Source organism: Nonomuraea wenchangensis (genome assembly GCF_900111685.1).
Taxonomy (GTDB): domain Bacteria; phylum Actinomycetota; class Actinomycetes; order Streptosporangiales; family Streptosporangiaceae; genus Nonomuraea; species Nonomuraea wenchangensis.
On sequence record NZ_FOHX01000019.1, the window covers coordinates 114180 to 198123 of the forward strand.

The following is an 83944-nucleotide window of genomic DNA, read 5'->3' on the forward strand; positions in this document are numbered from 1 at the left end:
GTCGCCGTGATCTGAGTCGCCGTGATCTGAAGTCGCCGTGATCTGAAGTCGCCGTGATCTGAAGTCGCCGTGATCTGAGCACGGGCCGCGCGACCCGCGGGGCGCGCGCGGCCACCGACGTCGCGTTCATCGCGAGCCACCTGGCACTCTAGAGTGCGTGACAGACCGGACCCGGGAGGACACCACACGCAGGCTTGAGCGGGCCATGGGCTCGCTCGGCACCGCGGCGCTGGCCCGCATGGACGAGCAGCTTCCCTGGTTCCGCGCGCTCAGCGCCGAGGACCGCTCCTGGGTGGGGCTCGTCGCGCAGGCCGGCATCGCGGCGTTCGTCGAGTGGTTCTCGAGCGCCGGGGAGGACCGGCCGACGCCCAGCATCGAGTTCTTCGGCACGGCTCCGCGCGAGCTCAAGCGCTCGATCTCGCTGCAGCAGACCGTCGACATCGTGCGCGTCGTGGTCGAGGTCGTCGAGGCGCAGACCCACGAGCTGGCCGCGCCCGGCGGCGAGGACCAGCTCCAGCAGGCCATGCTGCGCTACACCCGCGACGTGGCCTTCGCCGCCGCGCACGTCTACGCCCGCGAGGCCGAGGCGCGCGGCTCGTGGGACGCCCGGCTGGAGGCGCTGATCGTGGACGCCCTGGTCCGGGGCGAGGTCGACGACGGACTCCACTCCTGGGCCGCGGCGCTCGGCTGGACCTCCTCCCCCGTGGTCGTCATCGCCGGCCACGCCCCCGAGGGCGACCCCCGCGCGGTCATCGACGGGCTGCGCGAACGTGGCCGGCGCATCGGCATGGACCTGCTGGCCGGCGTGCAAGCCGACCGGCTCGTCGTGATCGTCGGCGGGGCCGACAACGTCAACGCCGCCGCCAAGCAGGTCGTGGCCCGCTTCGGCATGGGGCCCGTCGTGATCGGCCCCGAGGTGCCCGACCTGCACGCCGCCCCCCGGTCCGCGCGGGCCGCGCTGGCCGGGCTGAAGGCCTCGGCGGGCTGGCCCGACGCGCCCCGGCCGGTGCACGCCGAGGACCTGCTGGCCGAACGGGCGCTCGACGGCGACGAGGACGCCAGGGAGCAGCTCATCGAGAACGTCTACCTGCCGCTGGCCGGCACGCCGCTGCTCGACACGCTGGCGACCTATCTGGAGCAGGGCACGTCGCTGGAGGCGACCGCGCGGCTGCTCTTCGTCCATCCCAACACCGTGCGCTACCGGTTGAAGAAGATCACCGAGCTGACCGGCTACCAGCCCACGGAGGGCCGCTCGGCCTTCACGCTCCAGGTCGGACTGATCCTCGGCAGGCTCGCGGAAGCGGCCGTTACATGGCGACCCCTAACGTAATCGGCCCGAAATCCTCACTGTGGGGTTCCTACAAATAAGCCTGGACAAAGTTCGTATGGATCTCCAGCCGCGTGTCGAACCTCTACAGGGCATGGTGGAATGCGTGCTTGTACTCGTCGCTCCGGGCCAAGGTGCCCAAACTCCAGGCTTCCTCGCTCCCTGGCTCGAGCTGCCCGGTCTGGCCGACCGGCTCGGCGCCTGGTCGGAGGTCGCCGGGATCGACCTGATCGCCTATGGCACGACCGCCGGCGCCGACGAGATCCGTGACACGGCCGTCGCCCAGCCGCTGCTCGTGGCCGCCGCGCTCGCCTCGGCCGAGGCTCTGGGCGTGCAGCCCGACGTGCTCGCCGGCCACAGCGTGGGCGAGTTCGCCGCGGCCGCGCTGGCCGGGGTGCTCACGGCCGAACAGGCGCTCGCCCTCGTCCGCGAGCGCGCCCAGGCCATGGCCAAGGCCGCGGCGATCACCGAGACCGGCATGACCGCCGTGCTCGGCGGCGCCGAGGACGAGGTGCTGGCCGCCATCGACCGTCACGGGCTCACGCCCGCCAACATCAACGGCGCCGGCCAGATCGTCGCCGGGGGCACGCTGGAGCAGCTCGCGGCGTTCGCGGAGGACGCCCCGGCCCGCGCCAGGCTGCGCCCCCTGTCCGTGGCGGGCGCCTTCCACACCCGGCACATGGCGACGGCCGTGGAGAGCCTGCGCGCCGCCGCCGAGGGTGTCACGCCCGCCGACCCGCGGGTGACGCTGCTGTCCAACGCCGACGGCCGGCCGGTCACCGCCGGCACCGAGTTCGTCGAACGCCTGGTCAAGCAGGTCAGCAGCCCCGTCCGGTGGGACGCCTGCATGGAGACCATGGCCTCGCTCGGCGTCACCCGGATGATCGAGCTGCTGCCCGGCGGCACGCTGACCGGCCTCGCCAAGCGCGGGCTGCGCGGCGTCCAGACCGTGGCGCTGAAGACCCCAGACGACCTCGAAGCGGCCAGGGAGCTGATCAAGTGAGAATTCCCGACATCGCCCCCGGCGCCCGGGTGCTGGCGCTCGGCCATTACCAGCCGGCCAACGTCGTCACCAACGACGACCTCGCCAGGACCATCGACACCAACGACGAGTGGATCCAGTCACGCGTCGGCATCAAGGAGCGCAGGGTCGCCCCCGCGGGCGAGTCGGTCGAGGACATGGCCGCCATCGCGGGCGGCAAGGCGCTCGCCGCGAGCGGGCTGTCGCCCGACGACGTCGACCTGGTGATCGTCGCCACCTGCACGCTGGAGACTCAGATCCCCAACGCCGCGGCCATCGTGGCGCACCGCCTCGGCATCACCTCGCCGGGCGCGTTCGACGTCAACGCCGCCTGCGCGGGCTTCTGCTACGCGCTCGCCACCGCCAGCGCCGCCGTACGCGGTGGTTCGGCCAGGAACGTCCTGGTCATCGGGAGCGAGAAGCTGTCGCAGTGGGTCGACTGGACCGACCGCTCCACCGCCGTGATCTTCGCGGACGGCGCGGGCGCCGCGGTCGTCGGCCCCGCCGAGACCCCCGGCATCGGCCCCGTGGTGTGGGGCAGCGCCGGCGACAAGTCCGAGGCGATCCAGATCCAGGACCGCACGACCTTCCTCCACCAGGAGGGGCAGACGGTCTTCCGCTGGGCCACCACCGCGCTGCACCCGGTGGCGCTGGAGGCCTGCGAGCGGGCGGGCGTCGACCCGTCCGAGCTGTCGGCCTTCGTCCCCCATCAGGCCAACTTGCGCATCATCGAGGCGATCGCCCGTAAGCTGGGCGCCGAGAAGGCTGCGGTGGCACGCGACATCGTCACCGCCGGCAACACCTCCGCCGCCTCCATCCCGCTCGCGCTCTCGCGCATGCTGGAGCGCGGCGAGGTGCAGTCCGGCGGGCTGGCACTCGTGCTGGGTTTCGGCGCGGGGCTCACGTACGCGGGCCAAGTGATCGAGATCCCGTAGGATCCCGCCCGCACCACTCGCTTGCGCGGTCCACGACCGCGCGGATCCAAGAAAGATCAAAGGAGAAGAACGACATGGCTGCCAACGAGCAGGACATCCTTGCGGGCCTCGGCAAGATCATCAACGAGATCACCGGCATCCCGGCCTCCGAGGTGACCCCCGAGAAGAGCTTCGTGGACGACCTCGACATCGACTCCCTGTCCATGGTCGAGATCGCCGTGGCCGCCCAGGACGAGTTCGGCGTCGAGATCCCCGACGACCAGCTCAAGAACCTGAAGACGGTCAAGGACGTCCTCAACTTCATCCAGGGCTGAAACCACCGCAGTACGCAACTGATCACCAGCAAGGAGCGCGAAACGTGAGTGCGAACCGGGTACGTGTCGTCGTCACCGGGCTTGGCGCGACGACGCCCGTCGGTGGAGACGTCACCTCGACCTGGGCGGCGCTCCTCGCCGGTCAGTCGGGTGTCGAGACCCTCACCGCGGACTGGATCGACACCGTCCCCGTGAGGTTCGCGGGGACGGCCGCCGTCGATCCGGCCGAGGTGCTGCCCCGGCCCGAGGCCCGCAGGCTCGACCGCAGCGAGCAGTTCGCGTTGGTGGCCGCGCGGGAGGCCTGGCAGGACGCCGGCGCTCCCCAGGTGGCTCCCGAGCGGCTGGGCGTCGTGGTCTCCAGCGGCATCGGCGGCATCACCACCACGCTCAACGCCTACGACACCTACCGTGAGCGGGGCTGGAACCGCCTGTCGCCGTTCACCGTGCCCATGCTCATGCCCAACGGCCCGGCCGCCTGGATCGGCCTCGACCTGGGCGCTCAGGCGGGCGTGCACGCCACCGTCTCGGCGTGCGCCTCCGGCGCCGAGGCCATCGGCAGCGCCATGGACATGATCAGGGCCGGCCGCGCCGACGTCGTGGTGGCCGGCGGCACCGAGGCCGCCATCCACGGGCTCAACATCGCGGCCTTCGCCGCCGCGCGGGCCATGTCCACCCGCAACGACGACCCGGCCGGCGCGTCCCGCCCCTGGGACCGCGACCGCGACGGGTTCGTGCTCGGCGAGGGCGCCGGCATCGTCGTGCTGGAGTCCGAGGAGCACGCCAGGGCGCGCGGCGCGCGCGTCTACGCCTACTGCGCGGGCGTCGGCTACTCCGCCGACGCGCACCACATCACCCAGCCCGAGCCCGAGGGCCGGGGCATCATCATGGCCATGACCCAGGCGCTCAACAACGCGGGCGTCTCCGGCCAGGACATCAAGCACGTCAACGCGCACGCCACCTCCACCCCGGCGGGCGACGTCGGCGAGGCCCAGGCGATCGCCAAGGCCATCGGCACGCACCCGCTGGTCACCTCGACCAAGTCCATGACCGGGCACCTGCTCGGCGGCGCGGGCGGCATCGAGTCCGTCTTCACGATCAAGGCGCTGCAGGACCGGATCGTCCCCGCCACCATCAACCTGCACGACCTCGACGACGGCATCGAGGTGGATCTCGTCCACGGCGAGAATCGCAAGCTGCCCGAAGGCGACATCGCCGCGGTCAACAACTCGTTCGGCTTCGGCGGGCACAACGTGTCCGTCGTGTTCAAGGGGGCTTAAATGACCGTGCTCGACAACGGGGTGATGGCATCCGGCTCCGAACAGGAGCCCGCCGATCCCCGTGACCCACTCGTCCGCCTGTCGGCCCTGCTCGACGAGGGCTCGCTGCGGCTGATCACCCCGGAGGACAAGAGCGGCGTCCTCGCCGCCATGGGCCGCGTCGAAGGCGTGCCCGTCGTCTCCTTCTGCAGTGACGCCCGCTTCCAGGGCGGTGCGATGGGCAGCGAAGGCTGCGAGCACATCGTCCACGCCTACGACGTCGCCGTACGCGAGCGGGTGCCGGTCATCGGCATCTGGCACTCCGGCGGCGCGCGCCTCACCGAGGGCGTCGAGTCGCTGCACGCGGTCGGCAAGGTCTTCGCCGCCATGACCAAGGCGTCCGGCGTCGTCCCGCAGATCTCCGTGGTCGTCGGCCCCGCTGCGGGCGGCGCCGCCTACGGGCCGGCGCTCACCGACCTGGTCATCCTGGCCGACACCGGCCGCATCTTCGTCACCGGCCCCGACGTCGTCCGCAGCGTCACCGGCGAGAACGTCGACGCCGCCGCCCTCGGCGGCCCCGAGCCGCACAGCAAGCGCAGCGGCGTCGTGCACGTCGTCACCAAGACCGAGACCGACGCCTACGTCAGGGCGCGCCAGCTCGCCACGCTCCTCGGCCACCAGGGGCGGGTGCGCGCGGGAGAAATCGAGGAAGTGGACTTCTCCACGCTGCTGCCGGAGTCCGCGCGACGGGCCTACGACGTCAAGCCGCTCGTCAACGGCCTGCTCGACGAGCCCGGCATCGAGCTGCACCCCAAGTGGGCGCCGAACGTCGTCACCTCGCTCGGCCGCCTCGGGGGCAGGACCGTCGGCGTGATCGCCAACAACCCGATGCGGCTCGGCGGCTGCCTCGACGCCACGTCCGCCGAGAAGGCCGCCCGGTTCGTACGCATGTGTGACGCGTTCGGCGTGCCGTTGGTTGTCCTGGTGGACGTTCCCGGTTACCTTCCGGGCGTCGGGCAGGAGCACGACGGCGTCGTACGGCGCGGAGCCAAGCTCCTGCACGCCTTCGCCGAGGCCTCGGTGCCGCGCGTCACGCTCGTCACGCGCAAGGCGTACGGCGGGGCGTACATCGCGATGAACTCCCGCGCACTCGGCGCCACCAAGGTCTTCGCCTGGCCGACGACCGAGGTCGCGGTCATGGGGCCCGTGGCGGCGGTGCGCATCCTCAAGCGGCGCGAGCTGGCCGCCGCGCCCGAGGAGGAGCGGGCGTCGCTGGAGGAGCGGCTGGCCGAGGAGCACCAGAAGCTGGCCGGCGGGCTCGAACGCGCTCAGCAGCTCGGGGTCATCGACGAGGTGATCGACCCCGGGGAGACGCGCGGCGCCATCGCCAAGGTCCTCGCCCAGGCCACCCCCGCCCGGGGCGCCCACGGCAACATCCCCCTGTAACACTGACTTTTCCGAAAGGCCCCGCACCGCCCTCTTCCGGACGGCAAGTGCGGGGCTTTTCCGCGTCCTGGGCAGCGGCGGGCCCCGCACAGCCCAAAAGGTCCTGCGCAGGCTAAAAGCCCCACACCCCAAAAGGCCCCGCACCGGCGATCGGTGGGGGCCTTTTGCAGGGAGGTCGGGTGGGCGCCGGTCAGACGGCGGCGTGCAGCCAGCGGACGGGAGCGCCGTCCCCGGCGTACCGGAAGGGCTCCAGCTCCTCGTCCCACGGCCGGCCGAGCAGCTTGTCGAGCTCCTCCTCAAGCACGCACCGCCCCTGGGCGGCCAGCATCATCGCGGCCCGGAGCCGGTCCTCGGGCACCATGATGTCGCCGTTGACCCCGATGACCGCCGTGAAGGCGCCCAGGGTCGGCGTATAGCAGTGCCGGGACCCGTCCACGCCGGGCGAGGCGTCCTCGGTGATCTCGAACCTGAGCCGCTGCCAGCCCATGAGGGAGGAGGCGATGGCGGCCGCGATGCCGGGCCTGCCCTCCCACTCGGCCTGCGCGCGTACGACGTTGGGCGCGGCGGGCTGCGGCGTCCACGTCAGGTCTACGGGCACGCCAAGGACACCCGCGACCGCCCATTCGATATGAGGGCACAGCGCGGGCTGAGCCGAGTGGACGTAAAGGACGCCACGAGCAGACACCGGACCTCCCGTTCGGTACGAGGTGCGCCTTCCCCAACGGCCTCGCACATAGGGATGATCACAAGTGACTAGGGAGAGACTACCGTCGGTCGCCATCCGGCACCAGTGGGGGGCCATACCAAGTTGGTGCGGGAGTGTCGCGTGACACCTGGTGCAGGCGGGAAACATACGTCGCCATGAACTTCCAATCTGTCGGCGAGGCGCTCATCCGGCCAGGTCAGCTGCTGGGCGACCGGAGCACGCTGTCCGCCGTCGCCCGCTGGACCCAGGCAGTCTCCGAGGCGGACGGTGTCTGTGTCGCGCACCTGTCCCCCGGGGTGGATCCCTGCGAGCTCGCCTCCGAGCTGCACGCGCGGGGCATGCGGGCCTCCCCCAATCACGTGTTCCGCGGCCAGCCGCTGTTCTTCGGCGGCCCTGCGTCAAGGCCGTTCCCGGTGGAGCCGATCCCGTACCGGCCGGTCAGGAACCGTTCCGCGGCGACGGTGGCGGTGCTCGACACGGGCGTGGCCAAGCATCCGTGGTGGTCGGGCGCGGAGTGGTACGCCCGCGTGGCACCGGAGGACGCCGACGCGGGCGAGGGACAGCAGGCGGGGCACGGGACGTTCATCGCGGGCCTGCTGGCGCGCCTGGCGCCCGGCGTGTCGCTGCGCGTGCGGCGGGTGCTGGACTGCGACGGCATCGGCGACGAGGCGAGCGTGATCCGCGCGCTGCACCGGCTGCGCGAGGACCCGCCCGACGTGATCAACCTGTCCTTCGGCGGCCACACCTTCGACGACCGGCCGCCGCCCCTGCTGAACGACGCGATCGCGGCGCTGAGCGACACCGTGACGGTGGCCTGCGCCGGCAACACCGCCTCCGACCGCCCGTTCTGGCCGGCGGCGCTGCCCGCCGTGGTCGGCGTGGCGGCGCTGGAGTCGACGGAGCGGCGGCGGGCCCCCTACTCCGGGTACGGCACCTGGGTGGACGCCTGCGCGCGCGGCGACTGGCTGGAGAGCAGCTATCTGGACCTCGGCGAGTTCGGCGGGTTCGCGACGTGGAGCGGCACGTCGTTCGCCGCGGCGCTGGTGTCGGGGACGATCGCGGCCGCGGCCGTCGCCGAGCCGGCCAAGGACGTGGCGTGGCGGCTGCTCGACGGGGAGGAGGCCCGGCAAATTCCCGATCTGGGAGTTGTCGTTCCGGCGAGTCTGTAGAGTTTACGCTCAGTCCACGTTCGATCACGGGGAGGAATGATCGCCTCCCCGGCCTGACGTGAAGGAGTCCCCGTGCACCCCCAGCGCGCCCCAGCGGAGCTGCTGCGAGCCGCCGCCGACGGTGACCGGTCGGCGTGGGACGCGCTCGAGGCCGCGTACGGCCCCCTCATGTGGGCGGTGGCCCGCGCCAGCGGGCTCGGCGCCGCCGACGCCGCCGACGTGGTGCAGGGCGGCTGGCTGCGGCTGCTGCAGCGCCTGGAGGACATCAGGGAGCCCGAACGTCTGGGCTCGTGGCTGGCCACGGTCGTGCGCCGCGAGGCGCTGCAGGTCCTGCGCGAGGGCAGCCGTTCCGGCGTCCACGTCCTGGCGACGGTCGAGGAGCCCGAGCCCGGCGCCGCCGTCCTCGGCGACGACGACCGGCAGTTGCTCTGGAAGGCGGTCTCCACCATGCACGAGCCCTGCCGCACTCTGCTCCAGCTGGTCGCGATCGACCTCGGGAGCCGGCAGACCGCGGCCCGGCTCGGGCTGCCCATCGGCAGCGTCGGCCCCACCCGGGCCCGCTGCCTGGAAAAACTGCGCACTCTGATCTCATCTCAGGAGATGGCGCAATGATCGACGACGAATACTTCCTGGCGGCGCTCCGGCTGGCCGCCGGTGCCGATCCGCCCCCGGCCCACGTGGCCGCCGCCGCGCGCGAGGTCTACGGCCTGCGCGTCGCGGGCTCGCTGACCGCCGCCCCGGTCGCCGAGGCGGCGCTCACCGGCGCGGGGGCGCGCGGCGACGACGGCTCGCACCTGGTGCGGTTCGTCGCCGACGGGCTGACGTTCGACCTGGAGGTGACGGTCGGCGACGGGCTCATCGACGTGGCCGGGCAGGTGCTCCCCCACCCGGGTGAGGACACGCTCGTCGACGTACGCACCCCGCATCTGACGTTGTCCCGGCGGATCAGCCGCAACGGCTGCTTCGCGGCCACCGGGGTGCCTCCGGGCTGGCTCAGCGTGGTCTGCCACCGGCCGGGGCACGCGCCCGTACAGACCCGCTGGGTGCGCATCCGCCCGTGATCCACCCGGCCCCCTGGATCCGCAGCCCTGACGGGAGGGGCATGTCCTCAGCCGACCGTCACCATCATGGCCGGCCATGAGCGACGCCCCCTGTCCCCTCGTCGAGGCGGCCGAGGCCGCCATGCTGCGTTCGCTGGTCGATCCCGAGCACGCCCTGCGCGCCGCCGGCACGGTGCTCGCCGCCGCCCGCCGGGCCGGCGCCCACGAGGCCGAGGCCGTGGCGCTGCGGGCCATGGCGCTGGCCGACCGCGAGCTGGGCGACCTCGACAGCGCCGAGCACCACCTGCGGGCCGCGATCGCCGTGCCGGGCGCGCCGCGCGAGCGGGTGGCGCAGGCACGGCTGTCGCTGGTCACCGTACGCACCGAGCTCGGCCACCCGCTCCAGGCCCTCCGCGTGGCCGCCCTGGCCTGGGCCTACCTGCGCCCGCTCGACCGGGCCAAGCTCGACACCCAGCGCGCGGTCGCGCTCGCCCACCTGGGCCGCCACCAGGAGGCCATCGCCTCCTGCGACCGGGCGCTGCGCGCCCTGGTGCACGCCCCCGGCACCGTGGACGACCGCAGGTTCCTCGCCGGCGGGCTGCTCAACCGGGGCCTGGTGCGCTGCTGGCGGGGCGAGTGGGAGGCAGCCATGCGCGACCTCACCGCGTGCCTGGAGATCTCCCAGCACGCGGGCCTGCGCCACCTCGCCCGGCTCTCGGCCGCCAACCTGCCCTTCCTCGCCGTACGCAGGGGCGACATCGCCGGCGCCTTCCACTACTACCGGGAGGCCGAGGACACGCTGTTCGGCTATCCGGAGCGCCTCGCGACCATGCGGGCCGACTTCGCCGGCGCCCTGCTGGCGGCGCACCTGCCCGGCGAGGCCAGGGCGATGCTCGACCTGGCCGTGCCCGACCTGGAGTCCTGCGGGGCGCGGGTGGCGCTCGCCGAGGCGCGGCTCAAGCTGGCCCAGGTCGAGCTGCTCACCGGCGACCCGCACCGGGCGCTGCAGGTCGGCGAGCAGGCGGCGGAGGAGCTGGCCGGGCAGGAACGCACCTCGTGGCTGCCGCTGGCCAGAGAGGTCGTGCTGCGCTCGCGCCTCGCCCTCGGGCCGGTCACGCCCGAGCTGGTGTCCGACCTGATCGCCTGCGCCGACGAGCTGGAGGACGGTCTCGCCCAGCTCCCCGGAGCGGCGGCGCTCCGGCTCACGGCGGCCGAGGCGGCGCTCGCGGTGGACGACCATCCGGCGGCCTCGGCGCAGCTCGCCCGCCTGACCCGGCACGCGGGCGTGGACGAGCGCCCCGACGAGCCGTTCTTCGGAGGGCGGCTGGCCGGCGAGTGGCAGGTGCCCGCGCCGGTGCGGCAGCACGCGCTGGCGCTGGAGGCGGCGCTGCGCGAGGACGTGCCCGGCGCCTTCCGCGCGGTACGCGAAGGGCTGGCCGAGGTCGGCGAGGGCGTGGAGTGCTTCGACGACCCGTCGGTGCGGGCCCACGCGGCGCGGGCCGGGGAGCGGCTGGCGGCGTTCGGGCTCTCGCTGGCGGTGCGGGACGGCCGGCCGGACGACGTGTTCGAGTGGGCCGAGCGGTGGCGGGCCGTCACGGCGCCCGCGCACGGCTCCCCGGCGCTCGATCCCGAGCGGCTGCGCGCGGAGCTGGGCTCGGGCACCCTGGTGGAGTTCGTGATCGACGGGGAGTCGCTGCTCGCGGTGCTGGTCTGCGGGGATCGGGTGCTGCTGCGCTGGCTGGGCGGGGTGCGGGCGGTCGAGGAGGCGGTCGTACGGCTGCGCTACGCGCTGCGGCGGCACGGCGAGCGGCGCGACTGGTCCGGGTCCGCGGGCCCCGACGGCGCGAACGATCTGGAGGTCGCGGCCCAGGAGGTGGACCGGCTGCTGTTCCGGCCGCTCGACGCCGAGCTGGGCGACGGGCCGCTGGTGGTGGTGCCGGTCGGAGCCCTGCACACGCTGCCCTGGAGCGCGCTGCCCTGCCTGCGCGAACGTCCCGTCGGCGTGGCGGCCAGCGCCGCCGGCTGGCTGCGGGCGCGGGCGCGGCAGGACCGGCGCGGCGAGGACGCACCCCGGGTCGCCGCGGCGGCAGGGCCGGGGCTGACGCACGCGCACGCCGAGGTGGCGCACGTCCTCGCCTGCCATCGCCTCGCCGCCGAGATCCCCGCGCGGGGTGGCCGCGTCCTCGACGCCCTCGGTGAGGTGGACGTGCTGCACCTGGCCGCGCACGGCGTCTTCCACGCCCGCAGCCCTCTGATGTCCGGCATCACCCTGGACGACGGGCTGCTGATGGCCTACGACCTGCTGACGCTGGAGCGGGCGCCGGAGCTGGTGGTGCTGTCGGCGTGCAACTCCGGCATGTCACGCGCACCGGTCGAGGGGGCGCCGCTCGGGCTGCCGGGGACGTTCCTGGCGCAGGGGACGTCGTGCGTGATCGCCGGGATGGTGCCGGTGCAGGACGAGGCGGCGCGGGCGGTGATGAGCACCTTCCACGAGCTCGTCGCGGTCGGGCAGCCACCGGACGCGGCCCTGGCCGCCGCCGCTGCCAAGACCGGCGTGTACGAGTTCACCTGCTTCGGCGCCGGCGACCGGCCACTCTACTGACCGCCCCTCGCTCTACTGACCGGCCGCCCTGCCGGACGTCGTTCTAGTCGCCGGTCGCGACCGGGCGGGCGGGGTCGGTCACCCAGTGGGACCAGGAGCCGGCGTAGAGGGCGGCGGGCAGCCCGGCCAGCTCCAACGCCAGCACCTCGTGCGCCGCCGTCACGCCGGAGCCGCAGTAGGCGCCGGTCGGTACGCCCTCCCCCGCCCCAAGCGCGGCGAAGCGGGCCCGCAGCGCCACCGGGTCGAGGAACCTGCCGTCGGGGCCGACGTTCTCGGTCGTCGGCGCGCTCACCGCGCCCGGGATGTGCCCGGCCACCGGATCGACCGGCTCGACCTCGCCCCTGAACCGCTCCCCCGCCCTCGCATCGAGCAGCACGCCGCCAGTGGCCAGCGCCCCGGCCTCGTCGGCGGTCAGGACCGGCATGCCGCCGGGCCGGGCGGTGAAGTCGCCCTCGGCGACGCCAGGGGCCTCCTTGGTGAGCGGCAGGCCGGCGGCCGTCCAGGCGGGCAGGCCGCCGTCGAGCACGCGTACGTCCTGGTGGCCGAAGTAGCGCAGCGCCCACCAGGCGCGGGCGGCGGAGGTGGAGCCGGCGTCGTCGTAGACGACGACCGGCCGCCCGTCGCGCACCCCGAGACGGCGCATCGCGGCCTGGAACGCCTCCGCGCCGGGCAGCGGGTGCCGCCCGCCACCGCCAGGAGGCGCGGCGAGGTCGTGGTCGAGGTCGCAGAAGACCGCGCCGGGCAGGTGGCCCTCGCGGTAGAGCTCGACGCCCGGCGGGCCGCCGAGCCGCCAGCGGACGTCCAGCAACGTCACGTCGCCGCCGAGCGCGGCGAGGTCGGCGGCGGTGATCAGCGGGCCCGTCACGGGCGTACCTCCAGGAGCGGGACGTTCTGCTCGGCGGCGGTCATCGAGCCGTGGTAGCCGGTGAACAGCGCCTCGATGCGGTGCCGGGAAGGGGCGATGATGGCCAGGCCGTCGTACGGGACCGCCACGACGTCGCCGATGCGCTCCAGCCACTCCTCGCGGACGCGGGGCCCGAACCAGCCGGAGTCCACCGCCTCCTGGCGCGAGACCACCCACGCCTTGCCGTGGAAGGTCTCGGCCCACGCCTCCAGGACGTGGCGGGCGGCGCCCGGCTCGGTGTAGACGTGCCTGGCCCGCGCCTCGCCGCCGAGCAGCGCGACGCCCTCCATCAGCTCGGGGACCTGCTCGGCGTCGACCTTCTCGGTGGCGTTGACCATGCCGTGGTCGGCGGTGACGTAGAGGGCGGAGCCGGACGGCAGTCCCTCGGCCAGCCGGGCGGCCATGTCGTCCACGACGGCGAGCTGGTGCAGCCATTCGTCGCTGCCCCAGCCCGTCATGTGGCCGGCGGCGTCGAGATCGCCGTAGTAGACGGTGACGTGGGCGTGGGGCTCGCGCAGGGCCTCGTGCACGCGGGCGATCCGGTCGTCGACGGTGTCGGCCGCGAGGTAGCGTACGCCGCGGTAGACGGCCCTGGTCAGGCCGGTGTTCTCGAACTCGGCGGGGGCCACGTAGCTCGGCCGGACGCCGGCCTCGGCGGCCCGCTGGTAGACGGTCTTGGCGGGCTGCCACTGCTCGGGGTCCATGCTCTGGCCGCCGGGGAGGCTCCAGCGCAGGCAGTTGAACAGGTGACCGGTGCCGGGGACGGCGAGGGTCAGGCCCAGCATGCCGTGCTCGCCGGGGGTCATGCCGGTGCCGAGCGAGCACAGGCTCGTGACGGTGGTGGCGGGGAATCCGGCCGTGAGCGTGCGGGCGGTCAGGGAGGACAGGAACGGGGCGGCCTCGGGGTGAGCGCGCAGCAGGTCGGCGCCCAGTCCGTCGACGAGGAACAGGCAGACGCTGTCGGCGGGCGCCAGAGTCAGGCGGGCGTTCTCGGGACGGGCGGGCTCGGGGACTCCCAAGGCGGCCAGCAGAGCGCCGGGCAGGTCGGCCAGCGACCCCCCGCCGTAGCCTGGCAGCAGCATGCCCACATCCTAGCCGTACGGGGGGAGACGGCCTGCGGGCACGCCACGGGCAGGCCGGGACCGCGTGCGGCGGCATTTCACAACGCACGGCCCAGCGGGCCACCAGCGCGGCGGAGTGGGCTCTCGGTCGCTGGATGAGTCGGTCAGGCGCCGGCGGCGCGGGCGGTGGCCTCGGACAGGGCCTTGGCGAAGGCCAGGACGTGCGTGACCGCCTCCGGCCCGTCGGCCGCCTCGCTGACCCGGAGGGACAGGTCGTCGGCGGTGATGGCGCCGGTGTAGCCGTGGTCGGCCTCGCAGTTCTCGTCGCCGCAGGTGGCGGGTTCGAGATCGACGTGGGAGATGGCTCCCCAGCCGATGGTGAGCGTGGCCTCGGTGGGCGGGACGCCCGGCACGTAGGACGCGGGGTCGGGGACCACGCGGGTGACGGCGACCGACTGGACGCGGCTCAGCCGGACGGCCTCCGTGGTGGTGGAGGCGTGGGAGGTCGAGACGCCCTCGACCGCCGGGTGCTCGTCGGTGTGGCAGACCAGCAGGCGCGTCGCCGTCAGCACCAGGACGGTGACGTGCCTGCGCACCTCCATCGCAGGATCGAACGTGGCCTCGTGATGCACCACGAACGCGGTCACTGCCTCCTTGCCCAGCGCGGATTCGACCGCATCGGTGACGAGGTCGGGATAGTAGCCGCTGCGCTCGATCGCTTCACGCAGGCCCGCGGCTGAGACTCGGGTTTCCCTCATGGCTCCATCCTGCCAGGGGTCGGCCGTGCACTCACCCGCCGGATATAACGCTCTATAACGTCTTTCGGACAGGCAGCAAGGGGCACACCGGCCAGCTGTTTCGCCGCAAGCCGAAGACGCCCGCGCCCACGGCGGTCCAGGACGGCCCTGATCACGACAACCTGCGCGGGCCCCCGTCGAGCCGCGGCCCCGCCGGGGTGCGCAGGGTCGCGCGGGCGCCGAGGATCATCACGCTCGACTCGCCGACGAGCACCTGGTCGAGGTCCAGCCGGGCCACCTCGGGCAGATCGTTGGCCAGGCGGCCGACACGTACGAGCAGATCCTCCAGTGCGTCGACGGCGACGGGCGGGTAGCCGTACTGACCGAAGAGCAGCGGGGCGGCGCGTACCGACCGGACGAGCGCGGCGGCGTCCTCCGCCGTGAGCGGCGCCAGGCGGTAGCCCTGGTCCTGCAGGAGCCGCGCGGTCACCTCGCCCAGCCCGAACGACACCACCGGCCCGAACGCCGGATCCTCGACCACCCCCACCACCGTGGGGACCGCGGGCTGCGGCGCCATCCGCTGGACGGCCAGCACCTTCTCGCCGAGCTGGTCGGCGAACTCGGTGTAGGCGTGGCGGACCATCTCGGGGCCGGTCAGGCCGAGGCGTACGGTGCCGGCCCGGCGCGAGGCCCCGGGGTCGGCCACCTTGAGCACCACCGGCCAGCCGAGGCGTTCGGCGGCGGCCACGGCCTCCTCGGGCGAGCGGACCATCTCGGCGGGCCACACGGTCAGGCCGTAGCAGGAGAGCAGCTCGGCCGCGTCGATCTCGACCGGCGGGCCCGGCTCGGCGAACGCCGCCGAACGCACCCCGCGCCGCGCCCTGGCGGCCTCCACAGCGGGCCCGGGCTCGGGGGCGGACAGGAGGTCGTGGACCAAGGTGCGGGCGCGGTCCGGGTCGAGGTCTTCGAGGGCGGGCGGCGGGGTGGCGGGCTGGGAGCGCCAGGCCGCGTACCTGGCCGCCTGGGCGAGCGCGCGGACCGCCTCCTCAGGAGCCGCGTACGAGGGAATGGACCCCCGCGCCGGCGCGGGCCGCTCCCGCGAGGCCCCCGGCTCGGTCACCTGGAGCGCGGGATGCATCCCCAGATGCCCCTCGAACGTCGTCAGCACCGGCTTGCCGGAGCCCTGGGACACCCGCAGCAGCTCGGCCGCCACCGCCTCGGCGTCGCCCGGCAGCGGCGGCATGTAGATCACGACGGCGGCGTCCACGCCGGCGGAGGCCAGCTCCCCCTCCAGCGCCGCCCCGAACTCGGCGGCTCCCGCCGCGGCCCCCAGGTTGACCGGGGGACGCGGTTCGAGGCCGGCCGCGAGGCAGGCGTCGGCGGCGAGCAGGCCGAGCGCGTCGGAGTTGGTGACCAGGGCGACCTTGGGCCCGGCGGGCAGCGGCTGGTAGGCCAGGAGCTGCCCCACGTCGAAGAGCTGGATGAGGTCGTCCACCCGGATCAGGCCCGCCTGGGCGAACAGCGAGCTGATCGCCGTGTCGGGCAGCCCCAGCTCCTCGGCCGAGTGCCCGGAGGGCGTGCCACCGCTCTTGACGACCACGACCGGCTTGCGGCGGCTGATGCGCCGGGCCAGGCGGGTGAACTTGCGCGGGTTGCCCAGCGACTCCAGGTAGAGCAGGATCACCTCGGTCGCGTCGTCCTCCTCCCAGTACTGCAGGAGGTCGTTGCCGGACACGTCGGCCCGGTTGCCGGCCGAGACGAACGTCGAGATGCCCATGCCGCGCTGCGCCACGCGCTGCAGCAGCGCGGTGCCGAGTGCGCCCGACTGGCTGAAGAAGCCGACCTTCCCCCGGCCGGGGACGGTGGCGGCGAGCGTGGCGTTGAGCCGTACGGCGCGGTCGGTGTTGGCGATGCCGAGGCAGTTGGGGCCGACCACGCGCAGCCCGTAGGAGCGGGCGGTGCGCGCCAGCTCGTCCTGCCGCTCGCGGCCCTCCGCGCCCGTCTCGCCGAACCCCGACGACACGACGACCAGCCCGTGCACGCCCTTCTGGGCGCACTCCTCGACGACGTCGAGCACGCTCCCGGCGGGCACGGCGACGACGGCGAGGTCGACGTCGCCGTCGATGGCGGTGACGCTCGGGTAGGCGCGTACGCCCGCCACCGCCCGCACCTCGCGGTGCACCGGGTAGACGGGGCCGGTGAAGTCGGCGGCCAGCAGGTTGCGCAGCACGGTCTGGCCGACCCCGCCGGGCTCACGGGAGGCGCCGATGACCGCGACCGAGCCGGGCGTGAGCAGCCGGGCGATGGAACGGGACTCGGCGCGGTGCTCGCGGGCGGTGGTCACCTCGGCGGAGGTCTCGGTCGGGGTCAGGTCGAGCGTCATGCGGACGACGCCGTCGGCGAACCGGCTCTGCGCGGTGTAGCCCGCCTGGCGTAGCACGCCCATCATGCGCATGTTGGCGGGCAGCACGTCGGCGACGAAGGTCTCGATGCCGTGCTCGCGGGCGGTGGCGGCCAGGTGCTCAAGCAGCACGGACGCGACGCCGCGGCCCTGGTGGGCGTCCTCGACGAGGAAGGCGACCTCGGCCTCGCCCGGACCGGTCTTGTCGTAGCGGATGACGGCCACCATCTCGGTGCCGATCGTGGCGATCAGCGCGACGCGGTCGACGTAGTCGACGTTGGTGAAGCGCTCCACGTCGCGGTCGGACAGGCGTGGCCGCGGGCCGAAGAACCGGAAATAGATCGACTCGTCGGACAGTCGTGAGTAGAAGGAGCGAAGGCGGTCCGCGTCGGCGGGCCTGATGGGGCGTACGTGAGCGGTGCCGCCGTCGGCCAGGACGACGTCGGCCTCCCAGTGGGCCGGATACTGTGCCTCCACAGCAACGAGCGTAGACCCGCATCCCAAATGCCAAGACCAGAGGCCGTTTTGGGCAACGCTTGTGCATCGACTCTCACCTCGTGTCACCGGTCAGCCCCACGGTCGGCCCGGAAGCTGTTAGTTTTGCCGTGGCCAGGGTCGTTCTGAAGGCAGCAAGGTGGTGGCATCATGACGCGGGTCGTCGTGGTGGGCGATCTCATGACCGACGCGGTGGCGCGCGCCCGTTATGCGCTCGCCCGAGCGAGCGACACCCCGGCGGTCGTCACCATGCATGGCGGCGGGTCCGGGGCCAACATCTCCTCCTGGCTGGCCGTCGAGGGCGCCGAGGTCGCCTTCATCGGCCGCAGGGGCGCCGACATCACGGGTCGCAACCGCGACATGGAGCTGATGGGCTACGGCGTCGACGCGCGCCTGGTGATGGATCCCGAGCGGCCCACAGGCACCTGTGTGGTGCTCGTGACGCACAAGGGCGAGCGCACCATGCTCTCCGATCCCGGTGCCAACGCCGCGCTGTCCCCCGAGGACCTGCCGCGCGACCTGTTCACCTCGGGCGCCCACCTGCACCTGTCCGGCTACACGCTGATGAACGAGGGCTCGCGCGAGGCGGGTTTCGCCGCCCTTGACATGGCCAGGCGCTCAGGGATGTCGATCTCCGTCGACTGCGCCTCGTCCGCGCCGCTGGAGCGCACCGGGGCCGAGCCGTTCCTGGAGTGGACCAACGGCGCCAAGCTGCTGTTCGCCAACATCGACCAGGCCAAGGTCCTGACCGGCCGCGACGACGCCGAGGCGGCGGCCAAGGTGCTGACCGCGTGGTTCCCGCAGGTCGTGATCAAGATGAACAAGGAGGGCGCGCTGTGGTACAGCAACGGCCGCCCCGACCCCGTACGCGCCGCCGCCGAGCCGGTCGAGAAGATCGTGGACGGCACGGGCGCGGGTGACGCGTTCTGCGCCGGGTTCCTGCCGCCGTGGCTGGAGGGCAAGCCGCCGGCCGAGTCGCTGGCCTCGGGCTGCCGGCTGGCCGCCAAGGCGATCATGCACCTGGGCGCCCGCCCACCCTTCTAGCCCTTTCCGGCCCCCTTCCACGTGGAAGGGGGCGCCGTCCGGCGGCCGGGGCCGATGGGCGTCAGCTGACCGTGGCGAGGGCCAGCGGCAGCACCGCGGGCGCCCCCGCGTGTCGCACCAGGGCCGTGGCGAGCGTCATCGTCCAGCCGGTGTCTACCCGGTCGTCCACGAGCAGCACCGGCCCGCCGCACTCCGCGACGCGCCCGGCGAGGTCCTTGGGCATGGCGAGCGTGGCCCGGATCGCCTGCACCCGCTTGGCGCTGTTGAACTGCTGCCCCGGCGAGCCCGCCCGGTAGCCCAGCTCGCCCAGGTAGGTCAGCCGGCCGATCTGCGCCAGGCGTTCGCCGAAGGAGCGCACGAGCTCCGGCCGCGACGCCGAGGGCAGACTGACCACGGCGACCGGCCGCTCCCGCCAGTCCCAGGCGGCCAGCACCTGAATCACGGCCCGCAGCAAGTCGTCCGGCACCGGACCGTCGCCGCCGTGGAACAGCTCACGCAGCCGGTTGCCCCACCCGATGTCGGTGAGCCGGCCGAGCGCGCGGCCCGGCTCGGCGCCCAGCTCGGGCTTGATCCGGCCGGACAGGTCGGGCAGGCCGGTCGGCCACTGCCGGCGCGCCTCCAGCTCGACGCCGGGACGGCTCAGCCGCTCGCGGGCCTGCTCGACGGCCTGCGGGGCGATGTCGGGCGAACGGTGCCTGCCGGTGCAGTTGTCGCAGCGGCCACAGGGATGGGCGGCGTCGTCGTCGAGGTGCCGGCGGAGGTAGTGCTCGCGGCACTCGGTGGTGGTGAGGTAGCCGAGCATGGCCTCCTGCTCGGCGCGGCGCTCGGCGGCGATGCGGGTGTAGCGCTCGGTGTCGTACGCCCACTCCTCGCCGGTCGCCTCCCAGCCGCCCTTGACCCGGCGTACGGCGCCGTCGACGTCGAGCACCTTGAGCATCATCTCCAGCCGGCTCCGGCTGAGGTCGACGGCGGTCTCCAGGGCCGGGGTGGACATGACGCCGCGCTCCTCCAGCGCCGCCAGGGTGGCGCGGACGACGGGCTCGGGTGGGAAGGCCAGCGAGGCGAAGTAGGCCCAGATGTCGCGGTCCTCGGCCCCGGGGAGCAGGATGACCTCGGCCCGCTCGACGCCGCGCCCGGCCCGGCCGACCTGCTGGTAGTAGGCGACCGGCGACTGCGGAGCGCCCACGTGCACGACGAAGCCCAGGTCGGGCTTGTCGAACCCCATGCCGAGCGCGCTCGTCGCCACCAGCGCCTTGATCTTGTTGGCGAGCAGCGCCTCCTCGGCCGCGAGCCGCTCGGCCGGATCGGTCTGGCCCGAGTAGGCGGCCACCTCGTGGCCCTGCTCGCGCAGGTAGCCGGCCACCTCGTGGGCGGCGGCCACCGTCAGGGTGTAGACGATGCCGGAGCCGGGCAGCTCGTGCAGCGTCTGGGCGAGCCAGGCCAGGCGCTGCTCGGCGGAGGGCAGGCGGACCACGGACAGGTGCAGGCTCTCGCGCTCCAGCGGGCCGCGCAGCACCAGCGTGTCCTCACCCATCTGCTCGGCGACGTCGCGGGTGACGCGGGCGTTGGCCGTGGCGGTGGTCGCGAGGACGGGGATGCCGGGCGGCAGCTCCTCGAACAGCCGGGCCAGCCTGCGGTAGTCGGGCCGGAAGTCGTGCCCCCAGTCGGAGATGCAGTGGGCCTCGTCCACCACGACCAGCCCGGCGCTCTCGGCCAGCTCGGGCAGCACGTTGTCGCGGAAGTCGGGGTTGTTGAGCCGCTCGGGGCTGACCAGCAGCACGTCGACCAGGCCGTCGGCGACCTGGGAGTAGATCTCCTCCCAGTCCTCCGGGTTGGCGGAGTTGATGGTGACGGCCCTGATGCCGGCGCGCTCGGCGGCGGCGATCTGGTTGCGCATGAGCGCGAGCAGCGGCGAGACGATGACCGTCGGGCCCTCGCCCAGCTCGCGCAGCAGCGCGGTGGCCACGAAGTAGACGGCCGACTTGCCCCAGCCGGTGCGCTGCACCACGAGCACCCGCCGCCGGTCGACGACGAGCGCCTCGATGGCGGCCCACTGGTCGTCACGGAGCACGGCGTGCTCGCCGGCCAACGCCCGCAGGCGCTCCTCGGCCTCTTCGCGCAACACCTCGGCGTCGGGGGCATCAATCATGCCTCCTTGTTACCAGCTCCCTCCGACGTTTCGCGCCTCCACGCCGGAACCCGGCCCGCCGGGATCCGGCCCGCCGCTACCGGTCGGCGTGCTCGGGGAAGGCGTTGATGGTGACGCGGTGCATGCGGCGGCGTTCGGTGTAGTCGGCGACCGCGTAGTGCTGGGTGGGGCGGTTGTCCCAGAAGGCGAGCGTGCCGGGACGCCACTGCAGGCGGCACTGGAACTCGGGCGAGCGGATGTGGTCGATGAGCATCGGCAGCAGCGCCTCGTTCTCGCGGTCGGTGAGGCCGACCAGGCGGGTCGTGGACGCGCGGTTGACGAACAGCGCCTTCCTGCCGGTCTCGGCGTGCACCCGCACCACCGGCCGCTCGATGGGCGGCCACTTGGCCTGGATCTCGGCCAGGTCGAACGGGTGCCCCTTGGAGATGGCCTTCCTCATCGACATCGTGATGTCGTGCACGGCGGTCAGCTCGTCGCACAGGCGCTGGAGCGGCTTGGAGAGCGACTCGTAGGCGAGGTAGGTGTTGGCCCAGCAGGTGTCGCCGCCCACGCTGGGGAGCTGGACGCAGCGCAGCAGGGAGCCCATCGGCGGGGTGGGCTCGAAGGTGTTGTCGCTGTGCCACTCGTCGCCGCCCTCGCCCTTGGGCGAGGTCTGGTCGAGCACGTGGATGGGGCTGCCGGCGTCCTTCTTGAACGCGGGGTGGTTGAGGGTGCCGAAGTTCAGGGCGAACTGCAGGTGGTGCTCGTCGTCGATGTGCTGGTCGCGGAAGAACAGAACGAGGTGCTTGAGCCAGCCCTCGCGCAGGGTCGCGACCTCTTCCTGCGACAGCGGCTTGCGCAGATCGACCCCGGTCACCTCGGCGCCGATGTGCTTGGTCACGGGACGGAACTCGATCATGACGTCTCCGGGGTCAGGGGAACCGGTGCCCCGAACGTACGACCCAAGCGCTTGCTTGGTCAAGGGGACTCGTTCCGCCCACAGGTCGCGGGCACCCGAATACCTTCGGCACAATGTTCGACATGGCCCGACGCACGACAGCACCCCCGCCAGAGGACTTCGAGGAGCGCATCGTCGACATCGACGTCTCCTCCGAGATGCGCACGAGCTTTCTGGAGTACGCCTACTCGGTGATCTACCAGCGGGCGTTGCCCGACGCGCGTGACGGCCTCAAACCCGTGCAGCGGCGCATCCTCTACTCGATGGCCGAGATGGGCCTGCGCCCCGACCGCGGCCACGTCAAGTCCTCGCGCGTGGTCGGCGACGTCATGGGCAAGCTGCACCCCCACGGCGACTCGGCGATCTACGACGCCCTCGTCCGCCTGGCGCAGCCCTTCTCCATGCGCCTGCCGCTCGTGGACGGCCACGGCAACTTCGGCTCCCCCGACGACCTGCCGGCCGCCATGCGTTACACCGAGGCCAGGCTGGCCCCGGCGGCGATGCTCATGGTCGAGTCCATCGACGAGGACACCGTCGACTTCAAGCCCAACTACGACGGCCAGGAGACCGAGCCGGTCGTCATGCCGTCGGCCTTCCCCAACCTCCTGGTCAACGGCACCAGCGGCATCGCGGTCGGCATGGCCACCAACATGGCGCCGCACAACCTCGTCGAGATCGTCGCCGCGGCCCGCCACCTGATCAAGAAGCCGGACGCCACGCTCGACGACCTGATGGAGTTCGTGCCCGGTCCCGACCTGCCGACCGGCGGCACGATCATCGGGCTGCAGGGCGTGCGCGACGCCTACGAGAGCGGGCGCGGCACGTTCCGGATGCGGGCCAAGTGCTCGATCGAGCAGATCACGCCGCGGCGCAAGGGCATCATCGTCACCGAGCTGCCCTACAACGTGGGCCCCGAGCGCGTCGTCACCAAGATCAAGGAGCTGGTGACCAGCAAGAAGCTCCAGGGCATCGCCGACCTCAAGGACCTCACCGACCGGCACAAGGGCCTGCGCCTGGTCGTCGAGATCAAGAACGGCTTCATCCCCGAGGCCGTCCTGGAGGAGCTCTACCGGCTGACGCCGATGGAGGAGTCCTTCGGCATCAACAACGTGGCGCTCGTCGACGGCGAGCCGCGCACGCTGGGCCTGCGCGAGCTGCTGCAGGTCTACGTCGACCACCGCGTCGAGGTCGTACGCCGCCGCTCGGAGTTCCGCCGCCGCAAGCGCGAGGAGCGCCTGCACCTGGTCGACGGCCTCATCGTCGCGCTGCTCAACATCGACGAGGTCATCCAGGTCATCCGCTCCTCCGACGACTCCGCGCAGGCGCGGACCCGTCTCATGGAGGTCTTCGACCTCACCGAGATCCAGTCCGCCTACATCCTCGACACGCCGCTGCGCCGCCTGACCCGCTTCGACAAGCTGGAGCTCGACGCCGAGAAGGAGACGCTGACCGGCGAGATCGCCAAGCTGACCGAGATCCTGTCCTCGGAGACCAAGCTGCGCCAGGTCGTCTCGGGCGAGCTGGCCGACGTCGCCAAGAAGTACGGCACGCCGCGCCGCACCGTCCTGCTGGACGCCGCGGGCGTCAGCCGCACGGCGGTGGTCGAGCTGCAGGTCGCCGACGACCCGTGCCTGGCTCTGCTGTCGTCCACCGGCCTGCTGGCCCGCACCGCCGACGCCACGCCGCTGCCCGGCGAGGGCGAGCGGTCCGCGCACGACGTGCTGGTCTCGGCGGTGCGCACCTCCGTACGCGGGGAGGTCGGCGTGGTCACCTCGCTGGGCCGGCTGATCCGGGTGCAGGTCGTGGACCTGCCGACGCTGCCGGCCACGGGCGCCCCGCCGTCGCTGTCCGGCGGCCATCCGGTCTCCGAATACGTCTCCCTGCAACCCGACGAGCGGGTGGTCGGGCTCGGCTCGCTCGACCCCGACGGGCCCGGCCTGGCGCTCGGCACGCAGCAGGGCGTGGTCAAACGGGTGGTGCCCGACTATCCGGCCAACCGCGACGACTTCGAGGTGATCACCCTCAAGGACGGCGACACCGTGGTGGGCGCGGTCGAGCTGGAGTCGGAGTCGCACGACCTCGTGTTCATCTCCTCCGACGCGCAACTGCTGCGCTACCCGGCCTCGCTCGTACGCCCGCAGGGCCGCCCGGCCGGCGGCATGGCGGGCATCCGGCTGGACGGCGGGGCCCGGGTGATCTGGTTCGGGGTGGTCGATCCCGAACGGCCCGCCGTGGTGGTCACCGTGGCCGGCTCGTCCACGGCGCTGCCGGGCACGCAGGTCGGCGGCGGCAAGATGTCCGACTACGCGGAGTTCCCCGCCAAGGGGCGGGCCACCGGCGGCGTTCGGGCGCAGCGTTTCCTCAAGGGCGAGGACGAGCTGCTGCTGGCCTGGGCCGGGCCCACGCCGGCCAAGGCGGTCTCGTCCGTGGGCAAGCCGGTGCCGCTGCCGGAGGAGCTGGGGCGGCGTGACGGCTCCGGCGTCCGGCTCACGCACACCATCGGCGCCGTCGGGGGCGCCCTCGCCTCCGGTCCCGAGCTCCCGCCGTCGGGCGCGAAGGCGACCGAGGACGAGTAGCCCCGCCGGTCCCCGGCCCGCCTCGACGTCTCGCGGGCCGGGGGCGCGGAGCTAGGCTCACTGGGGTGACGTCGTGGAAAGAGCATGCGATCTGGTGGCACGTCTACCCCCTCGGCTTCACCGCCGCCGAGCCCGCGGCCCTGCCGCACGGCGCCCCCATCCGCCACCGCCTGCGCGCCCTGGAAGGCTGGCTGGACTACGTTGTCGAGCTCGGCTGCTCGGGCCTGCAGCTCGGCCCGATCTTCGCCTCCGAGACCCACGGCTATGACACGATCGACCACTTCCGCGTCGATCCCCGCCTCGGCGACGACGCCGACTTCGACCGCCTGGTGGCCGCCGCGGACGCCCGCGGCCTGCGGGTCGTCCTCGACGGCGTGTTCAACCACGTGGGCCGCGGCCATCCGTTCTTCGGCGATCCGGCCCACGCCCACTGGTTCGTCCCTGAAGGGGAGGGGCACCGGACGTTCGAGGGTCACCACGGCCTGGTGACGCTCGACCACGAGCATCCCGACGTGCTCGACCACGTCGTACGCGTCCTCGACCACTGGCTGGCGCGCGGCGCGTCCGGCTGGCGGCTGGACGCCGCGTACGCGATGCCGGCCGCGTTCTGGCGGCGGGCGCTCGCGCGGGTCCGCCCGCGCCACCCCGAGGCGTGGTTCGGCGGCGAGGTGATCCACGGCGACTACGCCGCCTACGTGGCCGGGAGCGGCCTCGACTCGGTCACCCAGTACGAGCTGTGGAAGGCGCTCTGGAGCTCGCTCAACGACGGCAACTTCTTCGAGCTGGCCTGGGCGCTCAAGCGGCACGACGAGCTGCTGGACACGTTCACGCCACTGACGTTCGCCGGCAACCACGACGTGACCAGGCTCGCCAGCCGTCTCGACGACGAGCGTCACGTCGGCCACGCCCTCGCCGTGCTGTTCACGGTGGCCGGGCTGCCGAGCGTCTACTACGGCGACGAGCAGGGCTTTCGCGGGGTGAAGGAGGACCGGCCCGGCGGCGACGACGCGGTCCGGCCCGCCTTCCCGGGGCGGCCGGAGGAACTGGACCCGGCGGGGTGGCCGGTCTACCGGCTGCACCAGCGGCTCATCGGGCTGCGCCGCCGCCATCCGTGGCTGGCGCGGGCCCGTACGAGCCTGCCCCATCTCACCAACACCGCCGTCGCGCTGGAGGCGGCGGGCCCCGGCCGCGTCCTGACCCTGCTCAACGTGGGCGACGAGCCCTACCGCTTCCCGCTGGACGGGACGGGGCTGGTCGTCGCGGACGCGTCCGCCACCGGGGGCGACCCGTGTCTCGTCCCCGCGCACGGGTGGAAAATCCTCACTCTGTCCTGACTCGGACTGTTATGAAACCGGGGCGGCCACCGATCACAGAGGGAGAGAGCGCTCTCCAAATCGGGAGGTATCCCCGTGTTCCGCAGCAGACCCCCCTTATGGGCGACCGCCCTGGCTTTGCTGGTCCCGCTTCTCGCCGCCCCGTCCGCCCCCGCGCGGGCCGCCGCAGACCTGCCGGTCCTCGCCGACTTCGAGTCCGGCGCCGTCCCCGCCGGCGTGTACGCCTGGGGCAACGACACCGCCTCCACCCCCACGCTCACGATCGAGCCCGGCGCCGCCCGCCCCGGCGCCCCGGCCACGAACCGGGTGCTGAGGAGCGGCTACGCCATCAGCCAGTGGGGCGGCTGGTCCCAGGACCTGACGGCCACCCAGGACTGGTCCCCGTACGAGGGCTTCTCCTTCTGGGTCAACGGCGAGGGCTCCGGCCGGCGCGTCTTCTTCGAGATCAAGGACGGCGGCTCCGGCCCCGGCGCGGCCGAGCTGTTCGAGTCGTCGTTCACCGACGACGCGGCCGGCTGGCGGCAGGTCAAGGTGCCGTTCACGGACTTCACCCGCCGCGCCGACTACCAGCCGGGCGGCGCGCCCGCGGACGGCGAGCTGGACCTGCTCGCCATGTGGGGCTACGGGATGCGCCTGCCCACCGCCGCGGGCTCCCTGGAGTGGGACCAGGTCGAGCTGTACGGCACCGCTCCCCCGCGTCCCGCCCGCCTGAGCACCGACCGGCCGGTCTACCCGGTCGGCGAGCGGTCCGAGGCCAAGGTGAGCGTCACGGTCACCACCGCCACCGGAGCGCCGCTGACGGACGGGCTCACCGTCGCCTACCGGACCGGCTCCGGCACCGCCACTCCCGGCGCGGACTACCTCCCCGCCGAGGGCACCCTGACCTTCCCTGCCGGTACGGCGTCCGGGTCGTCCCGCTCGTTCACCGTGAAGATCCTCAAGGACGGCGCGAACGAGGTGGCCGAGACCATCCCGGTCGAGCTGTCCGGCACCGGCGTCCGGCCGCCCGCCGAGGCCCCGGTCATCGTGATCGACGCGCACGGCCTGCCGTACCTGGACGCGCGCAGGCCCGTACGCGAGCGCGTCGCCGACCTGCTCGGCCGGATGACGCCGGAGGAGAAGATCGGCCAGATGACGCAGGCCGAGCGCATGGCGCTGGCCAGGCAGAGCGACATCGCCGCCTACGGTCTCGGCTCGCTGCTGTCCGGCGGCGGCTCCACGCCCACGCCCAACACGCCGCGCGCCTGGGCCGACATGGTGGACGCCTTCCAGCTCCAGACCCGGCGCACCCGGCTGCAGGTGCCGCTCATCTACGGCGTGGACGCCGTGCACGGCCACAACAACGTGGTCGGCACCACGATCTTCCCGCACAACGTCGGCCTGGGCGCCGCCCGCGACCCCGAGCTGACCGAGAAGGCGGGCGAGGTCACCGCCCGCGAGGTCAGGGCCACCGGCGTCCCGTGGAACTTCGCGCCCTGCCTGTGCGTGTCGCGCGACGACCGCTGGGGCCGCGCGTACGAGTCGTTCAGCGAGGACCCGGCCCTGGTGAACCGGATGGCCACGGTCATCGACGGCCTGCAGGACAACGGCGTGCTGGCCACCGCCAAGCACTACGCCGGCGACGGCGGCACCGTCTACGGCTCCTCCACGACCGGCGACTACACCATCGACCAGGGCGTCACCAAGGTCACCAGGAAGGAGCTGGAGGAGATCCACCTGGCGCCGTTCGCCGAGGCGGTCCGGCGCGGGGTCGCCACCGTCATGCCGTCGTTCTCCAGCGTGGACCTCGGCGCCGGGCCGGTGAAGATGCACGCCCACCGGGAGCTGCTCACCGACGTGCTCAAGGGCCGGCTCGGCTTCAAGGGCTTCGTGGTCACCGACTGGCAGGCCATCGACCAGATCCCCGGCGACTACGCGAGCGACGTGCGCACCTCGATCACCGCGGGCATCGACATGGTCATGGTGCCGTACGCCTACCCGGAGTTCGCCGCCACGCTCAAGGCCGAGGTCGAGGCCGGGCGGGTGCCGATGTCGCGGGTGGACGACGCCGTCGCCCGCATCCTGACCGCGAAGTTCCGGCTGGGCCTGTTCGAGCACCCGTACGCCGACCGCGCCCACCTCGGCGACGTCGGCTCCGCGGCGCACCGCGCGGTGGCCCGCACGGCCGCCGCGAAGTCCCAGGTGCTGCTGAAGAACGACGGCCGCCTGCTGCCGCTCAACCGCACGTCCAAGGTGTACGTGGCCGGCTCCAACGCCGACGACATCGGCAACCAGAGCGGCGGCTGGACGATCACGTGGCAGGGCTCGTCCGGGCCGATCACGCCCGGCACGACGATCCTCCAGGCGATCCAGGGCCGCGCCGCCTCCGTCACCTACTCGCCCGACGCCTCGGCCGGTCTGGCCGGGCACGACGTGGGCGTGGTGGTCGTGGGCGAGACCCCGTACGCGGAGGGCTTCGGCGACGTCGGCCGCCAGGGCCGCACGCTGGAGCTGTCGGCCGCCGACCGGGCCGCGGTTGACCGGGTGTGCGGGGCCATGAAGTGCGTCGTGCTCGTCGTCTCCGGCCGCCCGATGCTGCTGGGTGACCTGTCGGGTGTGGAGGCCGTGGTGGCCGCCTGGCTGCCGGGCACCGAGGGGGACGGGGTGGCCGATCCACTGTTCGGGGCGGTGCCGTACACCGGGCGGCTGCCGTTCACCTGGTTCCGCGCCGTGGAGCAGATTCCGATCAACGTGGGTGACGCCGCCTACGACCCGCTGTTCCCGTACGGGTGGGGCCTGCGGACCGATCCCGCCCGCGACCGGCTCAGGGCGGCGCGCGACCGGCTCGCCACCGGCGACGGCCCGGCCAGGGCCGCCGCGGCGGCGCTGACGCCCGCACTCACCGGCCGGAACTGGAACGGGGACGGCTCGGTCCGCGACGCCCGCGCGGTCCTCGCCGCCGTGGGCACGGCCGCCACGCTGCTCGAACGCTCCCGTACCGCCGCCTTCGCCCAGTCCGACGCCGTCGTCTCGGTGGCGAGGGACCTGGCGCAGAGCGGGGGCCGGCGGCCCGACCTGCAGGCGACCGCGGACCACGAGCTCGCCGCCGGCCACCTGAGGAAGGCGGTGGACCTGCTGGCGCAGGCCGCCCGCTGACCCGGCGAAGGCTCAGCTCAGGCAGAGACAGAACGGGTGCCCGGCCGGATCGAGGAAGACCCGGAAGTCGTCGTCCTTCTCGTCCGGCTGGTGCTCGTGCTTGACCGCGCCGAGCTCCAGCACCTGCTTCTCGGCCTCGTCGAGGTCGCTGACCAGCAGGTCCAGGTGGATCTGCTGGGGCCGCTCGGGGTCGGGCCAGGTGCTGGGCCGCAGGTCGGGGGCGAGCTGGAAGGCGAGGCGCTTCGGCGCGCCGCCGTCGCTGACCACCACCCAGTCGTCCTCCACGGACGTGATCGGCCAGCCCAGCAGCCGGGAGTAGAACTCGGCCAGGCCCTTGGGGTCGGGCGTGTCGAGCACGACGGTACGGAATTGCGCGATGCCGCTCATCTGTCACCTCTCGAGGCGTCGAAGGGGTCCCGCCGGGGGACGGGAACCGTTACCCGGGCGACGATCCGGCACACCTCTCCGGCCGGATCCCCGCTCAGACGGCGATCACGGCAGGGAGGGACCTCAGCAGCTCCTGCGGATCGCCGCCCTCCCAGCGCCGGATCAGCCGGGTGCCGGCCTCCCCCGGATCGAACTCCTCGCCTCCCAGCGGGCCGAAGCAGCCCGCTTCCTCCAGCAGGAGCAGCAGCGGATCGTCCTCGGGCAGGCCGGCCGCGTGGGCGGCGGTGTCGAGGAGGGCCAGCGCGCACCGGGCGTTGCGGCCGCCGTCGTTGGCCTCGACCCGGTCGAGGCTCCGCCGGGCCTGGGCACGGAGATACGCGGCGAGCGATTCTGACCTACTCACGACAGACCTTCTTCGATCACTTACATTCGGGCTACGTACTTTGGCTACGCACTTTGGGCTACGACATCATCACGCATGGTGACATGTTTTCGTCGGAGGTTTGCGAAGTCGGCCGCGTGTCGCCCGCCCCCCGGTGACGACGAGCCTTCTGACATGGGGGATCATCGGTGCCATGAGTGCGTTCGACGACCTGTTTGCCGCCAACGCTGAGTTCGCCAAAGAGTTCGGAAGCTCCGATCTCACCGGCCGCGCCGCCCGTGGGCTGGGCGTGGTGACCTGTATGGACTCCCGCATCGACCCCCTCGGGCTGCTCGGGCTCAGACCGGGCGACGCCAAGATCCTCCGCAACGCCGGCGCCCGCGTCACCGACGACGTGCTGCGCACCCTCGTGGTGGGCGTCTACGTGCTCGGCGTCGAGCGCGTGCTGGTCATGCCCCACACCGACTGCGGGATGACCAAGGTCACCGACGCCGACATCCACGAGCTCACCGCCGAGCGCGGCGTCGACACCCGCAGCCTCGACTTCCACACGGTGCCCGACCAGTGGGCGGCGCTGCGGCACGACCTGACCCGCATCAGGACGAGCCCGTTCCTGCCGACCGGCATGCCGGTGACCGGCGCCATCTACGACGTGCACACCGGCCGGCTCTCACCGGTCGAATACTGAAAGACGCCGTACGAGGCCACGGACCGGCGCGCCGCAGATCGCCGGGCAGGGCCGTCAGGGCGTCGTGAGCACGCGAACGGCCCCTCCCCCACACCCGGGGAGGGGCCATGACTTTCCGGACGACCTGAAGGGCCTTTCAGGCGTCGATCGCGTCGCGGTCGACCTCGGCCGCGCTGGTGACGAGGAACTCGCGCCGCGGCGCGACGTCGCTGCCCATCAGGAGGTTGAAGATGCGCTCGGCCGCCTCGGCGTCCTCGATGCGCACCCGGCGCAGGATCCGGTGGCGCGGGTCCATCGTGGTCTCGGCGAGCTGGTCGGCGTCCATCTCACCGAGGCCCTTGTAGCGCTGCACCGGGTCCTTCCAGCGCTTGCCGCGCCGCTCCAGGTCGCGCAGCACCTTCTGCAGCTCGGCGTCGGAGTAGCAGTAGATGTACTTGTCCTTGCCGCGCCCCGGGTTGGTGAGCTCGATGCGGTGCAGCGGCGGCACCGCGGCGAAGACCCGCCCGGCCTCCACCATCGGCCGCATGTAGCGGTAGAAGAGGGTGAGCAGCAGGCAGCGGATGTGGGCGCCGTCGACGTCGGCGTCGGCCATGAGGATGACCTTGCCGTAGCGGGCGGCCTCGATGTCGAAGGAACGGCCCGAGCCCGCGCCGACGACCTGGATGATGGCGGCGCACTCGGCGTTCTTGAGCATGTCGCTCACCGACGCCTTCTGGACGTTGAGGATCTTGCCGCGGATCGGCAGCAGCGCCTGGAACTCCGAGTCGCGGGCCAGCTTGGCGGTGCCGAGCGCGGAGTCCCCCTCGACGATGAACAGCTCGCTGCGGTCGACGCCCTCGCTGCGGCAGTCGACCAGCTTGGCCGGCAGCGCCGAGCTCTCCAGCGCGCTCTTGCGGCGCTGGTTGTCGCGGTGCTCGCGGGCCGCGATGCGTGCCTTGGCGGCGGCGACGATCTTCTCCAGCACGGCCCGCAGCGGCTGCTTGTAGCCGCGCGGCGGGTTGGCGAACAGCTCCTTGAGCTCGCGCGAGACCACGTGGGAGACGATGCGGGTGGCCGCCGAGGTGCCGAGCACCTCCTTGGTCTGGCCCTCGAACTGCGGCTCGGGCACCCGGACCGTGACGACGCCGGTCAGGCCCTCCTGGATGTCGTCCTTGGTGACGGGGTCGTCGCCGTTCTTCAGCAGCCGGGTCTCGCGCAACACCTCGTTGATCGTGCGCACCAGACCGCGCTCGAAGCCGGTGAGGTGGGTGCCGCCCTTGGGGGTGGCGATCACGTTGACGAACGAGCGCACGGTGGACTCGTAGCCCTTGCCCCAGCGGATCGCCACGTCGACGCTCAGCTCGCGCTGGACCTCGGTGGGCGTCATGTGGCCCTGGTCGTCGAGCACCGGAACGGTCTCGTGGAAGTGGCCGACGCCCTGCAGCCGCAGCACGTCGCAGACCGGCTCGTCGCGGGCCAGGAACTCGGCGAACTCGGAGATGCCGCCCTCGAAGCGGAACTCCTCCTCGATGCGCTCCTCGTGCCTGCTGTCGTAGACCACCAGGGTGAGACCGGGCACCAGGAACGCGGTCTGCCGCAGGCGCACGTGGATCTCGTCGAGCGAGACCTCGGCGTCGGGCAGGAAGATCTGCTTGTCGGCCCAGAAGCGCACGCGGGTGCCGGTGACCTTGGCGGGAAGCTCGCCGCCGAGGCGCAGGCCGGACTTCTTCCTGAACTTCGCCGTGGGCCCGTCGCCGTCGAAGACGCCGGTGACGCCGCGCCTGAAGCTGATCTCGTGGACCCGCCCGTCGCGGTCGACCTCGACGTCGAGCCGCGACGACAGGGCGTTGACCACCGAGGCGCCGACGCCGTGCAGGCCGCCGGAGGCGCCGTAGGAGCCGCCGCCGAACTTGCCGCCCGCGTGCAGCTTGGTGTAGACGAGCTCGACGCCGGCCAGGCCGGACTTGGGCTCGACGTCCACGGGGATGCCGCGGCCGTTGTCGCGGACCTCGATCGAGCCGTCGGCGTAGAGCTCGACCTCGATGCGGTCGCAGTAGCCCGCCAGCGCCTCGTCGACGCCGTTGTCCACGATCTCCCAGAGGCAGTGCATCAGCCCGCGGCTGTCGGTGGACCCGATGTACATGCCCGGGCGCTTGCGGACCGCTTCAAGGCCCTCAAGCACCGACAGGTGACGAGCCGTGTAACCCGCCTCCACTAGCGTCACTCCAGCTCCCCGGGTGTTGAGCATCGAACACGTGTGCGCAGCTTACCGTTCTTCCCTTGCGCACGCGTACAAGCTTGCCATGGCGGCACGTTTCCCGTTACCAACCGGCTGATCCTCATTACTTTCGGACACATTCCGCTCTGGGCGTACAGCGGGGGAGGTTGGGAAGGCCCACGTCCGGTTAGATGTTGTTCCAAGTGACTGACGCCAGATCCTCGCTTCGGCGGGGGTGACCCGAAAGGCGATACGTGACTGGAGCACTCGCCCCCGTTAAGCCGCTGACGGCCCTCGACCGCTGCGACCGTTGCGGCGCCCAGGCCTACATTCGCGCGACCCTGCCGGTAGGCGGGGAGCTGCTGTTCTGCGCCCACCACGGGCGTCAGCACATCGCGGCGCTGCGCGAGAAGGGCGCCGACATCCTGGACGAGTCGGCTCGACTCAGCAAGACCCCGATGAACGCCCCCGACGGCGAGCGCTGATCCACAGTGCCCGTCGTGTCGACATAACCGCATAGGACCAACAGAACGGCCACCCCGGGTCCTGCCCGGGGTGGCCGTTCTGCATGATGTGATCCTCGTCACATCTCCGTTCAGCGGACGCGGTAGTGGTAGCGCGCCGCCACCTCGAAGCCCTCGCTGCGGTACAACGCCTGGGCGGCCTGGTTGGGCGCGGTGGTGACCAAGTAGGCCGAGCCGGTCCCCGCGTGGTGCGCGAGCGCGCGCAGGATCGTACGCGCCAGGCCGCGCCGCCGCGCCTCCGGGCGAGTCGCCATGCAGTAGACGCCGAGCGTGTCCCCCTGGGGGACGGCCCGGCCCACGGCCAGCGTCTCGCCGTCCTCCTCGTAGGCGGCGTACCACGCGGGCACGCCGGCGCAGACGCGGGCGGCGTGGGCGAGGCCGCTCTCGTACCGGCCGTCCACGGCCCACCAGGTGTCCAGCCAGTCGGCCCACGGCTGGTCCTCGATCCTGACCCGCTCCCCGCGCCACGGGGCGAGGGACGCGGCGGTCATCACGAGGGTGGGATCGACCAGCTCGTACCCCCTGCGCTCCAGCTCCTCGTCCAGTCCCGGCATGGCCCCGGGCCCCATCGAGAAGGCCGGGCGCAGGTCGCGGTCGCCGTAGAACGCCTCGGCGGCCTCGATCGCGGCGCCCAGGTCGGCCGGACGGCCGAGAGGCAGCACCGAGTTGGCCCGTTTGGTCACGCCGCCCGCGTACCGCAGCACCCATCCGTCGTGCTCGTGTTGCTCGTACGCCGGCCACGCTTCATGGACAAGTCGGTCAAAATCCACCCGCGCAGCGTAGCCGACGGGTCACCACCAGGGCCGGAGCAGGTCGCCCATAAGCTAGTGACCTGTGTTGACACTGCTGCCCCCGTCCGAGGGCAAGGCCGCGGAGGGAAACGGCCCGCCCCTCGGCGAGCTGTCCTTCCCCGCCCTCGACCGGGCCCGCCGGCGGGTGCTGAACGCGCTCGTACGCGCCTCCAGACGCCGCGACGCCCTCGACGTGCTCGGGCTGACGCCCGGCCTGGCCGGCGAGCTGGACAGGAACACCGCGCTGAAGACCGCCCCCACACTGCCCGCCGCCGAGCTCTACACCGGCGTCCTGTACGACAACCTGGGGCTCGGCACCCTGGAGGGCGAGGCGCGCCGGCGGGCCGAGGAGTCGGTGCTGATCTTCTCGGGGCTGTGGGGCGTGGTGCGGATCGACGACCGGATCCCGCCCTACCGGCTGTCGATGAGCGTGAGCCTGCCGCCGCTCGGCGGGTTGCCGGCCTTCTGGCGGCCCCTGCTCGCCAAGGCGCTCGACCCGCTGCCGGGGCTGGTGGTGGACATGCGGTCGGCGACGTACGCGGGCGCGTGGCAGCCGGGCGAGCGGTCGGTGGCGGTGCGTGTCTTCCGCGACGGCAAGGTCGTCAGCCACATGGCCAAGGCGACCCGCGGCGAGATCGCCCGCGACCTGCTCCGGCACGACACCGTCCCGTCCTCGCCCGAGGAGCTGGCCAAGACCCTCACCGACCTCGGCCGCACGGTCGAGCTCACTCCCCCGCCCCGCCCCGGCCGCCCCTGGACGCTGGACGTGCACCTGTCCTGACGCTGACACGAGGAAGGGCCCCCGCCGGAACACCGGCGGAGGCCCTTGCGCTCGGACGTCGCGGCTCAGTCCAGGTAGTCGCGCAGCACCTGGGAGCGGGACGGGTGACGGAGCTTGGACATGGTCTTGGACTCGATCTGGCGGATGCGCTCACGGGTGACGCCGTAGACCTTGCCGATCTCGTCCAGCGTCTTGGGCTGCCCGTCGGTGAGCCCGAAGCGCATCGACACGACGCCCGCCTCCCGCTCCGACAACGTGTCGAGAACGGAGTGCAGCTGCTCCTGGAGCAGCGTGAAGCTGACGGCGTCGGCCGGGACGATCGCCTCGGAGTCCTCGATGAGGTCGCCGAACTCGCTGTCGCCCTCCTCGCCCAGCGGCGTGTGGAGGGAGATGGGCTCGCGCCCGTACTTCTGGACCTCGACGACCTTCTCGGGCGTCATGTCCAGCTCACGGGCGAGCTCTTCCGGCGTGGGCTCGCGGCCGAGGTCCTGCAGCATCTGCCGCTGGACGCGGGCCAGCTTGTTGATCACTTCGACCATGTGGACCGGGATGCGGATCGTCCGCGCCTGGTCGGCCATGGCCCTGGTGATCGCCTGCCGGATCCACCACGTGGCGTAGGTGGAGAACTTGTAGCCCTTGGTGTAGTCGAACTTCTCCACGGCCCTGATGAGGCCGAGGTTGCCCTCCTGGATCAGGTCGAGGAAGAGCATGCCGCGGCCGGTGTAGCGCTTGGCCAGCGAGACCACGAGCCGGAGGTTGGCCTCCAGCAGGTGGTTCTTGGCGCGGCGGCCGTCCTCGGCGATCCACTCCAGCTCGGCGCGGACGTCGACCGGCAGGCCGTCGGCCTCGCCGCTGCCGAGCTGCTCCTCGGCGAACAGGCCGGCCTCGATGCGCTTGGCGAGCTCGACCTCCTGCTCGGCGTTGAGCAGGGGGACCTTGCCGATCTGCTTGAGGTAGTCCTTCACCGGGTCGGCGGTGGCGCCGGCGGCCGCCACCTGGGCGACAGGGGCGTCATCGTCGTCGTCGGAGAGGATGAGGACCTCGTCCTCGCTCTTCTGCGTGGCGGCGATCTCGGCGGGCTTGGGCTCGTCGGTCTCCTCGTCGTCGGAGTCCTCGCTGTCGCCCTCGGCCTCGGAGTCCTCCTCGACGATGTCCTCGACCTCGAGGTCCTCGAGGTCCTCCAGCTCCACGTCACCGTCGAGCTCGAGGTCCTCGACCTCGTCGGACTCGCCGCGCGCGCCGTCGGCGGCCTTCGGCTTGGTCTCGGCAGGCCCAGCGGCGGTCTTCGGCTCGGCCTTCTTGGCGGCGGCGGGAGCCGCGGCCTTCTTGGCCGCCGGGGCGGCCTTCTTCGCGGGGGCCGCCTTCTTGGCGGCCGGCTCGGCTTCTGCGGCGCCGACGACCGCGGTCACGGTCTCGGGCTGCTGCTCTTTGGCGGCCGCCGCCGTCTTGGTCTTGACGGGGGCGGCGGTGCGGCGCTTTGCTGGACCACGAGACTTCTTCGGCGCAGCCGAATCCGCGGCGGTCACCACCACGGTCACGCCCTCTTTGCTGAGGTTCCGCAAGAATGCGGCGGCGTGCGACATGGGGATGTCCGCCTCCTCGAAGGCCTGACGGACATCCTCAGACTCGAGGAAACCCTGCGAGCGCCCACGCTCGAGCAGTCGCTGAATGACGGGCTCGTTCAGCTCTTGTGGCTTCGAGCGAGTCGAACTTGCAGGCGACACGAACACCTCTCGAACGAACGCGTGGCGACAATGGACCCAGATGCCCGCTGGGGGGCTGTTGCCTCTCTCGGAGATCGGTGAGGCCGTGCGGACCGCGACGGACCTGCACAGCATTGTGGCACGACCCCGCACTCCATACGGCCACCTCCCGGCGGTTGACCTCCACCCTAGGCCGACCAAGGCAGTAGTGCGTACGTAAGCGCGCCACTGATACCCGAAAGCAACCGTTATGACTGTTTCATTCGGTCACTCTTCGTGGCTGGCGGAACGTGAATTGCGAGCGCGGTAACGTCATCATCCTGTTCATATCCAGACAACATCCGGTCAACCAGGAAGTCCAGCAACATGTGAGGACTCTTCACCACCTCAGGCGGCGCTTCGGTCACAACACTGCAAAGGTCCGCGAGTCCGGCGTCCAGCCCGCGTTTGCGGTTCTCCACGAGACCGTCGGAATAGAGCACGGCGGTGTGTCCAGGCGGCACCACGAACCGGAACTGCCTGCGACTGGTCGGCCAGCCCAGCGGCGTGCCGGGCTCGCCGTCGCACAGGATCGCGGTGCCCTGCGGCGAGACCAGCACGGGCGGCGGGTGGCCGGCCAGCGCCAGCGTGCCCTCGCCGGTGACGGGCTCGACGACCATGTAGGCCAAGGTGGTGACCTGCTCCTCTTCCTCGGTGGCCTCGAAGACGCGGTCGAGGCCGGTGAGGACGGCCGCGGGCGGCGGGTTGGTCAGCGCCAGGGCGCGCATCGCGTTGCGGATGCGGCCCATGCCGGCCGCGGCCTTGACGCCCTTGCCCATGACGTCGCCGACGACCGCCGCGACCCGCCCGTCCTGGAGGACGAACGCGTCGTACCAGTCGCCGCCGACCTGGACGTGGCGGCTGCCCGAGCGGAAGCGCTGGGCCAGCTCCAGGCCCTTGACCACGGGCAGCCGGTCGGGCAGCAGGCTGCGCTGCAGCGTCTCGGCGGTGCGGTGCTCACGCTCGAACAGGGTGGCCCGCTCGACCGCCAGCGCGCACTGGCCGGCCAGCGCCTCCAGGAAGACGCCGTCCTCCTGGGAGATCTTCTGCGGGCGCGTGAAGGAGAATCGGAGCGCTCCCAGCGCGCGGCCCGCGGCGAGCAGCGGCAGGCCCACCCAGGCCCGCTCGTCGCTGCTGGCGAGGTAGTTGCCCAGCACCTCCTCGTCGCCGCCCGCCTCCAGGAGCTGGGCCCGCAGGCTGTCGGGCGACTCGGCGAAGACCGGCCGGCGGCTGTTGACCGCCATGGTCATGACGCTGGAGCTGGACAGCGGGATCTCCTCCCCGGAGGCGCCGGACGCCTCGGGGATGCCCTCGCCGTTGATGAGCTTGAGCGCGGCGCGGTCGGTGTCGAGCAGCGCCACGGCCGAGCGGTCGGCGGCGAGCGCGGTGCGGCCCACGTCGATGATGACCTGCACGACCTGCTCGACGGTCAGCGCCTCCGCGAGCATGGCGGTGGCGCCCTGCAGCCGGGCGGTGCGCAGGGCGGCGGCGCCGAGCTGGTCGGTCAGCCTGCCGCGCATCTCCTCGGCCTCGCGCTGCGGAGTGACGTCGGTGTTGGCGCCGACCCACTCCACGACCCTGCCGTGGCGGATGATCGGCACGGCCCGCACCTCGAAGTGGCGGTAGCCGCTGGCCCGGGTGCGCACCCGGTAGTTCCACTCGAACATGGTGCGCCCGCGCAGCGCCTCCCGCCAGGCCTCCTCGGTCTGCTGGCGCTCCTCGGGGTGCACGACCTCCAGCCAGCCGTTGGCGAGGTATTCCTCCAGGCCCTGGCCGGTGATGGCGCGCCACTGGGGCGCGTCCTCGACGACGGAGCCCGTCGGCGAGGTGATCCAGACGAGCTGGGACTGCGCCTCGACCAGCGAGCGGTAGCGCTCCTCGCTGCGGCGCAGGGCCTCCTCGGTCTGGCGGCTCTCGGTGACGTCCATGCCGACGAGCGCGACGGCGCGCAGCTCGCCCGAGTCGTCGTGGACCGGCGAGAACGACAGCGACCAGTGCCGGGTGTCGCCCTCGGCCGACCGCACGCGCACGCGCCCCTCGGTGACCGGCGCGTCGGTCTCGATCACGGCCTGCACGGCGTGCGTGATGATCTGGCTGAGGTCGGCGGTCAGCACCTCGACCGGCTGCCGGCCGACCAGGCGCTCCTCGGGCACGTTGACGACGGCGCCGCAGAAGACGTCGTTGACGCGCTGGACGCGGCCGTCGCCGTCGAAGAACGCGAAGGCGAACTCGGCCTCGGACAGCATGCCCTGGAAAAGGGCGGAGTCTGAGATGTCCACATCCGACTCCCGGGGACGGGGAACGGAGGTCTCGGCGCTCATCGTCCGCACCTCCGTCGCGTGCCAGGGTCTCCCACGCGGCACATCTCCATAGTCGTGTCTGGGTGTAGCACAGCTCCGGGCGACCGGATCCTGCAGTACATCATCGGCGATGGGCATGTGCGGACGGAAGCCCCCGCCGCGGCCCGGTCGCCCCTAAGGTCAACGCATCCTGTCAAAATCGCTCCACGTCGCGCAGCAAGATCAGGTTACAGCGCAGCTATTCGGCCTTGGCCGCGCGCTTGGCCTCCTGCTTGGCGGCACGTACGCGGACCAGGCTTTCGGCGTCGACCACGTCGGCCACCGAACGGTGCGAACCCTCCTCGCCATAGGCTCCCGCCGCCTCACGCCAGCCTGAAGGTTGAACACCCAACTGCTTCCCCAGCAATGCCAAAAAAATCTGGGCCTTCTGCTTGCCGTATCCCGGAAGGGCCATGAGTCGTTTCAACAACTCCTTGCCGTCGGGCGCCCCGGCCCAGATGTTCTCGGGCAGCCCGTCGTAGTGCTCGACGAGGTGGGCCGCGAGCGCCTGGACCCTGGCCGCCATGGCCTTGGGGTAGCGGTGCACGGCCGGCTTCTCGGCGAGCAGCGCGGCGAACGCCTCAGGATCATACGAGGCGATCCGCTCGGCCGTGAGGTCGCCTCCCAGCCGCTCGGCGATGGTGTGCGGCCCCGTGAACGCCCACTCCATGGGGATCTGCTGGTCGAGGAGCATGCCGACGAGCAGGGCGAGTGGATTGCGGCCGAGGAGCTCGTCCGCCTCGCTCTTCTGGGCGAGCTGGATGCGCATGGAGACAGCTTGGCATGGATGGGCGCCGGGTGAAGTGAACACAGGCGTCGCGGAGGCTTGACAGTCGTCCGAGAAAGGATGAAATGAGAGCGCAAGTCGCCCAGCACACGTTCCTGAGGGTTTGCCCCCGGGCTTCCAGAGGAATCTGACACCTATGCTCGCTCTGGCCACACGGTTCCTGCGCGAACCGGTCAGTCTCCGGCTGGCCGAAGAGTTCCTGACCGTACCCGTGGACACCATCGACCGCTGCGTGGCCGACGTCTGCGCGTGCGCCCGGCACCTGGGTGTCTCCGCGACGCCCGAGATCGTGGAACGCATCGCGCGCGAGCACCTGCTCGCGATCGTCAACTCGGCGCCGCCGCCGCGCGCCCCGCGCTGACACCCCGACAGGCCGAGACCCCGACGACGGTGAGATCCCCGATAACATCGGGGTTACCAGGCCGAGTTCTCCGCACCGTTTGCGCCTGGAATACGAGAGAGTGAGGGTGTGCGCCGACACCGACGAGATCCCCGGGAGAGCACCCCGCCCGACGACGTGTTCCAGGAGATGGTGACGGCGGCCCGCGAGCTGCTGGCCGTGCGCACGCCGCTCGACGCGGAGCTGATGGTCTCCGACATGATCGGGGCCTGGTGGGGCAGACGGGTCCGGGGCGGCGACGTGGAGCAGGTGCTCGGCGAAGGGCTGGTCGACTACGCCGCCAAGGCCGGCACCCCGGCCTCGCTGACGTTGCTGATCTGCCTCGCCTATCTCGGCACCGCCCGCCAGGGGGCCAAGGCCGAGGGCGCGGCGCTGGCCATGATGGAGTCGGGCGTGGCGCGGCCCGGCTGGGCCGACAAGGTGGGCGCGGTCAAACCGGCCGGCTGCTACGTCTCCCGCGACGCCTACGGCGACCAGGACACCGTCATCTGCACCTTCGCCTACCGCTGGAACGAGGCATCCCACCCGACCGACCGGCACGCGCTGGTGCTGGTCGTCGACTACAACATGAGCGGCATGGCCCGCGACGCCTGGGTGTCCTCCCAGGTCGACAAGCTGCTGGAGCAGGCGAGGGCCGAGGCGGCGGGCAACCCGATGCTGCTGTTCGAGGAGATCCAGCCCGAGCAGGCCAGGGCGCTGCTGGAGTCGGCGATGAAGGCCACCAGGGAGCCCAAGACGCCCCCGCCGGTGAGCGACAGCTACAGCGCCTACCACGCCTTCGCCCGCGCCCGGCTGAAGGCGCTGCCCCCGGGACGCAAGCGCCCGGCGCCGCTGCACATCGAGGCCCCCTACAGCAGGGAGCGGCGGGCCATGCTGGCGGCCGAGTTCCTGGCCTCCGACGCGGCCGAGCACCTGTCCGACCCCTCGGCGGCCTCGCGCTGCGCCGACCACATCATCGACTACGGCTGCGAGCAGGACTTCAACCGGCCGCTGCGGGTCAGCCCGACCAAGTGCGAGACGTTCCTGCTCGACTGGCTGCCCCGCAAGGTCATGCTGAGCGCGGCCGAGCAGGACGCCATGCCGCACGTGCTGTCGGCGTGGGTGCGCTTCGCCGCGCTCCGCACGGGCCTGCCTGAGCAGGGGCTGCGGGCCACGCTCGACGCCGTGTGGGAGGCGACGGGCAAGTTCCCCGTGGCCTACCGCGATCCGACCTCGTTCGGGCTAGACCGGCCGCTGCTGGAGCGGCTGCTGCCGGACGGCGATCTGTCGGCGCTGGCCAGGCGCGCCTTCGCGTTCCCCTATCTCCAGGGCGTGCACAACGGCATCGACCTCGACCGGCTCAACCCGTCCGACGAGGCCGACCGGCGCACGCTGCTGGAGATCGACCACGGCGGCGCGATCGACCAGGAGCACCTGGCCTGGCACGAGGAGATCGCCACCCGGCTGTGGGAGGGCGACCCGCCGCAGCTCTGGGAGGCCGCCCAGCGCCTGCTCGACCTCGGCCACGACCGGCACGACGTGCTGCACGTGCTCATCGAGATCGCCGAGCGGATCGGCGGCGACCCCGACGAGCTCGCCGCCGCCCTCGACGACATCGCCGACATCCCGGACGAGATCTGACATACAGCGACCGCGTCCGCGTTCGGCCCGCCGGAGCAGCGACGACTTAGCATGATGGTGTCATGGTGATTGACCTCAACGCCGATCTCGGCGAGAGCTTCGGGATCTGGCGGCTCGGCGACGACCTCGCGCTCCTCGACGTCGTCACGAGCGCCAACGTGGCCTGCGGCTTCCACGCGGGCGACCCGGTGACGATCAGGCGCACCTGCGCGGCGGCCGTCGACCGGGGCGTGGCGATCGGCGCCCAGGTGTCCTACCGCGACCTCGCGGGCTTCGGCCGCCGGGCCATGGACGTCGAGCCCGAGGAGCTGTGCGCGGAGGTCCTCTACCAGCTCGCGGCGGTGGACGGCATCGCGCGGGCGATGGGCGGGCGGGTGTCGTACGTCAAGCCGCACGGCGCGCTCTACAACCGCGTCGTGCGCGACCGCGAGCAGGCGGCCGCCGTGATCGACGCGGTGGCCGACTACGACGTCACGCTGCCGGTGCTCACGCTGCCCGGCTCGGTCGTGCACGAGGTGGCCGCCGCGGCGGGCGTGCCGACGGTGAGCGAGGCGTTCGCCGACCGGGCGTACACACCTGAGGGGACGCTGGTGCCGCGCGGGCAGGAGGGCGCGGTGGTCCACGACCCGGCGGAGGTGGCCGCGCGGGCCCTGGAGATGGCGGTCAAGGGCGCGGTGACGGCCGTCGACGGCAGCTCCGTGCCGATCTCAGCGCGCTCGATCTGCGTCCACGGCGACACGCAGGGCGCCGTCCGCCTGGCGCAGGAGGTGCGGGACGGCCTGCTGGCGGCCGGGGTGGTCCTGCAGGCGTTCACATGATCCGCCCGCACATGATCCGGCCGGCGGGCGAGCACGGGCTGCTGGTCGAGACGGGCTCGCTGGAGCTGTCGCACCGCGTGGACGCCGCACTGCGGCGCGAGCGGCCCGACCGGGTCGTGGAGATCGTCCCCGGGCCCGGCACCGTGCTGGTGGTGGCCCCCGGCGGCGACCGCGAACGGCTGCGCGAGCGCCTCGCCGACGTGCTGGCCAGGGAACGTGACAGGACGCCTGACGCCGGGCCGGCCGGCGCGGCGCCGGTGGTGACCGTCCCCGTGGTCTACGACGGCGCCGACCTGGAGCCGGTGGCGGAGCTGGCGGGCGTCGGCGTGGACGAGGTGATCGCCCGGCACACGGGGTGCGAGCTGGTGGTGGGATGGCTGGGGTTCGCGCCGGGGTTCGCGTACCTCACGGGGCTGGACCCGGTGCTGCACGTGCCCCGGCTGGGCACGCCGCGCACCTCGGTGCCCGCCGGGTCCGTGGCGGTCGCCGGGCCCTACTCCGCGGTCTACCCGAGCGCGTCCCCGGGCGGCTGGCGGCTGCTCGGGCACACGACCCTGCGGGTGTGGGACGTGGCTGCCGATCCGCCGTCGCCGTTCCGTCCGGGGACACGGGTACGGTTCGAGCCCGCATGATCGAGGTGATCGCGCCCGGCCCGTACGCGACCGTCCAGGACCTCGGCCGGCCCGGCTTCGCCCACCTGGGCGTGCCTGGCTCCGGGGCGGCCGACGCGGCGAGCATGAGGCTGGCGAACCGCCTGGTGGGCAACCCCGAGGGGCTGGCGGGCATCGAGCTGACCTTCGGCTCGGCGCGGCTGCGCTTCCTCATCGGCGCGTGGGCGGCGCTGGCGGGCGCGCCGGTGCCGGCGGGGCCGGTGCGCGGGGCGGGCATGGGGGCGCCGTTCTGGGTGCCGGCGGGGGCGGAGCTGCGGCTGGGGGCGCCCTCGCGGGGGCTGCGGACGTACCTGGCGGTGCGGGGCGGGATCGCGGTGCCGCCGGTGCTGGGCAGCCGGTCCACCGACTCGCTGTCGGGGCTCGGCCCCGAGCCGCTGCGCGCGGGCACGCGGCTGCCCGTGGGGCCCGCCGAGGGCGGGCTCGTGGCGGACTACGCGCCGCTGCCGGAGCTCGGGCCGGCCGTGCTGCGGGTGCTGCCGGGGCCGCGGGACGACTGGTTCGTCCCGGCGGCGCTGGCTGAGCTGTGCGCGGCCCCGTACGTCGTGACGCAGGACAGCAACCGGGTCGGCGTGCGGCTGCGCGGCCCGGAGCTGGTGCGGGCGAGGCAGGGCGAGCTGCCGAGCGAGGGAATGGTGACGGGGGCGGTCCAGGTGCCGCCGAGCGGGCAGCCGATCGTCTTCCTCGCCGACCATCCGCCGACCGGCGGCTATCCGGTGATCGCCGTGCTGCGCGCGGCCGACCTGGCGGTGGCCGCGCAGCTCCGTCCGGGCGACGAGGTGCGTTTCACCCTGCAGCGCTCGCGCTGAGGCGGCCGGTCACAGCTCGATGCGGCCGGTGACGCAGGTGACGGTCGATCCGCCGACCCACACGTTCCCGCTGTCGTCGGTCGCGATCCGCACCCGTCCGGCGCGGCCGATGGCGGTGCCCTGGGCGGCGACGTACGGGGCCGTGGCGCGGCCGGTGCGCAGCAGCCACTGGGCCAGCGAGGCGTTGAGGCTGCCGGTGACCGGGTCCTCGACGGTGGCGCCCTGGAGCGGGAAGAAGGCGCGCACCTCGTACGCGAGGTCCGACCCCGCCGGGTACGGCCCCGCCACGCCCACGTCGCACGGCACGGTCCCGGGCCGCAGCGCGAGCACCGACTCGGCGTCGGCGAGCAGCAGCGCCACCCAGCCGGGGCCGTTGTCGGCCCACTCGGCGTCCACGACGGCGTCCCTGGGGATGCCGAGGGCCTCGGCGAGGCTCGCCACCAGCGGCTCCTCCACGGGGCCTGAGCGGATCAGCGGCGGCGCCTGGAACGCCAGGCCGTCGCCGGTCCGCCGCACCCGTACGAGCCCCGCCCCGCACTCCTGGACGATCTCGCCGGGGTCGCGCGGCGTGCCCCCGGCCTCCAGCCAGGCGTGGCAGGTGCCGAGCGTGGGGTGCCCGGCGAAGGGCAGCTCCTGGGAGGGGGTGAAGATCCGTACCCGGTAGTCGGCCTCGGGGCTGGTGGGCGGCAGGACGAAGGTGGTCTCGGACAGGTTGGTCCAGGCGGCGAGGCGCCGCATCTCCTCGGTGCCGAGCCCGTCGGCCTCCAGCACGACCGCGAGCGCGTTGCCGAGGTAGGGGGTGGCGGTGAACACGTCGACCTGGGTGAAGGCGCGCAACATACTCCGGAGTCTGACAGACGGGGCTTTCCGCGCGGTGGCGCGGACCGCACACTGTACGTTGTGGCGGACTTTGACGTAGTCGTCCTGGGCTCCGGGCCCGGCGGACAGAAGGCCGCGATCGCCGCGGCGAAGCTCGGCCGGCGCGTCGCCGTGATCGAGAAACGGCACATGATCGGCGGCGTGTGCATCAACACGGGCACGATCCCCTCCAAGACGCTGCGCGAGGCGGTGCTCTACCTCACCGGGCTCAACCAGCGCGAGCTGTACGGCGCCAGCTACCGCGTCAAGGACGAGATCACGGTCACCGACCTCGGCATGCGCACGCAGCACGTGATCGGCCGCGAGATCCAGGTGATCCGCAGCCAGCTCGCCCGCAACCACGTGACGGTGCTGCACGGCACCGGCCGCTTCCTCGACCCGCACACGATCGGCGTGTCCGGCGACGACGACGGCGCCGAGATGAAGATCACCGCCGACCGGATCGTGATCGCCACCGGCACCTCGCCTGCCCGGCCGGACAGCGTGGAGTTCGACGACCGTACGGTGATCGACTCCGACGCGATCCTGCGGCTGGAGCGGGTGCCGGAGACGCTGGTCGTCGTCGGGGCGGGCGTGATCGGCATCGAGTACGCCTCCATGTTCGCCGCACTCGGCACGAAGGTGACGGTGGTGGAGCGGCGCGAGCGCATGCTGGAGTTCTGCGACCTGGAGATCGTCGAGGCGCTGAAGTACCACCTGCGCGACCTGGCGGTCACCTTCAGGTTCGGCGAGAACGTGGCGGCCGTCGAGCGGCGCGGCAGCGGCGCGCTGACCGTGCTGGAGAGCGGGAAGAGGATCCCCGCCGACTGCGTGATGTACTCGGCCGGCCGCCAGGGCAAGACCGCCGAGCTGTGCCTGGAGGCCGCGGGTCTGGCGGCCGACCGGCGCGGCCGGATCGAGGTGGACGACAACTACGCCACCGCCGTCCCGCACATCTACGCCGTGGGCGACGTGATCGGCTTCCCCGCGCTCGCGGCGACCTCGATGGAGCAGGGCCGGGTGGCCGCCCAGCACGCCTGCGGCGAGCCGGTCGAGGAGCTGGCCGAGCTGACGCCCATCGGCATCTACACGATCCCGGAGATCAGCTTCGTCGGGAAGTCGGAGGACGAGCTGACGCGGGAGAAGGTGCCGTTCGAGGTGGGCGTCTCGCGCTACCGGGAGCTGGCCAGGGGGCAGATCATCGGCGACTCGTACGGCATGCTCAAGCTGCTGGTGTCCTCGGAGGACCGGCGGCTGCTGGGCGTGCACGTGTTCGGCACGGGGGCGACCGAGCTGGTGCACATCGGGCAGACCGTCATGGGATGCGGCGGCACCGTGGACTACCTGGTGAACGCGGTGTTCAACTATCCGACGCTGGCGGAGTCGTACAAGGTGGCGGCCCTGGACGCGATGAACAAGATGCGGGTGGTGGCCCGCCTCACCGCGGAGATGTGACCCCGGCCCTCACTCGTCGGAGGTGCGCCTGCTCCTGGCGGCGGGCTTCTTGCGCCCGGCGACCAGCGTGTCGCCCGGGGTGGGCGCCGGCTCCTCGGAGCGCTTGGGCGCGGTGGCGCGCGGGCGCGGGTGCGGCGCGGTGTCCTCGGTGGCGGGGCTCTCCGCGGGCGGGGTCTCGGAGGGGGTCTCGGGCCGGGCGGCCTGCTGCCCCTCGGCGGTGGCGCGGGACTCCCCGGCCTCGCCGGCGGGCCGCGCCGGGGCGTCCGGGTCGCGGAAGGACGCGATGACCCGCTCGGCGTCGTGGTCGGCGGCGAACTCGTCGGCCGCAGCCGCCTCCCGCCGCCGGATGACCACCATGTGGTCGACCGACGCCCGCCCGGCCCCCACCACGGCCAGCAGCAGCGACGCCGCGCCGAGCAGGATGATCTCATTCATGGTGATCGGGTTGAGCGGCGGCGCGACGAGGAAGACCGCCAGCGCCTCGGCGAAGAGGAACAGGCCGGTGACGGAGACCGCGAGCCCGGCGATCAGCAGGGCCCCGCCGATGAGCTCGGCGAGCATCGTGACCGTGGCCCATGCCTGTGGCGCGGGCGCGCCCTGCTCCAGGAACTTGGAGCCGGTGAGCTTGAGGCCGTCCTCCAGCTTGGCCCATCCGTTGGCGAAGAAGATCCCGCCCACGCACAGGCGGGCGACTAAGGCCGCGACATCACGGGAGACCTGTTTCACGCTAGTTGACTGCCCGGTACGGGACATGGCACACCTCAATCACGGCGGAGCAGCACGGCCACCGAGACGGCGGTCAGGCTCAGCAGGACGACGCTCACGACGACGGTCGTGTGCAGGGCGTTGACGAAGGCCCACCGGGCGGCGTCGAGCAGCGCGCCACCCGCGCTGCCGCCCACCTGGTGCGCCACGTGCGCGGCCGAGGCGAGGGACTGGCGGGCCTCGTCCATGCCGGCCGCGGACACCCCGGGCACGGCGGTCAGTGCGGGGGCGTAGGCGATGGCGGTGATGGTGCCGAGCACGGCGACGCCGAGGCCGGCGCCCAGCTCGTACGCGGTCTCCTCGATGGCCGCCGCCCCGCCCGCCCGGGACTCCGGTACGGCGGACATGATGGTGTCGGAGGCGGCCAGCAGCGCCACCTGCACCCCGAACCCGATGCCGACGAAGCAGACGGCCAGCATCACGGGGTGTCCTTCGACGCCCCAGCCCAGCGTGGGGGTGAGGGCCAGCGCGACCAGCCCGAGCCCGCCGCTCATCGTGGCCCGCAGGCCGAGCCGCGGCAGGATGTGGGCCGCCGCGAGCCCGCCGCAGATCGCCGACAGCACCAGCGGCAGCATGCGCACGGCCGCGCGCACCGGGCTGTCGCCGAGCACGAGCTGCAGGTATTGGGCGAGCATGAGCTGGAGCCCGACCAGCGCGAAGACGCCGAGCAGCACCCCGGTGACGCCGGTGGTGAACTCACGCCGCCGGAACAGCCCGAGCTCCAGCAGCGGCACGGCCAGCCGCCGCTGCCGCCGGACGAAGGCGACGAGCAGCCCGGCTCCCGCCAGGAACACCAGCAGCGACGCCCACATCGGCATGAGGGTGCCCGAGCCCGCCTCCTTGAGCCCGAAGGCCAGCGCCAGGATGCCGGCGACCGACAGCGCCGCGCCGGCGGCGTCCCAGGGCCGGTCCCTGCGTACGGGCGAGTCGGGCAGCAGGCGGATGGCGGCGGGCAGCAGCACGAGCAGGATCGGCACGTTGATCAGGAAGACCGCGCCCCACCAGAAGCCGACCAGCACCCCGCCGACGAGCGGCCCGACGGCGGCGCCTGCCGCGGCCACCGCGCTCCAGACGCCGAGCGCGATGGCCCGCTCGCGCCGGTCGGTGAAGACCTGGCGGATGAGCGAGAGCGTGGCCGGCATGATCATCGCGCCGCCGACGCCGAGCAGCGCCCTGGCCAGGATCAGCGTCAGCGGCGTCGGGGCGAACGCGGCCCCTGCCGAGGCCAGGCCGAACAGTACGAAGCCACACAGGACCAGGCGTTTGCGTCCGTACTTGTCGCCGAGCGTGCCGAACATGATGAGCAGCGGCGCGACGACGAGCGAGTAGACGTCGATGATCCACAGGAGCTGCACCGCGCTCGGTTCGAGCGCGGCGGTCAGCGCGGGCACCGCGATGTGCAGGACCGTCGCGTCCACCGTGATGAGCAGCAGCGCCAGGCAGAGCAGCGCCAGGACGGACCAGCGTCGCTCGCCCGGCCGGCTCGCGGAAGTCTTGACGAGCGGTGCGGCCTGTGTGACGGTCATGGGCCTCCTTGCAGGCCGATCCGCTGACAGGGCCCGCACGCGCAGGTGGTCGGCCGCTAGCGCGCCACGGTCTCGCGCCCGCCCCTCTAGGAAGGCGGCGCCCCGGCTCGTGCGCTCCGGCTTGCGTGGCAGCTTAGGCCATGGCACGCGCTTGTCATAGCGGTATCGCCTGATCCACGGTCTGGCGCACCTCTCTAGAGAGATACAGCCATATGTCGGCATCTATCCAACGTCGGCGCCCCATCCGATCATGGGAGGTGTGGGGACCGATCCAAGTGGTAAGAACGATGACATTCAGGATAGGTCCTCACGCGAGTGGTGTGACGAGGCGCTGACCAGGCTGAACGCCGGCCGCCCCGAATCCGCCCTGGAGGCCGCCCGCCGCGCCGCCGACCTCGATCCCGGGGCCGAGTGGGCGTACCGGCTCATCAGCCTCGCCCACGAGCGGCTGGGCCGCGACGCCGACGCCCTGCCCGCCGCCGAGCGGGCCGTGGCGCTCGCGCCCGGCTCCTGGCTCGCCCGCCTGCGCCTCGCCGCGGTCCTGCGCCGCCGCCCCGGCCGCTGGAGCGACGCGGTCGAGCACGCCGAGCAGGCCAGGAGGTTCGCGCCCGAGGAGGCCGGCCCCGAGGTCCTGCTGGGCGACCTCGCGCTGCTGCGCGGCGAGCACGCCCGCGCTGCGCACCGCTACCGCGCGGCGCTGGCCGTCGCCCCCGCCCATCCGCAGGCCCGGGTGAACCTGGCGCTGGCGCTGCTGCGCTGGGAACGGCCCCGCCCGCACCACGACCCGGCCTGGCCCGTGGACCCGCGCGAGACCGGCAGGGCCAGGAGGGCGCTGGAGGTCTGGTCGCGGCAGGCCCGGCTGCTGGTCGCCGTGACCACCGTCGCCATCGCGGCGGCGGCGCTCGCCCTCGACCGGGGGGCGTCGGCGCGGCTCGCCGGGTTCGCGGTGCTCGCGCTGCTGGTGCCGCTCACGGTGCGGCAGGCCCGGCGGGTCAGGATCTGGTCGTACGTGCCCGCCATGTTCGGACGGGACCCGTGGCTCGGCGCGGGCGTGGTGGCCGCCGTGGTGTCGGTGCCGGCGTTCGCCGTCTGGCTGGTCCTCGGGACGGCGCCCGCCGTGCCCCGCGCGCTCGACCCGGTGTGGGCCGGGCTGGCGGGCGTCGTCGTGCTCGGCTGGCCGGCGCTCGCCGCCGTGCGGGCGATGGCGGAGTCCTGGCGTGGCCGGCCGCTGCGCGCTCTGGAGCAGGCGCTGCTCGCCGGCCCGGACCGTACGGCGCGGCGGGACGTGGAGGTCACGCTCTGGATCGTCCTCGTCAGGACATGGTCGGTGCTGGTGCCGCTGGTGGGCGTGGCGCTCGTGGTGGAGCCGCGGGCGGCCGTGGCGGCGCTGGCGGTGCCGTACCCGGTGGTGCGCGGCTGCCTGCGCGCCCGCCGTATGGACGACCGGTGGCTCGTGGCCGCGACGCTGCTGGTCGTGCTGTCCGCCGCCGCCTGCGCGGCCGGCGGGCTGCTGGGCTCGGCGTGGGCCTGGCGGATCGGGCTGGGGGCGCTCGCGGCGGCGGTGGCGGTGTTCGTGGCGCGGGCGGCGCGGGCCTGGTGGCGGGGCGGCCCGGGGCCGTGGCGGGCCGCGCTGATCATGTGCGACCTGCCCATGGGGTCCGGGCCGTCGGCCGCGCTGACCGCCGAGGCGCGCCGGGCCATCTCCTACGCCCGCGGCGTCGTCCTGGCCTACGGAGACGGCCTCGGCCCCCGGGTCGCCGGCGCGGCGGCCACCGTCACCTCCACCGGCGAGCTGCGCCTGATCGCCGGGACCGAGGCGTGGGAGGCGATCGAGGCCGATCCGCGCGTGGCGGTGTTCGCCGCCGACCCGCTCCAGCGGCGGTACTGGGTGGAGGTGCGCGGCATCGCGCTCGCCGACGCCGACGTGCTGCGGGTGACGCCCAAGCAGGTGTCGGTGGGCGAGTTCCCTGGGCGGCACCAGCGCCGGTGACTAGAGTTTTGTTCTATGCGGATCCTGCGTACTCCCGACGAACGCTTCGCCGGACTGCCCGACTTCCCCTACGAGCCCCGATACGCCGAGGTGGGCGACGGCCTGCGCATGGCGTACGTGGAGGCCGGCCCCGCCGGCGGCGCGCCGGTCGTGCTGCTGCACGGCGAGCCGAGCTGGTCCTTCCTCTACCGCCACGTCATGATCGAGCTGGCCGCGGCCGGGCTGCGGGCGATCGCGCCCGACCTGATCGGCTTCGGCCGCTCCGACAAGCCCGCCGACCTCGCCGACCACACCTACGCCAGACACGTCGAGTGGACCCGGGCCCTGCTGCTCGACGCGCTCGGCCTGCGCGGCATGACCGTCGTCGGCCAGGACTGGGGCGGCCTCATCGGGCTGCGGATCGCCGCCGAGCACCCGGAGCGGGTGGCCGGGATCGTGGCCGCCAACACGGGGTTGCCCACGGGTGACATTCCCATGCCCGAGGTCTGGCACCGGTTCCGTGAGTCCGTGCTCAACGCCCCGGCGCTCGACATCGCCCGGTTCGTCCAAGCCGGGTGCAGGACCCCGCTGCCGTCCGAGGTGCGGGCCGCCTACGACGCGCCGTTCCCCGACGAGACGTACAAGGCGGGCCCGCGGGCCATGCCGGGCCTGGTGCCCACCTCCCCCGACGACCCGGCCGCGCCCGCCAACCGCGCTGCCTGGCAGGTTCTCACCACGCTCGAGCGCCCGTTCCTGGTGGCCTTCTCCGACAGCGACCCGATCACCGGAGGTATGCGGCCGATCCTGCTCAAAACGATGGCAGGGACCTCCGGCCTGGAGCATCCCGTGATCAAGGGCGCGGGGCACTTCCTCCAGGAGGACGCCGGCGCCGAGCTCGGCCGGCACATCGCCGCCTTCGTGACCTCGGCCCAGCGTGTCAGAAACGCCTAATCGTCCGTCCAGTGCGGTATAACCGGGGGCGGACCGGGGAGGCGTGATGCGTGAGTCCGGCAGGGCCCAGGCCGCGGGGCGGGCCGCAGCGCGGGATCTGTTCGAACAGGTGCGGGAGCGCTACTTCCGGATCCCCCCTGGGGTGCGGCGGGTGCTCTACGTGGTCGTGCTCGTCGCGACGATGGGCGTGGGCGCGGCGCTCGGCTGGGACCTGCTGAGCACCTTCCCCCTCGTCCTGCTGGCGCTCGCCTTCGTCGCGCTCACCATGCGCTATCCCCGCGCCGCCGCCACCGCGCTGGTGGTGCTGTGCTGGATGGCGCTCGCCCTGCAGGTGTTCGGGCGGCTCTACCCCGGCGGCTCGTTCGCGGTGCACCTGATGGTCGCCCTGGCCCTGCCGGTCGCCGCCGCCGCGCACCTCATCCGCTGGGTCACGCCGTGGGTGACCACCCTGGCCGCGCTCATCCCCGCCGGCCTGCTCGCCGCGGTGATCCACCTGATGTCGATCACGGCCTCCGTCTGGACGGCGTACATCACCGCTCTGGCCGTGCTCGTCTACCGTTTCGTGCAGGCGCGCCAGGCGAGGGCCGCGAACGTCGTCGAGGAGCAGGTCAGGGTCAGGGCCCGCGAGGGCCGCCCCGAGACCGCCCAGGACAAGCCCGGCGGGCCGCCCCAGATCTCCGTCGAGGACGCGCTCGCCGAGCTGGAGAGCATGATCGGGCTCGCCCCGGTCAAGGAGCAGGTGCGCTCCATCGCCGCCTCCATCGAGGCGTCCAGGCTGCGGGCCGAGGCGGGCTACGCCAGCGAGCGGCCCACCCGCCACTTCGTCTTCGTCGGCCCGCCCGGCACCGGCAAGACCTCGGTGGCCCGCGCGCTCGCCAAGATCTTCTACGCGTTCGGCCTGCTGGAGACCCCCTACGTCGTCGAGGCGCAGCGGGCCGACCTGGTGGGCGAGTTCCTGGGCGCGACCGCGATCAAGACCAACGAGCTGGTCGACCGGGCGCTCGGCGGGGTGCTGTTCATCGACGAGGCGTACGGGCTGGTCAACTCCTCCGACGGCCAGCCCGACCGGTTCGGCGCCGAGGCCGTGCAGACCCTGCTCAAACGGGCCGAGGACGACCGCGACCGGGTGATCATCATCCTGGCCGGCTACGAGCAGGAGATGAGCGGCTTCCTGTCCAGCAACCCCGGCCTGGCCAGCCGCTTCGCCACCCGCGTACGCTTCCCCGGCTACTCCCCCCAGGAGCTCGTCGAGGTCACCGAGCTGCTCCAGCGGCGGCGGGGCGACCAGATGAGCGCCGAGACCCGGCGCGTCCTGCTCGGCCTGTACGACGACGTGCACCGCCGCGGCCTGGTCGACGAGCTGGGCAACGCCCGCTTCGCCCGCAGCCTGGTCGAGGCCGCCGCGCAGGCCCGCGACGTGCGCGTGGTGGGCGCGGGCGGCACGCCGACCACCACCGATCTCGTCACCACCACCACGCCCGACGTCACCAAGGCGTTCGACGACCTCACCGCCCGCTTCCGCGGCTACGCCGCCACCCCCACGCTGGAGGAGGCGCTCGCCGACCTCGACCGCATGGCGGGCCTGGCCCCGGTCAAGCGGCAGGTGCACGCCATCGCCGCGCAGCTCCAGGTGGCCCGCATGCGGCAGGAGCGCGGGCTGCCCACGCCGCAGCAGATGCGCCACTTCGTCTTCGTCGGGCCGCCCGGCACCGGCAAGACCACGGTCGCCCGGGTGCTCGGCCGGATCTTCGCCGCGCTCGGCCTGCTGGCCAGGCCCGACGTGGTCGAGGCGCACCGCGCCGACCTGGTCGGCCAGCACCTCGGCGCCACCGCGATCAAGACCAACGAGCTGATCGACCGGGCGCTCGGCGGCGTGCTGTTCATCGACGAGGCCTACAGCCTGGTCAACCCCGGCTACCAGGGCGGCGACGCCTTCGGCGCCGAGGCCGTGCAGACGCTGCTCAAGCGGGCCGAGGACGACCGCGACCGGCTCGTCGTCGTGCTGGCCGGCTACGAGCGCGAGATGGACGGCTTCCTCGCCACCAATCCCGGCCTGGCCAGCCGGTTCAACCAGCGCGTGGCCTTCCCCAGCTACTCCCCCGCCGAGCTGAGCGAGATCGCCGTCCTGCTCGCGTCGAAGGCGGGCGACACCTTCGACGAGGGCGCGCTGCGCAACCTCGACGAGGTCTTCACCTGGGTCTGCGCGGAGCGGCTCATCGACGGCCTCGGCAACGGCCGCTTCGCCCGCTCCCTGTTCGAGCGCGCCGCGATGCGCCGGGACGTACGGCTCGCCGGGCAGGCCGGCGCCGGCTCCGCGGCCAGCGCGGCCGAGCTGACCACGATCACGAGCGAGGACGTCGCCGCCGCCGTGGACGAACTTTCCGGCCGCTGACTTCTTCCCGCTGCGTGCGCCACCCCGTCACATGGTGTAGCTATATGACTGCGTAGCGTGCTCGGCGGAGGGAGGGCGATGGCCGGGTTCCTGGTCCGCAGGCTGCTCGGCTACACCGTGCTCGTCGTGGTGGCCGCCAGCCTCTCCTATCTGCTGGCCGCCGTCGCCCTCGACCCGCGTTCCAACTACGCCGACCGCACGCCCAAGCCGCCGCCGGCCGTGGTCGACGCGCAGCTCGCCGCGCTCAACCTCAACGACAAGGTCCCGCTGCTGCAGCGCTACGCCACCTGGGCGGGCGGGGTGGTCCGGGGCGACTTCGGCAGGACGATCACCGGGTCGCCGGTCGGCGACGACCTCAGGCGGCGCATGGGCGTGACGTTCCGGCTGGTGATCCTGGGGGTGTTCTTCGGCAGCCTGATCGGGGTGCTGGCCGGGGCGCTCGCCGCGGTCCGGCAGTACCGCTGGTTCGACCGGCTCTCCACGGGCCTGTCGTTCGTGGTGCTGGCGGTGCCGGTGGTCGTGGTGGCCAACATGCTGATCCTGCTGGCCTCCTGGGCCAACGAGCGGGTCTTCGGCCATCAGGTGCTGCTGGTCAGCGGCGAGTACACCGACGGGCTGACCGCCGGGTTCTGGGGCCAGGCCATCGACCGGGTGCAGCACCTCGTCCTGCCGACCGTCTCGCTGTCCATCGGGCTCGCCGCCGTCTTCAGCCGCTACCAGCGCAACATGATGCTCGACGTGCTCGGCGCCGACTACGTGCGCACCGCGGTGGCCAAGGGGTTGAGCCGGCGCAAGGCGCTGCTCCGGCACGCGCTGCGCACGGCGCTGATCCCGGTGGCGACCTACTTCGCGTTCACGTTCGGCGCGTTGCTGACCGGGGCCACGTTCACCGAGAAGATCTTCGGCTGGCACGGGCTGGGCGAGCAGCTCATCAACTCGATCTTCAGCAACGACGTCAACACCGTCGCCGCCATCTCGCTGCTCGCGGGCGTCGCGGTGCTGTGCGCCTCGCTCGCCGCCGACCTGCTGCACGCGGCGCTCGATCCGAGGGTGCGGTCCGCATGACGCTGTCGCAGGAGGAGCTGGCCGAGGAGCTGAGCGACGGCGCGACCACCCGCGTCCATTCGCGGCTGCGGGTGGTGGCCGGGCGGTTCTTCCGCTCCCCGCAGGGGATCGCGGGGTTCGCGGTGCTGGCGGCGATGTTCCTGCTGGCCTTCGCCGGGCCGCTGGTCACCCGGTGGAGCTACACCGACAAGGACTTCACCGCGTTCCTGCAGCCGCCCTCCCCCGACCACTGGTTCGGAACGCTCCAGACGGGCGCCGACGTCTTCGCCCTCACCCTGCGCGGCATGCAGAAGTCGCTGGTCGTGGGCCTGCTGGCGGCGCTCGTCTCCACGGCGCTCGCGGCCCTGGTCGGCGCGTTCGCCGGCTACTTCCTCGGCTGGACCGACCGCGTGCTGAGCTGGACGACCGACCTGCTGCTCGTGCTGCCCGCCTTCCTCGTGCTGGCGATCATGTCGCCGCTGTTCGGGGCCGGGCAGTGGGCGTTGTTCGTGGTCATGCTGGCGCTGTTCCTGTGGATGGTGACCTCCAAGGTCGTCAGAGGGATGACGATCTCGCTCAAGGAGCGGGAGTTCATCCAGGCCGCCCGCTACATGGGGGTGCCGCCGGTGCGCATCGTCTTCCGGCACGTGCTCCCCAACCTGTCGTCGCTGCTCGTCGTGGACGCCACGCTCAACGTCAGCGCGGCCATCCTGACCGAGACGTCGCTGTCCTACTTCGGGTTCGGCATCCAGCCGCCTGACGTGTCGTTCGGCACGCTGATCGCCGACGGGTCGAGAACGGCCACGTACGCGCCGTGGACGTTCTGGTTCGTGGCCGGGCTGCTGGTGGTCACGGTGCTCGCGGTCAACCTCGTCGGCGACGCGCTGCGCGACGCGTTCGACCCCGCGGCGAAGAGGGCGCGATGAGACCGGTCCTGGAGGTCACCGACCTCGGCGTCACCTTCGGCGGCGTGCCCGCCGTGCGCGGCCTCGGCTACGCGGTGCGGCCCGGCGAGGTGCTGGCCGTCGTCGGCGAGTCGGGGTCGGGCAAGTCCGTCGCCGCGGCGGCCGTCATGGGCCTGCTGCCGCGTGGCGCGCGCGTCACCGGGTCGGTGCGGCTGCACGGCAGGGAGCTGATCGGCGCGCCCGCCCGCGAGCTCGACGCGCTGCGCGGCCGGACGATCTCGATGGTGTTCCAGGACCCGCTGTCGGCGCTCACGCCGGTCTACCGGGTGGGCGACCAGATCGCCGAGGCCGTGCGCGTGCACCAGCGCGTGAGCAGGGAGAACGCCCAGGTCAAGGCGGTGGAGCTGCTGGAGCTGGTCGGCATCCCGCGCCCGGCCGAGCGGGCGCTCGCCTTCCCGCACGAGTTCTCCGGCGGCATGCGGCAGCGCGTGATGATCGCGATGGCCATCGCCAACGACCCCGACGTGATCATCTGCGACGAGCCCACCACCGCGCTCGACGTCACCGTGCAGGCGCAGGTGCTGGAGGTGCTGAAGACGGCGCAGCGCGAGACCGGCGCGGCCATCATCATGATCACGCACGATCTGGGGGTGGTGGCCGGCTTCGCCGACCGGGTCCTCGTCATGTACGCCGGCCGCCCGGTCGAGGTCGGCGGCGTCGACGACGTCTACTACCGGCCGCGCATGCCCTACACCGTGGGCCTGCTGGGCTCGGTGCCGCGCATCGACCGGCAAGGCGGGCGGCTGACGCCCATCGAGGGCAGCCCGCCCTCCCCCGGCGCGCTGCCGCCCGGCTGCCCGTTCGCGCCGCGCTGCCCGCTGTGGGTGGCCGCCTGCGACGAAAGCGAGCCTCCGTTGTACGAGGTGGGCGAGGGGCATCGCGCGGCATGCATCCGCTGGGAGGAGGTGCGCCCCGCCGACGCTGCCGACCTCGCAGGCCCCGCAGGTACCGGCGGGGACGGCGGGGACGGCGGGGAGCCGCCGGCCGGGCCTCGGGAGCGGCATCGGCGGACAGTGCTGGAGGTCAGCGGGCTGGTCAAGGACTACCCGCTGATCAAGGGCGCGGTGTTCAGGCGGCGGGTGGGCACCGTGCACGCGGTGGCCGGCGTCGGCTTCGACATCCGCGAAGGTGAGACGCTGGCCCTGGTCGGCGAGTCGGGCAGCGGCAAGACCACGACGCTGACCCAGATCCTGGAGCTGGCCGCCCCGCAGGCCGGGCGCATCGTCGTGCTCGGCCGCGACACCTCCCGGCTCGGCCGGGGCGAGCGCACCGCGATCCGGCGCGACCTGCAGGTGGTCTTCCAGGACCCGCTGGCCTCGCTCGACCCGCGCATGACCGTCCACGACATCGTGGCCGAGCCGCTGCGTACGCACGGGCGGCGGCAGCCGGGGCGGCGGGTGGCCGAACTGCTGGCGCTGGTCGGGCTGGATCCCGAGCACGCCGCCCGCTATCCGCAGGACTTCTCCGGAGGGCAGCGGCAGCGCGTCGGCATCGCGCGGGCGCTGGCGCTGGAGCCCCGGCTGCTGGTGCTGGACGAGCCGGTCTCGGCGCTGGACGTGTCGATCCAGGCCGGAGTGATCAACCTGCTCGGCGCGCTGCGGGCCAGGCTCGGGCTGTCCTATCTGTTCGTGGCGCACGACCTGGCCGTGGTGCGGCATCTCGCCGACCGCGTGGCGGTCATGTACCTCGGCAGGATCGCCGAGATCGGCCGGATCGACGCCGTCTACGACGCCCCGATGCACCCCTACACCCAGGCCCTGCTGTCTGCGATCCCGCTGCCCGACCCGGCGCGTGAGCGCTCCCGGCGGCGGATCCTGCTGGAGGGCGACCTGCCCAGCCCGGCCGACCCTCCGACGGGCTGCCGCTTCCGCACCAGGTGCCCCAAGTTCCGTGGCGAGCTCACCGACGACGAGCGCGGGCTCTGCGTCCAGGTGGAGCCCGACGTGCGGACGCTGGGCGAGGACCACGGCGCGGCCTGCCATTACGCCGAGAGGCGTGTCGTCGTATAGACCAGGAGGAACCGCTCGATGAAAGCAGCACGTCTCGTCCTCGCCCTGGCCGTGGCCGCGCCGCTGGCCCTGGCGGGCTGCGGGGGCCGCACCGGCGGCGGTGGCGAGGAAGGCGCCGGGGGCCGGGGCGACGACCGTACGGTGAGGGCGTTCGACATCAACCCGCGCCCGCGCGACCAGGTCAAGAACGGCGGCACGCTCCGGTGGGGCATCAACGAGCTGCCCGCGCAGTGGAACCGCAACCACGTCGACGGCAACCTGGCGGTGGCGGCGTCGGTCAGCAACGCGCTGCTGCCCTCGCCCTTCTACTCCGACGAGAAGGCCGAGATCACGCCCGACCGCGACTACGTGCTGGAGGCCGAGGTCACGGCGCGGCGGCCACGGCAGGTCGTCACCTACACGCTCAACCCGAAGGCGCACTGGTCCGACGGCAAGCCGATCACCTGGGCCGACTACCAGGCCCAGTGGCGGGCGCTCAACGGCAAGGACCCCGCCTACCGCATCGCCTCCGCGACCGGCTACCAGGACATCGAGAAGGTGGCGCGGGGCAAGGACGACCACGAGGTGGTGGTGACGTTCGCGCGGCCGTTCGGCGACTGGCAGTCGTTGTTCGGGCCGCTGCTGCCGGCCGCCACCAACTCCTCGGCGGAGGCGTTCAACACCGGGTGGCTCAACAAGATCCCGGTGACGGCGGGACCGTTCAAGTTCGGCGGGTTCGACCAGACGGCCAAGACGGTCACGCTGGTGCGCGACGACGCGTGGTGGGGCGACCGGGCCAAGCTCGACAGGATCATCTACCGGGCGGCCGAGCAGGACTCGCTGATCGGCGCGTTCAGCAACGGCGAGCTCGACATCATCGACGTGGGGCCGTCCGCGCCCGACTACGCGCGGGCCAGGGCCACCTCGGGCGCGGAGGTGCGGCAGGCGGCCGGGCCCGACTTCCGGCACTTCACCTTCAACGGCTCCAGCGAGCTGCTGCGCGACCGCAACGTACGCCGGGCCGTGCAGCTCGGCATCAACCGGCAGGCCATCGCGCAGTCCGACCTGCAGGGCCTCGACTGGCCGATCGCGCTGCTCGACAACCACTTCTTCATGAACACCCAGGAGGGCTACCAGGACAACGCCGGCGAGTACGGGGCCTACGACCCCGCGCGGGCCCGGCGGCTCCTGGACGCGGCCGGCTGGCGGCTCGACGGCGCGGTGCGGAAGAAGAACGGCAAGCCGCTGGAGCTGCGCTTCGTGGTGCCGTCCGGGGTGCAGATCAGCAAGCAGGAGGGCGAGCTGGCGCAGAGCATGCTCGCCCAGATCGGGGTGAAGCTGACTATCCGGTCGGTGCCCAGCGGTGACTTCTTCACCAGCTACGTCATCCCCGGCAACTTCGACATCACGCCGTTCTCCTACATCGGCACGCCGTACCCCGTGTCCAGCAGCTTCGGCATCTACGCGAACGCGCCCGACGGCAAGACGTGGAACGCCAACTTCGGCCGTACCGGGTCGGCGGCCATCGACGAGGCCATGAGCCGGGCCGCGCAGAGCCTGGACCCGGCCGAGGGGCGCTCGCTCGCCAACGCCGCCGACCGACTGCTGTGGCAGGAGGTCAACGTCCTGCCCCTCTACCAGCGGCCACAGAACGTGGCCGTGAAGGAGACGCTGGCCAACGTGGGCGCGCGCGGCTTCTACGACCTGCACTACGAGAACATCGGCTTCACCGCCTGAGCCCGTGATCCCGTCGGCGGGAATGTCGGCCGGGTCCGGTAGAAAAGGCGGGTGACGATTCGGGTGAGCTGGGGGCAGATCCTCGCCTGGCGGCTGCGCAGGCAGTTCGTGAGCGGCGCCGACGGCGGAGACGCCGTGAGCGTCGCCCGGCGGCTGTGCGGCGTGCAGGCGCAGGTGGCCTCGTCGGCGGAGCTGGCCGTGGCGGTCCGGCAGGCGGAGCCGGAGCGCGGGGAGGTGCCCCGTGCCCTGTGGTCCGAGCGCACGCTGGTCAGGACCTGGCTCATGCGGGGCGGCACGCTGCACCTGGTGCCCGCCGACGAGCTGGCCTCCTACTGCGCGGCGCTGGCGACGCTGCGGTTCTGGGAGAAGGGCTCGTGGCAGCGCGGTCACGGGGTGACGGCCGACGAGGTCGCCGCGATCATCGAGGCGGTTCCCGAGGCGCTGAAGGGCGAGCCGCTGACCCGGGAGGAGCTGGTCGACGCCGTGGTGACGATGACCGGCCGGACCCGGCTGCGCGAGGCGCTGGCGTCCGGCTGGGGCGCGCTGCTCAAGCCGCTCAGCCGCCTGGGCGAGCTGTGCTACGGCCCGCCGCGCGAGGGCAGGGTGACCTTCACCACCCCCGCCGGCTGGCTGCCGGGCTGGCCGGGCGAGCTGCCGCCGTACGAGGAGGCGGGCGTGCGGGTGGCGCGTGCCTATCTGGGCGCGCACGGCCCGGCCACGCCGGAGATGTTCGACGCGTGGCTGTTCGGCGGGACGGCGCGCAAGGCGGTGCTGAAGGGCTGGTTCGGCGCGCTGGCGCCCGAGCTGACCGAGGTCGAGACCGACGACGGGCTCACGCTGCTCGCGCTGTCGGAGCACGTGGACGAGCTGGCCGCCGGCCGCCCGTCGGCGGCCGTGCACCTGCTGCCGGGCTTCGACCAGTACATCCTGGGCGCGCCGCGCACGCTCGCCCCGCTCATCCCGCCGGAGCTCAAGGCCAAGGTGAGCCGGCAGGCGGGCTGGATCTCCCCCGTGGTCGTGCACGAGGGGCGGGTGGCGGGCGTGTGGGAGCATCGGGACGGCGACGTGGTGCTCGATCTGGCCGTTCCGGTGCCGGCGGAGCCGCTGGCGGAGGCCGTCACGCGGCTGCGTCCCCTGCTGCCGTAGTCCCCTGCTGCCGTAGCCAGGGGTCAGGTGGTGGCGCTGCCCGCCATCACCCGGTCGACGATGCCTTCGCTGCCCTCCTGGCGGGCGCAGTGCGCGCAGCAGTACCAATGCTCGCCCGACTGGACGCCGTGCCCGATGACCTTGGTGCCGCAGTGCTCGCAGATCGGCGCCATGGCCTCGATGGCGCACTGGAAGCAGTCGAAGGTGTGCACCGCCCCTTGCGCGTGCACCTCGAAGGCCATGTCGTAGTCGTTGCCGCAGCTCTCGCAGATGGCCATGGTGATCCCCTCGGTAGTCGATCCGCCGGTGGGATACCCGGTTCCTGGGCGCTCCCTTCCCAAGAAACCGCCATATTCCGTCTACTTCCCCCGGTTTCCCTCGTTCCGCCACGAACCGGGCGGGAGGCTCCCGTTTGCCATCACGGTCAGGACCCAGTAAAGATCGTCGCCGACCCTGTTCCCCCCGTTGAAGGGATGACCGTGCTCACACGTACCGTCCTCGCGGCCGCCCTGGCCGCCGCCGGGCTCGCCGCGCTTCCTTCCTCCGCCTACGCCGCCACGGCGGCGTACACGCCGGAGCGGATCTGCGGCTCCGGCTTCCATCGTGTCCAGGACGGCCACCGCGCCATGAAGACGCGCGACGGCGCCGTTTTCGGGCACGTCTACCTGATGTACAACAAGCGCAGCGGCCAGAACTGCGTCGCCGCGATCAAGACCGCGTTCCGGGGCGTCCGCTCCGTCACCGGCGCGTACCTTGAGGTGCGCGGCGGCGGCAGGTCGGAGGACGCGCAGAAGTACCGCTACTACGCCGAGACCGGCCACCTGGCCGGGAGCTGGAAGTGCGTACGGTACGCCGGCTGGACCCGCGACCCGGACAACCGCGTCGAGGCGTGGGGCGGCCGCCAGAGCTGGGGCAACTGCAAGGGCTGAGATTTCCCGGCCCGAAGTTGTCACATCGCGGCGGCCTGCCCCGTCCATCACCCGTAAGCACGAAACACCTACGGGAGGCTGCCATGAGCCAGCGGATCAACCTCATCAAGCACGTGCCCGACATCTACCACCACTTCATCGAGGCGGAGAAGATCCTGCGCGGGAGCGAGCTGCCCACCGCCACCTTCGAGCTGGTGAAGCTGCGGGCCAGCCAGATCAACGGCTGCGCCTACTGCGTGGACATGCACAGCCGCGACATGAAGAAGTCCGGCGAGAGCGACGAGCGCCTGTGGATGGTGGCCGCCTGGCGCGAGGCCACGGTGTTCACCCCGGCCGAGCGGGCCGCGCTGGCCCTCGCGGAGGAGGCCACCCGGCTGCCCGACCGGGAGGCCGTGCCGGACGCGGTCTGGGAGCAGGCCCGCGAGCACTACGACGACAAGCAGCTCGCGCTGCTGATCGCGGCGATCGCGATGATCAACGCCTGGAACCGGATCGGCGTGACCGCCCGGCTCGCGCCCGGCGCCTGACCGGAGACCGGCAGGAGACCGGCAGGAGACCGGCAGGAGCGGGCTGGAACGGGCGGGAGCCCGTTCCAGCCCCGGGCCCGGCCGCGCTGACCGGGCCTTTCTTCATGCTTCTTACACCGAACTTACGGGGGTGTCGGTAGATAACATCAGTAACAAAAACATCACGGGGGGCTTACGATGAAGAGGCTTGTGGTGGTGCCGCCACACATCGCCAGGCACAAGGTCCGCGACATCCGTTCGGCGGACCGCCGCCACAAGCCCCCCGTCGATCCCAAGGTGGTCGACCTGCGCGCCTACACCGGCCGCAACGTCATCCGCTTCCCCGGCGGCCCGGCGCCCGCCGCCTGACGCTAGGAGGCGTACAACTTCTTGGCGTAGGTCGCGCCGTAGTACGTCTCCAGCTCCTCCACAGACTCCTCCACCTTCTGCGTCTCCTTGGTGAGTCGCGCGTGCGAGGGCAGGTCGTCGCCCCAGGTCTCGGGCTTCCAGAGCGACGAGCGCATGAACGCCTTCGCGCAGTGGAAGAAGATCTGCTCGATCTCGACGACGATCGCCAGGTGCGGGCGGTGGCCCTTCACGATCAGCTCGTCGAAGAACGGGGCGTCGCGGACGAGCCGGGCGCGGCCGTTGATCCGCAGGGTCTCGTTGCGGCCGGGGATCAGGAAGATCAGTCCGACGTGCGGGTTGCGCAGGATGTTGATGAAGCCGTCGGCGCGGCGGTTGCCGGGCCGGTCGGGGATGGCGATCGTGGCGTCGTCGAGCACGTGGACGAACCCGGCCGGGTCGCCCTTGGGCGAGACGTCGCACGCGCCCTGCTCGTCGGAGGTGGCGATCAGGCAGAACGGCGAGGCGGCCAGCCACTGGCGGTCGCGCTCGTGCAGCCGCACCCGCTCCTTGGTCGCCGCCCTCGGCATGACCTCACCGAGCAGCTCGCGCAGCTCGGCCTCGGACCCGATTTCCGCCCAGCTCATGTGATCTCCCTTCGGGGGTTTCCCCCATTTTGTCAGGGATCGGGGCGAGCATCCTGTGCGGTGATCGAAGGGTGAGACTGACCAGGTCCGTACGCGCGTCGTCCCGCAGCCCCGGCCCGGGCCGCACCTCGACCTCCTCCAGCGGCACGCTCCGGCCACACGTCCCGCAGATGGAGTAGGGCTCCAGCAGGGAGCCGCAGGTGACGTGGTGGTAGAGCCGCCGGTGGCCGTTCGCGGCCAGGTGGCGCTCACCCCACTGGGCGAGGGCCAGCACCGGCACCCACAGCTCGCGGCCCATGGGGGTCAGGACGTACTCGTCGCGGGGTGGCGCGTCCTGGTAGCGGCGCCGTTCGAGCACGCCGGCCTCGACCAGCGCGCTCAGCCGCTGGGACAGCACCGCCTTGGGGATGTCGAGATGGGCCTGGAAGTCGCCGAAGCGGCGCACGCCGCACATCGCGTCGCGGATCACGAGCAGCGTCCAGCGTTCGCCGAGCACCTCCAGGGTCTTGGCGAAGGAGCAGTCCTGGCCGTCGTAGTTCTTGCCGAGCGCCATGCCACCCATGTTAGTTCATTCACCGAACCGTGATACCGTCCCGCGCTATGAGTTCATTGACCGAACCGACTCGGCTCGTGCGGCGCGGCACCCTGGCCGTGGCCTCGGCCGCGCCGCTGCTGGTGCTGGCCAACTTCACGCTGCCGATGGTGACGCTGCCGGAGATGGCACGGGACCTGCGGGCGGGGCCGACCGGGCCGGTGTGGATGCTCGGCTCGATCGCGCTCGGGCTGTCGTCGCTGCTGCTGGTCTCCGGCGGGCTGGCCGACGACCACGGCCGCAGGCGGGTGCTCGTCGCCGGCTCACTCGTGCTGGCCGCCGCGAGCGCCGTGGCCGCGGCGGCCCCGTCGACGGCGGTGTTCGTGGGCGCCCGGCTCGTCCAGGGCGGGGCGAGCGCCGCGATGCTGGCCGCGAGCCTCGGCATCGTCGGGCACGCCTGCCCGGCGGGGCCCGAACGGGTGCGCGCCACCGCCAGGTACGGCGCCATGATGGGCCTCGGCACCCTGCTCGGCCCGCTGCTGTCCGGCGCGCTCGCCGCGCTGACCGGCTGGCGTACGGTCTACGCGCTGATGGCGGCCTCGGCCACGGCGCTGGCGGTCGCCGCGGCCCGGATGCTGGAGGAGTCGCGCTCGCCGGCGCGGCGCCGCTTCGACGTGCCCGGCGTGGTGCTGCTCAGCCTGGGCGTGGCCGCGCTGGTCGCCGGGGTGACCGAGGGGCGAGCCGGCTGGACGCGGCCTGTCGTGCCGGCCGCGTTCGTGCTGGCGGCGGTGCTGCTGGCGGCGTTCGTGGCGGTGGAGCGGCGGCGGGCGGAGCCGCTGCTGGACCTGGCGTTGTTCCGGCGGTCGTCGTTCCTGCTGGCGACGGGGTCGGCGCTGGTGGTCGGGGCGGCGATCGTGGGGCTGCTCAACTACCTGCCGACCGTGCTGCAGATCGCGCACGGAATGACGGCGCTGGACACGGCGCTGCTGTGCTCCGTCTGGTCGGGGCTGTCGTTCGCGGGCTCGCTGCTGACCCGGCACGTCCGGCTGGGCTCGGCCGCGCGGCTGGCGCTGGGGCTCGCGCTGACGGCGGCCGGGTTCGCGGCGCTGCTCGGCGTGGGCGCGGCGCTGTCGCTGCCGCTGGTCGTCGCCGGGCTGGCGGTGAGCGGCGCCGGGTCCGGGCTGATCAACTCCGCGATCACCCATCTGGCCGTCGAGAGCGTGCCGGCGCACCGGGTGAGCATGGGGTCGGGGGCCAACAACACCGCCAGGTACGTCGGCTCGTCCCTGGGCGCGGCCGGTGTGGCGGCGGTCGTCGGCGCGCTGGGGCCGGCGCGCGGCGCGGACGTGGCGATCGCGGCCTGCGTCGCGCTGACTGCCGTGACGGCGCTCGCCGTCTGGTCAGCCGCCCGCTCGTCCAGCCGATCGGCTGGCGGCCCGATCACCAGCGTCGCGCCTGGGCCATGACCCCCAGATAGGCGTCCCGCTCCACCGCGAACCTGACCGGGTCCAGTTCCCTCCGCTCGGCCCGCAGATGGAGGATGGTCAGCTCGGTCGCGGCCTGCTGGTAGTCGCTCATGGCCCGGCCGAGACCCGCCCGCCTGGCCCATTTGCGGGCCGCCTTACGCGCGGGGAGCGTGGTGAGCATCCGTACGTCGGCGTCGGAGATCAGCCCGGTGGGCTGGTAGATCGGCAGGTAGAGGGCCATCTTGCCGACGAGGTGGCGGCGCTCGTTCACGGTCACGACGACCAGCACGACCAGCGTCGCCATGATCACCAGGTAGGCGCCGCCCAGCCAGGTGAGCGAGCCCGTGCTGGCGGCGCCGTTCCACAGCGCGTGCAGGAAGACGGCGCCGAGGTAGCCCAGCGGGATCATGGCGTACCGGAAGGTCGTGCGGCGGGTGATCGCGTAGGCGACGCCGAGGCCGATCAGCGAGGTGTAGATCGGATGGCCGAGCGGGTCGATCAGCCCCCGCACCACGAAGAGCTGGATCGCCGCCCCCGGCCCGTCCGCGCCGAACGCGAGCAGGTAGTAGCCGACGTTCTCCACGGCGGCGAAGCCGAGGCCGGCCATGGAGGCGTACACGATGCCGTCGGTCAGGTTGTCGATCTCCTGGCGGCGGCGCAGGAGCAGCAGCAGGGCCGCGCCCTTGAGCGCCTCCTCGATCACGGGGGCGAGGTAGACGGTGCCGATGCTCTCGGCGACCGCGGAGCCGTAGCCGGTCTTCACCCACTCCTGGCCGACGAAGGTCAGGGCGATGCCGAGGACGATCGCCACCCCCGCGCCCCACGCGAACGCGAAGGCGAGGTGCAGCTTCGGCTCCGGCTCCAGCCGGTCGAGGGAGAGCACGGCGGCGAGCAGCACCGGCAGGGGCGCGAACGCGAGCAGCACGGACAGCCCGAATCCGACGGGACCGCCCGCGGCCAGCATGACCGCCAGCGTGACCAGCGCCAGGAGCCCGGAGACGACCAGACCGATCAGCAAAGCCTTGCTGGGGCGCTGCGCGAGCGTCGGTGCTGTCATGGTGGTGCCTCTCTTCCCTTCGGTCCGCCCACTATGCGCCCCCGGCATCGACAAGCACTTAACGGCTGCTTGATTCCCGGTAGTACGGGTCCGCCACCGAAGCCTCACCGTCTGTGTACGAATACACCTCCTTGCCGGAGATGAACACCCTCAGCGCCCGGCTCATCACGTCCAGGGGGTCGCCGGACCAGATCACCACGTCGCTGTCGAGCCCCGGGCGCAACGCGCCGACCCGGTCGGCGAGACCCATGATGCGGGCCGGGTTGACGGTGATCGAGCGCAGCGCCTCGGCCGCGTCGAGCCCTTCCTTAACCGCGAGCGTGGCCTGGTGGACGAGGAAGTGGATCGGCACCACGGGATGGTCGGTGGTGATCGCCAGCTCGACGCCCGCCCGCGCGAGCACGCCGGGGTTGCGCAGCGAGCGCTGACGCAGCTCGACCTTCGACCGGCTGGTGAACAGCGGGCCGATGATCACCGGCACGTTCCGCTCGGCCAGGACGTCGGCCAGCAGGTGCCCCTCGGTGCCGTGGTTGATGATCAGCCGGTAGCCGAACTCGTCGGCCAGGCGCAGCGCGGTGGCGATGTCGTCGGCCCGGTGCGTGTGCTGGCACCAGGGCAGCTCGCCGTCGAGCACGCGGACGAGGATCTCCATCGTGCCGTCGCGGTCGAACGGCTTGTCCTCGCGGGCCGCCGCGTCCTTCCTGGCCCGGTAGTCCTGGGCCTTCATGAACGCGTCGCGGATCACCGCGGCGACGCCCTGACGGGTGGAGGGCAGCTTCTTCTGGTCGCCGTACACGCGCTTGGGGTTCTCGCCGAGCGCGCTCTTGACGCTCGCCGGCTCCTTGACCAGCATCTCGTCGACGGACCTGCCCCAGCACTTGACGGCGACGGTCTGGCCGCCGATCGGGTTGCCGGAGCCGGGCTTGATCACCACGGTGGTGACGCCGCCGGACAGGGCGTCGGCGAAGGCCAGGTCCGCGGGGTTGATCGCGTCGAGCGCGCGCAGGCGGGCGCCGTTGGGGTCGGTCATCTCGTTGGTGTCACTGCCGGCCCACCCTTCGGCCTCCTCGTGCACGCCGAGGTGGCCGTGGGCCTCGACGAACCCGGGCAGCACCCACGCGCCCGCGGCGTCCACGACCGTGCAGTCCTCGGGGATCCGCACGTCCGCGCCGACCTCGGCGATCTTCCCGTTCGTGATGAGGACGGTGCCGCCGTCGATGGGGTCGCCGTCAACCGGTACGACATATCCGCTGGTAATAGCAAGGTTCACGATTTGTAACTTATCGGTATGGGGGTAGGGACCCCACATGATCGTGGAACTGTATCGACGATGGCTGCTCGACATGTGGAACGGCGACTTCGCGCTCGCCCATGAGCTGGTCACCCCCGGTTTCGTCGGACACTGGCCCGGCATGGACGTGCACGGCCCCGACGGGCTGGCCGAGGCGCTGCGGCAGGGACACGCGCCGTTCGAGAACGTCACGCTCACGCTCGACGTGGGGCCGATCGCGGACGGGGACCAGGTCGCGGCGCGGTGGACGTTCGCCGGGACGTACCAGGGCGGTATGCCCGGCGCGACCGCCGAGCCGGGCACCAGGATCGCCTTCAGCGGGCACGACCTCCTGCGGGCCGAGAACGGCAGGTTCGCCGAATACTGGGTGATCTCCGATGTCCAGACGCTCAACCGTCAGCTAGAGATAGGGTGATATCTCCGCAATCCGGACGGGGGTGGCAGGTGTCGGAGCAGTACGCACCGGGCACGGACCCGGCGTTCCGCTCGCTCGCCGACGACGAGCTCTCGGCGCTGCTCGGCCGGCAACGCTTCGGCGCGCTGGCCACCGGCGACGACGGGAGCGGCCGCCCCCAGCTGTCCACCGTGCTGTACCGGTGGGACGCCGAACAGCGCGTCGTCCGCATCGCGACCCTCGCCGACCGCGCCAAGGTGCACCGGCTCCACCGGGACCCGCGCTGCGCACTGTACGTCGCCAGCGACGGCTTCGACGCGTACGCGGTGGCCGAGGGCTCGGCGGAGCTGTCACCGGTGACCAGCGAGCCGGGGGACGAGGTGGGCAGGGAACTGCTCGCCATGCAGGCGGGGCTGGCCGACCCGGCGGACGAGGGGGCGTTCCTGCGCCGGATGGTCGCCGACCGGCGGCTGGTGATCCGGATCAGGGCGGCACGCCTCTACGGGACGGCACTCGCGCCCGCGCCCGCGTAGCCGGCTCGCGGTCAGTCGTCCGGCGGCGCGTTCTTCGCGTGCTTGCGCCACACCGGATAGGGCAGGCCGGCCCCCCGGTTGATGACGAAGCCCTGAAGGACGATGACGCACACCGCGACCATCATGATCAGCAGGTGGACAGGGGTCCGGATCAGGCCCAGCGAGACGATCAGGGTGGTGGCGCCGGCCGGCGGATGCGCCGCCTGGAAGACCGGCATCAGCCCGCAGGTCAGGCCGAGCGCGATGGCGCAGGCCAGGATCCGCTGCCAGTCGATCTTCTCCAGGTCGGGCGGCACGTTGAGCAGGCCGGTGACCGCCAGCGAGAACCATCCGGCCAGCACGCCGATCAGGTGCCCGACGAAGGCGTTGTGCGGCGCGGACGCGGCCGCCAGCGGCGTGAAGAAGAGCAGGAAGGCCGTGGGTCCCAGGGACGGGAAGACGAACGGTGCGTCGGTGTTGTAGGCGATGATCGCCATGAGGAAGATCGAGATGAAGCTGTTGACGCCCGTGTAGAGCGAACGCACCACCCACTTGGGATACCGCTCCTCCAGCGACTCCAGATGGTAGGGCTTCGCCCCGCGGGTCATACGTCGCTCCGCTTCCACCCCGGCCGGAGCGCGGCGGTGCCGATGTTGCGCGGGTCGCGGGCGCGGTAGACGATGTACGGCCTGAACAGATACTGCACGGGCGCGGCGAACGCGTGGACCAGCCGGGTGAACGGCACGATCGCGAACAACAGCAGCCCGGAGATCGCGTGGATCCGATACTCGATCGGCGTGCGCGCCATGAGCGCCACGTCGGGCTGGAACACGAACAGGCTGCGCGCCCAGGGCGAGACGTCGATCCGGTAGTTGTAGTGCAGCGTCGAGGTGTTGATCAGCGTGGTGGCCAGCCCGAGCGACAGCGCGGCGAGCAGGAAGATGTACATGATCTTGTCGTTGACGGTCGTGGCCAGGAAGACCGGCCCGGTGGTGCGCCGCCGCCAGACGAGCAGCGCGATGCCCGCGTAGGTGAGCACGCCGGCGGCGGCGCCGAGCGAGAGCGCCATGAAGCTGTAGGCCGTCTCGCTGACCCCCAGCGCGGCGGTCCAGCTCGCCGGGATGAACAGGCCGAGCAGGTGGCCCATCAGCACGATGAGCAGCCCGATGTGGAACATCGGGCTGCCCCACCGCAGCAGCCGCGACTCGTACAGCTCCGACGAGCGGGTCGTCCAGCCGAACTTGTCGTAGCGGTAGCGCCAGATGAGGCCGGTGACGAGGACCGCCACGGCGATGTAGGGGAACGCCCCCCACAGGAAGACGTCGATGGGCGAGATCACTGGAGACCTCCTGGGGTGGCGACGGGGTGCGACGAGGGGAGTCCGACGGCGCTCAGCCCGACCAGTTCGGGGCCGACGCCGGGCGGGCGGCGGGCCATCCTGGCAGCCTCCTCGGCGGTGCGCGGCGAGGCGCCGGGCAGCGTGCCGCACACCGCTTCGAGCAGCCGGGCGTACGGCGTGGCCGCTTTGACCAGGGAAAACTTCAGCAGTTCGAGCCCGGCCCGGTGCTCCTGGAGCAGGTTCGTGCCGTCCTCGCGCTCCAGGGTCGCGTACTCCAGGACGACGGGCAGGTAGTCGGGCAGCTCGTCGCTGCCCGGCGGCGTCAGGCCGTGCGCCCGGTATCGCTCCTTGATCGCGGCGAGGGAGAACCCGCGGCGGCGGGTGTCGCCGTCGCTCCACCAGGTCAGGTGCAGCGAGCGGCGGTTGCGCAGGTCGAAGACCGCCACGTAGTGCTCCTCGGCCCGCAGCGGATCCTGGCCCGCCAGGTGCTCGGCGAACGCGGCGACGGCCGCCACCGGCGGATGCGCGCCGGTCTCGGCGAGCGCGGCCCTGATCAGCGGCAGCCGGTCGAACAACGCCTGGTCGGGGTAGCGCAGGCACAGCCCGGCCGCCCGGCGCACCACGGCCACACCGTCAGCGGACAGCGAGGAGCGCCGCGAGGTCCACGGTGGCTTCATCACGACTCTCCGCGCTCGTGTCGCTCGCTGATCTCGCCCGGTTCCGCGCCCAGCCCCTCGCCCTTGTCCACCCGGCCGCCCCGGTGGCCGTCGCCGCCTTTCGACCGGTACGGGAACAGCCCCTCGGGAAGGCCGCGGCCGTCCCAGTTGAGCAGGTTGATCCGGCCCCGGTGGCCGCCGGTCTCGGCGGCCTCCTCCGAGGTCTGGCGTTCGCGCAGGCCGTGGAAGGTCTCCACGGACAGGGGCGCGGGCCGGCCGGACGCCTCGCCGAACGGCCCCGACGACTCGGTGCCGCCCATCCCGGGGCCGCCCTCGTAGTCGAGGCTGCATCCGCTCAGCGCGGTCTCCTCCAGGTTCCGTACGTCTCCGGCGGCGGTGGTCGGGATGACGTAGCGTTCCTCGTACTTGGCCAGGGCGAGCAGCCGGAACATGCCGTCCAGCTTCTCGACGTCGAAGCCGACCGAGGCGGCGATCTCCGGGTCGACCGGCTCGCCGAGGTTGATCCGCCGCCGGTGGGAGCGCATCGCGGCCAGCCGGCGCAGCGCCAGCTCGACGGGGGCCGGGTCGCCCGCCGTGAAGAGCTCGGCCAGGTAGGAGACCGGGATGCGGAGCGTGTCGATCGCGCCGAACAGGTTGAGGTGGTCCTCGCCGTCGTGGCCGGAGGCGGTGATCGCCTCCACCACGGGCGACAGCGGGGGCACGTACCAGACCATCGGCAGCGTGCGGTACTCCGGATGCAGCGGCAGCGCCACGCCGTAGGTGGCGATCAGGTCGTAGACGGGCGAGCGGCGGGCCGCCTGGATCCAGTCGTGCGGGATGCCCGCCGCCTCGGCGGCGCGCCGGACCTCCGGGTCGTGCGGGTTCAGGAACAGGTCGAGCTGCGCCGGGTAGAGGTCCTGCTCGCGCGGGGTGGCCGCGGCGGCCGGCGCCCGGTCGGCGTCGTAGAGCAGCACGCCGATGTAGCGCAACCGGCCGACGCACGTCTCGGAGCAGACGGTGGGCTGGCCGACCTCGATGCGCGGGAAGCAGAAGGTGCACTTCTCGGCCTTGCCGGTGCGGTGGTTGAAGTACATCTTCTTGTACGGGCAGCCCGTGACGCACATCCGCCAGCCGCGGCAGCGGTCCTGGTCGACCAGCACGATCCCGTCCTCCAGGCGCTTGTAGAGCGCGCCGGACGGGCAGGAGGCCACGCAGGACGGGTTGATGCAGTGCTCGCAGATGCGCGGCAGGTAGAACATGAAGGTCTGTTCGAGCTCCATGCGCACCTTGTCCTGGATGCGCTGCAGGACGACGTCGTCGGCCTCGTGCTCCGGCATGCCGCCCAGGTTGTCGTCCCAGTTGGCCGACCAGGTGATGTTGTCCATCCGCTTGCCGCTGATGAGCGAGCGGGGCGCCGCCACCGGGAAGTCGTCACCGGCGGGCGTGTCGAACAGGGCGTTGTAGTCGTAGGTCCACGGCTCGTAGTAGTCGCGGATGTTCGGCAGCAGCGGGTTGGCGAAGAGGCTGGCCAACCGCCGCGCCCGGCCGCCCGCCTTGGGGACCAGCCGGCCCCGCGCGGTCAGCTTCCAGCCGCCCCGCCAGCGTTCCTGGTCCTCGTAGCGGCGCGGATAGCCCTGACCGGGGCGCGTCTCCACGTTGTTGAACCACACGTACTCGACGCCGGGACGGCTCGTCCACGTCTGCTTGCAGGTGACCGAGCAGGTGTGGCACCCGATGCACTTGTCGAGGTTCATCACCATGCAGATCTGGGCCATGACGCGCATCAGTACTCGACCTTCTGTGCCCGCCGCCGGATCACCGTGACCTCGTCACGCTGGGTGCCCACCGGGCCCATGTAGTTGGGGAAGAAGGAGAGCTGGGCGTACCCGCCGATGAAATGGGTGGGTTTGACGAGCACCCGGGTCAGCGAGTTGTGGATGCCGCCCCGCCGTCCGGTCGTCTCGCTCTTCGGGACGGCGATGACGCGGTCCTGGGCGTGGTGCATGTAGACCGTCCCCGCCGGCATCCGGTAGGACACGATGGCCCGGGCGACCACCACGCCGTTGCGGTTGACCGCCTCGATCCAGTCGTTGTCGGCGACGCCGATGGCCTCGGCGTCCTGCGGGCTGATCCAGATGACCTGACCGCCCCGCGACAGCGAGAGCATGATGAGGTTGTCCTGGTACTCGGAGTGGATGGACCACTTGTTGTGCGGTGTGAGGTAGCGCACGGTCACCTCGCGCGCGCCGTCCGGGCCGAGGACGGGCTCCCCGAACAGCCGGTGCATGTTCAGCGGCGGCCGGTACGTCGGCAGGTTCTCCCCCAGCTCGGCGACCCATTCGTGGTCGAGGAAGAAGTGCATGCGGCCGGTCAGGGTGTGCCAGGGCTTGCCGTGCTCGGTGTTGATGGTGAAGGCGCTGTACTGGCGTTCGGCGGTCTCGATGCCCGCCCATTCGGGGCTGGTGATGGTGGTCTGCGGATGCGCCTGGGTGGCGGCGTAGTTGATGCGGAGCCCGGCGTCGGCGGCGGCGAGCCCGGCCAGCCCCCCGCTGCCGCCCACCTTCCTGGCCAGGGTGCGGAACCCCTGGTCGGCGAGCCGCCCGTTCGTCGACCCGGACAGCGCCAGGATCGCCTCGCACGCCTTCTTGCCGGTGTCGATCAGCGGCAGGCCGTCGGCCGGGCCGCCGCGTGCGACGCCGTTCGCCAGTCCGAGTTGCCTGATCTCGTGGTCCACCTGGTAGGTGACGCCCTTGCAGGGCACGCCCTTGGACGCGGCGAGCGGGCCGAGGGTGCGCATCTGGGCGGAGATCGCCGTGTAGTCCCGCTCGACGATGGCCATGCTCGGCATGGTCCTGCCGGGGACCGGGGTCGATCCGTCGGTCCGCCAGTCCCGCGCGGTGCCCGCCGGGACGCCCAGCTCTCCGGGCGTGTCGTGCTGGAAGGGCGTGGCCACCAGGTCGTGCCGGGTGCCCAGATGCCGGCCGGCCAGCTCGGACACGACGTCGGCGATGTCGTTGAAGATCTCGAAGTCGGTGCGGGCCTGCCAGGGCGGCTCCACCGCCGGGTTGAACGAGTGCACGTACGGGTGCATGTCGGTCGAGTTCAGATCGTGTTTCTCGTACCAGGTCGCGGCCGGCAGCACGATGTCGGACAGCAGGGTCGTGGACGTCATCCGGAAGTCCAGCGAGAGCAGCAGGTCGAGCTTGCCCTCGGGCGCGGGGTCGCGCCAGCGCACGTCGCGCGGCCTGACCTCCTCCGGCGCCTCGGTGGCCCGAAGGTTGCTGTGCGTGCCCAGCAGGTGGCGCTGGAAGTACTCGGCTCCCTTGGCGGACGAGCCCAGCAGGTTGGCTCGCCACGCGATGAGGATGCGTGGCCAGTTGTCCGGATGGTCCGGGTCCTCGGCGCAGAACTTCAGCCGGCCCGCCGCCAGCTCCCCCGCGATATGCTCGCCCGGGTCCCGGCCGGAGGCGCGGGCCTCGTCGGCCAGGTCCAGCGGGTTGCGGTCGAAGGTCGGGTAGGAGGGCATCCAGCCGAGCCGGGCCGACTGGGCCAGGATGTCGACCGCCGTCATGCCCGCGAAGTGTCCCTTGCCGAGCGGCGAGGCCAGGGCGTCGGCGCGGAAGTGGTCGTAGCGCCACTGGTCGGTGTTGAGGAAGTAGAAGCCGGTGCCGATCATCTGCCTGCTCGGCCGCTTCCAGTCGTTCGCGGTGGCGAGCGTGGTCCAGCCGGTGAGCGGGCGGCACTTCTCCTGGCCGACGTAGTGGGCCCAGCCGCCGCCGTTGCGTCCGATGCAGCCGGTGATCAGCAGCAGCGTGATGAAGTTGCGGTACGTGGTCTCCGAATGGAACCAGTGGTTGGTGCCGGCGCCCATGAGGATCATGCACCGGCCGTCGGTGCTCTCGGCGGTCATGGCGAACTCGCGGGCGGTCCTGATCGCCGCGGCGGCCGGCACCGAGGTGATCGACTCCTGCCAGGCCGGGGTGCCCGGTGAGGCCGCGTCGTCGTAGCCGGTCGGCCAGTCGCCGGGCAGGCCGTCCCTGCCGACGCCGTAGCGGGCCAGCATCAGGTCGTACACGGTGGTGACCAGCGGGCCGCCGGGCGTCAGCCGCCGGGCGGGGACGCCGCGCCGGAGCACCGCCCCCGAGCCGTCGGCGGTGTCGAACCGGGGCAGCAGCACCTCGGCGCCCACGGCGTCGGGCAGTCCGTACAGGGTGAGCCGGGGCAGGACGCCGCCGAGGTCGAGGTTCCAGCGTCCGTCCTCGTGCGACCAGCGGTCGGCGACGGAGCCGGAGGGGACGACCACGTCGCCGGTGGCCTCGTCCAGCAGCACGGTGCGCCACTCGGCGTTCTCGGCCGCGGCGTGCCTGCCGCCGAGGTCGGTGGCGCGCAGGAACCGCCCCGGGACGTACGCGCCGTCCTTCTCCTCCAGCCGGACGAGGAACGGCATGTCGGTGAAGCGGCGCACATAGTCGAGGAAGTAGGGCACCTGCCGCTCGACGAAGCACTCGCGCAGGATCACCTGGCCCATCGCATGGGCCAGCGCGCCGTCGGTGCCGGGATGGGGATGCAGCCAGTCGTCGGCGAACTTGCTGTTGTCGGCGTAGTCCGGCGAGACCACGACCACCTTCTGACCGTTGTAGCGGGCCTCCACCATCCAGTGCGCATCGGGCGTGCGGGTGACGGGGACGTTGGAGCCCCACATCATCAGGTAGGCCGCGTCCCACCAGTCGCCGGACACCGGCACGTCGGTCTGGTCGCCGAACACCTGCGGAGAGGCCACCGGCAGGTCGGCGTACCAGTCGTAGAACGACAGCGCCTGGCCGCCGATCAGCGACAGGAACCGGGTCCCGATCGCGTGCGACAACATCGACTGGCCGGGAATCGGGGTGAACCCGGCGATCCGGTCGGGACCGTGCTCCTTGATGGTGTGCACGTGGGCGGCGGCGATCATCTCCAGCGCCTCCTCCCAGGTGGTGCGCACCAGCCCGCCCTTGCCCCGCGCCTGCTGGTAGCGGCGCCGCCGCTCCGGGTCGCCGACGACGTCCGCCCAGGCCAGGACCGGGTCGCCGAGCCGCCTGCGGGCCTCGCGGTACATCTCCACGAGGACGCCGCGCGCGTACGGGTAGCGCACCCGGGTCGGGTGGTAGGTGTACCAGGAGAACGCCGCTCCGCGCGGGCAACCGCGGGGCTCGTACTCGGGGCGGTCGGGGCCGGCCGTCGGATAGTCGGTCTCCTGGGTCTCCCAGGTGATGATCCCGTCCTTGACGTAGACCTTCCACGAGCAGGAGCCCGTGCAGTTCACTCCGTGGGTGGACCGTACGATCTTGTCGTGCGCCCAGCGGTCGCGGTAGAAGATCTCGCCCGCCCGCCCGCCGCGGTAGGACACGTCCCTCAGGTCGTCGGAGTAGGTCCCCCGGCTGAAGAAGTCTCCGATCCGAAGGAGGGCTGTCGCGGCTCCCTCCTTGGGCTCCTCAGCCGTTCGCTCGTTGACCATGTCGTGTTATCTACCAACGGTGACGGAGAGCAACCGATCGGGAGCTTATATGTAATGCAATGACTCATGACCGGCGGCTTCGGTCGATCATCCTCGGACGTACCGGCGTGTCGGATGCTCATCACCTGGGCATCTCTGGTCTACTCTGCACTCAACCCGTAGTCATCGCCACTTGTCACTGTCGGTTCATCGGCCCTCTCCCCGACGGAGGAGACCCATGCCCCGACACCTCGCCCTCACCCTCTGTGCCGCCCTTCGCCGTGGCGCCGCGCTCACCCTCGGGATCGCGCTCGGCCTCGGCACGGTGGCCGCCCCGCCCGCCTCGGCCGGGGCCTGGGCCTCGGCCACGCGCCCCGTGGACGTCGCGCACCGAGGCGCGTCCGCGTACGCCCCCGAGAACACCATCGCCGCCTTCCGCCTGGCCGAGGATCTGGGCGCGGACCTGTTCGAGCTCGACGTCCAGGAGACCAAGGACCACAAGCTGGTCCTGATGCACGACACCACCCTGTCCCGCACCACGAACGTGAAGGACGTCTATCCCGATCTGTCGCCGTGGCGCGTCGGCGACCTGACGCTCGCCCAGATCCGCCGCCTCGACGCCGGCTCCTGGGCCGGATCCCGGTACGCGGGCGAGCGGGTGCCCACGCTCGGCGACGCGCTCGACGCGATGGCCGGCTCCGGCATGGGCCTCCTCCTGGAGGTCAAGGCCCCGGAGCTCTACCCGGGCATCGAACGGCGCATCGCCGACGAGCTCCGCCGCCACCCCGCCTGGCAGGCGCCGGGCCGGCTCGTCGTGCAGTCGTTCGACTGGCAGTCGATGCGCGCCCTCCACAGCCACCTGCCGCAGGTGTCGATCGGGCTCCTCGGCACGCCACCGGCCGACGAACTGCCGCAGCTCGCGAAGTTCGCCGACCTCATCAACCCGTCGTACACCACGCTCACGGCCGCGTACGTCCAGCGCGTCCACGCCCTCGGCATGCGTACGCTCGCCTGGACCGTGGACAGCCCGACCGCCATGCGCACCCTGTTGGACCGGGGCGTGGACGGCATCATCACCAACCGCCCCGACGTGCTCCGCGAACTCCTGGACTCCTGACCTGCCGTCCCCTGGCCAAGCACGTCAGGTGCTTGACGTACTTGGCCAGAGCGGCTGACCGGGCATCTCTCGCCCGGCGCCCCTGATCAGCTGCAGCCGCTGGTGGAGCCGCAGCCCTCGCAGACGTAGCAGCTGCCCGCCGGACGCATCTTGGTGCCGCAGGTCATGCAGAGCGGAGCGTCGGCGACGAAGCGCCGGTGGCTCTCCAGCGTCAGCTCCTGACCCGTCGCCGCCGACTCCGGCTCGGCCTCGGCGGCCTGCTTGGGCTTCTGCTTCTCCTCGATGGGCGCCGACTGGGCCAGCGCCTCACGGTCCACCGCCTCCTGCAGCGCCGCCGGGTCCTCCCCGCGCTGCTGCGCGGCCCGCTCCGCCGCCGAGAACAGGCCGAGGGCGGCCCGCTCGTCGTACGGCAGGTAGTCGAGGGCCAGGCGGCGGAAGATGTAGTCCATGACGGACGCGGCCATCCGGATGTCCGGGTCGTCCGTCATGCCGGCCGGCTCGAAGCGCATGTTGACGAACTTGGAGACGTACGTCTCCAGCGGCACGCCGTACTGGAGCCCTATCGAGATCGCGACCGAGAAGGCGTCCATGACGCCCGCCAGCGTCGACCCCTGCTTGGACATCTTGAGGAACACCTCGCCGAGCCCGTCGTCGGGGTAGGACGAGGCGGTCATGTAGCCCTTGGCGCCGCCCACCGTGAAGCGGGTGGTGGTGCTCGGCCGCTGGTTGGGCATGCGCCGGCGGGTCGGCCGGTTGACCTCGATGACCTTGATCTCCGGCTCGGCGGCCTCCACGACCTCCGCGACCGGCTCCTCCTTCTTGGCGCCGTTGCCGACCGAGAGCGGCTGGCCGACCTTGCAGTTGTCGCGGTAGACGGCCAGCGCCTTCAGGCCGAGCTTCCAGCCCTCCATGTAGACCTGCGCGATGTCGTCGATCGTCGCCGACTCCGGCAGGTTGACCGTCTTGGAGATCGCGCCGGACAGGAACGGCTGCGTGGCCGCCATCATGCGCACGTGGCCCATGGGAGCGATCGCCCGCTCGCCCATCGCGCAGTCGAACACCTCGTAGTGCTCCTGGCGCAGCCCCGGCGCGTCGACGACGTGGCCGTGCTCGGCGATGTACTCGACGATGGCCTCGATCTGCTCCTGCTGGTAGCCGAGCAGCGTGAGCGCCCGCGGGATCGTCTGGTTGACGATCTGCATGGAACCGCCGCCGACGAGCTTCTTGAACTTGACCAGCGCCAGGTCGGGCTCGATGCCGGTCGTGTCGCAGTCCATCATGAGGCCGATCGTGCCCGTGGGGGCGAGCAGGCTGGCCTGGGCGTTGCGGTAGCCGTTCTTCTCGCCCAGCTTGAGGCACTCCGACCACTGGTGAGACGCCTCGGTGTGGATCGCGGCGTCCATGGTGCCGACCGTGCGCAGGCTGTCGTTCGCCGCGGCGTGCTTGCGCATGACGCGCTTGTGCGGCTCGGCGTTCCTGGCGTAGCCCTCGTACGCGCCCACGACCCCGGCCAGCTCGGCGCTGCGCCGGTAGGACACGCCGGTCATCAGGGACGTGATCGCCGCGGCCACGGCCCGGCCGCCGTCGGAGTCGTAGGCGTAGCCGGTCGCCATGAGCAGCGCGCCCAGGTTGGCGTAGCCGATGCCGAGCTGCCGGTAGGCGCGCGTCGTCTCGCCGATCTTCTCGGTCGGGAAGTCGGCGAAGGAGATCGAGATGTCCATCGCGGTGATGATCAGCTCGGTCAGCTTGACGAAGTCGGCGACGTCGAAGGTGTTGTCGTCCTTGAGGAACTTCAGCAGGTTGATGCTGGCCAGGTTGCAGGAGGAGTTGTCCAGGTGGACGTACTCGCTGCACGGGTTGCTGGCGGTGATGCGGCCGGTCTCGGGGGTGGTGTGCCAGTCGTTGATCGTGTCGTCGTACTGGACGCCGGGGTCGGCGCACTCCCAGGCGGCCTTCGCCATCTTCTGGAACAGGTCCCTGGCGTCGATCTCCTCGATGACCTCGCCGGTGAGGCGGGCGCGCAGGCCGAACTTCTCGCCCTTCTCCACCGCGTGCATGAACTCGTCGGAGACGCGCACGGAGTTGTTGGCGTTCTGGTACTGGACGGAGACGATGTCCTTGCCGCCCAGGTCCATGTCGAAGCCGGCGTCGCGCAGCGCGCGGACCTTGTCCTCCTCGCGCGCCTTGGTCTCGATGAACTCCTCGATGTCGGGGTGGTCGACGTCGAGGACGACCATCTTGGCCGCCCGGCGGGTCGCGCCGCCCGACTTGATCGTGCCCGCGGAGGCGTCCGCGCCGCGCATGAAGCTCACCGGGCCGCTGGCGGTGCCGCCGCTGCTGAGCAGCTCCTTGGACGAACGGATGCGGGACAGGTTGACCCCCGACCCCGAGCCGCCCTTGAAGATCACGCCTTCTTCCTTGTACCACTCCAGGATCGACTCCATCGTGTCGTCCACGGAGAGGATGAAGCACGCGCTCACCTGCTGCGGCGACTGCGTCCCCACGTTGAACCACACCGGCGAGTTGAACGCGAACACCTGGTGCGCCAGGGCGTGCTTCAGCTCGTGGTCGAAGATCTCGGCGTCCTCGTCGGTGGCGAAGTAGCCGTGCTCGATGCCCGTACGGGTGTAGACGCCCACGACCCGGTCGATCAGCTGCTTCAGGCTCCACTCGCGCTGCGGCGTGCCCACCGCGCCGCGGAAGTACTTGGTGGTCACGATGTTGGCCGCGTTGACCGACCAGAACTCGGGGAACTCGACGCCCCGCTGCTCGAAGTTCACCGAGCCGTCGCGCCAGTTGGTCATGACGACGTCGCGGCGCTCCCACTGGATCTCGTCATACGGGTGCACGCCCGGCTTGGTGAAGATCCGCTTCATCTTCAGTCCCTTGCGCGGACGCTTGCCCCCGCGCGCCACTGAACCGCTGGCCGTCTCCGTCACGACTCCCCCTTCTCCGCCTTCAACTGCCTGATCTCGGCCTCGAAGTCCGCCAGGCTCTCGAAACCGCGGTACACCGATGCGAACCGCAGGTAGGCCACCTCGTCGAGGTCCCGCAGCGGGCCCAGGATGGCCAGGCCCACCTCGTTGGACGGGATCTCGGCCGCGCCCTTGGCCCTGATGGCCTCCTCAACCCGCTGCCCGAGCTGAGCCAGTGAATCCTCACTGACCGGCCTGCCCTGACACGCCCGCCGCACGCCCGCGACGACCTTGTCCCGTGAGAACGGCTCCGTCACCCCGCTGCGTTTGCTCACCATGAGCAGTACGGTCTCCTGGGTGGTGAAGCGGCGCCCACATTCCGGACAGGTGCGGCGTCTCCTGATGGCCGCGCCGTCATCCGTGGAGCGGCTGTCGATGACCCTGGTGTCAGGGTGGCGACAGAACGGACAGTGCACGCGCTCGCCTCCTGGACCCGGCCACCACAACGCTCCGCCAGACCGTCATGACGGGACGCTCGCGCACACCCCATGGAGAACCATGGAGCGGTCACGGAAACACAAGGTGTGGTGAACTACATCGGTGTAACTACTAGATGTTGTGGTCCAACCGTAGAAGCGAGCGACCATGAACGCAAGTTGAGCGAGGCCGCCCGACCGAAGTCGCTGATCAGCCCCCGCGTCTCCGGAGGCGTCCGGCGTGTCGTCCCGGAGGGCGTCACATCCCTTGCTGACCGCCACGGTGGTGAACAAACCTCACAACGGTACCGGACACCTCAACGTGCCCGGCCGCCTCCGCGATTCCCCTGGCCAAAGGCCCTTTTACGGGATGAGACGCATCCGCAAATGGGCGTAGCTCGCACACGACTCGCCACCACGACCCCACCGACCCCGGCCGCGCCTCCCCTGGGCACGTACAACCGGTCGCCCTACCGGATGGTGAAGGCGCCAGGTAAGCCGCCGAGCCGCGCGGGCTCCTCCACCGCACCTCCGGAACCCTTGCCCCCGGACAGCACGTCGGCGGCCTCCCCCAGCGCGTGCACCGCCACCGAGGGGAGCCCGGCGTGTCCAGGCGCCGTGGCCTTCACCGCCGCGTGGCCGGCCGCCCGGGTGCCGAGCCAGAACCCGCCGAGCGACAACAACACCATCGCGACGACCACCACGGCCCGCCCGCGTCGCGTCAACCGCACCGGCGGCGGCGCCACCTCCGCCCGCCGGCGAACCGCGCCCAGCCGGCTGCGCCGCCCCCTCGGACGCCCGCCGCCCGCAACCGGCCGTCCCCACCGTGCTCCGCCACGCGAGCCCGCCGCGACACCACTCCCGGCCGAGGAGAGCCCGCGCCCACCGGACGTGCCACCGCCCGTCGAAGCCGGGAGGACGACACCCCGTCCAGCCGCCTCGGAGCCGCCACGGGCACCAGACACGGCGCCCCTGCCTCGGGACTTGATCGCAGCATCCCGCGGCAACGCGGTTGCACCTTTGGTGAAGCGGCGGGGGCGTCTGAGTCCGAGGCGGAATCGTCCGCCGGTTCCGGGCCCTCCCCGACCCGTACCGGCCTTCGACGATCCTCGCCGCCCCTCGCCCCGAGCAACCCGCTCCTCCCGCCGTCGACCTCCGGGCCCGTCGGCAGCGCTCCCTGCCGAACCCTGGGCGGGGGCGGGAGCGTCGTCCGGCCGCCTCGGGCCGGGTATGCGGCGGCCCGCTGTCGACCCCCGCCTCACCGCTTTCAGCGAGCCACGCGTCTCGGACGAGCCCTCGACTCCGGGACGACGACGTACGGACGCCCGCCGGCGGTCCTCGCGACCCGGAGGCGGCTCCTCGCAGGCGCCGTCCTCGTCCGGGCGGGGCGGCGGCACCAGGCGCAAATGGGGCCTCCCCTGCCCCGAGCGGCCGCCAGGCGAAGAGCCGTCGCGCCTTCCCGAACCGCCCGGAAGGAACCCCAACCTCTTGCCGGAATTTCCGCGGGACCCGGCCTCCGCCCGCGTATTGTCTGGACGTCGGTCCTTGCCCTGCGTGGCGTCGGCGATGAGCGTGAGGCGTTTGGCGTCTTCGCTGGTCGTGTCCGTGTTTGTGGTCGTTCGCATGGTTGACCTCCCGCCGTGTGGCCCGAGGAAAAGGCCAAATAAGATCAGCAAATCGAACACGGTGTCGATCGAACTCCCGTACGATGTTGTACACCACACTGGCCCCAATTTCGAGGAAGACTCGAACAATTGTTTGAAGATGATCTTCATTCGAGATACGGTCGCGGTGTGCTACATGAAGACCACAGAACGGGAGCTTCGCCGGTGAGGCGGGCATCCGGGCGAGGAGGAGCAGCATGACCGAGCGGGATGACGCGAACGGGGTCAGCGACCTCGCGGTGCGCCGACGCGACTCCCTGGGCCTGACGCCCAGGCAGCGCAAGATCCTGGAAGTGATCCGCGACTCGGTGCAGCAGCGCGGATATCCGCCCTCCATGCGGGAGATCGGCGAGGCCGTGCAGTTGACGAGCACCTCCAGCGTGTCCCATCAGCTGACGGCTTTGCAGCGCAAGGGCTACCTGCGGCGCGACCCGCACCGCCCCCGCGCTTTGGAGGTGCGCCTGCCGGGCGAGCCCGTGATGTGGGTCGACCCCGACGCCACGGACGAGGAGCTGACGGTCAGCCGCCCCACCGCCGCCTACGTCCCGCTCGTCGGGCGCATCGCCGCCGGTGGGCCCATCCTGGCCGAGGAGAGCGTCGAGGACGTCTTCGCGCTGCCGAAGCAGCTCGTCGGCGAGGGCACCCTGTTCCTCCTGCAGGTCGCCGGTGACTCGATGATCGACGCCGCCATCGCCGACGGCGACTGGGTCGTCGTACGCCAGCAGCCGGTCGCCGAGAGCGGCGACATCGTGGCCGCCATGATCGAGGGCGAGGCCACGGTCAAGACGTTCAAGCGCAAGGACGGGCACATCTGGCTGGTCCCCCACAACCCGAACTACGAGCCGATCCCCGGCGACGAGGCCAGCGTCCTGGGCAAGGTCGTGGCGGTCCTGCGCCGGCTCTGACGGCGGCCGGCTGTCGGCGGGAAGCGGGCGGAGTCCGGGGCACCTCGTCCGCCGCGCCACTGCCTGGCCTTTCTGTTCTGGCGCACACCAGAAGCTGGTTGACGCTCCCGAGCCCGACCGGAAACCGGAGACCGGGGTACGGCACCGCACCGCCGACCCCGGCCCGCCCCGACCTCACCCCGACCCAGGCCCAGGCCCGGCTCTGCGACGCCTGGGCACGCAGGGAAGCCGGCCGAGCGGTCCGCAGCTCGTGACCGACGGAAGGGGTCGGCCGGCCGTCGACGACGTTCGTGGGTGAGCACCGATCCGCATCCGCCGTCGTGCCGTCAGGCTCCAACTCCCAGCACAGGCTCTCCGAGCCCCACGTGCACTCCAGCAGTTTCGGCGGATCGACCCGGACGATCTCGCCCACGCCATAGCGAGGGTCAACGACGGCTGTTCGCCCTTACGCGGGCGACGAAGAGCCTGCCCGCGGAGCCGGGGCGGAAGGAACCACACAGGCGAGGGCCTCGCGTACGACGCCGGCGAAGGAACCGGCGCTGCCGGAGGCGAGCCAGTGCCGCCCCGCCACGCGGATGGCCCCGGCGACCGCGGCGGCGGTGACGGCGGGGAAGAGGTCACGCTGCGGGTCCATCCCCGCGCGGGCCGCTATCGCCTCGGCGAGCGGCCCCTCGGCCATGGTGAACGCCTTGAGCGCCTCCCCCTCCAGCTCGGGCGTCGACATGATCATCCGCAGGCCGGCCCTGTCGGGCTCGGGGTCGGTGTAGAGCTCAAGCATGGCCGCGACGATCGCGCGATCCAGCGGCTCGTCGGCCGGCCGGGCGGCCAGCGCCTGTCCCGCGCGCCTGGACTGGTCGGCTTGGAAGGAACAGATCGCCTCCTCCCGGCTGGAGAAGTAGTTGTTGTATGTGCGCGGCGAGACCCCCGCCGCCGAGGCGATGTCCTGGACGCGCACCAGCGCCAGCCCTGAGGGCCCCTGGTCGATGGCCAGCCGAAGCGCGGCGTGACTGATCGCCTCGCGCGTGGCCTGCTTGTGGCGCGCGCGCAGGTTCATGGCGTCGTCGGTCATGACAGAACTCTACATTGATTGCGTGCCACGCACTTAGTGCGCACCACGCAACATATGGCTATAGTGTCGGCAGGCGGCCGGCGGTGAAGCCCGTCCATTGCCCACCATCCGGCCGGGACGGCGAGGTCTTCGAGGGCAGGCCGGCCGCTCTCGGCGAACCGTCCGTCGCGGGCGCCGTCCCGGGCCTCCCCCATCCACGAGCACAGGAGCAGGAATGACGTCCAAGATGATCGCGTTCGACGAGGACGCCCGGCGCGGTCTCGAGCGCGGTATGAACCAGCTCGCTGACGCCGTCAAGGTGACCTTGGGCCCCAAGGGCCGCAACGTCGTGCT

Annotated in this window: 70 protein-coding genes; 39 read left to right on the forward strand and 31 right to left on the reverse strand. The window is 72.2% G+C overall.

The window, feature by feature from the left end; all coding sequences use genetic code 11:
* The first annotated feature begins 205 nt into the window (after window positions 1-205).
* The 6 genes from BMW85_RS39695 to BMW85_RS39720 all read left to right on the forward strand — a co-directional run bounded on the left by BMW85_RS39695 (window position 206) and on the right by BMW85_RS39720 (window position 6299).
* On the forward strand, window positions 206-1330 hold the full coding sequence (locus tag BMW85_RS39695; RefSeq protein WP_091092157.1) for a PucR family transcriptional regulator: 1125 nt from the start codon (window positions 206-208) through the stop codon (window positions 1328-1330).
* A 103-nt stretch (window positions 1331-1433) separates the two neighbouring features.
* Complete coding sequence (locus BMW85_RS39700) at window positions 1434-2330, forward strand: ACP S-malonyltransferase (protein WP_091092278.1); 897 nt, start codon at window positions 1434-1436, stop codon at window positions 2328-2330.
* Window positions 2327-3283 (forward strand): beta-ketoacyl-ACP synthase III, encoded by a 957-nt coding sequence (locus BMW85_RS39705; protein ID WP_091092158.1) that lies wholly within the window; start codon window positions 2327-2329, stop codon window positions 3281-3283. Before BMW85_RS39700 ends, BMW85_RS39705 begins: the two co-directional genes overlap by 4 nt.
* Before the next feature lie 74 nt (window positions 3284-3357).
* Window positions 3358-3597, forward strand: coding sequence for an acyl carrier protein (locus BMW85_RS39710; RefSeq protein ID WP_091092160.1), 240 nt, complete (start codon window positions 3358-3360; stop codon window positions 3595-3597).
* Window positions 3598-3641: 44 nt separating this feature from the next.
* Window positions 3642-4874, forward strand: coding sequence for a beta-ketoacyl-ACP synthase II (gene fabF, locus BMW85_RS39715; RefSeq protein ID WP_091092161.1), 1233 nt, complete (start codon window positions 3642-3644; stop codon window positions 4872-4874).
* Complete coding sequence (locus tag BMW85_RS39720) at window positions 4875-6299, forward strand: acyl-CoA carboxylase subunit beta (RefSeq protein WP_091092162.1); 1425 nt, start codon at window positions 4875-4877, stop codon at window positions 6297-6299.
* A 190-nt stretch (window positions 6300-6489) separates the two neighbouring features.
* Here the strand turns inward: BMW85_RS39720 and BMW85_RS39725 are convergent, their stop codons facing one another.
* Window positions 6490-6984, reverse strand: coding sequence for a DUF3145 domain-containing protein (locus BMW85_RS39725; protein WP_091092164.1), 495 nt, complete (start codon window positions 6982-6984; stop codon window positions 6490-6492).
* A gap of 176 nt (window positions 6985-7160) precedes the next feature.
* On the opposite strand from BMW85_RS39725, the gene BMW85_RS39730 reads away from it, so the two are divergent.
* The 4 genes from BMW85_RS39730 (at window position 7161) to BMW85_RS39745 (ending at window position 11816) form a co-directional block, all read left to right on the forward strand.
* A complete protein-coding gene (locus BMW85_RS39730; RefSeq protein WP_091092165.1) occupies window positions 7161-8174 on the forward strand; it encodes a S8 family peptidase in 1014 nt (337 codons plus the stop codon).
* A 72-nt stretch (window positions 8175-8246) separates the two neighbouring features.
* Entirely contained in the window at window positions 8247-8786 is a 540-nt protein-coding gene (locus tag BMW85_RS39735) for an RNA polymerase sigma factor (RefSeq protein WP_245775330.1), read from the forward strand.
* Complete coding sequence (locus tag BMW85_RS39740; protein WP_091092167.1) at window positions 8783-9235, forward strand: hypothetical protein; 453 nt, start codon at window positions 8783-8785, stop codon at window positions 9233-9235. The genes BMW85_RS39735 and BMW85_RS39740 overlap by 4 nt, the downstream gene beginning before the upstream one ends.
* A 76-nt stretch (window positions 9236-9311) precedes the next feature.
* Window positions 9312-11816 carry a CHAT domain-containing protein gene (locus BMW85_RS39745; protein WP_091092168.1) on the forward strand — a complete coding sequence of 835 codons (2505 nt, stop codon included), beginning with the start codon at window positions 9312-9314 and terminating at the stop codon, window positions 11814-11816.
* Between the two features lie 43 nt (window positions 11817-11859).
* Here the strand turns inward: BMW85_RS39745 and BMW85_RS39750 are convergent, their stop codons facing one another.
* The 4 genes from BMW85_RS39750 to BMW85_RS39765 all read right to left on the reverse strand — a co-directional run bounded on the left by BMW85_RS39750 (window position 11860) and on the right by BMW85_RS39765 (window position 17396).
* Window positions 11860-12681 carry a sulfurtransferase gene (locus tag BMW85_RS39750; protein WP_091092170.1) on the reverse strand — a complete coding sequence of 274 codons (822 nt, stop codon included), beginning with the start codon at window positions 12679-12681 and terminating at the stop codon, window positions 11860-11862.
* Window positions 12678-13802, reverse strand: a complete 1125-nt coding sequence (locus tag BMW85_RS39755) for an alkaline phosphatase family protein (RefSeq protein ID WP_177241119.1) — start codon at window positions 13800-13802, stop codon at window positions 12678-12680. Before BMW85_RS39755 ends, BMW85_RS39750 begins: the two co-directional genes overlap by 4 nt.
* Window positions 13803-13945: 143 nt before the next feature.
* On the reverse strand, window positions 13946-14539 hold the full coding sequence (locus BMW85_RS39760) for a DUF5998 family protein (RefSeq protein WP_091092172.1): 594 nt from the start codon (window positions 14537-14539) through the stop codon (window positions 13946-13948).
* 151 nt (window positions 14540-14690) lie between these two features.
* Window positions 14691-17396 carry a bifunctional acetate--CoA ligase family protein/GNAT family N-acetyltransferase gene (locus tag BMW85_RS39765; protein ID WP_091092173.1) on the reverse strand — a complete coding sequence of 902 codons (2706 nt, stop codon included), beginning with the start codon at window positions 17394-17396 and terminating at the stop codon, window positions 14691-14693.
* Window positions 17397-17564: 168 nt separating this feature from the next.
* Between BMW85_RS39765 and BMW85_RS39770 the strand changes: the two genes are divergently transcribed.
* Window positions 17565-18458, forward strand: a complete 894-nt coding sequence (locus tag BMW85_RS39770; protein WP_020541969.1) for a carbohydrate kinase family protein — start codon at window positions 17565-17567, stop codon at window positions 18456-18458.
* A 61-nt stretch (window positions 18459-18519) separates the two neighbouring features.
* Here BMW85_RS39770 and BMW85_RS39775 read toward each other — a convergent pair whose 3' ends face one another.
* Together BMW85_RS39775 and BMW85_RS39780 are read right to left on the reverse strand one after the other, a co-directional pair.
* Window positions 18520-20607 (reverse strand): RecQ family ATP-dependent DNA helicase, encoded by a 2088-nt coding sequence (locus BMW85_RS39775; protein WP_091092175.1) that lies wholly within the window; start codon window positions 20605-20607, stop codon window positions 18520-18522.
* A 76-nt stretch (window positions 20608-20683) separates the two neighbouring features.
* Window positions 20684-21505 (reverse strand): TauD/TfdA dioxygenase family protein, encoded by an 822-nt coding sequence (locus BMW85_RS39780; RefSeq protein ID WP_091092177.1) that lies wholly within the window; start codon window positions 21503-21505, stop codon window positions 20684-20686.
* A 122-nt stretch (window positions 21506-21627) separates the two neighbouring features.
* Here BMW85_RS39780 and BMW85_RS39785 point away from each other — a divergent pair, with 122 nt between their 5' ends.
* The 3 genes from BMW85_RS39785 to BMW85_RS39795 all read left to right on the forward strand — a co-directional run bounded on the left by BMW85_RS39785 (window position 21628) and on the right by BMW85_RS39795 (window position 28589).
* Window positions 21628-24120, forward strand: a complete 2493-nt coding sequence (locus BMW85_RS39785; RefSeq protein WP_091092283.1) for a DNA gyrase/topoisomerase IV subunit A — start codon at window positions 21628-21630, stop codon at window positions 24118-24120.
* Between the two features lie 65 nt (window positions 24121-24185).
* Complete coding sequence (locus BMW85_RS39790; protein ID WP_091092179.1) at window positions 24186-25454, forward strand: alpha-amylase family protein; 1269 nt, start codon at window positions 24186-24188, stop codon at window positions 25452-25454.
* Window positions 25455-25529: 75 nt separating this feature from the next.
* Complete coding sequence (locus tag BMW85_RS39795) at window positions 25530-28589, forward strand: glycoside hydrolase family 3 N-terminal domain-containing protein (RefSeq protein ID WP_245775331.1); 3060 nt, start codon at window positions 25530-25532, stop codon at window positions 28587-28589.
* Window positions 28590-28601: 12 nt separating this feature from the next.
* On the opposite strand, the gene BMW85_RS39800 is transcribed toward BMW85_RS39795, so the two are convergent.
* Window positions 28602-28976 (reverse strand): VOC family protein, encoded by a 375-nt coding sequence (locus BMW85_RS39800; protein ID WP_091092182.1) that lies wholly within the window; start codon window positions 28974-28976, stop codon window positions 28602-28604.
* A gap of 94 nt (window positions 28977-29070) precedes the next feature.
* Window positions 29071-29379, reverse strand: coding sequence for a hypothetical protein (locus tag BMW85_RS39805; RefSeq protein WP_091092184.1), 309 nt, complete (start codon window positions 29377-29379; stop codon window positions 29071-29073).
* A gap of 172 nt (window positions 29380-29551) precedes the next feature.
* Here BMW85_RS39805 and BMW85_RS39810 point away from each other — a divergent pair, with 172 nt between their 5' ends.
* On the forward strand, window positions 29552-30046 hold the full coding sequence (locus BMW85_RS39810; protein ID WP_091092186.1) for a beta-class carbonic anhydrase: 495 nt from the start codon (window positions 29552-29554) through the stop codon (window positions 30044-30046).
* A 136-nt stretch (window positions 30047-30182) separates the two neighbouring features.
* Here BMW85_RS39810 and BMW85_RS39815 read toward each other — a convergent pair whose 3' ends face one another.
* Entirely contained in the window at window positions 30183-32249 is a 2067-nt protein-coding gene (locus BMW85_RS39815) for a DNA gyrase/topoisomerase IV subunit B (RefSeq protein ID WP_245775332.1), read from the reverse strand.
* A 248-nt stretch (window positions 32250-32497) separates the two neighbouring features.
* Here BMW85_RS39815 and BMW85_RS39820 point away from each other — a divergent pair, with 248 nt between their 5' ends.
* Complete coding sequence (locus BMW85_RS39820; RefSeq protein ID WP_091092189.1) at window positions 32498-32728, forward strand: DUF7455 domain-containing protein; 231 nt, start codon at window positions 32498-32500, stop codon at window positions 32726-32728.
* Between the two features lie 110 nt (window positions 32729-32838).
* On the opposite strand, the gene BMW85_RS39825 is transcribed toward BMW85_RS39820, so the two are convergent.
* Window positions 32839-33537, reverse strand: coding sequence for a GNAT family N-acetyltransferase (locus BMW85_RS39825; RefSeq protein ID WP_091092190.1), 699 nt, complete (start codon window positions 33535-33537; stop codon window positions 32839-32841).
* Between the two features lie 64 nt (window positions 33538-33601).
* Between BMW85_RS39825 and BMW85_RS39830 the strand changes: the two genes are divergently transcribed.
* Complete coding sequence (locus tag BMW85_RS39830) at window positions 33602-34339, forward strand: YaaA family protein (protein WP_091092192.1); 738 nt, start codon at window positions 33602-33604, stop codon at window positions 34337-34339.
* A gap of 65 nt (window positions 34340-34404) precedes the next feature.
* Here BMW85_RS39830 and BMW85_RS39835 read toward each other — a convergent pair whose 3' ends face one another.
* The 3 genes from BMW85_RS39835 to BMW85_RS39845 form a co-directional block, all read right to left on the reverse strand.
* Window positions 34405-36063 (reverse strand): RNA polymerase sigma factor, encoded by a 1659-nt coding sequence (locus BMW85_RS39835; RefSeq protein WP_091092285.1) that lies wholly within the window; start codon window positions 36061-36063, stop codon window positions 34405-34407.
* Between the two features lie 227 nt (window positions 36064-36290).
* Window positions 36291-38402: a SpoIIE family protein phosphatase gene (locus BMW85_RS39840; RefSeq protein WP_091092194.1), complete on the reverse strand. Its 2112-nt coding sequence runs from the start codon at window positions 38400-38402 to the stop codon at window positions 36291-36293.
* 217 nt (window positions 38403-38619) lie between these two features.
* Window positions 38620-39189 carry an HhH-GPD-type base excision DNA repair protein gene (locus tag BMW85_RS39845; RefSeq protein WP_091092195.1) on the reverse strand — a complete coding sequence of 190 codons (570 nt, stop codon included), beginning with the start codon at window positions 39187-39189 and terminating at the stop codon, window positions 38620-38622.
* 154 nt (window positions 39190-39343) lie between these two features.
* On the opposite strand from BMW85_RS39845, the gene BMW85_RS39850 reads away from it, so the two are divergent.
* From BMW85_RS39850 to BMW85_RS39870, 5 genes are all read left to right on the forward strand, one after another.
* Window positions 39344-39568 carry a hypothetical protein gene (locus tag BMW85_RS39850; protein ID WP_091092197.1) on the forward strand — a complete coding sequence of 75 codons (225 nt, stop codon included), beginning with the start codon at window positions 39344-39346 and terminating at the stop codon, window positions 39566-39568.
* Between the two features lie 168 nt (window positions 39569-39736).
* Window positions 39737-41227: a hypothetical protein gene (locus BMW85_RS39855; RefSeq protein ID WP_245775341.1), complete on the forward strand. Its 1491-nt coding sequence runs from the start codon at window positions 39737-39739 to the stop codon at window positions 41225-41227.
* A gap of 62 nt (window positions 41228-41289) precedes the next feature.
* Window positions 41290-42045, forward strand: a complete 756-nt coding sequence (locus BMW85_RS39860; protein WP_091092202.1) for a LamB/YcsF family protein — start codon at window positions 41290-41292, stop codon at window positions 42043-42045.
* The gene (locus BMW85_RS39865) at window positions 42042-42677 is read left to right on the forward strand and encodes a 5-oxoprolinase subunit B family protein (protein WP_245775333.1); all 636 of its coding nucleotides are present in this window, start codon (window positions 42042-42044) and stop codon (window positions 42675-42677) included. The genes BMW85_RS39860 and BMW85_RS39865 overlap by 4 nt, the downstream gene beginning before the upstream one ends.
* A complete protein-coding gene (locus BMW85_RS39870; protein WP_091092205.1) occupies window positions 42674-43522 on the forward strand; it encodes a 5-oxoprolinase subunit C family protein in 849 nt (282 codons plus the stop codon). Before BMW85_RS39865 ends, BMW85_RS39870 begins: the two co-directional genes overlap by 4 nt.
* A 9-nt stretch (window positions 43523-43531) precedes the next feature.
* Here BMW85_RS39870 and BMW85_RS39875 read toward each other — a convergent pair whose 3' ends face one another.
* Window positions 43532-44362 carry a PhzF family phenazine biosynthesis protein gene (locus BMW85_RS39875; protein WP_091092207.1) on the reverse strand — a complete coding sequence of 277 codons (831 nt, stop codon included), beginning with the start codon at window positions 44360-44362 and terminating at the stop codon, window positions 43532-43534.
* 60 nt (window positions 44363-44422) lie between these two features.
* Here BMW85_RS39875 and sthA point away from each other — a divergent pair, with 60 nt between their 5' ends.
* The gene (sthA, locus tag BMW85_RS39880; protein WP_091092209.1) at window positions 44423-45835 is read left to right on the forward strand and encodes a Si-specific NAD(P)(+) transhydrogenase; all 1413 of its coding nucleotides are present in this window, start codon (window positions 44423-44425) and stop codon (window positions 45833-45835) included.
* 9 nt (window positions 45836-45844) lie between these two features.
* On the opposite strand, the gene BMW85_RS39885 is transcribed toward sthA, so the two are convergent.
* Together BMW85_RS39885 and BMW85_RS39890 are read right to left on the reverse strand one after the other, a co-directional pair.
* A complete protein-coding gene (locus BMW85_RS39885; RefSeq protein WP_177241120.1) occupies window positions 45845-46561 on the reverse strand; it encodes a DoxX family protein in 717 nt (238 codons plus the stop codon).
* A 35-nt stretch (window positions 46562-46596) separates the two neighbouring features.
* The gene (locus BMW85_RS39890; RefSeq protein ID WP_091092213.1) at window positions 46597-48126 is read right to left on the reverse strand and encodes an MFS transporter; all 1530 of its coding nucleotides are present in this window, start codon (window positions 48124-48126) and stop codon (window positions 46597-46599) included.
* Window positions 48127-48376: 250 nt separating this feature from the next.
* Here BMW85_RS39890 and BMW85_RS39895 point away from each other — a divergent pair, with 250 nt between their 5' ends.
* The 8 genes from BMW85_RS39895 to BMW85_RS39930 all read left to right on the forward strand — a co-directional run bounded on the left by BMW85_RS39895 (window position 48377) and on the right by BMW85_RS39930 (window position 60318).
* On the forward strand, window positions 48377-50116 hold the full coding sequence (locus BMW85_RS39895) for a tetratricopeptide repeat protein (RefSeq protein WP_245775334.1): 1740 nt from the start codon (window positions 48377-48379) through the stop codon (window positions 50114-50116).
* 15 nt (window positions 50117-50131) lie between these two features.
* A complete protein-coding gene (locus BMW85_RS39900) occupies window positions 50132-51046 on the forward strand; it encodes a haloalkane dehalogenase (protein ID WP_091092216.1) in 915 nt (304 codons plus the stop codon).
* A gap of 46 nt (window positions 51047-51092) precedes the next feature.
* Entirely contained in the window at window positions 51093-53438 is a 2346-nt protein-coding gene (locus tag BMW85_RS39905; RefSeq protein WP_091092218.1) for an AAA family ATPase, read from the forward strand.
* Window positions 53439-53516: 78 nt separating this feature from the next.
* A complete protein-coding gene (locus BMW85_RS39910) occupies window positions 53517-54503 on the forward strand; it encodes an ABC transporter permease (protein WP_091092220.1) in 987 nt (328 codons plus the stop codon).
* The gene (locus tag BMW85_RS39915; protein WP_091092222.1) at window positions 54500-55408 is read left to right on the forward strand and encodes an ABC transporter permease; all 909 of its coding nucleotides are present in this window, start codon (window positions 54500-54502) and stop codon (window positions 55406-55408) included. Before BMW85_RS39910 ends, BMW85_RS39915 begins: the two co-directional genes overlap by 4 nt.
* Entirely contained in the window at window positions 55405-57456 is a 2052-nt protein-coding gene (locus BMW85_RS39920; RefSeq protein ID WP_091092224.1) for a dipeptide ABC transporter ATP-binding protein, read from the forward strand. The genes BMW85_RS39915 and BMW85_RS39920 overlap by 4 nt, the downstream gene beginning before the upstream one ends.
* Window positions 57457-57474: 18 nt before the next feature.
* Complete coding sequence (locus tag BMW85_RS39925; RefSeq protein ID WP_245775335.1) at window positions 57475-59172, forward strand: ABC transporter family substrate-binding protein; 1698 nt, start codon at window positions 57475-57477, stop codon at window positions 59170-59172.
* Window positions 59173-59223: 51 nt separating this feature from the next.
* Window positions 59224-60318: a winged helix DNA-binding domain-containing protein gene (locus BMW85_RS39930; protein ID WP_245775336.1), complete on the forward strand. Its 1095-nt coding sequence runs from the start codon at window positions 59224-59226 to the stop codon at window positions 60316-60318.
* A 23-nt stretch (window positions 60319-60341) separates the two neighbouring features.
* On the opposite strand, the gene BMW85_RS39935 is transcribed toward BMW85_RS39930, so the two are convergent.
* A complete protein-coding gene (locus BMW85_RS39935; protein WP_091092228.1) occupies window positions 60342-60596 on the reverse strand; it encodes a metallothionein in 255 nt (84 codons plus the stop codon).
* A gap of 201 nt (window positions 60597-60797) precedes the next feature.
* On the opposite strand from BMW85_RS39935, the gene BMW85_RS39940 reads away from it, so the two are divergent.
* The 3 genes from BMW85_RS39940 (at window position 60798) to BMW85_RS50020 (ending at window position 62122) form a co-directional block, all read left to right on the forward strand.
* The gene (locus BMW85_RS39940) at window positions 60798-61247 is read left to right on the forward strand and encodes a hypothetical protein (RefSeq protein ID WP_143082569.1); all 450 of its coding nucleotides are present in this window, start codon (window positions 60798-60800) and stop codon (window positions 61245-61247) included.
* Window positions 61248-61330: 83 nt separating this feature from the next.
* Entirely contained in the window at window positions 61331-61774 is a 444-nt protein-coding gene (locus BMW85_RS39945) for a carboxymuconolactone decarboxylase family protein (protein WP_091092232.1), read from the forward strand.
* 177 nt (window positions 61775-61951) lie between these two features.
* On the forward strand, window positions 61952-62122 hold the full coding sequence (locus BMW85_RS50020; protein ID WP_177241112.1) for a hypothetical protein: 171 nt from the start codon (window positions 61952-61954) through the stop codon (window positions 62120-62122).
* A 2-nt stretch (window positions 62123-62124) separates the two neighbouring features.
* On the opposite strand, the gene BMW85_RS39950 is transcribed toward BMW85_RS50020, so the two are convergent.
* Together BMW85_RS39950 and BMW85_RS39955 are read right to left on the reverse strand one after the other, a co-directional pair.
* Window positions 62125-62745, reverse strand: coding sequence for a pyridoxamine 5'-phosphate oxidase family protein (locus BMW85_RS39950; RefSeq protein ID WP_091092234.1), 621 nt, complete (start codon window positions 62743-62745; stop codon window positions 62125-62127).
* The gene (locus BMW85_RS39955) at window positions 62693-63298 is read right to left on the reverse strand and encodes a winged helix-turn-helix transcriptional regulator (RefSeq protein WP_245775337.1); all 606 of its coding nucleotides are present in this window, start codon (window positions 63296-63298) and stop codon (window positions 62693-62695) included. The genes BMW85_RS39950 and BMW85_RS39955 overlap by 53 nt, the downstream gene beginning before the upstream one ends.
* Window positions 63299-63345: 47 nt before the next feature.
* Here BMW85_RS39955 and BMW85_RS39960 point away from each other — a divergent pair, with 47 nt between their 5' ends.
* Window positions 63346-64743 (forward strand): MFS transporter, encoded by a 1398-nt coding sequence (locus BMW85_RS39960; protein ID WP_091092236.1) that lies wholly within the window; start codon window positions 63346-63348, stop codon window positions 64741-64743.
* On the opposite strand, the gene BMW85_RS39965 is transcribed toward BMW85_RS39960, so the two are convergent.
* Together BMW85_RS39965 and BMW85_RS39970 are read right to left on the reverse strand one after the other, a co-directional pair.
* Window positions 64718-65800 (reverse strand): PrsW family intramembrane metalloprotease, encoded by a 1083-nt coding sequence (locus BMW85_RS39965; protein WP_177241121.1) that lies wholly within the window; start codon window positions 65798-65800, stop codon window positions 64718-64720. The genes BMW85_RS39960 and BMW85_RS39965 overlap by 26 nt on opposite strands.
* A gap of 58 nt (window positions 65801-65858) precedes the next feature.
* A complete protein-coding gene (locus tag BMW85_RS39970; RefSeq protein WP_091092240.1) occupies window positions 65859-67070 on the reverse strand; it encodes an amidohydrolase in 1212 nt (403 codons plus the stop codon).
* 37 nt (window positions 67071-67107) lie between these two features.
* Here BMW85_RS39970 and BMW85_RS39975 point away from each other — a divergent pair, with 37 nt between their 5' ends.
* A complete protein-coding gene (locus BMW85_RS39975; RefSeq protein WP_091092242.1) occupies window positions 67108-67506 on the forward strand; it encodes an ester cyclase in 399 nt (132 codons plus the stop codon).
* 29 nt (window positions 67507-67535) lie between these two features.
* Window positions 67536-68018: a pyridoxamine 5'-phosphate oxidase family protein gene (locus tag BMW85_RS39980; RefSeq protein ID WP_091092243.1), complete on the forward strand. Its 483-nt coding sequence runs from the start codon at window positions 67536-67538 to the stop codon at window positions 68016-68018.
* 11 nt (window positions 68019-68029) lie between these two features.
* Here the strand turns inward: BMW85_RS39980 and BMW85_RS39985 are convergent, their stop codons facing one another.
* Genes BMW85_RS39985 through BMW85_RS40005 form a run of 5 tightly spaced genes read right to left on the reverse strand, consistent with a single transcriptional unit; the run spans window position 68030 to window position 75486 of the window.
* A complete protein-coding gene (locus BMW85_RS39985; protein WP_091092245.1) occupies window positions 68030-68605 on the reverse strand; it encodes an HPP family protein in 576 nt (191 codons plus the stop codon).
* Window positions 68602-69336, reverse strand: coding sequence for a respiratory nitrate reductase subunit gamma (gene narI / locus BMW85_RS39990; RefSeq protein ID WP_091092246.1), 735 nt, complete (start codon window positions 69334-69336; stop codon window positions 68602-68604). The genes BMW85_RS39985 and narI overlap by 4 nt, the downstream gene beginning before the upstream one ends.
* Complete coding sequence (gene narJ / locus BMW85_RS39995; protein ID WP_091092248.1) at window positions 69333-70013, reverse strand: nitrate reductase molybdenum cofactor assembly chaperone; 681 nt, start codon at window positions 70011-70013, stop codon at window positions 69333-69335. The genes narI and narJ overlap by 4 nt, the downstream gene beginning before the upstream one ends.
* Window positions 70013-71776 (reverse strand): nitrate reductase subunit beta, encoded by a 1764-nt coding sequence (gene narH, locus BMW85_RS40000; RefSeq protein ID WP_091092249.1) that lies wholly within the window; start codon window positions 71774-71776, stop codon window positions 70013-70015. The genes narJ and narH overlap by 1 nt, the downstream gene beginning before the upstream one ends.
* Window positions 71776-75486 carry a nitrate reductase subunit alpha gene (locus BMW85_RS40005; RefSeq protein WP_091092251.1) on the reverse strand — a complete coding sequence of 1237 codons (3711 nt, stop codon included), beginning with the start codon at window positions 75484-75486 and terminating at the stop codon, window positions 71776-71778. Before BMW85_RS40005 ends, narH begins: the two co-directional genes overlap by 1 nt.
* Before the next feature lie 217 nt (window positions 75487-75703).
* Between BMW85_RS40005 and BMW85_RS40010 the strand changes: the two genes are divergently transcribed.
* Entirely contained in the window at window positions 75704-76582 is an 879-nt protein-coding gene (locus tag BMW85_RS40010) for a glycerophosphodiester phosphodiesterase (protein ID WP_091092253.1), read from the forward strand.
* 86 nt (window positions 76583-76668) lie between these two features.
* Here BMW85_RS40010 and BMW85_RS40015 read toward each other — a convergent pair whose 3' ends face one another.
* From BMW85_RS40015 to BMW85_RS40025, 3 genes are all read right to left on the reverse strand, one after another.
* The gene (locus tag BMW85_RS40015; RefSeq protein ID WP_091092254.1) at window positions 76669-79521 is read right to left on the reverse strand and encodes a vitamin B12-dependent ribonucleotide reductase; all 2853 of its coding nucleotides are present in this window, start codon (window positions 79519-79521) and stop codon (window positions 76669-76671) included.
* Window positions 79518-79973 (reverse strand): transcriptional regulator NrdR, encoded by a 456-nt coding sequence (gene nrdR / locus BMW85_RS40020; protein WP_091092256.1) that lies wholly within the window; start codon window positions 79971-79973, stop codon window positions 79518-79520. Before nrdR ends, BMW85_RS40015 begins: the two co-directional genes overlap by 4 nt.
* 470 nt (window positions 79974-80443) lie before the next feature.
* Entirely contained in the window at window positions 80444-80704 is a 261-nt protein-coding gene (locus tag BMW85_RS40025) for a hypothetical protein (RefSeq protein WP_143082570.1), read from the reverse strand.
* 1130 nt (window positions 80705-81834) lie between these two features.
* On the opposite strand from BMW85_RS40025, the gene lexA reads away from it, so the two are divergent.
* Window positions 81835-82542: a transcriptional repressor LexA gene (lexA, locus tag BMW85_RS40030; RefSeq protein ID WP_091092259.1), complete on the forward strand. Its 708-nt coding sequence runs from the start codon at window positions 81835-81837 to the stop codon at window positions 82540-82542.
* Between the two features lie 445 nt (window positions 82543-82987).
* Here the strand turns inward: lexA and BMW85_RS40035 are convergent, their stop codons facing one another.
* Window positions 82988-83611 carry a TetR/AcrR family transcriptional regulator gene (locus tag BMW85_RS40035; protein ID WP_091092261.1) on the reverse strand — a complete coding sequence of 208 codons (624 nt, stop codon included), beginning with the start codon at window positions 83609-83611 and terminating at the stop codon, window positions 82988-82990.
* Window positions 83612-83944 lie beyond the last annotated feature (333 nt).

Bases quoted from the DNA above. Each gene is read 5' to 3' on its own strand.
- BMW85_RS39915 (WP_091092222.1), top strand. From the start codon at position 54,500: ATGACGCTGTCGCAGGAGGAGCTGGCCGAGGAGCTGAGCGACGGCGCG.
- narJ (WP_091092248.1), bottom strand. From the start codon at position 70,013: ATGAAGCCACCGTGGACCTCGCGGCGCTCCTCGCTGTCCGCTGACGGT.
- BMW85_RS39955 (WP_245775337.1), bottom strand. From the start codon at position 63,298: ATGGCGCTCGGCAAGAACTACGACGGCCAGGACTGCTCCTTCGCCAAG.
- BMW85_RS39950 (WP_091092234.1), bottom strand. From the start codon at position 62,745: ATGAGCTGGGCGGAAATCGGGTCCGAGGCCGAGCTGCGCGAGCTGCTC.
- BMW85_RS39890 (WP_091092213.1), bottom strand. From the start codon at position 48,126: ATGACCGTCACACAGGCCGCACCGCTCGTCAAGACTTCCGCGAGCCGG.
- lexA (WP_091092259.1), top strand. From the start codon at position 81,835: ATGACCGAGCGGGATGACGCGAACGGGGTCAGCGACCTCGCGGTGCGC.
- BMW85_RS39875 (WP_091092207.1), bottom strand. From the start codon at position 44,362: ATGTTGCGCGCCTTCACCCAGGTCGACGTGTTCACCGCCACCCCCTAC.
- BMW85_RS39905 (WP_091092218.1), top strand. From the start codon at position 51,093: ATGCGTGAGTCCGGCAGGGCCCAGGCCGCGGGGCGGGCCGCAGCGCGG.
- BMW85_RS39760 (WP_091092172.1), bottom strand. From the start codon at position 14,539: ATGAGGGAAACCCGAGTCTCAGCCGCGGGCCTGCGTGAAGCGATCGAG.
- BMW85_RS39780 (WP_091092177.1), bottom strand. From the start codon at position 21,505: ATGATCGAGTTCCGTCCCGTGACCAAGCACATCGGCGCCGAGGTGACC.
- BMW85_RS39800 (WP_091092182.1), bottom strand. From the start codon at position 28,976: ATGAGCGGCATCGCGCAATTCCGTACCGTCGTGCTCGACACGCCCGAC.
- BMW85_RS39775 (WP_091092175.1), bottom strand. From the start codon at position 20,607: ATGATTGATGCCCCCGACGCCGAGGTGTTGCGCGAAGAGGCCGAGGAG.
- BMW85_RS39850 (WP_091092197.1), top strand. From the start codon at position 39,344: ATGCTCGCTCTGGCCACACGGTTCCTGCGCGAACCGGTCAGTCTCCGG.
- BMW85_RS39865 (WP_245775333.1), top strand. From the start codon at position 42,042: ATGATCCGCCCGCACATGATCCGGCCGGCGGGCGAGCACGGGCTGCTG.
- BMW85_RS39860 (WP_091092202.1), top strand. From the start codon at position 41,290: ATGGTGATTGACCTCAACGCCGATCTCGGCGAGAGCTTCGGGATCTGG.
- BMW85_RS39895 (WP_245775334.1), top strand. From the start codon at position 48,377: ATGGGAGGTGTGGGGACCGATCCAAGTGGTAAGAACGATGACATTCAG.
- BMW85_RS39900 (WP_091092216.1), top strand. From the start codon at position 50,132: ATGCGGATCCTGCGTACTCCCGACGAACGCTTCGCCGGACTGCCCGAC.
- BMW85_RS40010 (WP_091092253.1), top strand. From the start codon at position 75,704: ATGCCCCGACACCTCGCCCTCACCCTCTGTGCCGCCCTTCGCCGTGGC.
- BMW85_RS39855 (WP_245775341.1), top strand. From the start codon at position 39,737: ATGGTGACGGCGGCCCGCGAGCTGCTGGCCGTGCGCACGCCGCTCGAC.
- BMW85_RS39975 (WP_091092242.1), top strand. From the start codon at position 67,108: ATGATCGTGGAACTGTATCGACGATGGCTGCTCGACATGTGGAACGGC.
- BMW85_RS39935 (WP_091092228.1), bottom strand. From the start codon at position 60,596: ATGGCCATCTGCGAGAGCTGCGGCAACGACTACGACATGGCCTTCGAG.
- BMW85_RS40035 (WP_091092261.1), bottom strand. From the start codon at position 83,611: ATGACCGACGACGCCATGAACCTGCGCGCGCGCCACAAGCAGGCCACG.
- BMW85_RS39925 (WP_245775335.1), top strand. From the start codon at position 57,475: ATGAAAGCAGCACGTCTCGTCCTCGCCCTGGCCGTGGCCGCGCCGCTG.
- BMW85_RS39960 (WP_091092236.1), top strand. From the start codon at position 63,346: ATGAGTTCATTGACCGAACCGACTCGGCTCGTGCGGCGCGGCACCCTG.
- BMW85_RS39965 (WP_177241121.1), bottom strand. From the start codon at position 65,800: ATGACAGCACCGACGCTCGCGCAGCGCCCCAGCAAGGCTTTGCTGATC.
- BMW85_RS39810 (WP_091092186.1), top strand. From the start codon at position 29,552: ATGAGTGCGTTCGACGACCTGTTTGCCGCCAACGCTGAGTTCGCCAAA.
- BMW85_RS39755 (WP_177241119.1), bottom strand. From the start codon at position 13,802: ATGCTGCTGCCAGGCTACGGCGGGGGGTCGCTGGCCGACCTGCCCGGC.
- BMW85_RS39845 (WP_091092195.1), bottom strand. From the start codon at position 39,189: ATGCGCATCCAGCTCGCCCAGAAGAGCGAGGCGGACGAGCTCCTCGGC.
- BMW85_RS39985 (WP_091092245.1), bottom strand. From the start codon at position 68,605: ATGACCCGCGGGGCGAAGCCCTACCATCTGGAGTCGCTGGAGGAGCGG.
- BMW85_RS39785 (WP_091092283.1), top strand. From the start codon at position 21,628: ATGGCCCGACGCACGACAGCACCCCCGCCAGAGGACTTCGAGGAGCGC.
- BMW85_RS39910 (WP_091092220.1), top strand. From the start codon at position 53,517: ATGGCCGGGTTCCTGGTCCGCAGGCTGCTCGGCTACACCGTGCTCGTC.
- narH (WP_091092249.1), bottom strand. From the start codon at position 71,776: ATGCGCGTCATGGCCCAGATCTGCATGGTGATGAACCTCGACAAGTGC.
- BMW85_RS39720 (WP_091092162.1), top strand. From the start codon at position 4,875: ATGACCGTGCTCGACAACGGGGTGATGGCATCCGGCTCCGAACAGGAG.
- BMW85_RS39740 (WP_091092167.1), top strand. From the start codon at position 8,783: ATGATCGACGACGAATACTTCCTGGCGGCGCTCCGGCTGGCCGCCGGT.
- BMW85_RS39945 (WP_091092232.1), top strand. From the start codon at position 61,331: ATGAGCCAGCGGATCAACCTCATCAAGCACGTGCCCGACATCTACCAC.
- BMW85_RS50020 (WP_177241112.1), top strand. From the start codon at position 61,952: ATGAAGAGGCTTGTGGTGGTGCCGCCACACATCGCCAGGCACAAGGTC.
- BMW85_RS39770 (WP_020541969.1), top strand. From the start codon at position 17,565: ATGACGCGGGTCGTCGTGGTGGGCGATCTCATGACCGACGCGGTGGCG.
- BMW85_RS39710 (WP_091092160.1), top strand. From the start codon at position 3,358: ATGGCTGCCAACGAGCAGGACATCCTTGCGGGCCTCGGCAAGATCATC.
- BMW85_RS39695 (WP_091092157.1), top strand. From the start codon at position 206: ATGGGCTCGCTCGGCACCGCGGCGCTGGCCCGCATGGACGAGCAGCTT.
- BMW85_RS39870 (WP_091092205.1), top strand. From the start codon at position 42,674: ATGATCGAGGTGATCGCGCCCGGCCCGTACGCGACCGTCCAGGACCTC.
- BMW85_RS39730 (WP_091092165.1), top strand. From the start codon at position 7,161: ATGAACTTCCAATCTGTCGGCGAGGCGCTCATCCGGCCAGGTCAGCTG.
- BMW85_RS39745 (WP_091092168.1), top strand. From the start codon at position 9,312: ATGAGCGACGCCCCCTGTCCCCTCGTCGAGGCGGCCGAGGCCGCCATG.
- BMW85_RS39920 (WP_091092224.1), top strand. From the start codon at position 55,405: ATGAGACCGGTCCTGGAGGTCACCGACCTCGGCGTCACCTTCGGCGGC.
- BMW85_RS39840 (WP_091092194.1), bottom strand. From the start codon at position 38,402: ATGAGCGCCGAGACCTCCGTTCCCCGTCCCCGGGAGTCGGATGTGGAC.
- BMW85_RS40005 (WP_091092251.1), bottom strand. From the start codon at position 75,486: ATGGTCAACGAGCGAACGGCTGAGGAGCCCAAGGAGGGAGCCGCGACA.